109 protein-coding genes and 1 tRNA gene (2 of these 110 only partly in view) are annotated in these 115343 nt (G+C 40.1%); 66 read left to right on the top strand and 44 right to left on the bottom strand.

Annotated features, from left to right (window positions below; all coding sequences use genetic code 11):
- Window positions 1–625: the 5' portion of a glycosyl transferase family protein gene (locus tag FTV50_RS07225; protein WP_078194417.1), read on the bottom strand. It extends 374 nt beyond the left edge of the window; only the first 625 of its 999 coding nucleotides appear in the window; the start codon lies at window positions 623–625; the stop codon falls past the left edge of the window.
- Window positions 626–1033: 408 nt separating this feature from the next.
- On the opposite strand from FTV50_RS07225, the gene FTV50_RS07220 reads away from it, so the two are divergent.
- Window positions 1034–2380 carry a dicarboxylate/amino acid:cation symporter gene (locus FTV50_RS07220; protein ID WP_078194416.1) on the top strand — a complete coding sequence of 449 codons (1347 nt, stop codon included), beginning with the start codon at window positions 1034–1036 and terminating at the stop codon, window positions 2378–2380.
- Between the two features lie 170 nt (window positions 2381–2550).
- On the top strand, window positions 2551–3693 hold the full coding sequence (locus FTV50_RS07215) for an acyl-CoA dehydrogenase family protein (RefSeq protein WP_180020843.1): 1143 nt from the start codon (window positions 2551–2553) through the stop codon (window positions 3691–3693).
- Window positions 3694–3838: 145 nt separating this feature from the next.
- Here the strand turns inward: FTV50_RS07215 and FTV50_RS07210 are convergent, their stop codons facing one another.
- Window positions 3839–4369 (bottom strand): DJ-1/PfpI family protein, encoded by a 531-nt coding sequence (locus FTV50_RS07210; RefSeq protein WP_180023966.1) that lies wholly within the window; start codon window positions 4367–4369, stop codon window positions 3839–3841.
- 570 nt (window positions 4370–4939) lie between these two features.
- Between FTV50_RS07210 and pheA the strand changes: the two genes are divergently transcribed.
- From pheA to FTV50_RS07190, 4 genes are all read left to right on the top strand, one after another.
- Window positions 4940–6049 carry a prephenate dehydratase gene (gene pheA / locus FTV50_RS07205; RefSeq protein ID WP_078194414.1) on the top strand — a complete coding sequence of 370 codons (1110 nt, stop codon included), beginning with the start codon at window positions 4940–4942 and terminating at the stop codon, window positions 6047–6049.
- A 69-nt stretch (window positions 6050–6118) separates the two neighbouring features.
- Complete coding sequence (gene hisC, locus FTV50_RS07200; protein WP_078189092.1) at window positions 6119–7210, top strand: histidinol-phosphate transaminase; 1092 nt, start codon at window positions 6119–6121, stop codon at window positions 7208–7210.
- 3 nt (window positions 7211–7213) lie between these two features.
- A complete protein-coding gene (locus FTV50_RS07195) occupies window positions 7214–9463 on the top strand; it encodes a bifunctional prephenate dehydrogenase/3-phosphoshikimate 1-carboxyvinyltransferase (RefSeq protein ID WP_180023965.1) in 2250 nt (749 codons plus the stop codon).
- 112 nt (window positions 9464–9575) lie between these two features.
- Entirely contained in the window at window positions 9576–9947 is a 372-nt protein-coding gene (locus FTV50_RS07190) for a hypothetical protein (RefSeq protein WP_078189090.1), read from the top strand.
- Between the two features lie 84 nt (window positions 9948–10031).
- Here FTV50_RS07190 and FTV50_RS07185 read toward each other — a convergent pair whose 3' ends face one another.
- Together FTV50_RS07185 and FTV50_RS07180 are read right to left on the bottom strand one after the other, a co-directional pair.
- Window positions 10032–10556, bottom strand: coding sequence for a hypothetical protein (locus FTV50_RS07185; protein WP_180023964.1), 525 nt, complete (start codon window positions 10554–10556; stop codon window positions 10032–10034).
- 280 nt (window positions 10557–10836) lie between these two features.
- The gene (locus tag FTV50_RS07180; RefSeq protein ID WP_078194407.1) at window positions 10837–11463 is read right to left on the bottom strand and encodes an alpha/beta hydrolase; all 627 of its coding nucleotides are present in this window, start codon (window positions 11461–11463) and stop codon (window positions 10837–10839) included.
- Window positions 11464–11588: 125 nt separating this feature from the next.
- Between FTV50_RS07180 and yaaA the strand changes: the two genes are divergently transcribed.
- From yaaA to FTV50_RS07160, 4 genes are all read left to right on the top strand, one after another.
- Complete coding sequence (gene yaaA / locus FTV50_RS07175; protein WP_180023963.1) at window positions 11589–12371, top strand: peroxide stress protein YaaA; 783 nt, start codon at window positions 11589–11591, stop codon at window positions 12369–12371.
- 956 nt (window positions 12372–13327) lie between these two features.
- A complete protein-coding gene (locus FTV50_RS07170) occupies window positions 13328–14650 on the top strand; it encodes an NCS2 family permease (protein ID WP_111885323.1) in 1323 nt (440 codons plus the stop codon).
- Between the two features lie 66 nt (window positions 14651–14716).
- Window positions 14717–15718 (top strand): adenosine deaminase, encoded by a 1002-nt coding sequence (locus tag FTV50_RS07165; protein ID WP_180023962.1) that lies wholly within the window; start codon window positions 14717–14719, stop codon window positions 15716–15718.
- A gap of 56 nt (window positions 15719–15774) precedes the next feature.
- The gene (locus FTV50_RS07160) at window positions 15775–16149 is read left to right on the top strand and encodes a hypothetical protein (protein ID WP_111885321.1); all 375 of its coding nucleotides are present in this window, start codon (window positions 15775–15777) and stop codon (window positions 16147–16149) included.
- Between the two features lie 52 nt (window positions 16150–16201).
- On the opposite strand, the gene FTV50_RS07155 is transcribed toward FTV50_RS07160, so the two are convergent.
- Window positions 16202–16759: a cytochrome b gene (locus FTV50_RS07155; protein WP_078189083.1), complete on the bottom strand. Its 558-nt coding sequence runs from the start codon at window positions 16757–16759 to the stop codon at window positions 16202–16204.
- Window positions 16760–16971: 212 nt separating this feature from the next.
- Between FTV50_RS07155 and FTV50_RS07150 the strand changes: the two genes are divergently transcribed.
- Together FTV50_RS07150 and rnhB are read left to right on the top strand one after the other, a co-directional pair.
- Window positions 16972–17361 (top strand): hypothetical protein, encoded by a 390-nt coding sequence (locus FTV50_RS07150; RefSeq protein WP_078189082.1) that lies wholly within the window; start codon window positions 16972–16974, stop codon window positions 17359–17361.
- Between the two features lie 93 nt (window positions 17362–17454).
- Complete coding sequence (gene rnhB, locus FTV50_RS07145; RefSeq protein WP_180023961.1) at window positions 17455–18021, top strand: ribonuclease HII; 567 nt, start codon at window positions 17455–17457, stop codon at window positions 18019–18021.
- A 95-nt stretch (window positions 18022–18116) separates the two neighbouring features.
- On the opposite strand, the gene csrA is transcribed toward rnhB, so the two are convergent.
- From csrA to alaS, 3 genes are all read right to left on the bottom strand, one after another.
- Window positions 18117–18371: a carbon storage regulator CsrA gene (gene csrA, locus FTV50_RS07140; protein ID WP_078189080.1), complete on the bottom strand. Its 255-nt coding sequence runs from the start codon at window positions 18369–18371 to the stop codon at window positions 18117–18119.
- A 248-nt stretch (window positions 18372–18619) separates the two neighbouring features.
- Window positions 18620–19900 carry an aspartate kinase gene (locus tag FTV50_RS07135; protein WP_078194395.1) on the bottom strand — a complete coding sequence of 427 codons (1281 nt, stop codon included), beginning with the start codon at window positions 19898–19900 and terminating at the stop codon, window positions 18620–18622.
- Between the two features lie 346 nt (window positions 19901–20246).
- Window positions 20247–22940: an alanine--tRNA ligase gene (alaS, locus tag FTV50_RS07130; RefSeq protein WP_180023960.1), complete on the bottom strand. Its 2694-nt coding sequence runs from the start codon at window positions 22938–22940 to the stop codon at window positions 20247–20249.
- A 574-nt stretch (window positions 22941–23514) separates the two neighbouring features.
- Between alaS and FTV50_RS07125 the strand changes: the two genes are divergently transcribed.
- Both FTV50_RS07125 and FTV50_RS07120 read left to right on the top strand, forming a co-directional pair.
- The gene (locus FTV50_RS07125; RefSeq protein ID WP_180023959.1) at window positions 23515–24543 is read left to right on the top strand and encodes a type I glyceraldehyde-3-phosphate dehydrogenase; all 1029 of its coding nucleotides are present in this window, start codon (window positions 23515–23517) and stop codon (window positions 24541–24543) included.
- 199 nt (window positions 24544–24742) lie between these two features.
- Window positions 24743–25045 carry a hypothetical protein gene (locus tag FTV50_RS07120; RefSeq protein ID WP_078194432.1) on the top strand — a complete coding sequence of 101 codons (303 nt, stop codon included), beginning with the start codon at window positions 24743–24745 and terminating at the stop codon, window positions 25043–25045.
- A gap of 163 nt (window positions 25046–25208) precedes the next feature.
- On the opposite strand, the gene FTV50_RS07115 is transcribed toward FTV50_RS07120, so the two are convergent.
- A complete protein-coding gene (locus tag FTV50_RS07115; RefSeq protein WP_180023958.1) occupies window positions 25209–25508 on the bottom strand; it encodes an AzlD family protein in 300 nt (99 codons plus the stop codon).
- Window positions 25505–26251: an AzlC family ABC transporter permease gene (locus FTV50_RS07110; protein ID WP_180012236.1), complete on the bottom strand. Its 747-nt coding sequence runs from the start codon at window positions 26249–26251 to the stop codon at window positions 25505–25507. Before FTV50_RS07110 ends, FTV50_RS07115 begins: the two co-directional genes overlap by 4 nt.
- A 142-nt stretch (window positions 26252–26393) precedes the next feature.
- Between FTV50_RS07110 and FTV50_RS07105 the strand changes: the two genes are divergently transcribed.
- The 6 genes from FTV50_RS07105 to FTV50_RS07080 all read left to right on the top strand — a co-directional run bounded on the left by FTV50_RS07105 (window position 26394) and on the right by FTV50_RS07080 (window position 32384).
- Window positions 26394–26849: an Lrp/AsnC family transcriptional regulator gene (locus FTV50_RS07105; protein ID WP_078194390.1), complete on the top strand. Its 456-nt coding sequence runs from the start codon at window positions 26394–26396 to the stop codon at window positions 26847–26849.
- 322 nt (window positions 26850–27171) lie between these two features.
- Window positions 27172–28338 (top strand): ATP phosphoribosyltransferase regulatory subunit, encoded by a 1167-nt coding sequence (locus FTV50_RS07100; protein ID WP_180023957.1) that lies wholly within the window; start codon window positions 27172–27174, stop codon window positions 28336–28338.
- A gap of 66 nt (window positions 28339–28404) precedes the next feature.
- Entirely contained in the window at window positions 28405–29724 is a 1320-nt protein-coding gene (locus tag FTV50_RS07095) for an adenylosuccinate synthase (RefSeq protein ID WP_078189071.1), read from the top strand.
- Between the two features lie 558 nt (window positions 29725–30282).
- Window positions 30283–31086 carry a M48 family metallopeptidase gene (locus FTV50_RS07090; protein ID WP_078194387.1) on the top strand — a complete coding sequence of 268 codons (804 nt, stop codon included), beginning with the start codon at window positions 30283–30285 and terminating at the stop codon, window positions 31084–31086.
- Window positions 31087–31183: 97 nt separating this feature from the next.
- A complete protein-coding gene (locus tag FTV50_RS07085) occupies window positions 31184–31492 on the top strand; it encodes a hypothetical protein (protein WP_078194385.1) in 309 nt (102 codons plus the stop codon).
- A 112-nt stretch (window positions 31493–31604) separates the two neighbouring features.
- Window positions 31605–32384 carry a M48 family metallopeptidase gene (locus tag FTV50_RS07080; protein WP_078194384.1) on the top strand — a complete coding sequence of 260 codons (780 nt, stop codon included), beginning with the start codon at window positions 31605–31607 and terminating at the stop codon, window positions 32382–32384.
- A gap of 156 nt (window positions 32385–32540) precedes the next feature.
- On the opposite strand, the gene FTV50_RS07075 is transcribed toward FTV50_RS07080, so the two are convergent.
- The 3 genes from FTV50_RS07075 to FTV50_RS07065 form a co-directional block, all read right to left on the bottom strand.
- The gene (locus FTV50_RS07075) at window positions 32541–33023 is read right to left on the bottom strand and encodes a peptidylprolyl isomerase (protein ID WP_078194383.1); all 483 of its coding nucleotides are present in this window, start codon (window positions 33021–33023) and stop codon (window positions 32541–32543) included.
- 136 nt (window positions 33024–33159) lie between these two features.
- Complete coding sequence (locus FTV50_RS07070; RefSeq protein WP_180023956.1) at window positions 33160–34461, bottom strand: NAD(P)/FAD-dependent oxidoreductase; 1302 nt, start codon at window positions 34459–34461, stop codon at window positions 33160–33162.
- A gap of 103 nt (window positions 34462–34564) precedes the next feature.
- Window positions 34565–35878: a D-alanyl-D-alanine carboxypeptidase PBP6B gene (locus FTV50_RS07065; RefSeq protein ID WP_180023955.1), complete on the bottom strand. Its 1314-nt coding sequence runs from the start codon at window positions 35876–35878 to the stop codon at window positions 34565–34567.
- A 180-nt stretch (window positions 35879–36058) separates the two neighbouring features.
- Here FTV50_RS07065 and FTV50_RS07060 point away from each other — a divergent pair, with 180 nt between their 5' ends.
- Together FTV50_RS07060 and FTV50_RS07055 are read left to right on the top strand one after the other, a co-directional pair.
- Entirely contained in the window at window positions 36059–37762 is a 1704-nt protein-coding gene (locus tag FTV50_RS07060) for a M61 family metallopeptidase (RefSeq protein ID WP_180023954.1), read from the top strand.
- 62 nt (window positions 37763–37824) lie between these two features.
- The gene (locus tag FTV50_RS07055) at window positions 37825–38583 is read left to right on the top strand and encodes a hypothetical protein (protein ID WP_180023953.1); all 759 of its coding nucleotides are present in this window, start codon (window positions 37825–37827) and stop codon (window positions 38581–38583) included.
- Between the two features lie 81 nt (window positions 38584–38664).
- Here FTV50_RS07055 and FTV50_RS07050 read toward each other — a convergent pair whose 3' ends face one another.
- Window positions 38665–39453, bottom strand: coding sequence for an rRNA large subunit pseudouridine synthase E (locus FTV50_RS07050; protein WP_078194376.1), 789 nt, complete (start codon window positions 39451–39453; stop codon window positions 38665–38667).
- Window positions 39454–39641: 188 nt separating this feature from the next.
- Between FTV50_RS07050 and icd the strand changes: the two genes are divergently transcribed.
- Both icd and FTV50_RS07040 read left to right on the top strand, forming a co-directional pair.
- Complete coding sequence (gene icd / locus FTV50_RS07045) at window positions 39642–40895, top strand: NADP-dependent isocitrate dehydrogenase (protein WP_180023952.1); 1254 nt, start codon at window positions 39642–39644, stop codon at window positions 40893–40895.
- Between the two features lie 405 nt (window positions 40896–41300).
- Window positions 41301–41462 (top strand): hypothetical protein, encoded by a 162-nt coding sequence (locus tag FTV50_RS07040; protein WP_180023951.1) that lies wholly within the window; start codon window positions 41301–41303, stop codon window positions 41460–41462.
- 301 nt (window positions 41463–41763) lie between these two features.
- Here FTV50_RS07040 and FTV50_RS07035 read toward each other — a convergent pair whose 3' ends face one another.
- Window positions 41764–42939, bottom strand: coding sequence for a YbfB/YjiJ family MFS transporter (locus FTV50_RS07035; RefSeq protein ID WP_180023950.1), 1176 nt, complete (start codon window positions 42937–42939; stop codon window positions 41764–41766).
- A 230-nt stretch (window positions 42940–43169) separates the two neighbouring features.
- Window positions 43170–44600 (bottom strand): pyridoxal phosphate-dependent aminotransferase, encoded by a 1431-nt coding sequence (locus tag FTV50_RS07030; protein ID WP_180023949.1) that lies wholly within the window; start codon window positions 44598–44600, stop codon window positions 43170–43172.
- Between the two features lie 228 nt (window positions 44601–44828).
- On the opposite strand from FTV50_RS07030, the gene msrB reads away from it, so the two are divergent.
- The 3 genes from msrB (at window position 44829) to FTV50_RS07015 (ending at window position 46355) form a co-directional block, all read left to right on the top strand.
- A complete protein-coding gene (gene msrB, locus FTV50_RS07025; protein WP_078194371.1) occupies window positions 44829–45248 on the top strand; it encodes a peptide-methionine (R)-S-oxide reductase MsrB in 420 nt (139 codons plus the stop codon).
- Window positions 45245–45733: a glutathione peroxidase gene (locus FTV50_RS07020; protein ID WP_078194370.1), complete on the top strand. Its 489-nt coding sequence runs from the start codon at window positions 45245–45247 to the stop codon at window positions 45731–45733. Before msrB ends, FTV50_RS07020 begins: the two co-directional genes overlap by 4 nt.
- A gap of 112 nt (window positions 45734–45845) precedes the next feature.
- Window positions 45846–46355, top strand: a complete 510-nt coding sequence (locus FTV50_RS07015) for an energy transducer TonB (RefSeq protein ID WP_180023948.1) — start codon at window positions 45846–45848, stop codon at window positions 46353–46355.
- Between the two features lie 365 nt (window positions 46356–46720).
- Here the strand turns inward: FTV50_RS07015 and dapC are convergent, their stop codons facing one another.
- From dapC to FTV50_RS06985, 6 genes are all read right to left on the bottom strand, one after another.
- Complete coding sequence (gene dapC / locus FTV50_RS07010) at window positions 46721–47890, bottom strand: succinyldiaminopimelate transaminase (RefSeq protein ID WP_180023947.1); 1170 nt, start codon at window positions 47888–47890, stop codon at window positions 46721–46723.
- A 24-nt stretch (window positions 47891–47914) separates the two neighbouring features.
- Entirely contained in the window at window positions 47915–50581 is a 2667-nt protein-coding gene (gene glnD, locus FTV50_RS07005; protein ID WP_180023946.1) for a [protein-PII] uridylyltransferase, read from the bottom strand.
- A gap of 29 nt (window positions 50582–50610) precedes the next feature.
- On the bottom strand, window positions 50611–51825 hold the full coding sequence (gene purT, locus FTV50_RS07000; protein ID WP_180023945.1) for a formate-dependent phosphoribosylglycinamide formyltransferase: 1215 nt from the start codon (window positions 51823–51825) through the stop codon (window positions 50611–50613).
- Window positions 51826–51985: 160 nt separating this feature from the next.
- A complete protein-coding gene (locus tag FTV50_RS06995) occupies window positions 51986–52603 on the bottom strand; it encodes a hypothetical protein (RefSeq protein WP_180023944.1) in 618 nt (205 codons plus the stop codon).
- Window positions 52604–52725: 122 nt separating this feature from the next.
- Window positions 52726–53073 (bottom strand): L-valine transporter subunit YgaH, encoded by a 348-nt coding sequence (ygaH, locus tag FTV50_RS06990; protein WP_078189050.1) that lies wholly within the window; start codon window positions 53071–53073, stop codon window positions 52726–52728.
- A complete protein-coding gene (locus FTV50_RS06985; protein ID WP_078194362.1) occupies window positions 53070–53822 on the bottom strand; it encodes an AzlC family ABC transporter permease in 753 nt (250 codons plus the stop codon). The genes ygaH and FTV50_RS06985 overlap by 4 nt, the downstream gene beginning before the upstream one ends.
- 103 nt (window positions 53823–53925) lie before the next feature.
- On the opposite strand from FTV50_RS06985, the gene FTV50_RS06980 reads away from it, so the two are divergent.
- On the top strand, window positions 53926–54405 hold the full coding sequence (locus FTV50_RS06980) for a hypothetical protein (RefSeq protein WP_078194361.1): 480 nt from the start codon (window positions 53926–53928) through the stop codon (window positions 54403–54405).
- A gap of 435 nt (window positions 54406–54840) precedes the next feature.
- Window positions 54841–54999, top strand: coding sequence for a hypothetical protein (locus FTV50_RS06975; protein WP_180133541.1), 159 nt, complete (start codon window positions 54841–54843; stop codon window positions 54997–54999).
- Between the two features lie 96 nt (window positions 55000–55095).
- Here the strand turns inward: FTV50_RS06975 and FTV50_RS06970 are convergent, their stop codons facing one another.
- The gene (locus tag FTV50_RS06970) at window positions 55096–55803 is read right to left on the bottom strand and encodes a Crp/Fnr family transcriptional regulator (protein WP_180023943.1); all 708 of its coding nucleotides are present in this window, start codon (window positions 55801–55803) and stop codon (window positions 55096–55098) included.
- 100 nt (window positions 55804–55903) lie between these two features.
- Here FTV50_RS06970 and FTV50_RS06965 point away from each other — a divergent pair, with 100 nt between their 5' ends.
- Window positions 55904–56443 (top strand): DUF962 domain-containing protein, encoded by a 540-nt coding sequence (locus tag FTV50_RS06965; protein WP_180023942.1) that lies wholly within the window; start codon window positions 55904–55906, stop codon window positions 56441–56443.
- A gap of 65 nt (window positions 56444–56508) precedes the next feature.
- Here FTV50_RS06965 and FTV50_RS06960 read toward each other — a convergent pair whose 3' ends face one another.
- Together FTV50_RS06960 and ychF are read right to left on the bottom strand one after the other, a co-directional pair.
- Window positions 56509–56901 carry a hypothetical protein gene (locus tag FTV50_RS06960; protein ID WP_180023570.1) on the bottom strand — a complete coding sequence of 131 codons (393 nt, stop codon included), beginning with the start codon at window positions 56899–56901 and terminating at the stop codon, window positions 56509–56511.
- Window positions 56902–57174: 273 nt separating this feature from the next.
- Window positions 57175–58266 carry a redox-regulated ATPase YchF gene (gene ychF / locus FTV50_RS06955; protein WP_078189045.1) on the bottom strand — a complete coding sequence of 364 codons (1092 nt, stop codon included), beginning with the start codon at window positions 58264–58266 and terminating at the stop codon, window positions 57175–57177.
- A 269-nt stretch (window positions 58267–58535) separates the two neighbouring features.
- On the opposite strand from ychF, the gene FTV50_RS06950 reads away from it, so the two are divergent.
- The gene (locus FTV50_RS06950; protein WP_180012150.1) at window positions 58536–59300 is read left to right on the top strand and encodes a glutathione S-transferase family protein; all 765 of its coding nucleotides are present in this window, start codon (window positions 58536–58538) and stop codon (window positions 59298–59300) included.
- Window positions 59301–59381: 81 nt separating this feature from the next.
- Here FTV50_RS06950 and FTV50_RS06945 read toward each other — a convergent pair whose 3' ends face one another.
- Complete coding sequence (locus FTV50_RS06945) at window positions 59382–60710, bottom strand: hypothetical protein (protein ID WP_180023941.1); 1329 nt, start codon at window positions 60708–60710, stop codon at window positions 59382–59384.
- Between the two features lie 483 nt (window positions 60711–61193).
- On the opposite strand from FTV50_RS06945, the gene FTV50_RS06940 reads away from it, so the two are divergent.
- Window positions 61194–61664, top strand: coding sequence for an Lrp/AsnC family transcriptional regulator (locus FTV50_RS06940; protein ID WP_067763303.1), 471 nt, complete (start codon window positions 61194–61196; stop codon window positions 61662–61664).
- 89 nt (window positions 61665–61753) lie between these two features.
- On the opposite strand, the gene FTV50_RS06935 is transcribed toward FTV50_RS06940, so the two are convergent.
- The 3 genes from FTV50_RS06935 to FTV50_RS06925 all read right to left on the bottom strand — a co-directional run bounded on the left by FTV50_RS06935 (window position 61754) and on the right by FTV50_RS06925 (window position 64217).
- Window positions 61754–62506 carry a YebC/PmpR family DNA-binding transcriptional regulator gene (locus FTV50_RS06935; RefSeq protein ID WP_111886000.1) on the bottom strand — a complete coding sequence of 251 codons (753 nt, stop codon included), beginning with the start codon at window positions 62504–62506 and terminating at the stop codon, window positions 61754–61756.
- 300 nt (window positions 62507–62806) lie between these two features.
- Window positions 62807–63376 (bottom strand): 1-acyl-sn-glycerol-3-phosphate acyltransferase, encoded by a 570-nt coding sequence (locus FTV50_RS06930; protein ID WP_111886001.1) that lies wholly within the window; start codon window positions 63374–63376, stop codon window positions 62807–62809.
- A 764-nt stretch (window positions 63377–64140) separates the two neighbouring features.
- Window positions 64141–64217 (bottom strand) — tRNA-Ile (locus tag FTV50_RS06925).
- 368 nt (window positions 64218–64585) lie between these two features.
- Here FTV50_RS06925 and FTV50_RS06920 point away from each other — a divergent pair.
- A complete protein-coding gene (locus FTV50_RS06920) occupies window positions 64586–66790 on the top strand; it encodes an OsmC domain/YcaO domain-containing protein (protein ID WP_180023940.1) in 2205 nt (734 codons plus the stop codon).
- Window positions 66791–67326: 536 nt separating this feature from the next.
- Window positions 67327–67551 carry a hypothetical protein gene (locus FTV50_RS06915; protein WP_078192886.1) on the top strand — a complete coding sequence of 75 codons (225 nt, stop codon included), beginning with the start codon at window positions 67327–67329 and terminating at the stop codon, window positions 67549–67551.
- A 125-nt stretch (window positions 67552–67676) separates the two neighbouring features.
- Here FTV50_RS06915 and bioB read toward each other — a convergent pair whose 3' ends face one another.
- Both bioB and queG read right to left on the bottom strand, forming a co-directional pair.
- Window positions 67677–68669 (bottom strand): biotin synthase BioB, encoded by a 993-nt coding sequence (gene bioB / locus FTV50_RS06910; RefSeq protein WP_168379635.1) that lies wholly within the window; start codon window positions 68667–68669, stop codon window positions 67677–67679.
- Between the two features lie 277 nt (window positions 68670–68946).
- A complete protein-coding gene (queG, locus tag FTV50_RS06905) occupies window positions 68947–70041 on the bottom strand; it encodes a tRNA epoxyqueuosine(34) reductase QueG (RefSeq protein WP_180023939.1) in 1095 nt (364 codons plus the stop codon).
- Window positions 70042–70061: 20 nt separating this feature from the next.
- Between queG and FTV50_RS06900 the strand changes: the two genes are divergently transcribed.
- Both FTV50_RS06900 and FTV50_RS06895 read left to right on the top strand, forming a co-directional pair.
- Window positions 70062–71543, top strand: coding sequence for an NAD(P)H-hydrate dehydratase (locus FTV50_RS06900; RefSeq protein ID WP_180023938.1), 1482 nt, complete (start codon window positions 70062–70064; stop codon window positions 71541–71543).
- A 7-nt stretch (window positions 71544–71550) separates the two neighbouring features.
- Window positions 71551–71826: an acylphosphatase gene (locus FTV50_RS06895; RefSeq protein ID WP_180024002.1), complete on the top strand. Its 276-nt coding sequence runs from the start codon at window positions 71551–71553 to the stop codon at window positions 71824–71826.
- A 70-nt stretch (window positions 71827–71896) separates the two neighbouring features.
- Here FTV50_RS06895 and ruvC read toward each other — a convergent pair whose 3' ends face one another.
- Complete coding sequence (gene ruvC / locus FTV50_RS06890) at window positions 71897–72442, bottom strand: crossover junction endodeoxyribonuclease RuvC (RefSeq protein WP_078189034.1); 546 nt, start codon at window positions 72440–72442, stop codon at window positions 71897–71899.
- A 132-nt stretch (window positions 72443–72574) separates the two neighbouring features.
- Here ruvC and FTV50_RS06885 point away from each other — a divergent pair, with 132 nt between their 5' ends.
- Together FTV50_RS06885 and FTV50_RS06880 are read left to right on the top strand one after the other, a co-directional pair.
- The gene (locus FTV50_RS06885) at window positions 72575–73147 is read left to right on the top strand and encodes an FxsA family protein (protein WP_078192890.1); all 573 of its coding nucleotides are present in this window, start codon (window positions 72575–72577) and stop codon (window positions 73145–73147) included.
- A 146-nt stretch (window positions 73148–73293) separates the two neighbouring features.
- Window positions 73294–73938 (top strand): LysE family transporter, encoded by a 645-nt coding sequence (locus FTV50_RS06880; protein ID WP_180023937.1) that lies wholly within the window; start codon window positions 73294–73296, stop codon window positions 73936–73938.
- Window positions 73939–74009: 71 nt separating this feature from the next.
- Here FTV50_RS06880 and FTV50_RS06875 read toward each other — a convergent pair whose 3' ends face one another.
- From FTV50_RS06875 to ahpF, 3 genes are all read right to left on the bottom strand, one after another.
- Window positions 74010–74204, bottom strand: coding sequence for a hypothetical protein (locus FTV50_RS06875; protein ID WP_111885752.1), 195 nt, complete (start codon window positions 74202–74204; stop codon window positions 74010–74012).
- Window positions 74205–74442: 238 nt separating this feature from the next.
- Window positions 74443–74685 carry a hypothetical protein gene (locus FTV50_RS06870; protein WP_078189030.1) on the bottom strand — a complete coding sequence of 81 codons (243 nt, stop codon included), beginning with the start codon at window positions 74683–74685 and terminating at the stop codon, window positions 74443–74445.
- 266 nt (window positions 74686–74951) lie between these two features.
- A complete protein-coding gene (gene ahpF, locus FTV50_RS06865; RefSeq protein WP_180023936.1) occupies window positions 74952–76517 on the bottom strand; it encodes an alkyl hydroperoxide reductase subunit F in 1566 nt (521 codons plus the stop codon).
- Between the two features lie 283 nt (window positions 76518–76800).
- Here ahpF and FTV50_RS06860 point away from each other — a divergent pair, with 283 nt between their 5' ends.
- Together FTV50_RS06860 and FTV50_RS06855 are read left to right on the top strand one after the other, a co-directional pair.
- Window positions 76801–77019 (top strand): DUF1653 domain-containing protein, encoded by a 219-nt coding sequence (locus tag FTV50_RS06860; protein WP_078189028.1) that lies wholly within the window; start codon window positions 76801–76803, stop codon window positions 77017–77019.
- A gap of 57 nt (window positions 77020–77076) precedes the next feature.
- Entirely contained in the window at window positions 77077–77670 is a 594-nt protein-coding gene (locus FTV50_RS06855) for an O-methyltransferase (protein ID WP_180023935.1), read from the top strand.
- Window positions 77671–77755: 85 nt separating this feature from the next.
- Here FTV50_RS06855 and FTV50_RS06850 read toward each other — a convergent pair whose 3' ends face one another.
- The 3 genes from FTV50_RS06850 to ahpC all read right to left on the bottom strand — a co-directional run bounded on the left by FTV50_RS06850 (window position 77756) and on the right by ahpC (window position 79512).
- Window positions 77756–77962 (bottom strand): KTSC domain-containing protein, encoded by a 207-nt coding sequence (locus tag FTV50_RS06850; RefSeq protein ID WP_078189026.1) that lies wholly within the window; start codon window positions 77960–77962, stop codon window positions 77756–77758.
- 218 nt (window positions 77963–78180) lie between these two features.
- Window positions 78181–78657 carry a hypothetical protein gene (locus FTV50_RS06845; protein WP_180023934.1) on the bottom strand — a complete coding sequence of 159 codons (477 nt, stop codon included), beginning with the start codon at window positions 78655–78657 and terminating at the stop codon, window positions 78181–78183.
- 291 nt (window positions 78658–78948) lie between these two features.
- Window positions 78949–79512: an alkyl hydroperoxide reductase subunit C gene (ahpC, locus tag FTV50_RS06840; protein WP_078193727.1), complete on the bottom strand. Its 564-nt coding sequence runs from the start codon at window positions 79510–79512 to the stop codon at window positions 78949–78951.
- Window positions 79513–79868: 356 nt separating this feature from the next.
- Between ahpC and FTV50_RS06835 the strand changes: the two genes are divergently transcribed.
- From FTV50_RS06835 to FTV50_RS06790, 10 genes are all read left to right on the top strand, one after another.
- Window positions 79869–80312, top strand: a complete 444-nt coding sequence (locus FTV50_RS06835; RefSeq protein WP_078193694.1) for a hypothetical protein — start codon at window positions 79869–79871, stop codon at window positions 80310–80312.
- A 527-nt stretch (window positions 80313–80839) separates the two neighbouring features.
- The gene (gene hrpA, locus FTV50_RS06830; protein WP_218950721.1) at window positions 80840–84727 is read left to right on the top strand and encodes an ATP-dependent RNA helicase HrpA; all 3888 of its coding nucleotides are present in this window, start codon (window positions 80840–80842) and stop codon (window positions 84725–84727) included.
- Window positions 84728–84757: 30 nt separating this feature from the next.
- Complete coding sequence (locus FTV50_RS06825) at window positions 84758–85873, top strand: beta-ketoacyl-ACP synthase III (protein WP_078193691.1); 1116 nt, start codon at window positions 84758–84760, stop codon at window positions 85871–85873.
- Window positions 85874–85884: 11 nt separating this feature from the next.
- Window positions 85885–86652: a 1-acyl-sn-glycerol-3-phosphate acyltransferase gene (locus FTV50_RS06820; RefSeq protein WP_180023932.1), complete on the top strand. Its 768-nt coding sequence runs from the start codon at window positions 85885–85887 to the stop codon at window positions 86650–86652.
- 212 nt (window positions 86653–86864) lie between these two features.
- The gene (locus FTV50_RS06815; RefSeq protein WP_180023931.1) at window positions 86865–88880 is read left to right on the top strand and encodes a hypothetical protein; all 2016 of its coding nucleotides are present in this window, start codon (window positions 86865–86867) and stop codon (window positions 88878–88880) included.
- Window positions 88881–88976: 96 nt separating this feature from the next.
- Window positions 88977–90692, top strand: coding sequence for an AAA family ATPase (locus tag FTV50_RS06810; protein WP_180023930.1), 1716 nt, complete (start codon window positions 88977–88979; stop codon window positions 90690–90692).
- Window positions 90693–90936: 244 nt separating this feature from the next.
- A complete protein-coding gene (locus FTV50_RS06805; protein WP_078189020.1) occupies window positions 90937–91857 on the top strand; it encodes a LysR family transcriptional regulator in 921 nt (306 codons plus the stop codon).
- A 69-nt stretch (window positions 91858–91926) separates the two neighbouring features.
- Window positions 91927–92193, top strand: a complete 267-nt coding sequence (locus FTV50_RS06800; protein WP_227591810.1) for a gamma-glutamylcyclotransferase family protein — start codon at window positions 91927–91929, stop codon at window positions 92191–92193.
- A 253-nt stretch (window positions 92194–92446) separates the two neighbouring features.
- Window positions 92447–93457 carry a sensor domain-containing diguanylate cyclase gene (locus FTV50_RS06795; RefSeq protein WP_180023929.1) on the top strand — a complete coding sequence of 337 codons (1011 nt, stop codon included), beginning with the start codon at window positions 92447–92449 and terminating at the stop codon, window positions 93455–93457.
- A 321-nt stretch (window positions 93458–93778) separates the two neighbouring features.
- Complete coding sequence (locus FTV50_RS06790; protein ID WP_257223866.1) at window positions 93779–94945, top strand: CynX/NimT family MFS transporter; 1167 nt, start codon at window positions 93779–93781, stop codon at window positions 94943–94945.
- 26 nt (window positions 94946–94971) lie between these two features.
- Here the strand turns inward: FTV50_RS06790 and FTV50_RS06785 are convergent, their stop codons facing one another.
- Complete coding sequence (locus tag FTV50_RS06785; RefSeq protein ID WP_111885075.1) at window positions 94972–95427, bottom strand: DUF441 domain-containing protein; 456 nt, start codon at window positions 95425–95427, stop codon at window positions 94972–94974.
- A 151-nt stretch (window positions 95428–95578) separates the two neighbouring features.
- On the opposite strand from FTV50_RS06785, the gene FTV50_RS06780 reads away from it, so the two are divergent.
- Window positions 95579–96298, top strand: coding sequence for a pseudouridine synthase (locus FTV50_RS06780; RefSeq protein WP_180023927.1), 720 nt, complete (start codon window positions 95579–95581; stop codon window positions 96296–96298).
- Between the two features lie 133 nt (window positions 96299–96431).
- Here FTV50_RS06780 and FTV50_RS06775 read toward each other — a convergent pair whose 3' ends face one another.
- The 3 genes from FTV50_RS06775 to FTV50_RS06765 all read right to left on the bottom strand — a co-directional run bounded on the left by FTV50_RS06775 (window position 96432) and on the right by FTV50_RS06765 (window position 98339).
- A complete protein-coding gene (locus FTV50_RS06775; RefSeq protein WP_180023926.1) occupies window positions 96432–96875 on the bottom strand; it encodes a GNAT family N-acetyltransferase in 444 nt (147 codons plus the stop codon).
- Between the two features lie 98 nt (window positions 96876–96973).
- Entirely contained in the window at window positions 96974–97321 is a 348-nt protein-coding gene (locus tag FTV50_RS06770; RefSeq protein ID WP_078193683.1) for a type II toxin-antitoxin system RelB/DinJ family antitoxin, read from the bottom strand.
- A gap of 112 nt (window positions 97322–97433) precedes the next feature.
- The gene (locus FTV50_RS06765) at window positions 97434–98339 is read right to left on the bottom strand and encodes a pseudouridine synthase (RefSeq protein ID WP_180023925.1); all 906 of its coding nucleotides are present in this window, start codon (window positions 98337–98339) and stop codon (window positions 97434–97436) included.
- Between the two features lie 135 nt (window positions 98340–98474).
- On the opposite strand from FTV50_RS06765, the gene tsaE reads away from it, so the two are divergent.
- From tsaE to hfq, 4 genes are all read left to right on the top strand, one after another.
- The gene (gene tsaE, locus FTV50_RS06760) at window positions 98475–98954 is read left to right on the top strand and encodes a tRNA (adenosine(37)-N6)-threonylcarbamoyltransferase complex ATPase subunit type 1 TsaE (protein WP_111885072.1); all 480 of its coding nucleotides are present in this window, start codon (window positions 98475–98477) and stop codon (window positions 98952–98954) included.
- Entirely contained in the window at window positions 98944–100956 is a 2013-nt protein-coding gene (gene mutL, locus FTV50_RS06755; RefSeq protein ID WP_180023924.1) for a DNA mismatch repair endonuclease MutL, read from the top strand. Before tsaE ends, mutL begins: the two co-directional genes overlap by 11 nt.
- Window positions 100957–100962: 6 nt before the next feature.
- A complete protein-coding gene (gene miaA / locus FTV50_RS06750) occupies window positions 100963–101907 on the top strand; it encodes a tRNA (adenosine(37)-N6)-dimethylallyltransferase MiaA (RefSeq protein WP_180023923.1) in 945 nt (314 codons plus the stop codon).
- 92 nt (window positions 101908–101999) lie between these two features.
- Complete coding sequence (hfq, locus tag FTV50_RS06745) at window positions 102000–102509, top strand: RNA chaperone Hfq (RefSeq protein ID WP_180023922.1); 510 nt, start codon at window positions 102000–102002, stop codon at window positions 102507–102509.
- A 154-nt stretch (window positions 102510–102663) separates the two neighbouring features.
- Here hfq and FTV50_RS06740 read toward each other — a convergent pair whose 3' ends face one another.
- Complete coding sequence (locus tag FTV50_RS06740) at window positions 102664–103971, bottom strand: peptidylprolyl isomerase (RefSeq protein WP_180023921.1); 1308 nt, start codon at window positions 103969–103971, stop codon at window positions 102664–102666.
- Window positions 103971–106442 (bottom strand): LPS-assembly protein LptD, encoded by a 2472-nt coding sequence (locus FTV50_RS06735; RefSeq protein ID WP_180023920.1) that lies wholly within the window; start codon window positions 106440–106442, stop codon window positions 103971–103973. Before FTV50_RS06735 ends, FTV50_RS06740 begins: the two co-directional genes overlap by 1 nt.
- Before the next feature lie 120 nt (window positions 106443–106562).
- Between FTV50_RS06735 and FTV50_RS06730 the strand changes: the two genes are divergently transcribed.
- The 11 genes from FTV50_RS06730 to FTV50_RS06680 form a co-directional block, all read left to right on the top strand.
- Entirely contained in the window at window positions 106563–107576 is a 1014-nt protein-coding gene (locus FTV50_RS06730) for an aminoglycoside phosphotransferase family protein (protein ID WP_180023919.1), read from the top strand.
- The gene (gene murU / locus FTV50_RS06725; RefSeq protein WP_180023918.1) at window positions 107576–108265 is read left to right on the top strand and encodes an N-acetylmuramate alpha-1-phosphate uridylyltransferase MurU; all 690 of its coding nucleotides are present in this window, start codon (window positions 107576–107578) and stop codon (window positions 108263–108265) included. The genes FTV50_RS06730 and murU overlap by 1 nt, the downstream gene beginning before the upstream one ends.
- 84 nt (window positions 108266–108349) lie before the next feature.
- A complete protein-coding gene (gene rsmG, locus FTV50_RS06720; protein ID WP_180003083.1) occupies window positions 108350–108982 on the top strand; it encodes a 16S rRNA (guanine(527)-N(7))-methyltransferase RsmG in 633 nt (210 codons plus the stop codon).
- 24 nt (window positions 108983–109006) lie between these two features.
- Window positions 109007–109789, top strand: a complete 783-nt coding sequence (locus FTV50_RS06715) for a ParA family protein (protein ID WP_078188958.1) — start codon at window positions 109007–109009, stop codon at window positions 109787–109789.
- Entirely contained in the window at window positions 109786–110673 is an 888-nt protein-coding gene (locus tag FTV50_RS06710) for a ParB/RepB/Spo0J family partition protein (RefSeq protein WP_180023917.1), read from the top strand. Before FTV50_RS06715 ends, FTV50_RS06710 begins: the two co-directional genes overlap by 4 nt.
- Window positions 110674–110704: 31 nt before the next feature.
- Window positions 110705–111346, top strand: coding sequence for a MotA/TolQ/ExbB proton channel family protein (locus FTV50_RS06705; RefSeq protein ID WP_180023916.1), 642 nt, complete (start codon window positions 110705–110707; stop codon window positions 111344–111346).
- Window positions 111347–111359: 13 nt separating this feature from the next.
- Window positions 111360–111782 carry a biopolymer transporter ExbD gene (locus FTV50_RS06700; RefSeq protein WP_180022523.1) on the top strand — a complete coding sequence of 141 codons (423 nt, stop codon included), beginning with the start codon at window positions 111360–111362 and terminating at the stop codon, window positions 111780–111782.
- Window positions 111782–113509, top strand: a complete 1728-nt coding sequence (gene msbA / locus FTV50_RS06695; protein WP_180007340.1) for a lipid A export permease/ATP-binding protein MsbA — start codon at window positions 111782–111784, stop codon at window positions 113507–113509. The genes FTV50_RS06700 and msbA overlap by 1 nt, the downstream gene beginning before the upstream one ends.
- 3 nt (window positions 113510–113512) lie before the next feature.
- On the top strand, window positions 113513–114526 hold the full coding sequence (gene lpxK / locus FTV50_RS06690; RefSeq protein WP_180023915.1) for a tetraacyldisaccharide 4'-kinase: 1014 nt from the start codon (window positions 113513–113515) through the stop codon (window positions 114524–114526).
- A 3-nt stretch (window positions 114527–114529) separates the two neighbouring features.
- Window positions 114530–115291, top strand: coding sequence for a 3-deoxy-manno-octulosonate cytidylyltransferase (kdsB, locus tag FTV50_RS06685; protein WP_180023914.1), 762 nt, complete (start codon window positions 114530–114532; stop codon window positions 115289–115291).
- 13 nt (window positions 115292–115304) lie between these two features.
- Window positions 115305–115343 carry the start of a DNA polymerase III subunit delta' gene (locus FTV50_RS06680; protein ID WP_078193725.1) on the top strand. The gene runs 945 nt beyond the window's last position, so the window shows 39 of its 984 coding nt (coding positions 1–39); the start codon lies at window positions 115305–115307; the stop codon falls past the right edge of the window.

Genomic DNA, 115343 nt, shown 5'->3' with positions numbered 1-115343 from the left:
TAGCTTGCATGGTGGCTTTGGCATTAAATGGATTTATCAGACGCGCAAGGGTGTGAATTGGGGAACGTAAACCCATCACATTGCGTAGTGAAATTAAATCACTGAGTATTGGTGAAATGACGTCGAGCGGAATATAAGCAAAATGACGTTGTATTAGTTGCTGTTCCACATCTGTATCATTTTGGCAAATAGGAAAACCCAAATACTCTAATACTTGTTCTGTATAAAGGCGGTTAATGGTATGACCTGAAGCGCCATGCATTACGACATTGTAGCCGTGTTTTGCTAGCGTTAATGCGGCCAATAAAAACCAAGGATAATGTTTGCGTTTACCTGCATAAGATGACCAATCTAAATCGACATCAAGTTTTTTAAACTTGAGCTGATCACGTGTGGCTTGGACAAAGCCAGTGAGTTCATCGACTGACTCTTCTTTTACACGCAATAACATCAAGAAAGCGCCCAATTGAACGTCTAAAACCTCATTTTTTAAGATCATGCTGAATGCTTGGTAGGCTTCATCATAAGTGAGCGAACGTGCGCCATTTTTGCCTTTACCCACGATACGGACAAATTGCGCAAAAGGATGTTCAAAATCTTTGTAAATATTTCGTTTATTGTTCATGCAAATACTGGGCTTAAAATTAGGACTTAAGGATAGTTTACTTCTATAGTTGATATTTTTCAGCCTGATAATGAGCGTAAAAAATGCAGTCTTTAGACTATAGTCTAATGATCTCGGTCTATTATTTAACCGAAATTAACATTTGTGGCAGAACAAGCCATTAAAAAACAGGTAAAATTTAACCTACTTTAGTATGTGTTTCATCTCCTGATCAATGTGCTGATTCTATATCAGGTCCTGATGTGATTATTTAATCACCATACATATTTCGTTTTTCTGTATTTGGCTAAGTCAAATACCTTTGGTGCTCTTTTGTCGAAGACAAAGGGGTTTTGGGCTGTTTATTTTTTGAAAATAGACAAAAACTGAATATTTCTTTGAAGTAGAAATATATCGTGAAGTAATGTCATGGCTAAAAAACCAATTTATAAGTCACTATATTTTCAAGTGATCGTTGCCATTATTGCGGGTGTATTGGTGGGTCATTTCTCACCAAGTGGTACGCAAATCATCAATGGTACCGAGCAATACGTAAAAGGCTGGGGTGAATTGTTCTATCCACTAGGACAAGGTTTCATTAAGCTAATTAAAATGATTATTGCACCTGTGATCTTCTGTACCGTAGTGAGTGGTATTGCAGGCATGGAAAGCATGAAATCTGTGGGTAAGACAGGTGGGGTCGCTTTACTATACTTCGAAATCGTTTCGACCATCGCACTCATTATTGGTCTTGCAGTGATTAATATTGCAAAACCAGGTGTGGGCATGAACGTAGATCCAGCATCTTTAGATACTGCAGGTATTTCTAAATATGTTGAATCTGGTGCAGCACAATCTACACAAGAATTTTTTATGAATATCATCCCAAACACCGTTGTTGGTGCGTTTGCTGAGGGTGAAATTCTTCAAGTTCTATTATTTGCCTTATTATTTGGTTTTGCTTTGCATAAACTTGGTGATGCAGGTAAGCCTGTATTGAAGTTTATTGATCAAATTGCACATGTATTCTTTAACATTGTAAACATGATCATGAAGCTTGCACCAATTGGTGCTTTCGGTGCGATGGCTTATACCATTGGTAAATATGGTATTGGTAGTTTGGCGCAATTGGGTCAATTGATCATCTGCTTCTATATCACATGTTTGCTGTTTATTTTCATTATACTTGGCTCAATTGCACGTATTTGCGGTTTCAGTATTTTGAAAATGATTCGCATGATTCGCGAAGAGTTACTGATCGTACTGGGTACGTCATCTTCAGAGTCTGTACTGCCACGTATGTTGAAAAAACTTGAACTTGCTGGTGCAGAAAAATCTGTAGTGGGTCTTGTTATTCCAACAGGTTATTCATTTAACCTAGATGGTACGTCTATTTACCTAACCATGGCAGCAATCTTTATTGCACAAGCGACCAATACACCGCTTGATATTTCGCATCAGATCACATTGTTATTGGTTCTACTCATTTCATCTAAGGGTGCTGCGGGTGTGACGGGTTCAGGCTTTATTGTGATGGCTGCAACATTGTCTGCTGTGGGTCATATTCCTGTTGCAGGTTTGGCATTAATTCTTGGTATTGACCGTTTCATGTCAGAAGCACGTGCATTAACGAACCTTGTAGGTAACTCATTGGCAACGATTGTGGTTGCGAAATGGGTGGGTCAATTAGACAAAGAAAAACTGGATTTTGCTTTAGCAAATCCTGAAGAAATTGACCGTCAGATGCAAGAAGAAGGCAATGCACATCATGCCTAAGGCTGATGCTGTGATGTAAAAGATGTAATTAAAAAGGAAGCTTCGGCTTCCTTTTTTAATGCAAGGGCAAAGCCAAATTTGAACGCTTTAGTTTTTAGGCATGACGGCTGTTCTAAACTGCAATAGGATGGAGCTCAACAAAATAACAAACTCAACCAAGGAAGAAACACATGCTAGCTTATGATGCAGACTTAGAATTATTTCGAGATAACTTTCGCCGCTTTATGGCAGAGCATGTCGCACCACATTATGAGCAATGGGAACGTGAAGGCATTATGCCGCGTTCAGTATGGAATGCTTTGGGTGAAAATGGCTTTTTATGTGTGGATGTGCCTGAAGAATATGGCGGCTATGGCGTCCCAACGCATTATTCACTGATGCTAGTTGAAGAATCTGCGCGAGCAGGTTTTAGTGCATTATCGACAGGTATTTCATGCCATTCTGAAATTGCAGCACCTTATATTTTGCACATTGGTTCAGAAGAACAAAAACAATATTGGTTACCGAAAATGGTCACAGGTGAAGTGGTCGGTGCTATTGGTATGACAGAGCCGGGAGCAGGTTCGGACTTGCAGTCTATGCGTAGTAGTGCAATTTTGCAGGGTGATCATTATCTGCTCAATGGTTCGAAAACTTTTATCTCAAATGGTCAACATGCAGACCTTGTGGTATTGGCCGCGAAAACTGATCCACAAGCACGTGCCAAAGGTGTGTCATTACTTTTAGTCGATACACATTTGGATGGATTTAAGAAAGGTACCAACCTCGACAAAATTGGTCTGCATGCGCAAGACACTTCAGAGTTGTTTTATGACAACGTCAAAGTGCCAAAAGAGCAACTTTTGGGTCAAGCTGGACAAGGCTTTGCTTACTTGATGCAAGAGTTACCGCGTGAACGTACCGCAATTGCCTCGACTGCAATTGGTGCGATTCGCGGTTCCATTGATGTGGCAACGCAGTATGTTAAAGAGCGACAAGCGTTCGGACAGGCGATCGGACAGTTCCAAAATACTCGTTTTGTCTTGGCACAGGCTAAGATTGACGAATTGGCTACAGCGGCATTTTATAATCAAAATGTTGAACTTTATATGCAAGGCAAACTTGATGTTGAAACTGCAGCAGCACTCAAGAGCTTTTCTACCGATATGCAAATGAAAGTGGCCCATAATCTACTTCAATTATTTGGTGGCTATGGTTATATGACCGAATATCCAATTTCACGTTTCTTTGTCGATGCACGTATTCAGCAAATCTACGGTGGCACCAATGAAATTATGAAAGAAATCGTGGCAAGAAGTATTTTAGGTCGATAAACAATTTATCAGGCTGAAATTAAAATAGCGAAGTGAAGACTTCGCTATTTTTTTTAGGATGTATTTCTATAGAGACGATGTATTTCTATAGATTTGCTTATTTGAATTAGATTGTGTGTTTAATTTTGCGTGAATATTTTGAAACCTATGATAATGACGGTTGCCCCAAAACTTGCAAACAGACTTCAATAAATTCAGGGGTATCTAAAGTACTGCGAGACGATATATATAGGTTATTATCATTCACGACCGATTGATCCGACACCACCACACCTGCGTTTAACAAAGCAGATTTCAGCGTTTCAGATTGGGCGAAATGACGACCTTGTATGACTCCAGCTTCTAATAACAACTGTGGACCATGGCAACTGCTCAAGATCGGCTTTTGGCTATCTGCAAAATTACGTACAAAATAGATAAAACGGTCATCTAAAGAGAGTTTCTCTGGGGAATAACCGCCGGGAATAAACAAGGCATCAAAATCATGCACAGAGGCATCGTCGATACTTTGGTCAATGGTGATCTGGGAACGGCGTTTAATACCGTAAACAATTTTTCCAACCTGATCTTCGATATTGATAATGCTGTGCCGAGCGGCTCGAAAGGCCTCCACAGGCTCAAGGTACTCAATATCTTCAAAATCGTAGGTCACTAACACTGCAATTTTCTTGTGCATACTTGTACCTATGGGTCTGTTATTTTTTTTCTGATATTTAGACTACAAAGCCATGATAAAAATTACCTGTGTCTTTTGTAATAAATGCGTCAATGACTGTAAACACTAGATGAAAGTGCCTATTAAGTCACTGAAAAAACGATCAATGACCAAGTGTTTATATAGATCATCTTTAAGTTTCAAATTATTTCTATGCCATGAAAACCAAGTTTTGAAATTTTTATTTTGCTGCGGGTATTGAGAGCAAAATATAAAAATGAAATGACCAATGAAACAAATTGATTGATGGGCTTATAAGAGGATGGATCTGATGCAAATTTGGAGGAAAAGAGAAGGCCTATTTATTGTGCTGCTCAAGATGAATGATCAATAAAGCCGTCAAAAGGTAAGATTTGCCTCAATTATGGTTTTACCTATCAGTTTGGCTGTTTTGGCTCTTAAGTTAAGCTGATGAAGCTTTAATCAACTGTATGTTTTTAAGGCTGAAACCATCAAAGTCGTATTGCGCAACATTTGAAAGCTAACTATTGTTATACTGTTTGCAAAATTTTTTTGAAGGGCGACATAACAATGATCAACGATGATCAAAACACTCCGACTTCTCTGGACTTAGCTCAAATTCGTGAAGATATCGACTCTGTTGATATGCAGATTCAACAACTTATCAATCGTCGTGCGAAACTAGCTGAAGCTGTGGCAAAAGCAAAATTTGCTGCAGAAGAGAATCCATTGTTTTATCGTCCTGAACGTGAAGCGCAAGTTTTACGTAAAGTTATGGATCGTAACGAAGGCCCATTGTCTGATGTGACAATGGCACGTTTATTCCGTGAGATCATGTCGGCTTGTTTAGCTCTTGAAGCACCGCAAAGTATTGCGTTCTTAGGTCCAGTTGGGACATATACACATTCGGCGGTGTTGAAACACTTTGGTCAAGACGCTGTTGTTCGCCCTCTTCCAACGATTGATGAAGTATTCCGCGAAGTAGAAGCAGGCAGTGCGCACTATGGTCTTGTGCCTGTAGAGAACTCATCTGAAGGTGTAGTGAACCACACCCTAGATTGCTTCAAATCTTCACATCTGAATGTTATTGGTGAAGTGGAGCTGCGTATTCATCACCAGTTCCTAGTGTCTGAAAACACACGTAAAGACAGCATTAAACAAATTTATGCTCATCAACAAACTTTGGCGCAATGCCGTGGTTGGTTAGATGCTCATTATCCAGGTGTAGAACGTGTTGCACTCAGTTCAAATGCAGAAGCTGCACGCCGTATTCGCAATGAATGGCACTCAGCAGCAATTGCTTCTGAAGTCGCTGCGAACATTTACAACCTTGAAATTTTGCATAGCAATATTGAAGACAATCCTGAAAATACTACTCGTTTCTTGGTGATTGGTCGTGAGAAAGTGCCACAATCTGGTAATGACAAAACTTCATTGTTGATTTCTGCGCATGACCGTGCGGGGGCCTTACTTGAAATTCTTGCACCGTTTGCCAAGCATAATATTAGCTTAACAAGTATCGAAACACGTCCTGCATTACCCGAAAAATGGGCTTATGTATTCTTTGTGGACTTGGAAGGTCATGTTGAGCAAGAAAACGTGAAAGCGGCAATTGAAGAAATTCGTCCGTTAGTAAAAGAAATTCGTGTATTGGGTTCATATCCGATTGCTGTTCTTTAAGATCACAACTGTGATCAATTCCATCAGGAGTTGATCACCTTCATCATTTGAAAAAACTGGAAGTGTAAAATGACGTTTGTCCCAGCCAATGAAGGCATTGCAAAGCTAAAGCCTTACCAACCAGGTAAACCAATTAGTGAACTTGAGCGTGAGTTAGGTATTACAGATATCGTAAAACTCGCATCAAATGAAAACCCATTGGGTTGTTCTGACAAAGTGAAAGAAGCGGTTGCTGCTGAACTTGCAGAAATTGGTCGATATCCGGATGGTGGCGGTTTTATTTTGAAAGACCAAGTTGAAAAACAATTTGGTATTGCACATGACCGCATTACGTTAGGTAATGGTTCAAACGATCTTCTAGAAATTTTTGCTCGTGCTTTTGTTTCAGAACAAGACTCTGTAGTGTATAGCCAACACGCATTTGCTGTGTATGGTCTGGTGACACAAGCCATTAATGCTGAAGCGATTGAAGTGCCTGCAAAAGGTTTTTCACATGACCTAGATGCAATGGCTGCGGCAATTAAAGACAATACTAAATTGATTTTTATTGCGAACCCAAATAATCCAACAGGTACATGGTTTGAAGAAGCTGAATTTGAAGCGTTCATGCAAAAAGTACCTGCAAATGTGATCGTGGTTTTAGATGAAGCTTATGTGGAATATTTCCCAGAAAACTTCAACAGCTTGAAATTCTTAGATCAATACGCAAACTTAATCGTTAGCCGTACCATGTCAAAATGCTATGGCTTGGCTGCGTTACGTGTTGGTTTTGCCTTGGCTTCAGTTGAAGTGACGGATTTCCTCAATCGTATTCGTCAACCATTCAACGTCAACCATTTAGCAATGGTTGCTGCAGTTGCTGCACTTAAAGACGAAGCGTTTATTGAAAAATCACGTGTAGTGAATAAAGCAGGTATGGCGCAACTTGAGTCAGGATTTGATGCTCTAGGTTTAGCGTATGTGCCTTCACGTGCGAACTTCATTTTAGTGAATGTTAAAGCAGATCCTGCACAAACCTTTAATGCGTTATTAAAAGAAGGTGTGATTGTTCGTCCAGTTGGTATCCCTGAGCATTTACGTGTATCAATTGGGACTGAAGCTGAAAATGCTAAATTCTTAGCTGCCTTGGCTAAAGTTTTGGGCTTAGAGGCTAAAGCTTAAGTCATGTCTGTGCCACTATTTGAAAAAGTTGCTTTTATTGGGCTTGGACTGATTGGCTCAAGCCTAGCTCGCGTCATGATTGCTGAAGGTTTGGCTAAGGAAATTGTGGCGTCTACACGTTCACAAAAAACCTTAGAAGATGCAAAAGCTTTAGGACTTATTCAGCAGGGTTATAGCGATCCTGCCGAAGCGGTCAAAGGTGCAGATCTCGTTGTTTTGGCTTTGCCTGTACGTGCGACACAAAAAGTCCTTGAGGGGATCAAGCCTTATCTATCCGAACAGACGATTATTACCGATGTTGGGAGTACCAAAGGCAATGTCGTTGATGCAGCGAAAGCAGTCTATGGTGAGCAATTACCTGCTGGTTTTGTACCGGGGCATCCGATTGCTGGGGCTGAACTGACAGGTGTGCATGCCGGTAAAGTGGATTTATTTGCTAATCACAAAGTGATTTTGACACCTTTACCTAGCAGTGCAGATTGGGCTGTAGAGAAACTGATTCAATTGTGGCAAGCTGCCAAAGCGGAAGTGATTTGCATGGATGTGGAAAAACACGACGAAGTGTTGGCCCATACCAGTCATCTTCCGCATTTGATGGCATTTAACTTGGTTGAGCAACTTGCGAACCGAGAAGACAATTTAGATATTTTCCGTTATGCCGCTGGCGGTTTTCGTGATTTCTCACGCATTGCTGCAAGCGACCCACATATGTGGCATGACATCTTTTTTGCCAATAAAAAGGCAATTTTAAATGCGGTAGATGGCTTTGAAAAACAATTGGCTATTCTTCGCAAACTGATTGAAGATGAAAACTCACAAGCGTTGATGGGACTGTTGGGGCATGCACAAGCGGCACGTCAACATTTCAATCACATGCTCGCAAAGAAACCACTGATGGAGAAAAATAAAGTGACGACACAGCAATTCAAAATTTTACCGGGTCCCAAGCAATTCCAAGGTAAATTTACTGTGCCAGGTGATAAATCTGTGTCACATCGCTCTATCATGTTTGGTGCTATTGCAGAAGGCACAACGCATGTCACTGGTTTCCTTGAAGGTGAAGATGCCTTGGCAACCCTCCAAGCATTCCGCGATATGGGGGTGAGTATTGAAGGCCCTAAAAACGGCGAAGTCACCATTCATGGTGTAGGCATGCATGGTTTAAAAGCACCTGCAGGCGCTTTGTATATGGGGAACTCAGGGACTTCAATGCGTTTGCTTTCAGGCATGTTGTCGGCACAAAAATTTGATTCGGTGATGACAGGTGATGCGTCATTATCAAAACGTCCAATGGAACGTATTGCCAAACCATTACGTGAAATGGGTGCGCAAATTCAAACTACAGGTGAGCGTGGTACGCCGCCCGTATCTATTTCTGGAAGTCAAAACCTGAAAGGTATTCATTACGACTTACCAATGGCATCTGCACAAGTAAAATCAGGTATTTTATTGGCAGGTCTTTGGGCGGAAGGTGAAACTGTTGTCACTGAACCAGAACCGACACGTGACCATTCTGAACGTATGCTTCGTGCATTTGGTTATGACGTGAAAACAGAAGGTAACCGAATTTCACTTCAAGGTGGCGGCAAGTTAGTCGGTACAGACATTCAAGTACCCTCTGACATTTCATCTGCAGCATTCTTTATGGTGGGTGCAGCGATTACTGAAGGTTCAGATGTCACACTCGAAGCGGTTGGCATTAATCCAACACGTACAGGTGTGATCGAAATTTTAAAACAGATGGGTGCAGACTTGACTGTTGAAAACGAACGTATCGCTGGCGGTGAGCCAATTGCAGATATCCGTATTCGTGGTTCACGTACACTCAAAGGCATTCATATGCCAGAGGATCAAGTGCCATTGGCGATTGATGAATTTCCAGCACTGTTTATTGCAGCGGCATGTGCAGAAGGTCAAACCATTTTGACCGGTGCAGCTGAACTCCGTGTGAAAGAGTCGGATCGTATTCAAGTAATGGCAGATGGCCTAAAAATTATGGGTATCGATTGCACGCCAACCGATGACGGCATCATCATTGAAGGTCAAGGCAAAGCGGGTGAGTGGGGTGCAATCTTCACAGGTGGTCAAATCGAATCACATCATGACCACCGTATTGCAATGAGCTTCTCAATGGCAGGTTTACGTACTTCGGGTGAAATTAATATCGTGGGTACAGAAACTGTTGCGACTAGCTTCCCGACATTTACAGAGCTAGCGACTCAAGCCGGTTTAACGATTGCAGTAAGTGAATAAATAATTCACTAAATTTGTATATTTATTCAACAATAGCCAAGCAAATGCTTGGCTGTTTGGTTTTAATTGCTTATGCTAAAACCATACAACAAGAATGTCTTTGGATAGATACATGAGAAAACTACAATTCACCGCGCATAGCGAGTCAAATCGAGTTGAAAGCAGTGCTGATACGCAAACTCAGGTTGCTGAATTATTGGCAAATAAATTAGAGCGTTATGGCTTTCAAACGTTATCGCAAAGTGGTGATCAGATTGCAGTCAGTGTCGATCAGCATGAATTGCCACTTTCAGTGACATGTCAGGGGCAGGATGAATCAGGTCGTCTAGTCTGTGAAATTACCTCTTATCCAGATGAAGACCAAGATTGGTTAGATCGTATTACTGAGCAAAGTCTATTGAACCAATTGGCTCAAGCGGTTGAAAACAGTTTAAAAGAAGAAGAGTCATATAGTGAGTTTCAATGGAAACAAATGACAAAATGATTTGAAAATTGAATTAAAAATCATCCATAAAAAAAAGCAGCATAGCGCTGCTTTTTTATTTTTAACGGAATGTATCGAACAACGTTATAGACATTCAATATTGATAGGATTCATGGTTCGATTGCTCTTTTTCACATAGTCACACATTTTTTCTGACTCTTGTTCATTGAGTCCCCAAAACACGATCACACCACGTTGATCAGTCAATTTGCTATCGCTTAAATAAATATAATGAGTGTCATGATATTTTTTATCGAGCATATCTTTATATTTTTGATCGGTAAAAGATGAACAAGACGAAATTTCAGCTTCTTTACACACCGAGTCACTTGAACAGCGTTGCTTAAAGGTTGAAATCATATTCATGGTGTCTGTGCTGTTGAGTTGAGCTTCACACACTTGGCTGTTGGGAAAGTCATAGACCATCTTTAAGCTAAAATCACGACCATCGACATTCATCTTGTATGACGCAGTCAAATAAGCTTTGGGACTATCATTAGCAGCAACCGTAGACGCTGGCAAATTTGTCGTTGTGGATGGGGTTGAATTAAAATAATAGACCAAAGCTGCAATGCCTAGACTTAAAATCACAGCAACAATAAATTTCATTTTTCCCTCTAAATTTTATCTTAATTTTTCTGGGTATTATTTCTGTAGTTAATGATTTAAACAAGTAAATAATTGGTTTTTAGATAAAAAATTGAGGCGTAATCAAAATTAAACGAGCATAGGCTTAAGTCATTACATGTTGAACGAATTATGATCACTAATGCAAAAAAATTGGATAAATCGAAAAGCGAGTAGTTCAGTTTATCTGGAATATTGGGGGAATAGAGCGGTCACTAGGCAAAAAAATGAGCCAGTTAAGCTGACTCATTTTTGGTATTGTTTATACTAAAAAGCGTGAAATCGCAATACGAAGCTGTTTTAGATAACCCGTAAAGAAGTGGTTTGCACCTGGCAAAACCGTGATTAAATGGCGCTGTGGTTTGGCCCACTGAATCAAGTCAGATAACAGTGTGACATTATCTTCTTCACCATGAATAAATAAAATATCACCCTTAATATGCGGTGTCACATAGTGACGTACACCTGCAACTGTTGTGGTTGGTAAGCCGCATAAAATAGTCTGTACAGGCTGTAACTCCACTGGCAATAGGGCATAGCATTTAGTCATGACATTTGCACCAAAACTAAAACCGCCTGCATAAAATGGTAAGTTTGGGTGTTGGCTACGAGCAAATTCAATGACTTGCATGGTATCTTTGGTTTCACCATTGCCTTCGTCATGTATTCCTGCACTTTGGCCAGAGCCGCGGAAACTTGGGCGATAGACAACATAGCCACGTTCTAAGAACATTTGCGCTAAAAGCACAGGTACTTTGTGCTGTGGTGTGCCACCTTGCAATGGGTGAGGGTGTGTAACTACCGCGAATCCTTTCACTTCACCCTGTGGATAATCAACAAAAATTTCAAGCTGACCAACAGGCCCTTGAATGAACAGTTGTTCTGACATAATGACTAAAATGTGAAAGCGGGAGAGTCGCATAGTTTACAGATTATGTTTATCAAAAACACAGATTGGATTTGAAAATACTCTACTGTTATAGTTTGTTTAATTAAAAATTAATCAGGATGTTTATGCTCGCTTTAATTTCTCCAGCAAAAACTTTAGATTACGAAACCGCTTTACCGACTGAAAAATTCACTCAACCACGGCTATTAGATCATTCTGAGGAATTAATCTCAGTCGCACGTAAATTGTCGGTAAGTGAAATTTCAAGCTTGATGAGTGTCAGTGAGAAAATTGCGAATTTAAATGTTGAGCGCTTCCGAGATTGGCAGCCTGATTTTGATTTTGCCAATGCACGCCAAGCAATCTTTGCCTTTAAAGGTGATGTATATACCGGTTTAGATGCTTATAAACTTACAAACTCAGACCTTGAATATGCACAAACCCATTTGCGTATGCTCTCGGGTCTCTATGGTTTATTGCGTCCACTGGATTTAATGATGCCATATCGTTTAGAGATGGGGACCAAGCTGCAAAATCCACGTGGACATAACCTATACGAGTTTTGGGACAATACCATCACCAATCTCATCAATGACGATTTGGAAAAAGCGGGCTCTGAACTTTTGGTCAACATCGCTTCAGATGAATATTATAAGTCGGTCAAAGAATCAAAAATTAAAGCCGAAATCATCAAGCCAGTTTTTCTCGATCAAAAGAACGGCAAATATAAAGTCATCAGCTTCTATGCCAAAAAAGCACGTGGCCTAATGGCGCGTTATTTGTTGGAAAATAAAATTGAACGTATTGAAGATATTAAGTCGTTCAATACCGATGGTTATTATTTCGATGCAGAGAGTAGCTTAAAGGGTGAATTGGTCTTTAAGCGAGATGAACAACAAGCCGCTTAATTTCGAAATTGAAAAGCTTAGACTGAAAAGAATATGTATAGCCGCTGCCTTGAAGTCAGCGGTTTTTTATCTTCTTCGTTCGAGATTTAATGGTGGGGCTGTGAAATTGATGGTGCTTTAAATTTCGTATGTGAAATGATCTATGATTTGAAGCTTTTTGCGGAAAAGGATTCGAAAAATCATTCAGCGATTATCTTGTCTATCAGTCTAAAATATATTACAAAGTTAACATTGATCGAACAAATAGCTTATTAAATGACTTAATAAGATATAAAATTGTGAAATACGTCACTTTTTTGTTTAAGTTTTTTGTTATTATAGCCAAATATTTAAACATGAATAAAATTTTGTTATGAAAAAAATACTGATACCAATTTTTATACTCAGCATTGTGTTCTTAGGGTTTAGTGTTTATAAAAATGCAGAGTTAAAGCGACAGCAAGAAATTAATCAGGTGTTCAATGATGATTTGAACGCATCACCTTATATGCGCTAAAAAAAAATCAATCTTGCTACTTTTGAATTGAGCTCAAGCATGATCTTGAAGAGTTCGTCTAAATATTGATATTTTATTTTTACATATAATAATTTGAAACTTTATAAAGAAAACAATGTCTTAAATTTACTAAATTGAAAAGCGATGAAAATGTGGAAACATTAAAAAATCAATGTGTTATAATTTGCCGAAATTAATTTGATCAGTATTTATTGATATTAAATACGAATTAAATGACATAAATAGAGGAGCTGCATAGGTTTATGCAGCTTTTTTGTTTGCAAATTTCAACATTTGTACCGTGTTGTATGCTGTTGAAAATAGGATTTTTTAAAGCCTGCAATCTGCCGAATTGGCATATTCGTTGCTTAGGCATACACAAAATTAATGATGAATACATGACATGATTAATTTTGTGGAATGCTTATATGCATAAAGTTTACTTCATAGGGGCTAGGTCATGACGACTCCTAATCCATCTTCCGAGAACATGCTTGAACGTCTGTTTAAACTGAGCGAAAACAAAACCAGTTTCAAAACAGAAGTCATTGCAGGTGTAACTACTTTCTTGACAATGTGTTACATCATTATTGTCAATCCAATGATTTTGTCCGAAACGGGTATGGATCATGGCGCTGTTTTTGTCGCAACCTGTCTAGCAGCAGCCATTGGCTGTTTGGTGATGGGTCTTGTTGCTAACTATCCAATTGCCTTAGCACCCGGTATGGGCTTAAACGCTTACTTTACCTATTCTGTATGTTTGGGTATGGGCGTGGAATGGCAAACTGCTTTAGCAGCTGTTTTTGTCTCTGGCCTTGTTTTTATCGCTATCAGCATGTTCAAAATCCGTGAAGCGATTGTCAATGCGATTCCAATGTCGCTTAAACTGGCGATCGGTGGCGGTATTGGTTTATTCCTTGCGCTGGTTTCTTTGAAAAATGCCGGCATTATTGTTGATAACCCTGCAACACTGGTCAGTCTGGGTGATTTAAAACAGCCGTCTGTCTTGTTAGCTTTACTTGGCTTCTTGATGGTTGTGGTTATGCATCACTTTAAAGTACGTGGTGCAATCATCATCAGTATTTTGGTGATTACTGCAATTTCAACCCTGCTGGGCTTCAACGAATTTAAAGGTGTTGTAGGTGCTATTCCTTCAATCGCCCCAACATTCATGCAAATGAACTTCGAAGGTCTATTCACCGCAAGTTTGATTGGCGTGATCTTTGTATTCTTCTTGGTCGATTTATTTGATTCTACAGGTACATTGGTCGGTGTATCACACCGCGCAGGTTTATTAAAAGACGGTAAATTACCACGTTTGAAGAAAGCATTATTTGCAGACTCATCTGCAATTGTTGCGGGTGCGGCATTGGGTACGTCTTCAACTACGCCTTATATTGAATCATCAGCAGGTGTTGCTGCCGGTGGTCGTACAGGTTTAACTGCAGTTGTGGTTGCTGTATTGTTTATTTTGGCATTGTTCTTAGCACCACTTGCTCAGTCTGTACCAGGTTTTGCAACTGCGCCAGCATTATTGTTTGTTGGCGTATTGATGATTCAAGGTATCGTTCATATTGAGTGGGATGATATTACTGAAGCAGTCCCTGCATTCTTAACAATTGTATTTATGCCGTTTACGTATTCAATTGCAGACGGTATTGCAATGGGCTTCATCAGCTATGCATTGGTTAAATTGCTTACAGGTAAAGCGAAAACTGTACCGTATATGGTCTGGATTATTGCTGCCCTTTGGGCATTAAAATTTGCTGCATTTGGCGGTTAATACTGTCAAATAGCGAAAGGGTGTAAACTCAGTTTGCACCCTTTTTTATTTTTATGAGGATAAAAGATGGATCAACTTGAGCTGATTCGCGCTTTGCCAAAAGCAGAGCTACATGTGCATATTGAAGGGACATTTGAGCCTGAACTCATGTTTGCAATTGCCCAACGCAACAATATTGCAATCCCTTATCAATCAGTCGAAGAATTAAAAGAAGCGTATAATTTTCATAATTTACAGTCTTTTTTAGATATTTATTATGCAGGTGCAAATGTACTGATTCATGAGCAAGATTTTTATGATTTAGCATGGGCATATTTAGAAAAATGTGCAGAAGATCATGTGGTTCATACTGAAATGTTCTTCGACCCACAAACCCATACAGACCGTGGTGTTGCTTTTGAAACTGTTTTGAATGGCTTACAACGCGCTTGTGATGATGCTAAAACGAAACTGGGCATTAGCTCACATCTGATTATGTGTTTCTTACGTCATTTATCTGAAGATGCAGCATTTTCAACTCTAGATCAAGCTTTGCCATATAAAGATCAAATTATTGGTGTCGGTTTAGATTCGAGTGAAGTGGGTCATCCACCATCAAAATTCGAACGTGTTTTTGCAAAAGCCCGTGAAGCAGGTTTTCTTATCGTTGCGCATGCAGGGGAAGAAGGTCCAGCAGAGTACGTATGGGAAGCCTTGGATTTGCTGAAAGTAAATCGTGTTGACCATGGTGTACGTTCAGAAGAAGATCCAGCCTTAATGCAGCGTTTAATTGCAGAGAAAATGCCATTAACCGTTTGCCCGCTGAGTAATTTAAAACTTTGTGTTGTGAATGATATGGCTGATCATAATATTCGCCGTCTATTGCAACAAGGTGTGCATGTGACCGTCAATTCAGATGATCCATCGTACTTTGGTGGTTATATGAATGATAACTTTGTTGCGATCACCAAAGCGCTTGATTTAAGCAATGTAGAGTTAAAGCAACTGGCAATCAACTCTTTTGAAGCATCATTTATTTCAGATGCTGAAAAACAAGCTTGGATTAAAAAGATTGAAGCGTTGAATTAATAATCAGCGTATAATCTCAGGCAGTGAATATTCACTGCCTTTTTTATGTCTAAATCATGCTTTTCTCTCATTCAAATCGCTCTATATTTGCCTCATCGATTACATTTTTAGCCGCAGTATTGATTTCATCCGCTGCTAGTGCAGATAAATCAAGTTTAAGTCAGCGTATGCTAAAGCCTGTGATTGAATATCAATGCTCGCAAGAGTTAAATAGTTCTAAAATTTGGAAAGGTGCTGCGTTGTTTATGAGTGCTCAACAGAAAAAAGACAATCAAGCTGCGATTTGTCAGTGCGTGAGTGAGCATGCTATGGATGATATCGGTGCGAAAGATCTGATGACTGCTGCAGTGAATGAAACTGAAAAGAATAAACTGATATCTAAAGCGGTTTTGAATAGTATGCGCGGCTGTGCTCAGCAAGTGCTGAATTAAAAGATGATGCTCAAAATAAAAGCCACATGATGTGGCTTTTATTTTGTCTTTATTAGGGTTTTGGTTGTCGTGTCATGCTTTTGAGCACATGGTCTTTATCAATAAAATGATGTTTCAGTGCTGCCAAAATATGACCGACTAAGAGCAAGCCTGCTGCCCAAGAAATCCAAATATGTAGCGGTTTCACGATGGCAAGTAATTCAGGATTATCTTGGACCAAGCGTGGTATTTCAAACAAATACAGGACAGGGGCCGGGTGACCTGCGCTCCAACTAAATAAGCAACCTGTAATAGGTAAAGCCAGTAGTACAAAATAAAGTGCTAAATGACCCAAATGTGCCAAGGTTTTCATGCCGGAGGACATGTTGTCAGGTAAATCTGGAGCGGGGTGGGTATAGCGCCAAAAGATTCGTATCACCACCAGAAAAATAATCGTAGTAGCAATATTTTTATGGAGGGTAATGACTTGCCCTTTAAAGCTGCCATCGACGTCATAACTCAGAAAATTACCACTATAAAAGCCAATTAACCATGCCACGATGAATATGATCGCCATCAGCCAATGTAAGACCTGAGCTGTTCGAGTGTAGTATTGTGTGTTATTGCTCATGTTGATTATTTAAGCGTCCAATCTTATGCAGATTCTAATACAGACCACAAAAATATGCGTCGTTTAAAATCGGGACACTGTGTTGTGAATATGCAACACAGGCTTTGATGATTAACTACACAACTACCGAATTTATTTTAAATAGTCATATCAGATGGTGTGTGATTTGGGGCACAATATGCGCGTTAATTAACAGAACAAAGGAAATATTCGTGAAAAAATTAGTTGCTGTTCTAGCGCCATTAGCGCTTGTACTTTCTGCATGTGCTGCGACTGGTACAACAGGTACAAGTACATCTACAGGTACAACTTCAGCAAACAGCTTGGCAATGATGGCTGTTAAAGTGGGTGTTCAAGCGAAATGCGTGACTGAGCTAAATAACAACAGCTACTGGAAAACAGGTTCAAAACTATTAACAGAAACTCAAAAATCTGAACTACAAACTGAAGTGTGTTCATGTGTAGGCGAGAAAGCGACAACTAGCGTGACTGCAACGGATTTGGTTGTAGCAGCAATGGATAAAACTTCACAAGCTAATCTTGCGGCTAAAATCGTGACAAATACTTTAAATGCTTGCGTGATCGAAACATTTAAAAACTAAGATTTAGAACATTTTATACGACCCAGACATTGGTATTGCTGAGTATTAGCAAATCCAAATTAAGGGTCGTATTTTATTTTGAGTGAGAGATATATGAAAATTGCTGGTGCAGATGAAGCGGGTCGTGGTCCATTGGTGGGTTCGGTTGTTGCGGCAGCTGTCATTTTAGATCCAAATAACCCGATTGAAGGTTTAAACGATTCTAAAAAGCTCACTGAAAAAAAACGTGAAAAGTTATTTATTGAGATTCAAGAAAAAGCCTTGGCTTGGGCGATTGCTGAAAGTTCTGCACAAGAAATTGATGAGATCAATATTTTGCAGGCATCGTTACTTGCAATGCGTCGTGCAGTGGAAAAACTCAATGTACAGCCAGAACACGTGCTAGTCGATGGTAATAAAGTCCCAGCTGGTTTAGCGATGAGCTGTGATGCTGTCGTAGGTGGTGATGCGATTCATCCTGAAATTTCGGCTGCGAGTATTTTGGCAAAAGTGACTCGAGACCACGAAATGGTTGAACTAGATGCAAAATATCCACAGTATGGTTTTGCGAAACACAAGGGCTATCCAACCAAAGCACACTTTGAAGCAATTGCGCAGTATGGGGTGATTGATGAACATCGCCGCAGTTTTGGTCCCGTACGTAAAGTTCTAGAAGGGTAGTAATAAAGCTTAGTTGAACGTCTATAGTAAAAGCATGTTCTAGATAAATTTAAAGCGGCCTAATGAGCCGCTTTATGATTTAAACAACTTAAATCTTAGCGATTATAGTTATTTTGGGAATAATCAGTTTCTTCAAAAGATGGCTGATATTCTTGATCAATGTTTTGGAGATGTTCGTGCATTGCGCGTTCATGTTGAATTCGTTGGTAAATTTCTTCACGATGAACAGATACTTCTTTTGGAGCATTCACGCCAATACGAACCTGATTACCTTTAACACCAAGTACAGTCACGCTAACTTGGTCTCCAATCATTAATGTTTCTCCGACACGACGAGTCAGAATCAGCATGTTTCTCTCCTTGCAAAATGCAAAACCTGCAAATGATCTGTTATGTAAAATTCATAACTTGTAAAAGCAAAAAATTTAGCAGTGCATCTGAAACAATCATTGTGACAGTCGCAAACTGAGTAAATTTTAAAATCCTCAGGTTTAATATAACAGAGCCACTATAAAAAAAACTATAGTGGCTCTGAATTTTTACGATGTTTTTCAAAATCTGTCTAACAATGACAAATTTTGACACACAGCAAGGTTAATTAAGCACGTGCGCTTGATTCACCTGTTTCACGGTCTAGACCGAATGCAGTGTGTAGAGCACGTACAGCAAGCTCTAAGTATTTCTCATCAATAATCACTGAAATTTTGATTTCAGAAGTCGAAATCATCAAAATATTAATGCCTTCTTTTGCAAGAGCAGTAAACATTTTGCTTGCAACACCTGCGTGTGAGCGCATACCAACACCAACAATCGATACTTTTACGATGTCTGCGCGAGTTGCAACTTCACGTGCACCAATTTCTTGTGCAGTCGCTTCAAGAATGGCTTTCGCTTTTGATAATTCACTACGGTTAACTGTAAATGTGAAATCAGTTGTGCCGTCTTCTTCAACGTTTTGGATAATCATATCCACTTCAACATTGGCATCACCAATTGGTGAAAGGATGTTTGAAGCGATACCTGGTTTATCCGGTACACCAAGAATAGTTAATTTAGCTTCATCACGGTTGAACGCGATACCTGAGATGATTGGTTGTTCCATGTTATCTTCCGCTTCAGTGGTGATTAGTGTCCCGACGTTTTGTTTAAAGTTTTCGTCGAATGCGCCATCATCGTCATTATCAAAACTTGATAATACGCGTAAAGGCACTTGGTATTTACCGGCAAATTCTACAGAACGAATTTGAAGGACTTTAGAACCAAGTGATGCCATTTCAAGCATTTCTTCAAAAGAAATACGATCAACTTTTTTCGCTTTTGGAGCGACACGAGGGTCAGTGGTGTAAACACCATCAACGTCTGTGTAAATCTGACACTCATCAGCTTTAAGTGCGGCGGCCAATGCAACACCCGAAGTGTCAGAACCACCACGACCTAGAGTCGTAGTGTTACCTTCGGCATCAAAGCCTTGGAAACCTGCCACTACAATGACACGTCCAGCGTCAAGGTTTGAAGTCAATACATCCGTATCAATCGCTTCAATACGCGCCTTGGTAAATGCGCTGTCGGTTTTAATACCGACTTGACGGCCTGTAAGTGATTTAGCTTCAACACCAATAGAGTTAAGTGCCATTGCTAACATAGAAATCGTTACCTGTTCACCCGTAGACACCATTTGGTCTAATTCGCGTGGATCAGGGGTTTCGGTAATGGCTTTCGCTAAAGCAAGTAGACGATTGGTTTCGCCACTCATTGCAGATACAACAACCACAACTTTGTGACCGTGATCATGCCAACGCTTTACACGACGAGCAACATTTAAAATGCGCTCTGGAGTACCCATTGAGGTACCGCCATATTTTTGAACGATTAATGCCATAACTATCCTTACCAAGTAAATAAGTCTAAAGACTTAAAGCACTTACACATATTTTAAGACCGCACTTCGGCGCGATTTTAATATACCACGTAGCTTATGAACTCCAAGGTAGGAGGAGTTCAAATAGATACTTTGTGTCTGCAGGGGATTCACATGAACCCAGCCTTTTAGACTCCATTTTCATCATTTAGCCAGAGGTTGAATATTGGTTTCAACATGATGATTGAGTTTGCGCTTTCACGCATCAACAGTGTTTAAGCAGGATCCAGCATTAAAAAACACACTGCTTAAACCTGTTGATTTGCTCAAAGGAGGTGAGTCACTTTGAGCTATAGGACTTTTGGTCTTATTTTGCAGCTAACCATGTAACGAGGTCAGTCATTACCGCTTCAAGTTTGTCGCTATAAGGCGCACCACCTTGAGCCATATCAGGTTTACCACCACCTTTACCGCCAAGTTCTTGACCAAGGTGTTTGATGATGTCACCTGCTTTTACAGCAGCAGTGTATTCTTTAGCAACCGAAGCAATGAGGCTCACTTTGTCGGCATCAACCGCTGCGATCACGATCACAGCATTGTCTAACTTAGATTTCACACCGTCGTGCAAGTTGCGAAGTGATTTCGCATCTACACCTTGAACCGTGGTGATTAATGTTTTACGGCCAGCAATCTCTTGAACTTGACTCAATAACTCAGCGGCTTGGAAGCTTGCCAATTTTTGGTTCAATTGTTCAATTTGTTTTTGCAAGCTAGATGCTGTGTGAGACAAAGCTTCAACTTTTTCTAAAGTTTGATCTTTTTGCGCTTTCAGCAAGTCGTTAATTGCATGAATGTCACGATCTGCTTTTTGCGCAGCTTCAACAGCTTTAGTACCCGTAACGGCTTCAATACGACGTACGCCTGCAGCAACACCGCCTTCAGAAGTGATTTTGAATAGACCAATATCACCGGTGCGTTTTACATGAATACCGCCACAAAGTTCGATAGAGAAGTTTTTCTCATCTTTGGTTGTACCCATTGAAAGTACACGTACTTCGTCACCGTATTTCTCACCGAACAACATCATTGCGCCTTTTTCTTTGGCCGCCTCGATGTCTAAAAGTTCAGTTGAAACAGCAGTATTGGCAATCACTTCGGCATTGACAATGCGTTCAACTTCTTGAAGCTGTTCAAATGAAACAGGTTGGTCATTAGCAAAGTCAAAACGTAAAAGTTCGCTTGCAACCAATGAACCTTTTTGCTGTACGTGCGTACCTAAAACTTGGCGAAGTGCTGCATGTAATAGGTGAGTTGCAGAGTGGTTGCGTGAAGTTGCTTCACGGATATCCGCTTTCACAATCGCTTCGACCGCTTGAGCCGCTTTTAAGTTACCCATGGTCACGATGCCTTGGTGTACAAAAGCGCCGCCTGATTTTTTGGTGTCTTGAACTTCAAAAATACCAGTTTCGTTTTTGAAGATACCTGTATCGCCAACTTGACCGCCACTTTCTGCATAGAAAGGTGTTTGGTTGAGAACGATTAGTGCTTCGTCACCTTCAAAAACTTCATCAACTTGTTCGCCGTCTTTGTAGATCGCAACAATTTGACCTTGGCCTTGAGTTGCGTCATAGCCGTCAAATTGAGTCTCGCCTTCAACTTTCACAATTGAGTTGTAGTCGACAGCAAATTTACCAGCATCACGCGCACGTTGACGTTGAGCCGCCATTTCGACTTCGAAACCAGCTTCGTCAATGGTTAAATCACGTTCACGTGCAATGTCTGCTGTTAAGTCAGTCGGGAAGCCGTAAGTATCGTAAAGTTTAAATACAGTTTCGCCTGGAATCACTGAACCTTTAAGGTTTGCCAATTCGCCTTCAAGCAATTTCAAGCCTTGCTCGAGTGTTTTAGCAAATTGCTCTTCTTCTTTCAAAAGCTGTGCTTCGATACGTGCCTGGTTAGCAGCAAGTTCAGGATAAGCAGCACCCATCACTTCGATTAACGGCTGCAACATTTTGTAGAAGAATGAACCAGTCGCACCCAATTTGTTACCATGACGTACTGCACGACGGATAATACGGCGAAGTACATAGCCACGGCCTTCGTTAGACGGGTTAACACCGTCTGCAATCAAGAAGCAGCAAGAACGTGCATGGTCAGCCACAACTTTAAGTGAAGCAGGGTATTCAACTGGTTTGTTTTCTGCTTGCGCTTTTGCTTCAAGTTCAGTGGTATCTAAACCAATGATTTCAGCAGCAGCTTTAAGTAGGTTTTGGAATAGGTCAATTTCGTAGTTTGAGTTTACATGCTGTAAAACTGCAGAAATACGCTCAAGGCCCATACCTGTATCTACAGAAGGTGCAGGAAGGGCATGCAGAACACCATCAGCAGTACGGTTGAACTGCATGAATACGTTGTTCCAAATTTCGATGAAACGATCGCCATCTTCTTCAGGAGTGCCCGGTAAGCCGCCCCAAATGTGGTCACCATGGTCAAAGAAGATTTCAGAACATGGACCGCAAGGACCTGTATCGCCCATTGCCCAGAAGTTATCTGAAGCGTATTTTTCGCCTTTGTTGTCACCAATACGGATAATGCGTGAAGCGTCTAGACCAATTTCTTTGTTCCAGATATCAAATGCTTCGTCATCTGTATGGTAAACAGTGGCATAAAGTTTATCTTTTGGCAGACCTAACCATTTTTCGTTGGTTAAGAAATCCCAAGCAAATGTGATGGCATCACGTTTGAAGTAGTCACCAAATGAGAAGTTACCCAACATTTCAAAGAACGTGTGGTGACGTGCTGTATAACCAACGTTGTCTAAGTCGTTGTGTTTACCGCCGGCACGGACACATTTTTGTGAAGAAGTTGCACGAACGTAGTCACGTTTTTCAAGACCGAGGAAGCAGTCTTTAAACTGGTTCATACCAGCATTTGTGAACAATAGTGTTGGGTCGTTGGCAGGTACCAGAGAACTCGACGCGACACGTGTATGCCCTTGCGATTCAAAGTAGCTTAAAAAAGCTTCGCGAATTTCAGCTGATGTCATAAAACGAGTACTCACAACCAAGTCTCTCCTAATTTCGATTTGGTAATAGCCTATCAAGCAAGTCTTACAAAATTTTAAAGCTGGCTTGAGATGCTGACATAAAATTTAAAAACGCTAAATTATAACGGAAAAAGGTGTAGTGACCAATGATTTTCGGCTATCTCTATGACTTTTTATATGTTTTAAATTTAGCGCCTATATTTTTAGATTTTTAAACCTTTGGAACGCTGAAAGTATTCATTGAATAATCTAATGAGCGCACTGTTGCGGCGTTTTATTTATATGTCTTGAAAAGTTTTAAATGTTCAACTTCAGTATGTTGATAAATGGTCTACATGAAGGTGCTTTGCATTTATATTTTTTAGTTCATTGGGGAATGTGCATGTTTACATCCAATTTAATCATAGTGTTTGGACTGGATCTTGGTGCTGTACATTTTCAGTAAAGCTAATATTTAGATCTATACAGGTGCTAAAGTTTTATAAAAATAAAGCCCAATAAGCATTAAACGAATAAATGATAACGTTTTCATGTTGAAATCCATTAACATATAGATGCTTTATTTTTGTTTCAAAACGAAGGATTGGTCATGCAGCGAGTGGCAATTAATGGATTTGGTCGAATCGGACGCAATGTATTACGCGCTTGGTTTGAAAATCCAAAAGAATTTCATTATGAAATTGTTGCCATAAATGATGTCGCTGATGTGGAAACCATGGTGCATTTGTTTAAATATGACACCACGCATGGTCGTTTTGCAGGCCAAGTCGAAATTCTTGAACAAGATGGCGCTATTTTTCTAGATATCTCTTGTGCTCAAGCGCATCTCAAAGTGCAAGTTTTAAATGAAGCACAGCCGAGTCTTTTGCCTTGGCAGCAACTGAATGTCGATGTGGTACTCGAATGCACAGGTTTATTTAGATCGCGAGAGGCAGCCACACAACATATTGGTGCAGGTGCCAAACGTGTGATTATTGGTGCGGCGCCGTTTGACAGTGTTGATGCTGCAATTGTGTATGGTGTTAATCATCATGAAGTCAAAGCGACGGATCAAATTATTTCGAGTGTGTCGTGTACCACGCAGGCTTTGGTGCCTTTAGTCAAAATTATTGATGATGCTTTTGGTATAGACACAGCACTCATGACAGAAATTCATGCTGTGACTGCGGATCAGTCTGTATTGGATCATGCACATCGTGACTTACGTCGTGCGCGAGCTTCGGGTCAAAATATTATTCCAACGACTTCTTCAGCTCTAGGGGCATTGAAACGGGTCATGCCGAAAATGGAAGATCGAATCGATGGTTATTCGATTCGTGTACCGACGATCAATGTTGCTGCAATCGATTTAAGTTTTGTGTCCCAATCGCTTATCACCAAGCATGAGTTAAATGCAGTGTTAAGCAAAGCTGCACGTTTTGATTATCATGAAATTATGTCAGTAACCGATGAACCTTTGGTCTCAAGTGATTTTAATCATTCACCTTATTCATTGATTGTCGATTTGAATCAAACCATGGTGGTAGGAAAACAAGCAAAAGTCTTCGCATGGTATGACAATGAATGGGGCTATGCGAACCGCTTACTCGATTTATGTGAAAGCTTTCATTCTCTTTAAAAATTCAAACTTATCCGATATAAAAAACATCTACTAGCTTGTAGGTGTTTTTTATTTTCTAAAATTAGATGAAAAATCATGCGTAATGACGTTGATGTATCTCGAAAATATTGAAAAACTTTAAAAAATATTCAAGCACAGCTGATTTATTGTTTAAGATGAAAGTCAAAGAAATATATAAAGAGTATTGAGCATGATGTTGATGTTACTTTGGGGATTTATTTTATTATTGGCGCTGGCGGTTATTTTTTTAATTTGGCTACAGTTTAATCGTGACGTATCGCAATCTACCGCGCATGAAACCTTGCCACTCGAGGAAAAAGTGGTGCATCTAGAAGCGAACTTGAAAAAGACCTTGGAAATTATGCAAGACCTTGCAAAGAAAATGCATATCCAGCAAGAAGTATTAGATCAGACCACTCACAAATTACAGCAAGTTGAATTGCAAAATGCAGAGTTGGTGAACCTTTTGGCAAAAGTGATCAAGACAGACCAAAGCTAATCAAAAAAATACAAAAGACTGCCCACACCTCGATATCTGCATGAAGCATGTGATCTCAAGGTATGGGTATTTTTTATCCAATAAGATGATTCCTAATATTCATCATCATTGGGTTTAAATCGTAGTTCTTTCGTTATTCAAAACATGATCGCGTATTACTTAGTTAAATCAAAATTTGTCTTAATACTGCTGCTGAAAGCATGCTAATCACAACGGTAGGCAATAACGAAAAACGTGATGCTGCAAATAGGGTAATGGCTATCGCAATCAGATCGGCAGGATTATCTTTGACAAAATAAGGCGCGATCACTGATATCAATACACAGCCGGGAACAACTTCCATAATTTGACGTTGTTTGTTGGTGAGGCTACGGTTTTTCAGTAACACATAACCCAAGATACGGGTCAGGTAAGTGGTTAAGGCTATAAATAGGATTGCGATCAATGTGCTAGCGTGAATCATGCATCATCTCCAATTAGGAAAAATGCAGAAGCAATGCCAGTAACTGCGCCAATCGGAACATACCAGCCCGCAGGGAGATACAAGTAAGCCAAAGATGCGGCAATCAAACTGACCAGCCATGGACGCGCCGCTTTAAAGCCTTTCCACATGCCACGCAGTAAAACAAGAAATACAGCAGGGAAGGCCATATCAAAACCAAGTCGACTAATATCGCCAAGTATCGGCCCGATCATTGCCCCTAGCGTGGTAAAGCCAACCCACATCAAATATAGAGCACAGCATAAGCCTGCATAGAACATCAAACTAAAGGCGCGCTGAATTCCCAAAACATTAGATTTTTTTTGCGCATCAGCCAAACCCACAGCCCAACTTTCATCGCACATAAAAAATAAAGCGGTATAAACCTTACGATTCGGTAGATGTCGTAAATACGGGACAAGGCTCGCCCCCATTAATAGGTGCCGACTATTAACTAAAAACGTAATAAACATCAGCATGAGAATATTAGGGGGATTGGTCCAAACTTCCAAAATGGCAAATTCAGAACCACCGGCAAAGTTAAGGCCAGTCAAAAGCGGAACTTCTAAACTAGAAAATCCTTTATGTGTTGCCTGAGCACCCAAAACTAATGCAAAAGGAATAATGCCCAGCAGCATTGGAATAGATGTTTTTAGACCTCGTTTAAACTCAATAGAATGCTGTGAGTGGGTGTGATTGAGTGTACTTTGTCTAAACATCAACATGACGTTTTCCATGAAGCGAGATCGAAAGCAATATTTTATGGATATCTGAGCAGCATTTGGCAGCTATTTTATGGAAGATTGCTTTTATTGTGCAATAAAATTGCTAAAATAAAGATTATTGTGAAATTTAGTGCCTTTATTGATGGATCAGATAGATAAACGCATTTTGCAAGCATTACAGCAAAATGGAAAACTACAAAATAATGAATTGGCCCAACTAGTTGGTTTATCACCTTCGCCGTGTTTGAGACGGGTTAGGCAACTAGAAGATGAAGGCTATATTGAGAAATATGTGGCTTTACTGAATCAGTCAAAATTGAATTTAAGTTTAACGGTATTTGCGCGGATTTGGCTAAAAGGTCAAGATGCAAAAACCGTGAATGATTTTGTCGCAGCAATTCAAACGATGCCTGAGGTGGTTGAATGTCAACTCATGGCAGGGGATTGTGACTTTTTCTTACGTATCGTCGTGGCAGATTTAGAAGCTTATCGTAAATTTCAGATTCATCATTTAACGCAGATCGCCAGTGTGCAAAATGTAAAAACAGAGATACCGTTACAGGCCGTTAAACAAACTACAGCGCTTCCATTGGATTGATGTTCGTGTCTTAAATTAAGTTATTGAGCCTGATCATATTTATAACTTTGTTTAAAACTTCATCTATAGAAAGTAGGATGCTTATTATTTTTTATCAAATGGTTAAAAAAAATAACGTTTACAGGATTTTAAAATCTAAGCATAAACATGGATTTAGTTGTAAAAATTAAAGCTGTTTATGAAGTAATGAATGCTGAAGCATCTTTTATGAAAAAGTCGTGTGCAAGCGTAAAACTATCGTGCTAAACTAGGAGAAATCGGGTGTGCTCCCGATTTTTTTATGCGGATTTGTTCCGCGCTGACAAGAATTTAGGTTTACAACATGCCCATTTCAGAGACATGGTTATTACCTGATGGTGTAGCTGATGTACTGCCAGAACAGGCGCAAGTGATTGAATCTTTGCGTCGTGAAGCATTAGATTTCCTCGCATCTCGAGGTTATCAGTTGGTGTACACGCCATTCATTGAATACATCGAATCTCTATCTTCTCTTTCAGAATCGAATCAAGATTTAGACTTAGCCACTTTTAAAGTGATCGATCAACTTTCAGGTCGTTTGCTTGGTGTGCGTGCCGATATGACACCACAAGTGGCTCGTATTGATGCGCATGTACATCCTGTCGAAGGTGTAGCTCGTTATTGCTACGCTGGTACAGTACTACATACTAAACCACAGGGTTTTAATACCACACGTGCACCTTTACAGTTAGGTGCAGAATTATTTGGTTCAGACAGCATTGATGCTGACGTTGAACTGATTGATGTCATGATCAACTTGCTTGCTAAAGCAGGTCATGCAGATGGTATCCATCTTGATTTAGGGCATGTCGGTTTATTCCGCAGCATGGTGAAACAAGCTGGCTTGAGCAAAGCAGTTGAACGTCAGTTATCTGACTTGTATCAACGTAAAGCTCTACCTGAACTTGCTGAATTCACACAAAAGCTTCCATTCGGTCAAGATTTTTATACCTTAGGTCGTTTTGCAAGTGATTTAGATGCGTTACAAGCAAATTTAAGTGCTGAAGTTTTAAATAACGAAGCATTTAAACTTGCATTTGATGCAGTGAAATCGACACAAGCCGCAATTCAGGTGCGTTGGCCAGAACTACATATTGGTATCGATGTTGTAGAACTTCGTTCATACCATTATCACACTGGTTTAATGTATGCCGTATATGCACCAAACCGTGCTGCGCCATTGGCTCAAGGCGGTCGCTATGACGGTATTGGTGAACACTTCGGTCGCGCGCGTCCAGCGACAGGTTTCTCTTGTGATCTATATGCATTAACTGCAGGTCAAGTTCAGAAAAACCAAGTTTTGGTTGCACCAAAAGGCATCGAAGCAGATTTATTAAAGGCAATTGAAGCAGCACGTACCGAAGGATTCAGTGTTGTTCAATTGTTAGGTAATGATGATTTAAGCTCAGCACCGTATGCAACGCACCAGTTGGTGAATGCAAATGGCGAGTGGACAATCAAACAAATTTAATCTCGGATGTGCCTGCGGGCACACACGTTTTTTCCAATTTTAACAGCATGATGCAATGAGGCTATTATGGGCAAGAATGTTGTGGTACTTGGTACCCAATGGGGCGACGAAGGTAAAGGTAAGATCGTCGACCTGCTCACAGATCAAGCGGCTGCGGTAGTTCGCTATCAAGGCGGACACAACGCAGGTCATACACTTGTGGTTGGTGGTAAGAAAACTGTTTTACACCTCATTCCATCTGGTATTTTACGTGACAACGTATTGTGCTTAATTGGTAATGGTGTTGTTTTATCACCTGAAGCTTTAATCCACGAAATGGAAGTTTTAGAAAAAGAAGGCGTGCCTGTACGTGAACGTCTACGTATTTCTCCAAACTGTCCGTTGATCCTTCCACACCATATCGCCCTTGACCAAGCACGTGAGAAAAAACGTGGCAATGCGAAAATTGGTACAACAGGTCGTGGTATCGGTCCTGCATACGAAGACAAAGTGGCTCGTCGTGCAATCCGTGTTGCTGACTTGGTTCGTGGTGGTGCTCATCTTAAAGCTCAACTAGAAGAGCTTCTTGAATACCATAACTTCCAATTGACTCAATTCTTCGGTGTTGAAGCCGTTAAAGTTGAAGATGTAATCGCTCTATGTGACGAATGGCGTAAAGTCATCGAACCTATGGTGATGGACGTGACTGGCGAACTTCATGCTTACCGTAAAGCAGGTAAGAAAATCATGTTTGAAGGCGCGCAAGGTTCACTTCTTGACGTTGATCACGGTACATACCCGTATGTTACTTCTTCAAACACAACTGCTGGTGGCGTAAGCTCTGGTTCAGGTCTTGGTCCATTACACCTTGACTATGTATTGGGTATCACTAAAGCGTACACAACTCGTGTAGGTGCTGGTCCGTTCCCGACTGAACTTGTTTATGATGCTGCTAATGATGTTGGTGATGCAATCGGTAAACACTTGGGTACTGTCGGTTCTGAGTTTGGTGCGTCTACTGGCCGTCAACGTCGTTGTGGCTGGTTCGATGCTGAAATTCTACGTCGCTCAGTAGAAGTAAACTCACTTTCTGGTATTTGCTTAACTAAACTAGACGTTCTAGATGGTTTAGAAGAAGTGAAAATCTGTGTAGGTTACGAAGCAGCTGATTCTGGTTGTGTAGGTTCTTCTGATGCGCTTGCATTTGAAACTTTAAAACCGATCTACGAAACTATGCCAGGTTGGTCTGAGTCTACTTTCGGTGCGAAATCACTAGATCAATTGCCACAAAATGCAATTAACTATGTGAAACGTTTAGAGCAATTGATTGAATGTCCAATCGACATCATTTCAACTGGTCCAGACCGTGATGAAACAATCGTATTACGTCATCCATTCGACGCATAATGTGCTGTTGAATTAAGATGTCAAAAGCCTCGCGAAAACGGGGCTTTTTTTATAGGGCGAAGAATAAAAATTCAAAAACCGACAGGTATTATTAACTGATAAACGCAGTAACATCCGAAGTGCCATTTGATTCAAATAAAAGAATGATACGCGGTAAGGTCATCCGCAAGTGTTTGAGACAGGACAACTTTTAATTAAAAATGTTATTGCAATACTGTGAATAATTTGACACTAGTGAACGAGTTTTGTCGGTGAGGTGCATTGCACCGCAAGATGGTTTCCTTGCGAAGCACGCTTCTCATTTTGCCTAATGAGAAACATTGTTTCATGTGTGTACCTCCAGCCGAAGGCTAATCCCTGTATTTAAACCCTAGATGTAAGACTCCGTCGAATATACTTAAAAGTTTTAAAAAATGTGAAATTATTTTTACGGGGTAACATTAGTTATTAAATTTAAATGATGGAAAAATAAAGATTTTAAAAAATAAGCATAAAAATATTGAGTCAGTCAATTTTTTGTATATATTTGACACTCTTTATAAATAACTAGAGATCATGATGAATTATAAAAAATCTTTGGCATGCTTTGCCGTAGCAGCTTCTTTATCAGGTTGTACCACGATTGCTGATCTTGCAGGTGCTGATTCTGCATCTTTGAACTTACAGGCAACACAGTCTTATAACGCAATGCTGAAAGACGCACAGACCAAACAAGTGCTCGATACCAAGTCTGCGACTTATCAAAAAGTAAACCGTGTTTTCTGGAAAATGAAACCATTTGCAGATCAGATGAATCAAACGGGTCAGGCTTTTGATTGGAAAGTTGCCGTAATCAAGTCTAAAGAAATCAATGCCTATGTTGCACCCGGCGGGAAAGTTGTTTTCTATACAGGAATCGTCGAAACCCTCAAACTCACGGATGATGAAGTCGCAGCAATCATGGGTCACGAAATGGTTCATGCTTTAGAAGAACATGCAAAAAATAAAATTGGCGCTTCAGCACTGACCAATCTTGCAGTGAGTATAGGTTCACAATACGTAGGTAATGCAGCAGGTGGCTATGGTGCAACCTTGCTTGACTTGGGGAGTCAATTTGGTGTGGGCTTGCCGTATTCACGTAATTTGGAAAGTCGCGCGGATAAAGGTGGCCTAGTGATGATGGCAAAGGCTGGATACAATCCAGAAGCGGCGATTTCATTGTGGAAAAAAATGAATGCGAATGATAACAGTGGCAACGACGCACTGAGCAAATTTATGTCTACACACCCAAGCAATAATGACCGTATTGCTGCTATGCAAAAAATGATGCCGGAAGCGCAGCAATATTATAAAAATGCGACACCATCGAGTGTACGTCGTTAATATCTGCGGTTTTCAAGACTAAAGTTGCATTTTAGTACGCTATACACTTTGTGGTGAGTTGCTAAAATGCAATTTAAATTAGGAAGAGAAGTGCAGGATGCAGAAGAATATTTCGACCACCATTTTTTATTCTTTATTATTTGCGATGGGGGGAGCACCCACTATTGCTATGATGATCATTCGTGCCCAAACTCAAGATCCACAATTAATTTATCAAGCCCTGATTGGGTTGTCGGTGATTATTGCCTGTATTCTTGTGCCCATAGTTTTGATACAAAATGCTGTCCTATTTTTTAAGCGAAAAAATGTGCAGTTAGAAGAAAAAATTAAGCCATTAATGCATGTGTATTTGGGCTTGAATGTGGTTTGTTTAATCTATTGGTTGGTTCTTCAATTTTCAGCTTAAAAAAATTACATAAATACTATTATAAGTCGCTATAACTTCGTTTTAAGCTCCAAACCATAAGAATATAATATCCATAAATTCACTTATATTTTAATGGTCTGGAGTATCCTTAATGAAAAAAATAATTCTAACGAGCCTGTGTATGGCCGGTGTAATGACGATTTCGGGCTGTGCGACAGTGGCAGATATGGCAGGAGCGGATACTGCTACATTGAACGCGCAAGCAACACAAAGTTATAACAAAATGGTGACAGATGCGCGTTCTAAAAATCAGCTCGATACCTCTTCGAGTACATATAAGCGCATTAATACTGTATTCCAAAAACTGCGTCCTTATGCAGACCAAATGAACCAAACGGGTCAAGCGTTCCAATGGCAATTGGCGGTTATGAAATCTGATCAAGTCAATGCCTTTGTCGCTCCAGGCGGTAAAGTTGTATTTTATACAGGTATTGTCAATAAACTGAATTTAACCGATGCAGAAATTGCAGCAGTTATGGGACATGAAATGGTCCATGCTCTTGAAGAGCATGCAAAAAGTAAATTGGGAGCGCAAGCCTTAACTGATCTTGCATTGAATATTGGTTTAAGTGCGGCAGGTAATAATGTCGGTCAATTGGGTACTGCGGCCGCGCAGTTGGGTAGTCAAATTGGTATAGGTCTGCCTTATTCACGTTCTCTGGAAAGCCGTGCTGACCAAGGTGGTTTAATGTTAATGGCACGTGCAGGTTATAACCCACAAGCGGCGATTACACTTTGGGAAAAAATGAACAAGCTTGAAGGTGCGGGAGGTTCATCATTCCTGTCTACGCATCCATCAAACTCACAACGTATTGAAGCGATGCGTAAAAATCTACCTGCAGCGCAGCAGATTTATAACCAACGTCGTTAATTCATAAGAATTAATTATCCGTTTTAAAAAAGCAGGCCGTGGCCTGCTTTTTTGTATTTAATAGTTTGAAAAGTTCTTATATGGCATACCTATATCAGGCGCAATAAAAAAGGCAAAGTAAAAACTTTGCCTTTTTGCACTAGAGATCAGAAGATCTTAGTGGTGGTGACCGCCTGCACCGTGTACGTGACCGTGTTCAAGTTCTTCAGCAGAAGCCTCACGGATTTCAACGATTTCAACTTCGAAAGTTAAATCTTGACCAGCAAGTGGAAAGTTCGCATCAACAACAACGTTGTCGCCTTCAACCGCTTTAACTGTCACGATTTGAACGCCGTCATCAGTTTGAGCTTGGAATTGCATACCTGGTTGGATGTTATCCACGCCTTGGAACATTTGAGCAGGAACTTCTTGAACGAGATCAGGATTGTATTCGCCATAACCTTCAGCAGCAGGTACAGTTACAGTGAATTTTTCACCAACTGTTTTGCCTAAAAGAGCTTTTTCAAGACCTGGAATGATGTTACCAGCGCCGTGCAAATATGCTAGTGGCTCACCTTGAGATTGGTCGAGAGTTTCACCCTCTGCATTAGTCAATGTGTAGTGGAAAGAAACCACAGAGTTATTTGCAATAGCAGTCATGTTATTGATCCATTCAATTTTTTAAGGGTTACATCATAAAGTGAAATTGCACTTTTGTAGACTAAATTTATCAAAAAAATGCAATTTTTAAATGTTTATGATGATTTTTTCATTAATCGGGGCAAATCTGTAAATTTCAATGCAATTTAATTTTAGGCGCAATTTTTCGTGTAACAAAATCTTTAGCCGTTAATAGTCCTGCATGTGCGTAGCCGTAAATTGTGGCTTGATGCATTCGATAAAGTGAAACGTACATTGATTTAGCAACAAAGCCTTGAACATTGACCTGACCTAAAAGTTCACCAACCGCTTTATGCTTGCTTAATGAGACTAGGGAGCCTTTGTCTGAAAATACGAACATTGGGAGTTGCTGACCACGGATACGCGCCTTTAAACAATCCACGAGAAATGACGCTTGTTGGCTAGCAACTTGAGCGCGTGGGCCGAGGACAGGCTCATCTGCACGCGGTTGGCAATGTGCACAATCACCAAACGCGAAAATATCTGGGTGTGCCTTAGTTTGTAGTGTTGCATATACACTCAAACGCCCCATACGGTCTTTTTCAAAGCCTTCAAGCTTCGAAATTACTTCTGGTGTTTTAATGCCTGCTGCCCAAACCTTCAGTTCAGCTTTAATTTTACTGCCATCATTAAAATAAACATGTTCAGCATCGACTTTTTCCACACGTTTAGAGGTTAAGACTTCAATTTTCATGCGTTTTAATTGCTGCTGAGCATGCTCGGCCATTTTTTCAGGCAGTGCAGGCAGAATCCGATCAGCACCTTCAATTAAATTGATCTGTACGCTTTGCGGATGAATTTTATTTAAACCATATTTATAAAAATTATTTTTGGCTTCAACCAATTCTGCTGAAAGTTCAACACCCGTTGCACCTGCGCCAATAATGGCAATTTTCAACTCACGTGCTGTATTACTATTTTGTGCATCCAAATACAACTGTAAGAGATCTTGTTGGAAGATTTCAGCTTGTTGCAGGCTGTCCAAATAGTGACAATGTTCATACACGCCCGGCGTGTTGAAATCGTTGGAAACTGAGCCTAAAGCAAGAACAAGGGTGTCATAACTCAGTTGCAGTTGTTCTTGAGTAGATTCATATTTACCTTGTTGGACTTTGCTAAGCTGAATGGTTTTTTCAGCAGGATTGATATCTTCAAACTTAGCCAAGACAAATTCATAATGATGCTTCGCAGCATGCGCATAATAGTTAATTTCTTCTTCACTAACCGACATTGTACCTGCGGCAATTTCATGTAAAAGGGGTTTCCAGACATGCGTGAGTTTCATATCTACGAGGGTAATGCGTGCTTTCTTTTTTTTCCCGAGTAAATCACCGAGTTGAGTGACCAGTTCTAAACCACCGGCACCACCACCGACAATGACAATATGGTGTAACTTGGAGTCATCAGCGTTATTCATTGAATTACCTATTTTATTATTGTTGAAAAAAAGAAGATGGCACGAGTATGCCATCTTCTTTTTTGCACGAATAACGAATTGTCTTACAAGTTACATAATCACATCATTGACCTAGAGGGTAGGTTTTAACTTCTGCTGAATCCGTATTAAAGATGCTAAAAAGACCTTTGATCCACATCATGAAACGCTCAAAAATATTGGCTTCTTCAATTTGCACGTCATCTTCAATATCAAAGGTATTAATCAATTGGTTATTTTGATAAACCGTAACGGTCGCTAATTTCATCACTTCAGCCAAAGGCGCAGTAAGTTCTTTTTCCTTCACTTCAACACTCAATTTAGTCTGCGTTTCATGAAGTGGTTCAATGGCTTGAATTTGACCATTGCCGGTATTTAAAAGAATACGTTGCTGCGTAGGGTCAAAAGCTTTTAAATCGATGGCATAAGCTTGATCATAAAGCGAAGTTGTAATCAGCTTAGGTTGTTGAGTTTCCACCTTAAACATTTTCAAGGTTGATTTAACTACAGGTAATTCAGCAATTAATTGCTTATCTTTGATTGCAACCTCATTACGGGTATAGGTATAAGCCAAGTTCATGAGGCTGTGCGCCACTTCAGCACGTTTTAAGCCACTTTTCGCCCCTAATACCACAACAATCAAACGACGTTCTGGCGCGTCAGGATTCGCGATCAAACGGTTGGCTGTTAAGGCTAAGTTATAACCTGCAGCTTTGGTAAAACCTGTTTTTAAGCCATCCACAGTGGGATCTTGTTTGAGTAAAATATTGGTTGCACGGTGGAAACGTTGGTTATAACTAAAACTTTGTTGTTTTGAATAATACAAATAGTCAGGTGTTTCAGTCACCAGTGCTTGTCCTAAACGAGCAAGGTCAGCCGCCGATGAATAATGTTCTGGCATGGTAATGCCGGCTGGATTTTGAAAATTGGTGTCATTCATGCCCAAAGCTTTGGCTTCTTTATTCATGCGTTCAATAAATTTTGGAATATCACCAGAAATGCGTTCAGCTAAGGTTACTGCGGCATCATTGGCAGACATGACCACAAGACCTGCCAAAAGCTGATCAACTGAAATTTGTTCACCTGCTTTGAGATACATTTGTGATTCATCCCATTGAACCACTTGCACGACTGGGGTGGCGGTTAGGATTTCATTTTTCTTTAAATGACCTGCTTTAATTTCCTTTAGAGCAATATAAGCCACCATCATTTTGGTAAGTGAAGCAGGGGCACGCTGAACATGGCTATTATGTTCTGCAATCACCTGACCCGACTGAGGGTCTAAAATGGTCCAAGCTTCAGCTTCAACAGTTTCAGGGACAATATTTAAAAGGGCAGCATTTGCTATCGTGGAGCATAGAAAACTAAGCAGCGCGATGAGGTAGATCACGTGTTTCAATGAGGTTCCTTAACCAACCATTCCGTTGGTGGTAAAACGAAAAAATTTTTAGGCATGCTATGCCTTTTTTTTTCTGCTGACTAGTCATAATTGTAGACAATTGCGACAGTTCCGCATTCAGTTGTAAAAAATGTTAATCTAATTGATAAGTTATCTTTTATTTATTTTATATCGCCCATTATGTTGCATTATCAAATCGAATTTGACGATTATCGTCAGCATCTAGTCCATGTCACTGCACGTTTCTTGGCAAATCCAACACAGGTGCTTTCTTTGCCAACTTGGATTCCCGGAAGTTACTTAATCCGAGAATTTTCGAAGCATATCGAAGCTGTTCGAGCTTATGATGAAGATGGGCGTTTGTTACAAATAGAGAAATTTGAAAAAAATAAATGGCGTTTATTTAATACTGATCATGAGTTGATCACCGTTGAATATGATGTTTATGCCTTTGACTTGTCGGTTCGTGGTGCTTATGTTGATCAAAGCCGTTTATATGTCAATCCAGCTTGCGCATGTTTAGGTTTAGTTGACCAAGAAGATACAGCCATTGAGATTGAAGTTTTCTTGCCACCTGAGTTAAAGCATTTCCAACTTGCGACTGGATTGAAGTCAAAAAGTTTAGTAAAAGGTCGTTATACCTTGTATGCTGATAACTATGCTCAGTTGATTGATGCACCGTTTGAATTGGCGGAACAAACTCGTTTCAGTTTTGAAGCCAACGGCATTCCACACGAATTTGTGGTTTCGGGCAAACATGCCATGAACGCGCAGCGTATGCAGCAAGACATCGAAAAAATTTGTTCGACAGAAATTTCCATGTTTGGTTCAGCACCATTTAAAGACTATACCTTTATGACCATGGCAACGGCCAATAGCTATGGTGGTTTAGAGCATCCAAATAGTACAAGTTTAATTAGCCCGCGTGATGATTTGCCAAAAGCCAATGAACCTGTAGAGCCATCGGCAGATTATCAACGTTTCTTAGGGTTATGCAGCCATGAATATTTCCACTCATGGTTGGTAAAATTTATCCGTCCAGAAAACTTTGTGAATTATGATTTGAACAAAGAAGGCTACACTTCTTTGCTTTGGATTTTTGAAGGTTTTACATCGTATTATGATGATTTGATTTTACTGCGTAGCGGTGTGATTAATCAGGATTCTTATATCAAGCTTTTAAAAGCACAAATTGATCGCTATTTGCAAAATCCGGGTCGTGAAATTCAAACCGTTGCTGAATCAAGCTTTGATGCATGGGTGAAATTCTACCGTCAGGATGAAAACTCAAATAATGCAGGTACCAGTTACTATAATAAAGGCTGCCTCGTGGCGCTGTGTTTAGACCTTGGCTTACGCCTACGTGGTTCAAGTCTTGATGCCTTAATGCGTAAGCTATATGAAAACGCACAAAACGGCATTCAAGTGAATGAACGGACTATTTTCAATTTATGCAATGAATTGACGGGTGATGATTGGTTAGAACAAATCAATCATTTGATTAATACTACGGATGAATTGCCGTTAGACCAATTATTCCCTGAGTTTGGCCTAAGCTACACGCTTAAAAATGACAAATCACTGCCATTTGGTCTAAAACTTGCTGATAAGCCTGAAGGTGTGTTGGTTCAGTCTGCTCGCCGTGACGGTGCGGCGGCAAAAACTGGCTTGTCTGCAAATGATGTGATTATTGCAATTGATGGTCTAAAAGCGACAGTTAAATTGGCAGAAAAATATGCCAAGCAAGATGGAACTTATACCGTACTGGCATTCCGCCGTGATGAGTTGATGAGCTTTGAAGTAGAAGCGGCAGGTTCAGAATTGACGGAAGTTGAACTTAAAGTTGAAGATCAGGCTAAAGCGGAGAAGTGGTTGAAGGCTTAATTTGATAAGTATTTAATTTTCATGTAAAACCCATACTTAGGTATGGGTTTTTTTATTAGAAAATGAATAGTAAAAATTTAATAATTGGAATTTCGATAACTATAGTTTGGTTCTTAGTTATAGGACTATTTTGCGTTCAAAACAATTTTGTATTTACCAATAGAGAGCTGAATTCACTAGGGGATTTTCTCGCAGGTATATTTGCTCCAGTTGCTTTTCTTTGGTTAATACTCGGGTATCTCCAGCAAGGTAAACAATTAGATCAAAATACCAAAGCGTTGGAACAGCAAGAAAAAGCATTTAAACTTCAAATAGAAGAGATGAAGGAGAGCGTTAAACAGCAAGGGTATCTTGCTCAGCTACAGTCAGAACAATTGAGAATGAATCATAATTCATGCCAACCTTACTTAGAATTATGCACTCCAAAATTAGAAATTCTTAATATTAGAGATCTATTAACTAATAAGCCTGAAAAGTTATGTTCATTAATTTTTAGTGTTTATTCGAGAATTAATGAATCAAGAATTGTTTTATTAATGACTTTGGATGACACAATTTATCAGCGTGAAATGAAAATATTAGTTGATGAGTCTATTGAATTTAAATTAAGGCTAGATTGTTTGAATGACACTTATACTAATGATTTTTTATCAGGAAAAATCAATGATTTGGATTTTAAATTTAAGATGAGATTTCAGAATATTTATGGATTAGAAACTGAAAATATTTATTCATATAGAATATTAAGACATGAAACAGGTGAGGTTCAAGTATTAAAGCCATCACTGAGAGATTCGTTAGTAGCAAGTAAAGTTGTATAAATTATGCTTCAAAGATACATTTTTATTGAAAAAAAGCTCACTGGTGTAAGCTTTTTTCAAACTGATTTTTAAGAAATAATATCAACGTCCGTTACGACCGCGGCCACGAGGGGCTTTAGTATTCGGACGAGTTGTGCCATTGGTACGGCGTTTGGGTTTTTCGCTCTCATCCATTTGCCAGATACGTTTTGTACCTGACTTTTTCACTGAGCCATCTTTATTCTTACGAACCATTGGCTTACCACCTGTACCGCCTGGTTTTTTCACATAAGAGCGCGAACGGTAAGGTTCTTCTGCAGGTACATTTTGAAAGTCAGGGTACAGTAAAGGCTCAATTTCTTTGGTTTCACCTGGTTCTAAACCCAATTGAACTAAATCGATGGCACCAATACGTGTACGAATTAAACGTAAAGTCGGGAAACCTACTGCTGAAGTCATACGACGAACTTGACGGTTACGGCCTTCGCAAATTTGGATTTCAACCCAAGAGGTTGGAATGTTTGCACGGAAACGTACAGGAGGATCACGATCCCATAACCATTCTGGCTGTTGCACTTTAATGGCTTTGGCTGGCAAAGTCATACCATCTTTTAGCTCAACGCCTTTACGTAATTGTTCAAGCGCTTCTTCTGTGATGTCGCCATCGACTTGCACTAAGTAGGTTTTGAACTTTTTATTTTCAGGATTGGTGATGTACTGATTTAAACCACCATGATCGGTTAAAAATACCAAACCTTCGGAGTCCATATCTAAACGACCTGCAATACGTAGACTAGGATCGTCCACGAAGTCAGATATGGTCATATGCGCTTCGTCTTTACGGAATTGGGAGAGCACGTCATATGGCTTGTTTAAGATGACGATTTTCATAGGAAATAACTTCTATTAAATACAATAATTCAAATTGGTTAAGATTTATTCAATAGGGAAATGCAGTTATTTCCCATCTAAATCTCAAAAAAGGTAGATTTGCTTTAGAGTATTATGCGTGAAGCGCAATTAAAAGTCTTATCAAACAGCAATTATTTTTCACTCGCTTCTCAGGGAGGATCATAAAAATGGGTTATCAGAAGATCGTCGTTCCAGTGGATGGGACAAAAATTACAGTAAATTCAGACTTATCATTCAATATTCCCAATAATCCAATTATTCCATTTATTGAAGGCGATGGTATTGGTGTTGATATCACTCCAGTGATGAAAACCGTGGTGAATGCCGCAGTACAAAAAGCTTATGGTGGAAAACGTGCCATAGAATGGATGGAAGTCTATTGTGGTGAAAAAGCCAATAAAATTTATGGCACCTATATGCCCGAAGAAACCTTTGAGGCTTTACGCGAATTTGTGGTTTCAATTAAAGGGCCGTTAACGACGCCTGTCGGTGGCGGTATTCGTTCGCTGAATGTTGCATTACGTCAAGAATTAGACCTCTACGTCTGTGTGCGTCCTGTACGTTGGTTTAAGGGCGTTCCTTCACCCGTTCAGCATCCTGAACGTACAGACATGGTGATCTTCAGAGAGAATTCAGAAGATATCTACGCAGGGATTGAATGGAAAGCAGATTCGCCTGAAGCCAAGAAAATGATCAAATTTCTTAAAGAGGAAATGGGTGTTACTAAGATTCGTTTTGAGGAAAATTGCGGTATCGGTATTAAGCCTGTATCTAAAGAAGGTTCTCAGCGTTTGGTTCGGAAAGCTATTCAATTCGCCATTGATAACGATAAGCCGAATGTCACCTTGGTGCATAAAGGCAATATCATGAAATATACCGAAGGTGCGTTTAAAGAGTGGGGGTATGAAGTCGCACTTGAGCGCTTTGGTGGTGAATTGCTAGATGGAGGTCCTTGGGTCAAAATAAAAAATCCGAAAACTGGCAAAGAGATCGTGATTAAAGATGCGATCGCAGACGCTTTTTTACAGCAGATTCTGATGCGTCCGACCGATTATTCAGTCATTGCTACCCTAAATTTAAACGGTGACTATATTTCAGATGCTTTGGCGGCCGAAGTTGGCGGTATTGGTATTGCACCGGGTGCCAATATTGGTGGCGCTGTGCAAGTATATGAAGCGACACATGGCACAGCGCCTAAATATGCGGGTCAAGATAAAGTAAACCCAGGTTCTATTATTCTGTCTGCAGAAATGTTGCTGCGAAATATGGGCTGGACAGAAGCTGCAGATCTAATTATTAAAGGTATTGCAGGGGCGATTGAAGCCAAAACAGTGACCTATGATTTTGAACGACTCATGCAAGGTGCAAAACTCTTGCGTTGTTCGGAGTTTGGACAAGCCATCATTGAGCATATGGACTAACTTTATTTGCCAATCTAGGTGTAAAAAATGCTAGGTGAAAAAAGGACTGAATGATTCAGTTCTTTTTTAGGACTAAACATTAAAAACACAGAATCATAGCTTCTCAATACCATTCAAAAAACAGCACTCAAAAGGTGACTTCACGCAATCAATCAGATGGTCTGGCATGCTTGTCATGTTACTAAAAGTTTAAAACCACACTATTCGAGTGAACTTAAGTAATGCAGAAAATAGAGGGGGATTGATTTCAAATTAATTATTCTCCAGAAATTTTACAATGACGTAATTCGAAACATTTATCGGGTTGGTTCCATGAAAATTAGCGGTACATTGGTTGTTGTCCTTTAGTAGATGTACATCTAGTAACAGTACATTGTGACACTTATGATGATATGGAGAAATGAAATGTCTCGTAAACAGCATCAACAAAACCAACAAACTGATCAACAGCAGCAAAATGATCAGCAACAGCAACAGCAACAGCAACAGCAACAGCAACAGCAACAAGACCAAAAGAAACAGAAACAACAGCCGCATCAACGAAATCAGCGTCAACAACATCATTAGTAGGCTAAAGACTTTGTGAATCAAAGTTCATTTGGCCGAATGGTTTTTAATTGATCGAAATTTAAGTTTTATACGTAGACGAGAAGGAGATGAATTTGTCTAAGAAAACCAAATCACTTAAAAAGGAAATTAAAGCGAGGTTGAACAAAATTTCAAAGCATAATTCTGCTTTGAAAAAGTTAAAGAAAAAGCTGAAAAAAGCTTAGTCCATTCACGATTTATCAAAAAGAAAAGACCTATTTAAATAGGTCTTTTCTTTATATACATGATTGGTAATGTAGTTGAATGTCTTGTGATCTACCTAGACGAGATGCTTACTTAATTTTGCAGTGCGAGTGAACCAAAAGAGTTGTAGTGTTCCAATGAAGAGCACGCATGCGGCCAAAATAAATTGCTGTGAATAATCAATACCGATTCGCTGTAAAAAACTAAAGCTTATACCGCCAATCAATTGAATAGATGCAAAGCACAGGGTTGCAATACTCCAGAGCTTTTTATAGGCGCTACCATAGATTTGCAGAATGGTATAAGAGGTAAGAAAAACCACTGCTGGATTGAGCAGGCCTGTAGCAAAAGAAGATAAAAAAGTAAAAAGTGGATGGATATTAATAATTGCTATAAAAATCGCCAAGACATAGCTGCTATATAATATTTTAAGAGCACTAATATTTCCCAGTTTTTGTGCTAGGCAGTAAGCAGCAAATGCCCCTAAAGCACTCCCCAGACCATATAAAATCCAATTGAAATTGATCCCGATCGGGCTCAGGTGTAGGGTGTGAGTTAAATAGTCAATCCAAAATAATGAATGGGGCACGTAAGCAAAAGCACTGGTGCTATACACAATTAAGAGACAATAGAAAATTCCATCGACTTTATGTTCTACTGCAGGAATCGCGGTGAGTGTTGTGAGCTGTAATTTAAAACTCTTCAAAAGCACGCTGAGTAACATACAAATCAGGCTTGAAAAAGCAAACAAAATCAACCAAGCCCACATTGTCGAAATTTGTTGGATGTAAGGCAAAAATAGCGTTGCCATTAACACCCCTAAGCCAATACCACTGAAACCAATAAAGTTGATTTTAAAGCGGTCTTGAAGCTGTGAACATTGGGCCACGACACTTGGGGAGAGGATCATTAGTAAGCCGCCGCTGATCCCTGAAATAACGCGCCAAGTGCTATACCAAAGTTCTGAAAAACCTGAAAATGCACAACTGAGTAAACTGAGTGTCCCTGCAATAGCTGCGAGTTGGATATAATTCACCATGCTTTTATTTTGGGGTAATTTCATGGCCCAAAATGCACCGATCAAGTAGCCGAGCAAATTGGCACTGCCTAAGATGCTGGCAAAACTTGGGCTCCAACCAAATGCTTCACGGGTTGAAGGGAGGAGTGCGGTATAGGAAAAACGTAATATCCCGATGCCTAGGCACATGCTTAGACAGAGAAATAGGCTCAGTTTAATTTTGTTAGAGAACATCCTGTACTCATGTATTTTTATGATTGGTTAAAAAATAACATGAATAGGCTATAGAAAAATCAACAGATCTTAAAGTTTTGACTAAGGTCTAAGCTAAAAATTAATTCTTAAAAACTTAACTATTCAAAAAGATAGCTGTGGTGTGCGTACAGTAAGAAATCAAATTTAAAGATACAGTAATAAAAAACCGTACAGGGCGTACGGTTTTTTATTTTTAAAGCACTTATGAATTAACGCATTTTCGCCAAGAAACGATCTAAACGAGTGAGTGCTTCACGTAGTTCATTTTCAGCAGGCAAGAACACCACACGGAAATGATCAGGTGTCGGCCAGTTAAAACCTGTACCTTGAACCAAAAGCACTTTTTCAGCACGGAGGAAATCTAACATGAATTTCTCATCGTCTTGGATTGGGTAAATTTCAGGATCCAATTTAGGGAAGCAGTACATAGCACCCTCTGGTTTCACACAAGATACACCCGGAATATCATTCAACATTTCCCAAGCAATGTTGCGTTGTTCATATAAACGACCGCCCGGACGGATGAGATCATTAATCGATTGATAACCGCCTAAAGCTGTTTGAATCGCATATTGCGCTTGGTGGTTGGCACAGAGACGCATCGACGCCAGCATGTCTAAACCTTCAATGTAGTCTAGCGCACGTGATTTATCGCCTGTAATTGCCATCCAGCCTGAACGGTAACCGGCAATTCGATATGCTTTAGATAAGCCATTGAAAGAAATACACAGCTGATCACCTGCCAATGACGCAACAGAGACATGTTCAATACCGTCATAAACGATCTTGTCGTAAATTTCATCAGCAAACAAAATTAAGTCGTATTTCTTCGCAAGAGCTACAATTTGCTCAAGCACATGACGTGGGTAAACCGCACCTGTTGGGTTGTTTGGGTTAATCACCACGATACCGCGGGTATTCGGGGTGATTTTACTTTCCATGTCGGCAATATCTGGATACCAGAAATTTTCTTCATCACATTTATAGTGAATAGCTGTACCGCCAGAAAGGTTAACTGCTGCTGTCCAAAGCGGATAATCTGGCATAGGCACTAGCATTTCGTCGCCATCGTCGAGCAAGCCTTGCATTGCCATCACGATCAGTTCAGATACGCCATTACCGACATACACATCATTGACGTGCATGTTTAAGATGCCTTTTTGTTGATAATACTGACAAATCGCTTTACGGGCAGGGAAGATGCCTTTTGAGTCGGTATAACCAATTGCATTTGGCAGGTTGAGTGCCACATCGTTAATAATTTCTTGAGGCGCTTCAAAACCAAAAGGTGCAGGGTTGCCGATATTTAATTTAATAATTTTATGGCCAGCCTCTTCCATCTCATTGGCCGCTCGTAACACAGGTCCGCGAATGTCGTAGCAAACATGCTCGAGCTTAGACGATTTCTTAATTTCGCGGGGGGTGTTAAACGTATTCGGCATTTTTATATTCTCGGAAAGAGTGGAGGTCACTTTTGCATAACGGTATAAATAGCTTTTAAATGTCTCGGTCGTTACTAAATCGAGATGATGTTCGTCTCTGAGTAAAGCAACTATTTTTTCATGCGTAAACCCTGCCTGTTGATATTGTTTGATCACGGGCAGCAGATTTTTAAAAATTACGCTCTTTTTCTGCGACATTTTTTAATCCTGAGCAAGAGTAGCGCTAAGATTATCACTAAAGGTGCTCACAAAAAAGCATTTAATTTTGTATTTTGCTCACCACGATTTTATATTTGCTTACTTTTTGCTTTTTGGGTCATTATATAGATTTTGTAAATTGTTGAATAAAGACTAGAAATTTAAGATTGAATGACGTAAATATAGGATTATCCTATTTTAAATACCACGATATAAAGGGACGTCATCATGGGAAAACTCAATAAAACAGAAAGAGAATGGCAAAGAGAATTGTCGCCAGAAGAGTTTCGCATAACGCGTCAGAAAGGCACGGAGCAAGCTTTCACTGGAAAATATTGGAATACGAAACAAGCTGGCACGTATGTATGTCGATGTTGCGGGGAGCCGCTTTTTTCTTCTGAAACAAAATATGATAGCGGTTGTGGTTGGCCAAGCTTTTATAAGCCGATTGAACCTGCTGCAGTAGAAGAAAATGTAGATACGACACACGGTATGGTCAGAACAGAAATTGTTTGTCATCATTGTGACGCACATTTAGGGCATGTTTTTACTGATGGCCCACAGCCGACTGGATTACGTTATTGTATTAATTCGGCATCCTTAGAATTAGAAACAAAAGAAAAAAATGATGAGGAAACTTATCCATGACCACCATTCACCAGTTTGAAGCAGAATTACTGGACGGAAGTAATAAATCCTTTGCAGATTATGAAGGCAAGGTTTTATTAATTGTAAATACCGCTAGTAAATGTGGGTTTACTCCTCAATTTGCTGGTTTGGAGAAAATTTACGAACAGTATAAAGATCAAGGTTTTGAGGTTTTAGGTTTTCCATGCAACCAATTTGGCGGACAAGATCCGGGTTCAAATGATCAAATTGGCGCATTTTGTCAAAAAAACTATGGCGTATCTTTTCCGATGTTTGCCAAAGTGAATGTAAAAGGCCCAGAAGCGCATGTGATTTTCCGTTATTTAACCAATAACTCGAAAGGCGTATTAGGAAATGGCATTAAGTGGAATTTTACGAAGTTTTTAATTGGAAAAAATGGTCAGGTCTTAAACCGCTATGCACCCACGACCAAGCCTGAAACATTGAATGAAGATATTGAAAAAGCTTTAGCTCAGTCAAAATGAAGTGAATTATTGGCCGAACTGAGGTTGATATAAAGGCGCGGAAGCGTCTTTATTTTTTGGATGTTTTATACTGAAGTGTCTTTATTTGAAGGTCATAACATTGTTTAAGCAGATGGTTAAACGTCGAATTTGTGTTTTAACGTTTTTTTTACTCGTATGTGTGGGGTTAGCTTGGGCAGATAGCACTCCAAGTGCATCTGAACCTACAAAAATGTCTGTTGTTGCAAGCAATCTAGACCGTACTACAGATGCTCGGGTCAACGCATTATTGCAATTGTTAAAAACACCTATAGAAGAATACCAACCTACGCGTGTTGCAGATGTAATTGATCCACATGTAAAACCGAAAATGTATGAAGTTTCTTGGGTAAATGCACCGCAATATGTGCTGTCTGCATCTGAGATGAAAACATATAAACAACCTGTCAAACTACAGCTTACAGTGATTGCTGCAACAGGCTATATTGGTGGCTCAAAACTCATTGCAAGTTCAGGCTCTAAAAACTTTGATCAAAAAGTACAAAAATCCTTATTAGTTGCGCGACTTGAACCTATTCCGATGGTTGATAAAAATCTCAGTTATACCGTTGAACATGAATTTGCTCTTCATCCACCTCAATAAGCTTATAGCAGAAGGCAAATTTTAAGTTCCATAAATGATCTGTTATTACTGGTGCATCTAATTGATAATAAAAGATATTACTTTGCAACTAACTAAAACCTTTCAGTGTCTGTTTATCTATACGCTTTACAACAATTCGTTATGACCATACTTATTTTTCATACAGCGTTTAACACTGAGCGAACCTCGAACATTTAAATTGAGTGCTACATTTGATTTCTAATAGTGTTCAATGATTTCTTAATGATTGTTTATAAATAATTATTGCTAGATGATTAGCTTTGAATACGTGTTAAGAAATGACTCAAATAAAAATGCCCCAAATTTGGGGCATTTTTTGTTTTAAGCAAAACACTTTAAATCAATTAAAGTACTGCTTTTAAGCGACGAATCACTTCTTCACATTGGGCAATATCGGCAACGAGGGCTAAACGGACATGGTTTTCACCCGGATTACCTTGTGCTGTATCACGTGATAAATAACGGCCTGGAAGCACTTTAACGTGTGCTTTTTCCATCAGCATTTTGGCAAAAGTTTCATCATTATCCACTTTTAACCAGTAGTAGAACCCTGCATCAGGTTTTTGTAATGGTAGTAGGTGACCCAGTTCGCGTTGGAATAATTCAAATTTTGCACGGTACTGGACGCGGTTTTCTTCGACGTGTGCTTCGTCATCCCAAGCTGCAATTGAAGCTAACTGGTGTTGAACAGGCATCGCAGCGCCATGATAAGTACGGTATTGTAAATAAGGTTTTAAAAGCGCTGCATCACCTGCAACAAAGCCAGAGCGCATACCCGGTAAGTTAGAGCGCTTAGACAATGAGTGGAATACCACGCAGTTTTTATAGTCATCACGACCCATTTCAGCACAGACTTCAAGCAGACCAATAGGTGCTTCATCAAACCAAAGTTCTGAGTAGCATTCATCAGATGCAATCACAAAATTATATTGGTCAGATAGTGCTATCAGTTTTTTAAACTGTTCTTTAGAGAGTACGGCACCTGTAGGATTACCCGGTGTGCAGACAAACAATAAAGCGGTTTTTTCCCAAACTTCAGCTGGCACAGCGTCAAAGTCGCCAAGGTAGTTATTTTCTTCTGTACAGTTGATGAAGTAAGGTTCTGCACCCGCAAGTAAAGTTGCACCTTCATAGATTTGGTAGAACGGATTTGGCATCACCACATATGGGGCATCTTCACGTTTAATCAAAGCTTGTACAAACGAGAAGATCGCTTCACGCGTACCTGACACAGGCAGTACGTTGGTATCCGCACTGATGCTATTGAGTTTAAAGCGACGGGTTAACCAATTTGCAATACTTGTGCGAAGCTCAGGTAAACCCTTGCTGTTTGGGTAAGTGGATAAATGCTGAAAATTATCAATAATGGCCTGTTTCACAAACTCCGGTGCAGGATGCTTTGGCTCACCAATCGATAGGGGAATCAAAGGCAAATCTGCGGGTTTCACATCCTGAAATAGCTTATTTAGCTTTTCAAATGGATAAGGGTGCAATAATAACAAACTGGAGTTCATGGAATGGATACCGATCAATTTAAGTTAATGATGACTACAAACCTGATTCGAAGCTTCATCGAGTGCTGACTTTAACTGTGCAGCAAACGTTTCTGCTTCTGAATCGCTCATAGGTGAGCCATCTTTTTTAGTGACATAGAAAATATCTTCAGCACGTTCACCGAGCGTTGCAATTTTCGCAGAGTGAATATCTAAGCCTTGCATCATAAATAAACCACCGACTTTAGCAAGTAAGCCCGGATGGTCAAGTGTCGCAATTTCAACCATATTTTGTTGAAGTGCCTCATTAAAGGAAATACTCACGGTATTTTCAATATCAAAATGACGCAGTTGACGGGGAATACGACGTTGCATCAGACCTGGGTACTTGTCGGATTGGCTCAAGGCTTGTTTGAGTGCTTCAATAACAGTTTGCTCACGTTCAGGATCTGTTAATAAAGTGCCAAAACGGTCAAGTACAACATAAGTGTCCAAACTAAATGCAGTGGATGCAGTGATAATTCGAGCATCCTGAACATCTAGATTCATTCTGTCCAAAATAGCCACTGTGGTTGCAAACAAGTTAGGTTGATCTTGAGTGTAAATAAAGATCTGTACTGCATCTTGTGCAAATTTACGATGTGCTCGCATCATCACCAAAGGTTCTGCATTATTGCCATGTTTTAAAATTGCGCGCGTATGCCATGCGATTTCATCGGCAGATTCTTTTAGGAAATATTCATCACCGAGTTCTTGCCAAACAGTTTCTACATCGTAGAGCGAAAAATCGTTGACTAATAGTTCACTGGCCGAAAATTTAGTGTCTTCGATCAGCATTGGATAATCTACAGGACGACCCAATCCAGAACGAATCACATCACGCGCTTGTGTATACAGTTGGCGCATGAGGGATGCACGCCATGTATTCCAAAGCGTAGGATTAGTTGCATTGATATCAGCAACTGTCAAGGTATAGAGATAGTCGAGATGCTCCATATCGCCCATTTTCTCAGCAAATTCTTTCACCACATCTGGATCGGAGATGTCTTTTTTCTGAGAAGTGACGGACATTAGGAGATGGTTTTGAATCAACCATGCGACAAGGTTGCATTCACGTTCAGTAAACCCATGGGTACGGCAGAATTCAATTGCATCTGCTGCACCAAGTTCACTGTGGTCACCGCCGCGACCCTTTGCGATATCATGGAAAATTGCCGCTAAATATACGATGTCACGGCGCGCCAGTCGTTGGAATACAGAGCTAACGACAGGGAAGTCCTTAGCAAATTCAGGCTCTTTAAAACGGTTTAAATTACGCAGTAATAATAGGGTATGGGCATCGACAGTATAAATATGGAACAAGTCGTATTGCATGAGTCCCATGATTTGCCCAAAGGCAGGAATATAGTTGCCGAGCACACCATAACGTTTCATCGCCACCATGGTGTCATATAAACGGTAGGGTGAGCGAATGATCGCCATAAATAAGGCTTGATGTGCAGGATTGTCACGGAAGTTCTGATCAATACGTTTTGCCGCAAGAGACAATAGACGTAAAGTACGGGCACGAATTCCTTCAATTTCTGGACGATTCGCCAAGAGGTAGAAAATTTCTAAAATAGCACTTGGATTTTCAGAGAAAATTTTATGATGCTGCACCGCCAATTTGCCATCAACTAATTTGAAGTTAGCATTGATCTCTTCAATTTTACGTTCATAGTCAGGTAAGCGTGGCGTAATGACAGACTCATTAAAATAAGCCAAGAGCATTTCATTTAACGTCGTCACTTGCTGAGCGCTACGATAGTAACGTTTCATGAACTGTTCGATTGGATAATTCGGTGATTTACCTTCTTCGCGCTGATAGCCAAATTTAGCAGCAATGTCACGTTGATAATCAAACAATAATCGGTTTTCGTCGCGCTTGGTTAAGCGATGTAAATGATGGCGGATTTCCCAAAGAAAGCTTTCTGTTTCTTCAAGAACACCCAGTTCAAACTCTGAAATAAAACCCAAATGTACAAGGTCATAGATGCGATTGACACGGAAATGACGCTTAGCAATCCATCCGATTTGGTTGATATCACGGATCCCGCCGGGCGCATTTTTAATATCGGGTTCTAAGTTGCTTTCGGTATTGTTATGTTGAGCATAGCGTTTGGCTTGCTCTTGCATTTTGGCATCATAGAAGGTTTTATCCGTCCATGTCTGTGACACGATACGGCGTGGCCATTTAGCTAGGTGTTCATTGCCCACAATCAAACGTGCTTCGATCAGCGCTGTTGCCACGGTTAAATCATTGGTGGCTTGAGCAACACAATCGTTAATAGTACGTACACTGATGCCCGGTTTGAAATTACCAACATCCCAAAGAGTTGAAATAAAGCTGGAGATGAGTTTTTCTTGTTCTGGGCTGATTTCATCTTCGGACAAAATCATGATATCGACGTCGGAGTAAGGCAGCATTTCGCGGCGACCATAGCCACCGACAGCAAATAAACCGAGATCGGTTTGGTCGAGTTCAGCATGTGTCCATAAGAACTTTAAGGCTTCATCGATTAGATTCGAACGAGCCAAAATCACATCACGAATCGACTGTCCATTTTCAAAACATTCCTGTAGCTGATTTTCAACATCTGAGCGCCATTGGTTAATCGCCTGAATGTCGTGGTTACTTTTAATGTAATTCAGCAGAGGAAGCGTATTGATCATGAACAGTGGTCCGTTAAGGTGTTACAAACTTAGTTTTGTTGAACACTGACTTGTTGTGCAGCATGTTGAGCAAGTTCACGCGCGTGATCTGTGGTTTCAGCGCGTGCTGTTGCTACGCCCATACGGCGACGTTTAAAGCCTTCTGGTTTACCAAAGAGGCGTAAATCGGTGTCTGGATTAGCCAAAGCAAGATTTAAGCCAGTAAATGATAAATTGGTATCATCCACGCCTGCATAGATGACTGCGCTTGCAGCAGTACTGTGTCGAGCAGTATTCACAGGCAGACCAAGAATGGCACGTGCATGCAGTTCGAATTCGCTTTGGAATTGCGATGCAAGCGTGACAAGGCCTGTATCGTGTGGACGAGGTGATACCTCACTAAACCATACTTTATCGCCTTTGACAAACAGTTCCACGCCAAAAATGCCACATCCACCTAATGCAATGGTTACTTTATTGGCAATACGCTTGGCTTCCTCTAAAGCAAGAGCAGTCATGATTTGTGGCTGCCAACTTTCTACATAGTCGCCAGCGTCTTGGCGGTGGCCAATCGGATCGCAAAATGATGTTTCAATTTCACCTGTTTCTGCATTTTTAGCACGAACAGTCAGCAGGGTGATTTCAAAGTCAAAGTCAATTTGTGATTCTACGATCACTGTACCTTGATTTACACGTCCACCTGTTTGTGCATATTCCCAAGCAGCATCGACTTCATCAAAGCTTTTTACACGTGACTGTCCTTTACCCGAAGACGACATGACAGGCTTAACAAAATTTGGATAGCCAATGTCATCGCATGCAGCACGGAACGCTTCAAGGGTATTGGCAAATCGGTAGGCTGAAGTTGGGAGTCCAAGCTCTTCGGCAGCTAGACGGCGAATCCCTTCACGGTTCATCGTCAGGTTTACAGCTTTTGCTGATGGAATTACTGTTGCGATATTTTGTTCTTCAATCTCGACCAAAACTTGAGTCGCAATGGCTTCAATTTCAGGGACAATCAAATGAGGCTTAACTTGAGAAATTAAGGCTTTAAGTGCCTCAGGATCTGCCATATTTAAAGTATGAGAAAAATGTGCAACTTGCATGGCAGGAGCATGGTCATAACGATCGGCAGCATGAACTTCTACACCCAAACGTTGCAATGAAATCACAACTTCTTTACCGAGTTCACCAGAACCTAACAGTAAGACTTTATACGCTGAAGACTGAAGTGGAGTACCAATAGTGACGCTCATGTAAATCATCCATGCTTGATTTTATGGGAATTTAAGCATAGCAGAACTTGTTCGAGAGATAAGCGAGTGTTCACATAAATAAATGATATTGTCCAACAATTTTTTTTATATCTTTATGGGTAAGCGTTCGTGTAATTATTTATCTGTGAAAACCTTTAAAAAGTGGTATTCAGTTGTTTTTATTTAAATTCACTTTAAATATGCCTGCATTTTTTACAGATGCATGGAATGGCTTAATATCCAAATTCGCACATTGAAGCGCACGGAGCTGCACAGATGTTTGACGGAAGTTGGGCCAGTACAGTAATCCGAGCAGTGGTGCGGCGCATATACATAAAATCAATATTAAGCCAACTAAAATGGCAGTGAAATAGAGTGCGTCTGCAGCTACCGACAGAAGGTGAAATGATGAATTGAGCCATGAACTGAGGCTGAAAATACACAATAGAAAAATCAATAAAAAACCCGACAGCTGCAGAACATTGCTGAACAGACGAGGCATCGATATATGTGGAAACATCAGGCGACGTGGATGTAAGTGCAGAATCTGCTGTGTGCAGTTATATAAGCCCACAATCTTTTGTTGCTGATTTTTCTCTATATAAATGGCGCGTATCTGATCTGCAGGTTGGCAATGTACAGCGCAGAAATTACCACTGAATAGCTGGCTTTGAATGAAGTATTGAAAATTTATACTTTCGATGGGCTTTTGCAGTCGCCAACTCAATTCAGATGGTTGTCTAGAATGAATATAAATTTTGCCTTGAATACAATGGTACTTTGCCATCTATTGTTTTTCTTAAGATTTTTTGTGTTATGTGTTGACTATCTCATAAATATTGCTAATTAAAAGGCACAGGCTGAAGAAGCTTGTGCTTGAGGGAGATTTGGATTGTCGCTGACTTAGCTTTAGAGGTGAAAAGGTATATAGGTATAGACTAAGCCGTAAGTCAGTGCCGCAGTCAGTGTAGCAGGGACAATTTTTTTAAACTTGAAATACAAGCCTGCAAGCACAGCAAAACCAACCAACATGGCAAAGCTTTTATTTGGTGTCTCAAGCAAAGGTGGTAAGGTTGCAACCACCAACATTGAACTAATTGCGGCAATGCCAATCGAGCCCAAAGCGATTTTGAGCCATAAAGAACCACGCTGCTGTGAACCTTGCTGAAATTTCTGAATTACAAAAAATGGCCCAAACCGTGATGCAAAATTCGCAATCCCGACCAAGATCCCAACCAAGATAATTTCTAGATTCATGATGCTTCACCCATATGTTCAGGATCAGGTTTTTTTAAGACATAATGTTTGAATAAACCGGCAAAAATACCAGAAGAAATACCGATAAAAATCGCGGCAGACAAGTCGATAAAGTAGCAGGCAATCGCAGAAACAATAATTGTAACCGTGACCACAAATGTATGTTTTTTCTCAAATGCTGCGAGTAAAAAGCTTAAAAACAATGCAGGAAGTAGGAAGTCGAGTGCGGCTTGTAAAAATTGTGGAAGGTTGCTGACTTGATCGGCAAATAAACCGCCTAAAAATGAGCCTGTTGCCCAAGACAGCCAACTAAATAAGCTGAGTCCTAACATCCAAGATTCTGACCATTCTTGACGACGTTGCGACAGTTTGATCATGCCTGATGCGAAAACTTCGTCGGTTAAACCCCAAGCCCAAACTGCCGTTTTCTTTAAATTGAGTCGGTCTTGAATCAGGTTTTGTAAAGCAGGACCGTAGAGCAAATGGCGTATATCGAGAGCAATCACAGTGAGTGCAGTCATCCAAATGGATGTTCCACTTCCCAGTAAAGCAACGACGAGAAACTGACTGGCACCGGCATACATAGAGCATGATAAAAATAAGGCTTCCCACGCAGTGAAACCAAATTGAGTCGCAGAAACCCCAAATGCAAAAGAAACAGGAAGATAGGTAAAGATAATGGCTTGACTATCTTTAGCACCTTGCCAAAAACCCGCAGGCTGAACTGTAGGAAGTTTGTGCTCAGACACGACACACCTTTGAAAGAGTTGAACAACAGGTCAAATGATGATTGAGTATTGTACGCGAATTCACTAGCATAGTGCCGAATATGTTTGCTGAAATGAGCTGGATATGCAGAGGTTAAAGATGCGTGGGATACTGATTGTTTCATTATTGAGCAGCACGGTGTTGTTGCAGGCCTGTGGTAATGATGGAGCTGAACAAGCTCAAGTCGAAATTAAAGCAGCACCCAAATTAACCAATGATGCAACGGAGTATGCTGCCAAAGCTTGGGCGTTTATCAATGAAGCCGATCCGATTGTTTATGCAAAGCAAGTCGATCAGATGGAAGAGAAAGTCCGTGTTCCAGCACGTAAATTGAGTACCGAATGGCGTATCAATGTCAAAATGACCGATTCTGTGACTGAAGGTAAATATGCACTGTGTCGTAAAGCTTTAACAAGTCTGGAAATTTGGGCACGTGAAAGTATTGATCAGAGTTCGACTGTTGCACAAAAGCAAGCAGATTATGAGCGTGATAAAAATCAATGCAAAGGTGCGATTGAAAACCCTGAACTCGGAAATACCGATCCGAAAAAAGTAGGCATTTAACCCGATCAAAGCAGTGAATTTTCACTGCTTTTTTTTGGAAAATATCAAAAAACAAGAATAAATCTATAATAGAGGATTGGAAAATCCTCCTAAAATCATCGCTATTTCATATAAAAAATTAAATCAGTGCGCTGCCGTAGTATTGAGCTAAATTCCAAATTGCATGGTTGTTTTCTGAAGTTAAATAGATAAAAAGCATTGATTATTAAGTACATAATTATTTTTTATAAAGATTCATTGATAAAAAATACTCCATTTTAGAACGCTAGTCGTCTGTCTTTTTCTTTAATTAATATCTTTAAAATATTAATAATACAAAGCATAGATAATGTGATAAAAAATTAAAATTATCATTATTTGATAAAATGTGTAAAAATAACTGCGTAAAAGATGAAGTATGTAAATTAAATTAAAGACGTTGAAAAGGTGATTAAGATGAAAAAAACATTAATGATGTTATCGGTTTTGGCTGTTTTGACTACAGCAGTCAATGTACAAGCAGCGACTGAAGATAAATCAGAAGCATCAACTCAAGAAGTTGCAGCATGTACAAATGGTTTTGACAGTGTAAATGTTTGCCAATTATTGTCGTGATCAAAACTCGATAAAGCGAAGTGCCACAAATAAAAGCAAAATAACTATAAAGAATCATTCTGGTGCAATTAAATGCACTTATTTAAATCACAAATGTCAGACATCATGCACAGGAAGTGCATGAGCAATCTGATGTAACTGCGCTAGATCTAAAATTTCAATTTGTTTAAACGCAACACGAAGCACCTGCATTTTTTCCAACTGCTGAAGCTCCTGATTGACTGATTGTCTTGAGCAATTCATCAGTTGCGCGAGTTGTTCCTGTGAGATGTATATGGTGTGTTGTTCAATTTCCAAATGATTCCCATATCCATTTAAAATAAACAGCAGACGCTGTGCGAGACGTTGACTTAAACTTTGCGTTTGTAAGGCAATGAGTTCCATAAAGGCATAGCGAAGCTTTTGACTGGTGAGCTGGGCAATATGAAACCAAAACTCAGGGTGTTGTTGTAATAATTGCTGAATTGCTTGAGCCGGCAAGTGTAATAAGGTGGACTTTTTGGTACAGATGGCATCGTGAGAGCGTGGTAATTGGTCAACCAAGGATATTTCGCCAAACCACATAATCGGCTCAGCAATGGCGGCAATCGCTTCTTTGCCATGAATATCAATATAGCCTAAGCGAACTGCGCCTTCTAAGACTGCATACATACCATTAAAACGCTGTCCTGATAAAAAAACACGTGCGTCTTTTTCGAAAGTTAAGGTCAGGGCATGGCGGCAGATAAAGTCTTGGAAGGAAATATTTAAGCCTGAATACCACACATTTTTATTGAGTTGATGCACATATTGAGCGTCCAGCACAGCATATCCTTATTTTATGGTCCAACTTGTCTATTAGATGACAACTTTATTGATGCATTTTTTATATAGTGAAATGAGTGAATGAACAAGGAGTAAGTTAATGAGCAAACTTGAAAGACTGCTGAGCCAATATGCAGCATATCATTTAAATCGAAAAAATGTGCTGACGCATTTTGTGGGTATTCCGCTTATTGTGTTTTCAATTATGTGTCTAACCGCACGAGCAGGGCTAATGATTTCGGGTTTTGAACTGACTCTTGCATTGTTGTTGATTATTGCCAGTGTCATTTATTACCTGAGTTTAGATAAAATTTTCGGTTTGATCATGCTTTTGGTGTTTGCCGTCACATATCCCTTAGCCTTAATGATCGCAAAAATGAGCCTTATGTCATGGTTGATCTGGAGTGTGGGGATCTTTGTTGTGGGTTGGATCATCCAATTTATCGGTCATTATTATGAAAAGAAAAAGCCTGCGTTTATGGATGATGTTATTGGCTTGGCAATAGGGCCTTTATTTGTCCTAGCAGAGTTTGTGTTTCTACTCGGCTTTCGTAAAGAGCTTGAACAACGCATGTTGACAGAAGCAAGAAGACAGCGTGCAGAGATGGATGCAAAAGCATTACATATTGCTCACCCATAAATGATTTGAATAAAAAAGCCGGATAATTCCGGCTTTTTTTTTACGATGTGTTAATTCTCAACTGTTTAGGATTTCACAGCAACTTTATGTTGTTCCGCTGCCACCTTTTGTGCAGCGATTTTTGCTTTTGCGTCAGTATTTGCAGCTTTGGCAGCATGGGCTGAAGTTTTAGCTTCTGATTTTGCTTGTGTTGCAAGATGCTGTGCTTGAGCTGCATCATGTTTTGCTAATTTTTGATTATGTTTCACTTTACTCTGAGCCAATTGGCTGGCTTGTTTTGTATCGTGTCGAGCGACTTTTGCATCATGCTGTGCAACTTGTGCTGCATGTGTAGCAGTACGGTCCTGATGTTTTGCATCTTTAGCAATGGAAACACAAGTACCACCTTTATGGTTTGCACCTGTGCCACCTGTAAGTGTGGTGCCTTGTGGACATGCAAACGCAGTTACACTAAGCATTGTAAAGATACCTGATGTTAGAATTTTGCTGATTTTTTTCATTGCTATTGTTCTATGAAAATAGGCATTAGTGCCTATGAGTAAATTTATAGCAGAACGGTAGAGATTTAAGTCGTTGCACTGTGGTGACTCGGCAACCAAATCATGTATTCGTGTCGATATAATTTTGTTTTTAAGTAGGTTTTAAGTTTTTAAATATGCTTATTTTTTGGCTTGAGCTTTTGCCTGAAATTAAAAAAGCCAGCAAATTGCTGGCTTCTTATGAGTACTGTCTTATACGTTAAAACGGAAGTGTAAAACATCGCCATCTTGAACGATGTATGTTTTACCTTCTAAACGCCATTTACCTGCTTCTTTAGCGCCAGCTTCACCGTTGTATTGAACGAAGTCGTTGTAGGCAACACATTCAGCACGAATAAAGCCTTTTTCGAAGTCAGTGTGAATCACACCAGCAGCTTGAGGTGCAGTTGCACCAATTTTTACTGTCCAAGCACGAACTTCTTGTACACCCGCTGTGAAGTATGTTTGAAGGCCGAGTAAGCCATAACCTGCACGAATAACTACGTTTAGACCAGGTTCTTCCATGCCTAAAGCTTCAAGGAATTCCGCACGGTCTTCGTCTTCAAGTAATGAAATTTCTGCTTCGATTTGGTTGCAAAGTGGAACCACAATCGCATTTTCTTCAGCAGCTAATTTTTGTACTGCTTCTAAGTGAGGGTTATTTTCGAAACCATCTTCTGCAACGTTGGCAATATACATGGTTGGTTTAAGGGTTAAGAAGCCATAACCACGCACCAATTTACGTTCATCTTCATCAAGGTCAGCTGCACGCGCAGGTTTACCTTCATCCAGTAAAGGTAAGATTTTGTCTAAAACAGCTTTGGTCGCAATCGCTTCTTTATCGCCACCTTTTGCAGATTTTGCTAGACGTGTAATTGCTTTAGAAACAGCTTCTAAGTCAGCAAGTGCAAGTTCAGTGTTGATTGTTGCGATATCGTCAAGTGGATCAATTTTGCCATTTACGTGAATGACATTCTCGTCTTCAAAACAACGTACAACATGTGCAATAGCATCCGTTTCACGAATGTTAGCTAAGAATTGGTTACCAAGGCCTTCACCTTTAGATGCACCAGCAACGAGACCTGCGATATCCACAAATTCCATCGTGGTTGGGACAACACGTTGTGGGTTTACAATTTCAGCAAGTTTATCCATACGTGGGTCAGGTACAGGTACAATCCCAGTATTTGGCTCAATTGTACAGAATGGGAAGTTTTCAGCAGCAATCGCAGCTTTGGTTAATGCGTTGAAAAGCGTTGATTTACCAACGTTCGGCAGGCCGACAATACCACAGTTAAAACCCATGAAATAACTCACAAAGTATTATAAAAAAATTGTGGATGATTTTACATGAAAGCCATAATAAAGTCAGGTGATATGGGCAGGAGAATGTATATCTTATTGAATCGCGCAGAGATAGAGATGAATTCACGTCTGAATAATGCTTGAGTTGCACTACAGATGCAGAATAGGTGCAAAAATGACATTGTGTTTCAATAACACAGTGACTAAAGTATCCCTATAAAATTACTGGGTTTTATAAACTACAGTTACAACAAAAACTTGGAGCATTTATGCGAACTCTCTACCAGTTTCCACTCTCACATTTTTGTGAAAAGGCGCGCTGGTTACTCGATCATAAAGAGTTGGATTATGTGGCTCATAATTTAATGCCGGGTGTACATCGTGCATTTGCACAGCTTAAAACAGGGCAAAACAAATTACCGATTTTACGTGATCAAGATCATTGGGTTGCAGATTCAACTCAAATCGCCTTTTACTTGGATGCGACCTACCCCGAACATAGTCTGATCCGTCCAGATGTCAAACTGCGTGAAGACGCTTTAGAAATTAATGAACTCTCCATTGAGTTAGGCCAACATGTGCGCCGTTGGGGGTTGGCACATGTATTAAATGAAAGTGAAGAATCACTTGATATTTTAATTGGTGAAAAGGGCTATTTACGTCAGTTTGAAAAATATTCCAAGCCCATTATAAAGGCACTGGTTTCTAAAGGTTATCAATTAGATACGGATAAGGTTGCGGCTTCACGTGAGCGATTGGACGAAATTGTGGTTGATTTAAATCAACGTCTGATTGAACAAGGTGGGCGTTATTTTGTAGGCGACCGATTAGGTTTGGCTGATATTGCGGTGTGTTCAATGTTGGCGCCGATATTAGAGATTGTCGGAACGCCGTGGGAAAAAGAGCATGGCGAAACCTTGTCAGAAGAGTTTAAAGCTTACAAAGCCTATTTGAGCGATTTGCCTTTAGGTCAATATGTGCAACGTATATACCAAACAGAACGGAATGCACGGGTAGATTGGCGTGGCGTATAAATACTTAGTGTAAAAGCTTTGAGTCATACTATTTTAAAAAAGCGCGCCTAACAGCGCGCTTTTTCATCAGACATTCAATCCTTAAATATAGCTTTGTTGTTGAATATCCAAAATATTCAGCACTGGACTGATACTATCGGCTTGTAAAGTATTCAGCGGCATAACAGGGTAGAAGATATTGCCTAGCGCATCCTTAATACTTGGGATGATGGTGGAGATATCAAAATCACCTTGAGCAGAACCTAAATTTTCCAATAGGTCATTAATATTCGGTAATTGGCCCGTGAGGTTTTCAGTCAATTGGTTGAACTGATCCGAGATTGAACCCAGATCAATTTTTTCAGGAGCAAGATTGCCGAGTAAATCGCCAAGATCTGGAATGGTCAGTTGATCGAGGAACTGAGTCGCTTCACCATTACTGTCCATCAGAGCAATGACTGGTTTCAACGAATTAATCACTTGATTTAAATCAGTTGAAAGCGTCAGTAAGGATGGATTGTTGACCACATCCAAAATGGTGCTCACGCTATTTAATACATCATAAATCGCTTTGACGGTTTGAGCCTGATCCGTATCGATGACATCGCTTTTTGCCAGTAAATCTAAAAGCGGATTAAGTCCTTTGATCACCCCTGAAATGGTCTCAGGGACATTCCCTTGGTTGGCTGATGAAATGGCGGTCACTAGATTGGTCACACTTCCAATCACAGTCGGTAAAGCATGACTCAGTTGTTCCATATCAATAGATGAGTTGTCTTTATTGATTGAAGCTAATAAAGGTAGGAGGGCACTCGTTGCACCTTGTGCAATTTGCCCAAAGTCAATGTTTCCAGAAGACGAGCTCCCAATCATCTGAATAATGGGTTGCGCATATTCTAAAACTTGGTTGAGTGTATTGATAATTTGTGTTGCATCCGTTGACCCTGTTGCGCTTCCAAGCATAGCAAGCAGTGGTTTTATGGCATTTACAGCGCTACTAATATTGTCAGGAAGATTGGCTTGATTATTGGTGCTACTCAGTAAACTTTGCAAGCTGTTGACAATGGTAGGTAAAGATTGAACCAACTGATTCATCTCTGTTGAGCCAGTGTTGCTACCTAAGTTTTGTAGGAGTGGTTGCAGAGTTGTCATCAATGTCTTGAGTGCATCCGAATTTGAACCGTTATTAGATGTTAGACTTTGAATCGTGCTAATCACTTGGGGAAGCGATTTAGTCAGTGCGCTAAAATCAAAAGACTTTGTGCCACCTAAATTACCTAATAATCCTGTCAGCGTATCCGTGATGTTGGTTGTAGGTTTAAGCGGGCTAAGTAGGTTGCTGACCGTGCTGCTAATTGTACTGAGCTGTAGGGATGGACTTAGTACAGAACTTAATTTTGAGCTGAGTGAACTCAGTGATTTAATTGCCATGTTTATTCTTCCGTTTTTTGTTTTTTTGTATATTTATGAACCGCCGCTATTTTTTAATGTAATTACCAAACCAAGTAAATAAGTGAAAAAAAAGAAATGTGACATAGAGCGCACATTGAAAAATAAAGTAAAAATAAAAAATTGAAAAATATAAATAAAATATCTTTCCCTTTTATCTGAAATTGATTTATTCAGATCAATGGAATGCATCGAGAAGCTTTATTGGTAGGTTGTCTAAAGAAGTTATTTAGAATATAAAAACTAAACTTTGATGAAACAACATTCATCTAAACACGATATTTATGCAAATTATTATGTTCATAATGCATATGATCTTTATTATTTTTAATAAATCATGCTATACATGAGAAAACTTGCACATAAATGCTGATTTTAAAATTTAAAATAACATTGAAAATGACAACAGGTGTTTGATGAATCTGGATCATCAGCACTGTTTTCAAAAATGGCTGGAGTAGACTGATGGAACTAGACCGTTTTGATAAACAAATTTTAGAAATTTTGACCCATGAAGATGTCAATTTAAATGAACTGTCAGAGCGGGTGAATTTATCGGTCAGTTCAGTTCATCGTCGGATCAAACAATTGATTGATCACAATATTATCAGTGGTCTAAAACGTGAAATTAATTATCAAAAATTGGGCTTTAGTTTGCATGTACTGCTGCAGGTGTCCTTAAGCAAACATGATACCGATACATTTGCTAAATTTTTAGAAGAACTTGAAAGTATTCCAGAAGTAATCAATGCATTTTTAGTGACAGGGCAGTCGGCAGATTTTATTGTTGAAGTCGTTGCGCGTGATATGGAAAATTATAGTGAAATTTTACTCAAACGTATTGGTAAAATTGAACATGTGGTTGCATTACATTCGAGCTTTGTAATTAAACAATATAATGTTTTTAACTGTAATGGCTTATTAAATAAGGTTTAAATGCAGCCCTCATATATAAACTCAAACAGTTGAAAGCTAGGCAATAAAAAACGCACCGAAGGGTGCGTTTTATACTTCACTCGATTGAACTATAGAGCTTCTAACTCAGCCATCACTTCATCGGTGAATTCAACGTTCGTATACACGTTTTGAACGTCGTCAAGATCTTCAAACATATCAATCATTTTGATGATTTTTTTCGCTTGTTCGATATCTGAAATTAACGCTTTAGTTGAAGGGTTCATGACCACTTCGGCGTTATCAGATTTTAAACCTGCTGCTGCAAGTGCATCCTGAACCTCACCGAAAGTTTCAGGTGTGGTGATAACTAGAATTTCTTCTTCGTCCACTTCGATGTCTTCAGCACCCGCTTCTAAAGCGACGTCCATGATTTGATCTTCTAAAGAAACATCTTCAAAAGTAATCTCACCACGTTTGGTAAACATATAAGCTACTGAACCTGCAGTACCTAAATTACCATCAGTTTTCGAGAAGCAATGACGAACGTCAGGAACAGTACGGTTCAAGTTATCCGTCATTGTTTCAATGATGACCGCAACACCACCAACGCCATATCCTTCGTAGGTTACTTCTTTTAGATCGGTATTTTCTTCACCGCCCACACCACGTTGGATCGCACGGTTAATGGTGTCACGTGTCATGTTTGCAACTAATGCTTTTTCAACAACAGCACGTAAACGTGGGTTAGACGCTACATCACCGCCGCCTAAGCGTGCAGCTGTCACGATTTCACGGATAAATTTTGTGAATACTTTAGCGCGGCTTGCATCTTGTTTTGCTTTACGATGCTTAGTATTAGCCCACTTGGAATGACCCGCCATGCGAAATATGCTCCTTGTAGATTGGCCTTATGCCTATCAAATTGAGCAAATTCTACCATAATGGCTTTTTTGTGTGAAAGTACTGGATTTCATGAATTGAGTAGTTGAAAAAAAAATATCCAAATTTGAGAAAATAATGCGAAATGTCTAAACGCCCGTACTGTAATTTTTCTTATGATGAGAATCGGGCTAAAAGGGTGAGCTCTATCTTGATATAACAGGAAGATATAAATGTACAATGCGTGGAGCACGATACATTTATATCTTTAAATACGTAGTTCGTTAAAACGTGAATGGCGCTTAGTCTTTATTTTTAGGTTCTGGGATCACGATATCTAAACCTACTTTATCTTTATAGAGTTGCTTAATTAAAGCTAAATCGTGATCGAGCTCAGTCGGGTAAATCTTACCGAAAATACCACCTTGTTTGGTTTTTGAGTTGGCATACATTAATACAATCGGCACACCTGCAGCTTTCGCGATATACCAAAAGCCTGTACGAATTGGTTTTCGTGCTTCACCACGTACTGCACGGGTCGCTTCTGGAGCAATGACTAAATTAAATTTTTCGCTAGCTTCAAAATGCTCAACCATTTGAGTCACGATGTCTTTATTGGCTTTACGGTCTACAGGAATACCGCCAATCGCTTCAAGAACAGGTTTAAATGGACCTTTAAAGAGTTCTTTTTTAATCAGCGTGTGAATTTTAATGTCGTAAATTTGGCAAAGGGCCAGTGAAAGAACAGCATCCATCATTGAGGTGTGTTCAAAGCCGACGATCACTTGTTTATTTTCTAAAACATCAGGTTCTACGTGGTATTTCCAGCCTGCCAATTTAAATGCAGATTCGCCAATAAACTTTTTCAACATAGTCGGTGATACGGTGATTTTAAAAAGGTGTAATTTCTGCTTGTTTGGATCATGAGTCAAGAGGATTTAAGTGAGCTTTGATCTGAATTGTGCATATATTACAAATCGGAATAAGAAGGGGGATTGAAGACTGATACTTTTTAACAATAAATCGGCTAAATTTTATATGGTAAAGCTATCATCATAGATAAAAATACTCTTAAAAATTTGCTAAATATGGCTAGGCACCGTCAGAAATTCTTATTAGACTTTTGTCGTAGGTTATAACTTTTAACCTGTTGGTCTTAACTCGTTTTCTAACGGAGAACTCAAGCATGATTTATTTAACTGCTGTGTTATTCGCTGTTGCTATGTTTGCTTTGATTGTTATTTGGTCAATTGTTGAGTTTTATTTGGACTTAAGAAAGCCTGAACAGGTTGAGTCTTAATTTTTGTGCTTTTAAAGTGTGAAATATGTAGTATTTATAAAAGTCATGAATCAAAAAAACATTTGATTATAATGAATAAAGTAATATCTTTTAAGTATAACAAAGCATGATTTTATTTAAGGGAATCTAGAACTTAAGCTTTTAAATTTTTCTTGAATGTATTTCTTTGAAACCCACTTCTCGTATTAACCAATCGTGGCTTACTCAAGTTGGCTTGAAGTTTTGTGCGTATCTATATGTTATCTGCCATATCTTTTAAAGGCTTAGACTGACTTTATTTAGTTTTTAACATTAAAAAACCCCTCACGATTAATGCACGTAAGGGGTTGTTTTATATGGTGGGCCCACACAGACTTGAACTGTGGACCAACGGATTATGAGTCCGCTGCTCTAACCAACTGAGCTATAGGCCCTATATTCTGAATGTGTTATTTATCAACAAGTTCAGACGAAAAGCATACTAGCGAAGATTTTTTTAAAAGACAAGCCTTTTTCTTCACGGCTGCACACTAACACAACAAATTGGCTGTAGTTGCAGCAGTTGAGCTTGGATTCGACCAAAATGCACAAAGTGTCGAATCCTATCGTGATGTAAATCACGACAAAAGTTATCAAACAGTCAAAATAACCTTATAATAATGCCCATTCTTGTCAGTACCGTGCCCAACAGCGCTTAGATTGGTACTGGCCTCACATTTTTAAGTCAATGTCCTACAGTTATTCGGCTTATGTTTTCATTTTTATGTGTTGCACTGACACATAAGAATATTTAGGTGCCCACATGGAAATTAAGGTTAATTATCTCGATAACCTTCGACAAGAAGCCAAATTTGATGACTTCACGGTAATTGCCGACCAACCTATTCGCTATAAAGGCGATGGCTCTGCTCCCGGACCATTCGACTACTTTTTGGCGTCGTCAGCATTATGTGCAGCGTATTTTGTAAAAGTGTATTGTGCGGCGCGAGACATTCCGACAGAGAATATCCGCCTATCACAAAATAATATTGTTGATCCTGAAAACCGCTATAAGCAAATTTTCAAAATTCAAGTTGAACTACCTGCGGATATTTCTGAAAAGGACCGTCAAGGTATTTTGCGTTCAATTGACCGCTGCACGGTTAAAAAAGTGATTCAAACTGGTCCTGAGTTTGTGATTGAAGAAGTAGAAAGCATTGATGCAGATGCACAAGCTTTACTTATGCCAAATTTAGCGTCAGACAGTACCACGTTTATTCCGGGTAAAGATCTGCCATTAGAAGAAACCATTGCCAATATGTCAGGTATTTTGGCTGGTTTAGGCATGAAGATTGAAATTGCATCATGGCGTAACATCGTGCCGAATGTTTGGTCTCTACATATTCGTGATGCACAATCGCCAATGTGTTTTACCAATGGTAAAGGCTCAACCAAAGAAAGCGCATTAGCTTCGGCTTTGGGTGAATTTATTGAACGTCTCAATTGCAACTTCTTCTATAACGATCAGTTCTGGGGTGAAGAGATTGCCAATGCGGACTTTGTGCACTATCCAGATGAAAAATGGTTCCAACCCGGCCCAGAAGGCGAGTTACCTGTCGAAATTTTGGATGACTACACACGTGTAATTTATAACCCAGAAGATGAGTTGTTAGGCACACATCTATATGACACCAATTCAGGAAATACAGCACGCGGTATTTGCTCTCTTCCTTTTGTCCGTCAGTCAGATGGTGAAACAGTGTATTTCCCATCAAACTTGATTGAAAATTTATACTTGTCAAACGGGATGAGTGCAGGGAATACCTTGGCAGAAGCGCAGGTTCAATGCTTATCTGAAATCTTTGAACGTGCAGTAAAACGTGAGATTTTAGAAGGTGAATTGGCATTACCAGATGTTCCTGAAGAGGTTTTAGCCAAATATCCAAGTATTGTTGCGGGTATTCAAGGCTTAGAAGAACAAGGTTTTCCTGTATTGGTAAAAGATGCTTCACTTGGTGGTCAGTACCCTGTGATGTGCGTAACCTTAATGAACCCACGTACTGGTGGGGTTTTTGCATCTTTTGGTGCGCACCCTAAACTCGAAGTAGCTTTAGAGCGTAGCTTAACCGAGCTTCTACAAGGCCGAAGCTTTGAAGGTCTAAACGATCTACCAAAACCAACGTTTAGCTCGAATGCAGTCACTGAGCCAAATAACTTTGTAGAACACTTTATTGACTCAAGTGGTTTGGTATCTTGGAAATTCTTTAGCGCACAATCAGACTATGATTTTGTAGAGTGGGATTTCACATCTGAAGGTGAAAATGCCAATGCGGAAGAAGCTGCAGCGATGTTTGCGATTCTAGAAGACATGGGCAAAGAAGTGTATATGGCGGTCTACCAGCATCTAGGTGCTACGGCATGTCGTATTTTGGTTCCGGGTTATTCTGAAGTGTATTTGGTTGAAGACTTGGTTTGGGATAACACCAACAAAGCTTTGGACTTCCGTGAAGATATTTTAAATATTCATCGCCTAGATGAAGACGAGTTAGTGTCACTGGTTGAGCGCTTAGAAGAGCTTGAAGTGGATGACTACACGGATATTGTGACGCTCATCGGGATTGAGTTTGATGACAATACCGTATGGGGCCAATTAACGGTTCTTGAGCTCAAACTACTGATCTATATTGCCTTACAAGAATTTGAAGAAGCAAAAGAGTTGGTCGAAACCTTCCTTCAGTACAACACTAATACGGTCGAACGTGGTTTGTTCTATCAATGCATGAATGTAGTTTTAGAAGTTGAATTGGACGATGACTTAGATCTCAATGACTATGAACATAATTTCCGTCGTATGTTTGGTGACGAACGTATGGATGCGGTGATTGGTTCAATGGATGGCAGTCTTCGCTTCTACGGTTTAACTGAAACCAATATGCAACTTGAAGGTTTAGATCGTCATTTACGTCTGATTGATAGCTATAAAAAATTGCATGCTGCACGTGCGAAGTTTGCCAGTCAGAACATTTAAATCTGGGCTTGTGAATAACATTACTCATGTGATCATCTATTTGAAAAAACTCTCCTAAGGGGGAGTTTTTTTTGTGCGAAATTTGCTGAAAATTAATCTATATCTGTGATGTTGATATTAATAAAAATCCTTATAACTCAGGTGAATATAAGGAAAGCTTAAAAATAACCGATTATCCGAAATTGTGTCATTTTAAAGTAAAGATATTTGACTCATTGGAAAAATATGCTAATAAATTAGCTATGGCGTGTTTAGGCATGATCATAATATTTCAGGACGAAATATTCAGAAGCACATTAATAAATAAACGGGAGTTTTAACAACATGCTTCAATTATTCAGAAAACTATTTTGCATGCATATTTACGAATACGAGCAAATGGAAGAAATCGGTTCGCACAAGGAATGTCGTAAGTGCGGTGTGACAAAGTAATGCAGAGTCTCAGCCGAAAAAAAGTGAGCGAAAGCTCACTTTTTTAATGCCGGTCAATATTGAAATCATTAAAATAGAAATACATTCACAGTTTTCATGCAGATATGAGTAAAGATTTTCAAGCCGAGCGTTATACCGTCGATGCCAATATGGCAGATACCATTGCATGGTTATTACAACATCAAGATTGCTTTGAATCTTTTCATTATGATGCGATTCAGCAGCAATTGGTGGTTCAACATGCCAATGGTCAAGATATTATTCGTGAAGGGGATTATTTAAATGCAGGCTATGGAATTTTAATAACAGCACATAACTTTGCTAAGTAATCGATATATTTTCCCTACTCATGGTGATTTAGCCATTTCATTGATTCGCACCATCTCTTGCATTGCACATTGAAACCTATCACTGATCATTCAATTGAACTAAGCCCCGAACTTCGGGGCTTATTTTAAGCCATTTGCATGGCATCAGTTGAAAGCTGTGCAGCATTTGGTTTGGGCTGTTCAGCCACTAAACCGAGTTTGCTAAATAAAAGCTGATCTTTGCCTTCGCCTGCATTTGGCGTGGTCAGCAGTTTTTCACCAGAAAAGAGTGAATTTGCACCTGCCATAAATGCCAAAGCTTGTTCTGAATCACTCAGAGATTCACGACCTGCAGAGAGTCGAATATAGCTTTTTGGCATAATGATCCGTGCGACTGCAATGGTGCGAATCCATTCGATCACATCAAGTTTCTCAACCTCTGCAAGTGGGGTACCTTGAATAGGGACAAGGAGATTAATCGGCACGGATTCAGGATGAATCGGCAGCGTTGCCAACTCCATCAAAAAGGCGATACGGTCATCACGGCTTTCACCTAAGCCCACAATTCCGCCGCTACAGATTTTCATTCCAGATTGGCGAACATAGTCCAGCGTCGTTAAACGGTCATCATAGCTACGTGTGCTAATGACATTGGGATAATACTCACGAGAAGTATCGAGGTTATGGTTGTAATAATCTAAGCCTGCCTCGTGTAGGCGCTCTGCTTGAGACTGATTCAGCATGCCAAGGGTCATACAGGTTTCAAGTCCAAGCGCTTTGACTTCACGCACCATTTCTAACACATAGGGCATGTCCCGTTCATGTGGATTGCGCCATGCAGCGCCCATACAAAAACGCGAAGAACCTGAGGCAAGAGCAGCTTTCGCTTCATTGATGACTTTTTCCACAGCCAGACGTTTTTCAGCCTCTAATCCAGAGTCATAATGTGCGGACTGTGAGCAATATTTACAGTCTTCAGGGCACTTACCGGTTTTAATCGAAAGTAAGGTGCTGACTTGAATATGATTGGCTTGGAAATATTCACGGTGAATGGTCTGTGCTTGGAATAATAAATCCATCAATGGTTGTTGATACAACTCTTGTATTTCTGGATGTGTCCAGTCATTTCGGTAGCTCATAAATGATCCATATTTTCTGCCTAATGCAAATCATCATACGTAAAATTTGCAGACTTCCAAGACTATTTTGTAACATTGCAATTTAGCTAAAATGCATTGAAATGACTTTTTCAAAGAACTTTTGATATTTAAGATGCTTGCAAAGTTATGCTAAATGACAGCACAATCGCTGCAATGTTTATTTTGAGCTAAAAAATTAATTTTCTTGGATTACGTCACTAAGTTTTAGCTTAAATGAAAACTTTGTAAGGATCTGGAAAATAGAGAATAAAAGTCCTTAAAGCATTTTTGAGTTTTGTTCTGCAATTGCCCAATCAATATGAACTTGCACAATCGCGTCATGTTTTTCGCGAGAATTTTTTAATGATTGCACAATATTTGAACTGTATGGTGCATTGCCTAAGCCAATGGCGATATTTCGCATAAAACTTTGATAGCCTGTTCGTCGGATAGGACTGCCTTCAGTACAGCTTAAAAAAGTGGCTTCATCCCATTGCCAAAGATCTAATAAACTCACTTGATCGAGGCCATGACGTGGATAAAAGTCCTCAATTTGAGTTTTATGCGCAAAGCTATTCCATGGACAGATAAGTTGACAGTCATCACAGCCAAACACACGGTTGCCAATGCCACGGCGTAATTCTTCAGGAATGATGCCTTTATATTCGATGGTTAAGTAGGCAATGCATTTACGTGCATCTAACATATAGGGCTCAACGATGGCCTGAGTTGGACAGATATCAATACAGGCTGTGCATGAACCACAATGTTTGGTTGCCGGAGAATCAAAAGGCAAATCGAGTGATGTAAACAGCTCACCTAATACAAAAAATGAGCCTGATTTTTTATGGATCAGTAAGGTGTGTTTGCCTGTCCAGCCCATGCCTGCATTTTCAGCTAAGGATTTTTCAAACACTGGTGCAGAGTCGGCAAAGGGTCTAGATTCAAAATCTCCGATTTTTTCACGGATGATATTCGACAAGGTTTTTAAACGACCACGCATGATTTTATGGTAGTCACGACCTCGTGCATAGCGTGCAATGATGGCTGCATTTGGCTCATCAGGAACATAACGTGGTTTTGGGGTTTCGACCAAATAATCCATGCGGACACAAATGATACTGCGGGTGCCGGGGACTAAAAGTGCAGGATTGGCACGTTTTTCAAGGTTTTCCTCTAGGAATTTCATATCGCCATGATAACCACGTTCTAAATATTCTTTAAAACGAGGGAGTTCCTCTTGAGCATCTGGCTTTGCGATGACACAATCAGAAAAACCTAAATTTAAGGCTTGTGCTTTAATCCATGCTTTTAGGGTTTCTGGATCATATTGATCGACAGGAATTTTTTGTGCAGGAGTTGAAGCGGCCATAATCATAACAAGGAAAAACAATGCGTTTGCAAGTTTACCATAGCCCTGTTTATCTTAGCCAAAGTATTCAAGCTTGGGAGCAGCGTTGGTTTGCTCAGCACAATAGCCGTTATGGTCTGATGCAGCAGGTCGCATGGTCGATTGCTCAGCAACTCATTCCAATGTTAACGCAGCAAAATTTAAAAAATATCGCTGTATGTTGTGGACAGGGCAATAACGCAGGCGATGGCTATCTTACAGCGCAATACCTACAGCAAGCAGGCTTTCAAGTCGATATTTATGCTGCTGAAATTGGAGCATCGAAAGATTTACATTCTGCTGTACAAGAAGCGATAGATCACAAGCTCAAGATCTATACACATTTTGATTTTCAGCGAGATTATGACGTCTACATCGACGCATTATTTGGTATAGGGCTCAATCGTGAACTTTCTAGCGAATGGCAAGCCATTATTCAACGATTGAATGCATGCACGGGACTCAAAGTTGCGATTGATATTCCAAGCGGTTTACATGCCAATACAGGGCAGCCTTTACCCATCGCATTTCAAGCCGATTATACCTTTACGGCATTGGGTCTAAAAGCAGGGCTATTTACAGGTCAAGCGAAGGAATATGCAGGTGAAGTTTCGGTGATAGCATGCATACCGACTGATGCTGAGCTTGAACCACTTGCGTATTTGTCGCCACAGAAAATCACTTTACCTGCACGTCAAGCTTTTGGTCATAAAGGCAGTTATGGCCATGTTTTGGTTGTTGGTGGCCATGCAGAAATGGGTGGGGCGGTGATTATGGCTGCTGAGGCTGCATTCCATGCAGGTGCAGGTAAGGTTACGGTTGTTTGTGATGCACGACATCACACCGCTATTTTGGCGCGCGCACCGAATATTATGCTACGCGATATCAATGCATTAACTACAGAAGCGATTCGGCAACTGATCGATCAAGTCGATGCGATTAGCTTTGGCATGGGGCTTGGTCGTGACGATTGGGCACAACAGCAGTTTCAGTCATGGTTTCCATTGATTCAGCAGTCAACCTTGGAAATTGTTTTGGATGCAGATGCCTTATGGTTTCTAGCTGAAGCACCTAAAAATTTGAATGCACGAACCTATGCAACGCCACATCCGGGTGAAGCTGCGAAATTACTGGGTATTACTACTGCTGAAGTTGAAGCAGATCGTATACAAGCAATTCAACATTTAAAAGAAAAATTTCAAGGTCAATGGCTGCTTAAAGGGGCAGGCAGCTTAATACTTGAAGATCAGCTTTGGATTTGCACCGCAGGTAATGCAGGAATGGGGACAGGCGGTATGGGAGATGTGCTTGCAGGGATGATTGCAAGTTTAAAAGCACAATTCCATCAGCAAATTCATCTGCACGAAATCGTAAGCCTGCATGCTTTAGCAGGTGATGTATTAGCGAAGTCGGGGATGCGTGGTTTGCAAGCACAGGATATGGCCCAAGCGGTTTATCATGTGGTCAATCATTCAGGAGTATAAGACTAAAATGCATGCGGTTAAATTGCGAATTCAAGGTAAAGTGCAGGGTGTTGGCTACCGTCGTTGGTTTGAACAGCAAGCGGTTGCGCTTGGTTTAAATGGCTATGTGAAAAATCTAGCGACGGGCGAAGTTGAAGCGCTGATTATTGGAACTGAAGAAGCCATTCATAAAATACTGAAACACAGTCTGGTGGGGCCTTTACGAGCAGACGTGACTAAAATCGATCAGCAAGAAATTCCAATGCATGAATTAGACTATAGCAATTTTAAAATGATTCGCTAAATTTGATCACTAAATTGGGTGGGCTTTTGAAAACAGAATGAATTACTGAGCTATATGATTTGAGGATTATTTACCGACGTCGAGTGCTTACACGGCTTCGGCCACGAGCCATACCACCTAAGGCATTCAGTACAGCCATTTTACTCATACTACCAGACGCATGCGCATGACAAATTGCGGCAGCCAAAGCATCGGCCGCATCCTGCTGGGGTTTGATACTCAGGTTTAGAATGCGCATAACCATCATTTGGACTTGTTCTTTATCTGCAGCACCATAGCCGACCACAGATTGTTTGATTTGACGTGCAGTATATTCAGCGACTTGTAAATCTAAATTGGTTAAAGCAGCAATGGCAGCGCCACGTGCTTGACCTAGTTTTAGGGCTGAGTCAGGGTTTTGAGCCATAAAGACTTGTTCAACCGCAGCTTCAGTAGGCCCGTGAAACTTTACGATGCGATCAATACCAGCAAAAATACGTTTTAAGCGTTCAGGCATTTCTGTCGTTTCGGTACGAATGGTGCCAGCATCGACAAAACGTAGTTTAGAACCATCCTTTTCGATGATGCCGTAACCAGTTAAGCGCGACCCAGGGTCAATACCGATAATTAATGACATGTTTGCCCTATTTGCCCTTTAAAAATAAAAATATGCCCATATTGTTACATAAGCGTGTCAAAAAAGCTTGATAGTGATTGAGCAGTTGAACGCAACACCTTAAATTAATTTACTGAGATTTGTTTAATTTTCATGAAATTATTTCTTCTGATTTTAGCAGGCTTGATCCTGGAAGTGTTTGTCTGGATCGGTGTGGGCGACCTTGTCGGCAGCATGTGGTATGTCTTTTTCTGGTTCGTGGCGGCCTTCTTTATAGGGATGAATATTATCCGTAAATATTCATCAGGTCTGATGCCTCAAATGCAGCAAATGCAAGCAGGTCAAATGAGTAATGATCCAGCTTTAACTGGAAATTTACCAAAAATTTTGGCTGGTTTCTTATTGCTGTTACCGGGTCTAATCTCAGATATTATGGCATTACTTATTTTGATTCCACCTGTACAAAATGCCATGAAAGCAGTCATGATGAAAACAATGATGAAGCGTCAGCAAGCCATGATGGAAAAAATGATGGGTGGCATGATGGGCGATATGGGAGGCATGGGCGGTGCTCAAGGTCAGAACCCATTTGCAGATATGATGCGTCAAATGCAAGATATGCAAAATCAGCAATCAGGTCGTGATTCATCCGTTATTGATGGTGAAGCTCGTGAAGTGACGCCAGATGCGAAACAAATTGAACTGAAAGATGTCAATAAAAAATAATTAACTCAGTATGAAAGGCCGAATGTGTATTCGGCTTTTTTTTTGCGTAAATTTTGATACGGCCTAAAAATAAACCTTGTGTTGCCAACAAAAAAATTGAACAGGCGATATAATCTTCACGTTTTAATTCAAATGAATCAGCTTGCATGTCACTGTTATTCACCATCTGCGCGCTACATTTTGTTGCGCAGTTGAGTCCCGGTCCAGATGTATTATTAATTGCTAAAAGTGCAGCATCAACAACCCGTGCAAATACCTTAAAAATTATTGCGGGGATCGCTGTCGGGATTGTGGTGTGGGTCGTTTTAACCTTATTGGGCTTTACGGTTCTGGTTGAGCAATTTCCATGGATACAACAAGTTTTAATGGCTGTTGGTGGATTTTTCTTGGCGAAAATGGGTTGGGCGATGTTTAGTGGTGGGCTTAAAAGTTTAAATCAAACAGCCAATTTAGAAGATGGGCAGGCCTTAAGTCAGCAGAATACTGAAAATTATTTCTTATTAGGTTTATTTACGAATTTAGCCAATCCGAAAACACTGATCTATTTTAGTAGTGTGTTCTCACTGGCGTTGAGTTCATCAGCCAGTAGTAACCTCAAAGCACAGCTAGCTGTCATTATTCCGATTCAAACCTTTATTGTGTTTAGTTTGTTTATGATGATTATGTCTTTACCTAAAATTAAAGCACTCTACCAACGGTCAGGTAGCTATATTGATCTGGTCTCAGGGGCGTTATTTTTAATTTTTGCAATTTGGCTGTGGTTCGACGCAATTAGAATGTTCAATCTATAAGAGCAGCGAATAAATTGCTGTCAGTAAAGCAAAAGCCAAGTATTAGAACTTGGCTTTTTTATGTGCTAATTTTATTGCTCTGGATTGGTTTGATCTTGGTCTTTGGATGGTGCTGTATTTGATGGATCTTGTGCAACATCGGTAGTTTCAGCATGATCACGATAACGGTTCGGCTTGAGGGTAGTTTCGGTATTTTCAGAGCCTTTGTATGATCGGCTACGATTGGCGCGTTCACGCAAACCGCCTTTTTTGATTAACTGCACCATCGTCTATAGAACCTCATTGCTATTGCCATAGTTTAAAGAATTTTCCTCGTGAAGATAAGTGAGCAGGGCGATGCTAGCGCATAAAAAAGCCTGAAATCATTCAGGCTTTCATCATTTTAACTTATCTCTTTGAATGACTTTAACGCGACCCGATAACGGTGCTTAAATTCAGCTTAGCTAAAATTTAACACATTGCCAGCTTGTTCATAGGGCTGTATTTGGCTGTTGTAAAAAAAGCTTAATTTTTATCATCTTGCTTGAGTACTTCAAAGATGTTGAGTTGGGTTGTCGCTTCAGTATCGTGCTGTTGCAAATACACTTGAACACTCTTAAATAGAATGGCAACAGCCAAACAACTGAGTATGCAAAATATCCAAAAGCCATATGGGCTACGGATATTATGCGAGCCACATTCGGAACATTCTTTATCGCTTGAAGCCAATACTTTATTGCAACAAGCACAGTGATATTGATAGTGCATTGCTATTCTCCATTTAGTCGAATTTGACCAACATTCTTGTTGTTATTGTCAACCATCAATCCGTGATGATTGTTTTATCTTAATGTGCAAATAAGCTGCTGTACAAGTTTTAAACGGTTTGTTTTGCTCATTATTGTGTAAGTGAAAAGCGTCAGAGAGTTAAATATTTGTTTTATTAATAATTTATAAATGAAACAAGAGATGAATTTTCAGTCATAAAAAAAGCCAGTTCGAAAACTGGCTTTTGCTGTTCTGTTTAAACTGAATTATTGACCAGAACGGATGATGTAATCAAAAGCAGACAATGATGCTTTCGCGCCTTCACCTGTCGCAATGATGATTTGTTTGTACGGTACTGTTGTACAGTCACCTGCAGCAAATACACCTTTTACATTGGTTTCGTTACGCTCGTTAATTACGATCTCACCACGGTTTGAAAGTTCTACAGCTGTTTCTTTTAAGAAATCAGTGTTTGGTAACAAACCGATTTGTACGAAGATACCAGCCAATTTAATCGTTTTGATTTCATCTGTTGCACGGTCTTTGTAGTTCAGTGCAGTCACTTGTGAACCATCACCGACTACTTCTGTAGACAATGCATTCATGATCACAGTCGTATTCGGTAAGCTGTTTAACTTGTCTTGAAGGACTTGGTCAGCACGAAGTTTGGTATCAAATTCAACAAGTGTTACATGTTCTACAATACCTGCAAGGTCAATCGCTGCTTCGACACCTGAGTTACCACCACCGATCACCGCAACACGTTTACCTTTAAACAATGGACCGTCACAGTGTGGGCAGTATGCAACACCACGTGTACGGTATTCTTGTTCACCCGGAACGTTCATTTCTCTCCAACGTGCACCTGTTGAAAGAATCACTGTTTTAGATTCAAGTTTTGCACCATTCTCTAAAGTTACTTCAACTAGACCATTGGCTGTTTGATCTGCACCTTTAATGTCAGACACACGTTGCAAGTTCATGATGTCCACACCGTACTCACGTACATGTGCTTCCATTTCAGCAGCAAACTTAGGACCTTGTGTCTTTTGAATCGACGTGAAGTTTTCAATGTCCATGGTATCCATGACCTGACCGCCCATGCGTTCAGCCACGATACCGGTTTTAATGCCTTTACGTGCAGCATAGATTGCAGAGGTATTACCCGCAGGGCCACCACCAATCACAAGGACATCAAATACTTCTTTGGCATTTAGCTTTTCAGCATCTTTTGCGGCAGAGTTCGTATCCAATTTCGCAATGATTTCTTCCAAGGTCATACGACCTTGACCGATGTGATTGCCGTCTTGGAATACCATTGGTACAGCCATGATTTTGCGTTCTTCCACTTCGTCTTGGAAGAATGCACCATCAATCATGGTTGCAGTTGTACCCGGGTTGTAAATTGCGATCAAGTTAAGTGCTTGAACCACATCAGGACAGTTATGGCAGCTTAAAGATACAAACACATCAAAGTCAGTTTTAAGACCTAGACCTTTGATGGTATTCAGTACTTCGTCAGAAACTTTCGGTGCATAACCTGAAGTTTGTAGCAAAGCTAAAATCAAGGACGTGAACTCATGGCCCATCGGTAGACCTGCGAAGAATACGCGTGGAGTTTCACCTGCTTTTGCAATACCAAAGCTTGGCGCACGGCTGTTGTTACCGTCAAAACGTGCAGTCACTAAATCAGATAAAGCGGCAACTTCAGTTACCAATTCTTTAATTTTGTCTGATTTGTCCGTGCCGTTTAAAGTCGCGACGATTTCAATCGGGCCTTCAAGGCGTTCAAGTAAGGTTTTTAATTGAGCAGAAGTATTTTGATCTAACATTGCTAACGTCTCCAGAGGAGTAAATTTATTTGATGAGAGAATGATAGAACAAACCATTAAATAGGTGAAACGGTTTGTTTTTATAAAATTGATCGGTTTTACAAATTAAATGATTAAATTTCTTTCTAAATCATAAGAATATACCGATGTGAATCCAGTCAATATTGGGCCAATATCGAGAAATACAAGTTAAATAGTGGAAAAATAAACGAATTCATCGCGCTTTAAGCAAGACAATGCTAGAGTCAACGCTATTGTATTGAGAACTTTTTAGGGAAATGGCATGCAGGTTAAACAGGGAATTTATCAGCATTATAAAGGTCAGTTGTATCAAGTCTTTCATGTTGCAACACATAGTGAAACGCGTGAAAAAGTTGTGGTCTATCAGTGCTTGTATGACGACTATTCCATGTGGGTCAGACCTTTAGAGATGTTTATGGAAACCGTTGAAATTGATGGTGAAGTAATTCCACGTTTTAAACTGATCCAAGAAACCCACTGAGCAGATATTTAGTACTTTAATCTTTAAATATGAAAGAAATAACAAAAGGACAGAATCATGAGCATGGACGCAAATTTTAAAAACTATATGCAACAACTCTATGCAGACTTTAGTGCTCACGATGCTGCGCAAAATCACCGACTTGCGCGTTACCGAAATATTGAGCCTGAGTCTGCACTGTTTTTAGCTATGCAAATTCGCTTAAAACAAGCCAAACAGATATTGGAAATTGGAACATCTACAGGCTATTCTACGCTGTGGTTAGCAGATGCTACGCAGTCTACACAAGGGCGGGTCGAAACCATTGAAATTGATGCAGCGCGTATCAAGCAAGCCAAACAGCATGCTGAAAATTTAGGCTTAGCCGAATACATTGAATTTCATCATGGCGATGCGCTGCATTTTTTACAGCAGTTAAATCAGCGTTATGATTTCATTTTATTGGATGCAGAACGTGATGCGTATATCGCATATTGGCCATATTTAGCTGAATTGATACAAGCTCAAAGTGGCGTGTTAATCGTGGACAATGTGCTGTCACATGCCGATGAGGTCGCTGAATTTATCCAACGTGTTGAAGCGGATGATCGTTTTATCAGTACGACATTAAATGTGGGCGCAGGGCTCTTTATGGTGACTTGGCGCAACTAAAAATCAGGGCATTCAGCCCTGATTTGATCGAATTTTTTTTTAATTAGTAAAAATACTGTTGCTATAGCGCTGAGCTTGTAGCGGTTTAACCCTGTAAGCTTACGCGTGAAAAATGTAGATCATATTCTAAATATTTGTGGACAAATGCCGTTTTATCACTACATCGAAGTAAATTATCATAAATAAAAGGTGAAACTGGATAAAAGAGATCCCCAGAACCATTCGCATAAAATATTTTTAAGTAACGTGAAGAAGAACTGTATTTCCAAGAAGTTACAACAGTTGTTGTCATAAGCCACCCCCTTATTGCGTTGTTATAGTCATACTGCAGTTAAAGGTTTATCTCATTTGAAATTAAGACAAATTTAGGGCGTGGAGTATTGCAGAATTGTTAAAAAATAATGTTTTATCTCACATTTTTTTCATTTCTTTATCAACTAATTTGATAAAAAAAATGCCAGTTCAGAGAAATGCCATAAGCGTCATTCTCACTTTTTGATGTCGGGGGAGTTAAAAACTACGGCATTGTTCTGATTTATTGCCTTTGACTTGGTTGTTGCTGCCATTAATTGAAAAAGCATTTTCAAGACAAATCAAATTACCTGCGATTTCATTATTATTTAGCACAATATTGCCATTATTTTTCTTTAATTTGAGGTCGCCTGAAATTTGGTTATTGAGGAGTTGGATGTTTTTCCCAGTTGTAAAATCGACATTGCCACTGATATTGTTATGATTGGCAATGATCTTGGTAAAATTTTTATTCGATTCAATATTGCCTTTGATGTAGTTGTCATGCAGTTCAACACTTGCACCATTTTCTAAAATAACATTGCCATGAACAATTAAACCTTCAAGTTGACAATTTTTTTTGACTTTAATATCTTCACGAATACTTTGGTTTTTAATTTCACCTTCGCAGTTCATGGCAGCAAAAGTCGTAAACGAACATAAAATTAAACTGATTGAGACGAAATATTTTTTCATGGGCTTACATCTTCCTGAAATAAGCAATTGACCTAAAATTCATGTTAAAAATACTGAAATACCGACAAAGATGTAAGTCTAGACAATCAGGTTTGAGGCGCATTTTTATTATATTTGTGTAAGCTCTAACTTGATGAATATCTACAGATATGTGGAAAGTGCTAGTACGTTAAAGTTGTATGAATAAAGTGTGAACTGCGTAGGGTGTATAGAGGTATATACTCGCAGATAATAGGCATAAAAAAACCACGCTAAAAGCGTGGTTTTTGAATCAGTTCAATCTAATACAGATTAGATTTTACCAACTAGGTCGATTGAAGGAGCAAGAGTTGCGTCGCCTTCTTTCCATTTAGCTGGGCAAACTTCGCCTGGGTGAGCGTGTACGTATTGAGCTGCTTTAACTTTACGAAGAAGTTCTTGAGCATCACGACCGATACCACCAGCGTTGATTTCAACGATTTGGATTTTACCTTCTGGATCGATAACGAAAGTACCACGATCAGCAAGACCGTCAGCTTCGATTAATACGTCAAAGTTTTTAGCAAGAGTCCAGTTCGCATCACCAACCATTACGTATTGGATTTTTTTGATTTCTTCTGAAGAATCGTGCCAAGCTTTGTGAGTGAAATGAGTGTCAGTAGAAACTGAGTAGATTTCAACACCTAGTTTTTGGAATTCTGCATAGTTGTCAGCAAGGTCACCAAGTTCAGTTGGGCAAACGAAAGTGAAGTCAGCTGGGTAGAAGAATACAACAGACCATTTACCTTTAAGATCAGCTTCAGTTACTTCGATGAATTGACCATTTTGGAATGCTTGTGCTTTAAACGGTTTAACTTCAGTATTAATTAAGCTCATCATTGTCTCCATGATTGAGGTTTGTTTTTGATTTCCAATAGGGTACAGAAATTTTTCTTATTGCTGAAATAGTATTTTTACATAACTAATATCGGAAAATCCGAATTAGTACACTCCAGAACTATTTCAGCAATAACGATTATTTATCATTATTTCATTCGATATAAGCCATATCAATGCCATATAAAGTTGAAAGTAAAATGACAAAATCATCTTTTCAAAGTCTGTAACCAACATGATGCTTGTGGCATAAGATTTCAAGGGTGATCTCTAAAAAAGTTATAAAAAATATTTCAAATTATAGAATTTGTTCATATAAGATGGCATGAACATAAAATGACTCCAGATTTGATCAGGTGCTTAGTCAATTTTTTCGTATCATTGCCATTCTCAGTCTTGCACTTGCATCACTATGTATTCTTAAAGTTGAAGACACAGGTACAAATTTATGTATCTATGAATACTTGCAACCTCAAAAAGCGACCTATTTTAATGAACTATTAGGAACTTCATCAGATGATCCTACGCTATTGAGTACCATGGGAATCGTTGGAATCTTCTTTTTTTTCCCACTGTTGCTATCATTTAGACGTGCTTGGTATGTGGTTATATTATGGCTATATGCGATTTTTCAATTCATCATCATTTTAATGATAGAAACTGCTTCAATTTCAAAAATTATCTATGACAGTATTGTTTATTGTCATAATGGTTGGTTGTTCGCATGGGTGATCGGGCAGAGCATATTTATTGTTTTTAGTTTCGTTTACATTTTCTATGGCACTGAAACTAATGTATAAAGCTTTCAAATGGATTGGCTTGAGTTGCCTATTCTAGTCAGCATGTGGCTTTATTATTCTGTACTGGATGAATCAAGAATGTGCTTTCATTTCAAGGTGCTAGCCCGAATCAAATTAATTATTATGCTGAAATGAATGGTTCTTCATCGGATGAACCTCTTTTATTTATTTTTATTGGGGAGATTTGCATTTTATTTTCAATTTTTTTGTGCTTAGCAAAATCTGTTCATCATTTCTTGATCTTCACTTTATTGATGTTTTTAATTGTGCCGTTGAGTATGTCTTATACAGTGCTATTTTATCAGCTATTACATGACAGTATAGAAGCATTTGGCAATTATTGGTTATTGGCCGCAATTTTAGTTTTTTATCATTTTATTCTGTTCGGCTTTACCTATTGGTTTCAGGCACGCAAAAAATAGATTCATCTTTCACTATTTTTACATACAGCGTAAAATATTCGGTTCTATTTTAATTATTAGGATAATGCATCTGTGCCAAGTCAGTTAAATGTCGATCAATTGGTCATGGTTCGTGATCGCCATCGCTTAAGTCGGCTGAAAAAAGGCAAAGAGGCCAATCCTGAAAAATTTCAAGATTTGTTGGAAAAGTCGAATGCGAAAGTGCGCGAACGGATTGCCCGCATTCCCAATATTAAATTAAATCAAGACTTACCTGTTACGCAGTATGCGGACAAACTGATTGACGCGATTCAAAAGCATCAAGTGATTATTGTGGCAGGTGAAACGGGTTCGGGTAAAACCACACAGTTGCCTCAAATTGCCATGCTTGCCGGTCGTGGTTTAACGGGTTTGATTGGCCATACGCAACCTCGTCGACTGGCTGCACGTAGCGTTTCGCAACGTATTGCCGAAGAAGTGGGCGAAAAGCTAGGGGAGTCGATCTCCTTTAAAGTTCGTTTCAATGAACAAGGTTCACAAGATTCCATCGTTCGTTTGATGACCGACGGTATTTTATTGGCTGAACTGGCCAATGACCGATTCTTAAATAAATATGACACGATTATTATCGATGAAGCGCATGAACGTTCGCTGAATATCGACTTCATTATGGGCTATCTCAAACAACTCTTGCCTCGTCGTAAAGATCTCAAAGTCATTATTACCTCCGCGACATTAGACGTAAACCGCTTCTCGAATTACTTTAATGGGGCCCCCATTTTTGAAGTCGAAGGTCGAAGCTTTCCGGTAGAACTCCGTTATCGTCCGATTTCAGAGCTGAGCATTGTTGGCAGTGATGATGATGAATTTGACGATTTTGAAGAAAATTTACCCCGTGCCGTAGTGTCGGCAGTAGAAGAATGTTTTCAAGATGCGCAGGAAAAAGGTCATCCTGAACATGCCGACATTTTGATTTTTGCCAGCACTGAACAAGAAATTCGTGAGTTACAGGAAACACTGCAAAAGTTTGGGCCACGACATACCGAAGTTTTACCCTTATATGCTCGATTGGCTTTGGCAGAACAGCAAAAGATCTTTAATCCATCAGGCGGTGGGCGACGGATTATTATTGCCACCAACGTGGCGGAAACGGCTTTAACTGTACCGAATATTCGCTATGTAATTGATAGTGGCTTTGCACGGATATCCCGTTATAACTATCGCTCACGTGTACAGCGTTTACCAATTGAGGCTGTATCACAGGCGGCAGCAAATCAGCGCAAAGGTCGTTGTGGTCGTATTGCACCGGGTGTGTGTATTCGACTGTATTCAGAAGAAGACTTTATGAGTCGTCCTGAATTTACCGAACCGGAGATTAAACGAACCAACTTGGCCTCGGTTATTTTGCAAATGCAAAGTTTGGGCTTTGGTGAATTAGAAGACTTTGATTTTATTGAGCCGCCAGATCATCGTTTGGTGAATGATGGTCGTAAGCTGTTAATTGAATTAGGTGCTTTAAAAGAAAAATCGGCGTATGCACCGCAAGTTGCTTCAGATAGCCAAGCAAAACAAGGCACAAAACATGCGAATAATAAAAATGGTGCTTTAACCAAAATTGGTCAGCAAATGGCGAAAATGCCAATCGACCCGCGTCTTGCACGGATGATTTTGGGTGGAGCGCATTTTGGCGTATTAAATGAAGTCTTGATTATTGTCGCTGCTTTAGCGGTACAAGATCCACGTGAACGTCCTGCGGATAAACAAATGCAGGCCGATCAGAAACATGCTTTGTTTCGTGAAGCTGACTCGGATTTCTTGTTCTATATCAAATTATGGGAAGCTTTGGTTGCCAACCGTGACATGAGTGAAAATAAGCGTCGTACATTTGCACGCAACCATTTCCTGAGTTGGTTACGCCTCCGTGAGTGGAAAAAAACCCATGAGCAATTGGTGGATTTGGCTCAGGGCTTAAAACTGTCCTTTAATGAAAAGAAAGCCAATTATGAAAATCTGCACCGTGCGCTATTAACGGGTTTACTTTCATTTATTGCCAACAAAACCGATGAACGTAATGTGTTCATGGCAGTGCGTCAGCAAAAGGCACGTATTTTCCCTGCATCAACCTTGCATAAAACCAATACACCTTGGGTCATGGCTTTTGAGATGGTTGAAACCTCTCAGGTATATCTTCGAACGTTGGCGAAAATTGAACCTGAATGGATTCTATTGGCTGCAGGCGATTTATTGAAGCATCATTATTTTGAACCCCATTGGTCAAAAAAATCTGGTGTGGTGAATGCTTATGATCAAATTTCTTTGTTTGGTTTAATTATTGAGCCACGCCGTCAGATTAATTATGAAAAAGTAGATCATCCTGCGGCGCATGAAATTTTCCTACGCGATGCGTTGACGACGGGGCATTTGGGTATTACGCCACCATTCTTAAAACACAATTTATTAAAACTCGAAGAAGTTGAGCGCGTTGAAGATAAACTGCGTCGTCGTGATTTGGTGGTGGATGAAGAAACCATCTACCAATTTTATGCTGCAAAAGTGCCTGAAGAGGTGGCAAGTCGTCGTAGTTTTGAAGACTGGCGTGCAACTGTAGAACCGAAAAATCCACGGCATTTATTTATCGATGATGATGCGCTTTGGATGAATGACCGTCCAACGACCCAGCAATTTCCAGACTACCTACGAAATGGTGAACTGCGTTTGGCTGCAAGTTATCGTTTTGACCCAAGTCATGATGAAGATGGTGCAACGGTCAAAATTCCAGTTCAAGCTTTGCCGCAAGTGGATGAAAATATTTGGTCATGGGGTATACCTGGTTGGCGACAAGACCTGATTGAAGCTTTACTTAAAGCACTGCCTAAGGATAAACGCCGTCACTTGGTGCCAATACCTGATACAGCGCGTAAATTAATGGATCGTGTCGATGCCGTGCATTTGCGCGAGCATATTTTTAGTTTCTTGGCGTTCCAACTGCGTGGTGAGCAAATCACAGACAAAGACTTTTCTTGGGAACGTGTTGAGCAATATCTGCTGCCTTTAATCAAAGTCATTGATGAAAAAGGCCGTGTGATTGAGCAAGGTCGTGATCTAGACGAACTCAAAGCACGCTGTCGTACGGAAACTCATAGCCCAGTCAAACAGTTAAAAGGTGAGTTTAAAACCTTCCCTGATAATTTTGTGTTCGAAGCATCACAAAAAGTCACGGGTGTGGTGGTGAAACAATACCAAGCGCTTGTTCCAATCAAAGGCTTTGCAGAGTTGGATGCCAAAGACGAATCTGGTGTGGTGATTCAGACCTTCAATGACCAATTTGAAGCAGTCAAACAACACCGCGAAGGGATCATTCGTTTGGTTCATATGCAGTTGGGTGACTTAGTTCGTCAGTTGAAAAAACAGATTTCTAAACCCTTGGCATTGGCTTATTCACCGCTAGGTGACAAAGCCAAACTAGAGCAAATGTTAGTTTATGCCACACTTCAGCTTGCAATAAATGAGCTACCTGTCAATGTGCAGGAGTACCAAAACCTGATTTTAAATGTAAAGAAATCTTTCTTAACCCATGGGCAACAAGCATTAGCCGTTTTAACTGAAACCTATATTCAATGGCAGGATATACGTCGGAAATTGTTGGTTTTAGATGATTCTGTGTTTGGAAAGAACATTGATGACATTGAAGATCAACTCGATTTGATGCAACTTTCAGATTTCGTTTATGGCAAAACTTCCGATGTGTGGCTCGAATTTCCAAGATATTTGAAGGCATTAGTCTTGCGTTTAGACCGCTTGCCAAATAACCTACAAAGGGACAATTCTGCCATTGATCAAGTTGACCCATGGATGGAAAAATTATTTAAGTTTAAAAATGACACTCGCCTTAAAGAATTGTATTTCATGGTTGAGGAGTTACGCATCTCTATTTTCTCTCAACCAATGAAGACCAAGATGCCAATTTCTCCATCCCGCTTGCAAAAAGTATGGGATAAGCTCGGAATCAGTTAAGATATAGGTAATTTCTAAAAGGAGTTTTACATGGGCATCCGCATTACGGGTACAGGTCTTTATCATCCAGAAGACGTAATTACTAACGAAGAGTTAGTGGAAGCTTTAAATGCTTATGTGGAACAGTACAACAGTGATAATGCTGAAAAAATTGAAGCCGGTGAGCTAGAAGCGCGCCGTGGTTCAAGTGCAGAATTTATCGAAAAAGCATCTGGCGTAAAAGCACGTTATGTTGCTGAAAAAAGCGGTATTTTAGATCCAAAACGTTTACGTCCAGTATTGCATGAACGTTCAAATGATGAATTGTCTATTCAAGCGGAATGGGGCGTAGCTGCTGCAAAGCAAGCGATGGAAAATGCAGGCGTGACTGCTGAAGACATCGATGTTGTGATCTTGTCATGCTCTAACATTCAACGTGCATATCCAGCCGTTTCAATTGAAATTCAAACTGCGTTGGGTATTCAGGGTTATGCCTATGACATGAACGTTGCATGTTCAGCTGCAACTTTTGGTATCAAGCAAGCCTATGACGCGATCAAATCAGGCGCTCGTCGCGTGTTATTGGTGAACGTTGAGATCACATCTGGTCATACAGATTTCCGTATGCGTGACTGTCACTTCATCTTTGGTGACGTTGCAACGGCTTCGATCATTGAAGAAACTGAAACCAAAGCTGGTTTTGAAGTGTTGGATATTGACCTGTTTACTCAGTTCTCAAACAACATTCGTAACAACTTCGGTTACTTAAATATGAGTGAAGTCGATGCTGACATCGACAACAACCGTTTCCGTCAAGACGGTCGTAAAGTATTTAAAGAAGTGTGTCCATTAGTGGCGAAAATGATCACTAAGCAATTGGATGACAATAAAATTGCGGCAACAGATGTAAAACGCTTCTGGTTACACCAAGCAAATGCCAGCATGAATGAATTGATTCTGAAACTGGTTGTGGGTAAAGAACATGCTCAGCCAGACCTTGTGCCAATCATTCTTGATGAATTTGCCAATACTTCATCAGCAGGTGTCATTATTGCATTGCACCGTACTGCGAATGAAGTAAGCCATGGCGAGTATGGTGTACTTTGCTCATTTGGTGCAGGCTACTCAGTAGGTTCTGTACTTGTTCAAAAACATGATGCTGCCTAAGGTCGGCGCATTTGCAGGTTGAACATGATGCAAAATGGATAAAGCGTTTAAGCGCTTTATCCCGCATGTATTTCACGCCAACATTTTTAGGCGCTGAATACATCGATGCATCTAAACCTGCAATGTATGTAGGGAATCATACAATTTACGGTGTACTCGATTCACCGTTGATTATTGATTATCTCTACAATGAACATAAAGTGGCTGTGGTCAGTATTGCTGATCATAGCCATTTTTATTTGCCTGGTTGGCGTGGCATGGTCAAAAAGTTCGGTGCAGTCCAAGGTATTCAGGACTATGTCAGAACAGTGATGCAACAAGGTTATTCCATTTTAGTTTTTCCCGGTGGTGGTCGAGAGGTTTTGAAGCGAAAAGGGGAAGCCTATCAACTGATTTGGAAGCAACGTTATGGCTTTTTAAAACTGGCGCAAGAATTTAATTATGATATCGTGCCTTTTGCCGCTTTAGGTGGAGATGAAGTCTTTGAACTGGGTTTTGATGCCAGTGTGATTGTTGAACATCGTTGGTTTAAACAACTATTAAAAATACAAAAACTCGATAAATTATTACGTCATGGTGATGTGATTCCGTCTTTACCCAAACGTATTATCCCCAAGCGCATTCCATTCTATTTTCAATTCTTACCCCGTCAAAGTTTGAGTCATATTCAGAGTGTAGAGGATTTAAAGCTCTATCGAGAGGCACTACAACAAGATATTTACACTGCAATAGAACAGCTTAAGAAAATCCGTTCAGAACAACATTCTACAGATCAATAATAGTGACTACTCTTCAACTTCATCCATTTTTATTCGTCACAGCTCAAAATCATGGTGAATTTTGTCACAACAATAGCTTTTAGACTTTTTTATTGAATGCCTTTGTATTGACCTTTTGTACAGCTATTTGGTTGATTAATGGCAGTAGTCGGAGCATTAAACTTTGACTATAGTGAAGGTTGAAAAATAATCAACGATCGTTAGGGCGGAAGATGGAAAAGAAAAGCTTGACCCCGCAGCTAGAGCATATTGCTCGGCAACTTATTCGAATATCTCCAAGTTTAAAGCAGTTGTATCAAGAGCAAATGGAACTTGCTACAGCACTCAATTCACAAAATATCTTTAAAATTGAACAAGAGCAGCACCGCATTCAACTGTGTAATGGACTGTGTACCTTACAACTACAAAGTCGTGAATCGATTGGATATCAGTTTCCTAGAAGTCCGTTTAGACCCATCAAAATTGCTGAATTGCATTCGACAGTGCCATGTATTGAGGCAATAGAAGATTTCTTATTTCATGAATTGTATTTTTTTACTGGCGACCTAAAGCCGCAACATTCACTCTTGCTCAGAGAAAAAGCACAGCAATTTAGACAATTGATCTTACAGTCGATTTTTCAACATCTAAATGGGCCAGCGCGTGTTCAGCAGTTTTTAGCACAGATGACAGCAGTTGAAGCGCAAATTTTTGATCAGCTGATGCAAGAGCAGCAGATTTATCAGACACCGCTATTACAAACGTATATCGAATGCCAAATCTGTCTACCCCATTGGTTGATGCAAAAGATTGAGCAGATGTTTGCGCTCAATTCACTTACAGAAGCTGAAATATTGCCGATACAGCTCTTGATGGATAGTTTGGACGAGATTTGTTTTGCTACAGCACAATTTTTAGATCCGACAATATACAGGATCATGAGTTTGAGCTATGAAGATCGGTTCAATTTACAAGAATTAAATGAACATATAGAAGATATTATTTTGTTGCTCGACCATGCATATGAGCGTCCCAATTTGCTGGGTTTTATTCGTTTGATGCATCGGGATGTTTGGGCAGAGCAGGACATATTAAGCCATAGCAATTTTGTGCAAGCCACAGCTATTTGGCAAAAAAAATGTGGAAAACTCCCTTTACTCGATAACAATCGTGCAGTGCGATGGATGTTTAAGCAGTCAGCCGAAGTATTGGATTGGCTGAGTCGTAATTTTCAACACAGTAATGTACGAGTGGCTGTAACGGCATTAAGTTTTGTCGATACGCAGTATATTCATCCCGCATTGATTCTTGCGACCTTACAACATTTTCAATTTGTTGCAGCGCGCTTATTTATTCAAAATTGCCATACGATTGCGCATGAACATGATTGGTTTAATCAAGAAAAAAATCTGCAGTTTGTTTTACACCAAAAATATCAGCAGCATGATGATCATCGTGTAGTGATCAGCCCATCGATTTTGTATTTAGATGAATGGTTGATCTTAATGCGACAGGTTTTGGGTGCAGAGGATCAGGCCATAAAAAAAGTCTATCTACCCTTGAGCCGTATTATGCAGGCCTATCTGCAGCATTTAGTACGTTGTACGCAGCATTTACCGCAGGCTTTGATGGATTATATCCGTCCAGAAACCCAAGAAAATCGCCAGTTTTTAAGTATGTTACGACAGCATAAAATTCAACTGCAGGATTTTCGAAATTTATTTTATTTAAAGCATGCTAATTTAAGAGTATCTGTATTTGATGCCTATGTGCGTGATTATGTCAGTGCGACTTATTCTACAGGTCATACAGTCCCAAAAAATATTACGTGGAATGGAGTCTTTCATCAGGCGGTACATTGGCATGCCAAGCAACAAAAGCAGGAAGTGTTAACTCAATTAAAACGTCAATTTACGACAACGGTTTGGCAGCCATTTACAACAGAAGACAAAATATATTTTCAAGAGTGGGTCTTTGAAGAATTAAAAACCATCGATCGAATTATTGATGAATCTATTCAATTTAAACATTGTTTGGCATCAAGTTATAGCGCCAGTATCATTGCAAGAGTATATGTAGCTTTTCATATGTACCATCCCATTTTGCATGTATCGATGACTTTGGGCTGTCATGTGCAAAACCACATTTTGGTTTTTGATCAACTCGAGTATTCAAATAATACCCAAGCAGAAATAGAAAAAGTAAATATCGCCAAAGAATTTTTAAATAGGTTCAATAGCTTAAAGTAAGATTGGCGAAATACGGATTTAGTAAACTGTGTTGTGCGCTTAACTTTTGAGTCAAAAATCGTTAGGCTATAGCCGTTCTTTTACGGTATAGGTCTTATGAAACAAGAAACTGCACTCAAGCTGCTCAAAGCAGGCGAAAATGTGTTTTTAACAGGTTCGGCTGGTGCAGGTAAAACTTATACTTTAAATCAGTACATCAATTATCTAAAAGCGCGCAAAGTGCCGGTGGCAATTACGGCTTCTACAGGGATTGCTGCAACCCATATGAATGGCATGACAATTCATACATGGGCAGGGATTGGGATTAAAGATGCGATTTCCGAAGATGAGTTAAAGCGCTTAAAAGAACGTAAATATTTAAAAGAGCATTTGGAAAATGCCCAAGTTTTAATCATCGATGAAATTTCGATGTTGCATGCCAAGCAATTAAACTTGGTGAATAAAGTTTTAAAATTTTTTAAAGACAGTGAAGATGCTTTTGGGGGGATTCAAGTCATTGTTGCAGGTGACTTCTTCCAGTTACCCCCTGTGGGACGCAAAGGTGAATTAAACCGTGACAAGTTTTGCTTTATGTCTGAGGCATGGGTAGAAGCGAAGTTTCGCGTGTGTTATTTGACCGAACAACATCGTCAGGGTAATGACTATCTCAATGATATTCTAAATGCGATTCGTGCTCAGCAAATTACGGGCGATCATTTGCATGCTTTAAGGCAGACAAGTTCACAAAATATAGGTGAAACCTTTACGCGCTTGTATACCCATAATATGGATGTAGATAGTATTAACTATAAACATCTAAATGAAATTGAGCAAGAATCTCGCCAGTTTGATGCCCAATGTGATGGTAATGATAAACTGATCGAAACCTTAAAATCTTCAGTGCGTGCGCCGGAAACTTTGACCTTAAAGAAAAATGCCAAAGTGATGTTTGTAAAAAACAACTTTGACGTGGGCTATATCAATGGCAGCCTCGGTGAAGTGATAGGTTTTGAAGAAGATGATGAATATGGCATCTTGCCTAAAGTAAAACTTACGGACGGCACGACCTTGGTGGTCGAACCTGAAACATGGTCTGTCGATAATGATGATGGTAAAACCATTGCCAGTTTCCAACAAATTCCACTACGTTTGGCCTGGGCGATTACCATTCATAAATCTCAAGGGATGACCCTTGCAGCGGCTGAAATTAACTTGACCCATACTTTTGAGAAAGGTCAGGGTTATGTGGCATTGTCGCGTTTAAAAACATTAGATGGTTTGCGTTTACTTGGTTTTAATGAACAAGCCTTAGAACTCGACAGTTTGGCCATTAAAGCCGATCGACGCTTTCAGGAACTTTCTGATGAAGCGGAAACCAATTTTGCAGAGGCTGATTTAACAGTACAACATAAAGCCTTTATTCGCCACTGTGGCGGAACACTGAATGAAGTGGAAATCGAGCGCAATGAAAAGAAAAATGCCAAAACTGGTGCGAAACAAAGCTTTGCCACAGCGACTTTAGATCAAACTCGTGAATTGTTTGAAGAAGGTTATGAAATTCAAGATATTGCAGTGGAGCGTGGTTTAACACCAGCTACGATTATTAACCATTTGGCTCGTCTGCAAAAAGAGCAAGGTTTAGATATATCGGTGGCACATCCGGGAGAAGACGTGGTTGAGCAGGTGCGTAAAATCTATAAACGTTTGGCGAAACGACAAGACCCAGCACATTATAATGATGACGGCACGGTTAAGCTGCGCCCAATTGTGGAGTTGACCAGTCCACGCATGGGATATGACCAAGTTCGTTTGGCTTTATTATTTGTGGAATAACACATTCTTTGGATTACATACATTTAAAGCCAGATTGATCAATCTGGCTTTTTTAATAAGGGACATCGTGTTTATTTTCATCCTTTGCATCTGCTTAAAAACGATGAATTGGTGGTTAAAGTTCCAAATAAAACTTTAAATGAATAAAACTTAATAAAATAATGATAAGATGAGTATAATTCATTAATGCTTTGCGAAAACTATTCGATTGCAAAGTTGCTCCCAAGTTTAGTTGAGAACAATCATGTTGGAATTACGCCATCTCAAAACCTTATTGGCACTCAGAGAACACGGTTCTTTGGTCGCTGCATCTAATGATCTGTGTTTAACGCCTTCTGCACTTTCACACCAGTTGAAAGAGCTAGATCATTGGTATGGGGTAGAGGTGGTGAACCGACGCACACGTCCTGTTACTTTTTCGAATGTTGGGCAACGTTTACTACGCCTTGCCGATGACATTTTGCCGCAAGTTCAAATTGCGCAATCGGACATTACACGTATTGTGCATGGTCAAACTGGCCGAATTATTTTTTCTTCAGAATGTCATAGTTGCTTTGACTGGCTGATGCCGTTATTGAATGTCTACCGTCAGCAATACCCCGATGTAGATTTGGACTTTGCTTCTGGCTTTGAAGCCAATCCGCATGAACTATTACAAACTGGCGAGTTTGATCTTCTGATTACGGCAGATCCGATTAATTTAAAAGGTGTGGAATATTTCCCAATCTTTGAATATGAGTCTCGTTTGGTATTGTCGAATACACATCCATTGGTTCGTGCGACAAATGTGACTGTTCAAGAATTAGCAGAAGAAACGCTGATTACCTATCCGGTTGATAAACATCGTTTAGATATCATGGCGAAATTATTTTTACCGGCCAATATTCAGCCTAAACACGTACGTACCACAGATTTGACCCAGATGCTGATTCAGTTGGTTGCAAGCGGTCGTGGCATCGCGGCATTACCTGATTGGGTCGTGAATGAATATGAGCAAAAAGGTTGGGTGACCTCTCGACGTTTAGATTGTGTTTCACCTGAAGGTTTAAGACGGACCTTGTACGCAGGCTATCGTACCGAAGAGGCTGAAAAAAGCTATTTTGAAGGCTTCCTAAAACAGTTGGCGAAATTCTCACAAAAACGCAATCAATATTATTCCAACTAAGGAGGAGCTATGACTCAGAGTCTTTTTGTATACGGGACATGACGTCTAGGTCAGCCCAATGCACACGTGATGGAGCGTATTGGTGGCGAGTGGAAGAAAGGTGTAGTTTGGGGTGAATTAGAACATAAAGGCTGGGGTGCGGCGATGGGCAGTCCGGGTATTCGTTTATCGAAGGCAGGTCAAGCCATTGAAGGCTATGTTTTTATCTCTGAAAACTTAGCAGCTCATTGGGCGGCTTTAGATGAATTTGAAGGTGCTGAATATCAACGTGTGGCTGTTGATGTGCAATTGGAAGGCGGAGAATGGATGCAGAGTGAAATTTACGCTTTGAAATAATATTGAGGGGAGAGTCGTAAAATACGTGGGTCATCCATACATTATGACTTTCCCTAACCTTCGAAATATTTATCGATGATTCTGCTTGCTCTGTTGTTTCCTTGAGTGCATTTTCTTTTAAAGCGTAGTATCTCAATGAGTTGTATCTAAAGTGCTTGAATGCACAGAAATCACTTTAAGATTGCTATACAAGTGGATGAATAATTTTTAGAATTGAGCTGTATCTCACACTGAACCCTGTTTGAGCTCAATCATGCCGAATACTATAGAACCATCACCAACTCAACTCATGTCTGTGATTCAAACTCAGACAGCTATTGCCAAATTGGGTTTAGATCTAAATGCAGTGATGACCGTGGTCGCAGAACAGGCGCAGCAGATTACACATGCTAAAGGTGCAGTTGTAGAGTTGGCTGAAGATGGTGATATGGTCTATCGTGCAGTGTCTGGCGGGGCGAGCCATTTACTGGGTTTAAGACTTCATATTGAAAACAGCTTATCAGGTCTATGTATTGCGCAAAAACAAACACTGTATTGCCAAGATTCGGAAACAGATGCGCGGGTAGATCGCGTGGCATGTCGACGTGTAGGGTTGCGTTCGATGGCTGTGGTGCCATTGATTCATTGTGATGAAGGTGTCGGTGTTTTAAAGATTTACTCTGACCAAGTCGATGCCTTTCAGGAAGCCGATTTACATATATTGAGTTTGATGTCTGAGTTGATCGCTGCGGCGATGTACCATGCGACACGTTTCGGTGCGACAGAGTTATATAAATTGGCGACTCAAGATAGCTTAACAGGCTTAGCCAATCGGGCTTTGTTTGTCGACTTTTTACGCCAAGGGATAGAAAAAGCACGTGCGCAGAAAAAAGTACTGGGTATCTTGATGATTGATATGGATGGTCTGAAACCGATTAATGATCAGTTTGGACATCGCATTGGGGATGCTGCACTGAAAGAAGTTGCACAGCGCATTTTGCGTGAAACACGTCAAGATGACTTGGTTGCACGCTTGGGCGGTGATGAATTTGCTGTGATTTTAACCAATATTGCCAACTTAGAGCGTGCGCAAACGGCGATGAATCGAATCGCAGAAAGTTGCGGACTGCCATTTGCATTCGAGCAAATGAGTTTGAAAATTGGTGCCAGTATTGGCATGGCTTTATTTCCAGAGGATGCCCAATCCATCGATCAATTGGTCGAAATGGCTGATTTAAAAATGTACGCCAATAAGCGTGAACGGAAACAAATCAATCCTGAATAAATCACTGCCTAAATATCTCACTGCTTAAATAATTCACTCATAGTTATGCAGGTGAATTCCTTCACTACCGCCAAATTATTGAAAGTATCAGAAAAAACATTTTTGATGGGAATACGTGTTGTCTCAAACAATTGCAGATGACATGACTAAGTATCGTTTTTTAATTTAAATCAAAGTGCGCTTAGCATGTGACGGTGCAAGATGATTAAATAATTGAAAAATCATCTAAGGTCATTTGTTTTTTGACTCAAAATAATATTTTGAATTGTTAAGCTGTGCACTATTGCATGGCGAAAAGAGCATGACAATTCAATGAAAGGGATGTCAAAAGATTTATTCATTATTGCGGCAGGTTTTATTGCTGCAATGCATATCGGGAAATTACCGCCCGCAATACCTGTATTACAACAGCAACTCGGCATTAGCTTTATTCAGTCTGGTTTATTGCTCTCACTAGTACAGGGTGCAGGAATGTGCTTTGCATTGTTGATTGGTAGTTATATCCAAAAAATTGGATTTAAGCTATGTATATTACTAGGCTTAAGTTTATTAACGATGGCAAGTGCATGGGGGAGTTTTGCACAAAGCTTTGATGCCTTGTTGCTTCTGCGTGTCATAGAAGGCTTTGGCTTCTTATTGGTGACACTCACAGGGCCTGCATTTATCCGTCAGCTTGTACCGCTACAGCACATCAGCGCAAAGATGGGACTGTGGAGTGCTTATATGGGCGGAGGTATGGGCATAGCCTTATTGGTTGCGCCATTTCTAATTGCTCAATATGGCTGGAGTGTGGTTTGGCTCAGTTTCGCTATGATTACTGCAGCATTACTACTCTGTATCGCTATGTTTATTCCTCAGCCTAATGTGGCGCTGAATACAACACCTATTATTGGTCTCATTAGAGATACCTTGAAACATCCTGCAGCATGGCTTTTGGCGCTCATTTTTGGGACATATGCAGGGCAATGGTTTGCATTGGTGGGCTTCTTACCGATGATTTATGCACAAAACCAAATTTCAGCTGAATTGGCAGGCGCTTTAACAGCCAGTGTTGCCGTTGCGAATGCAGTGGGCACATGGGGGTGTGGACTGTTATTACAGCGTGGTTTTCAAGCTAAAACTTTAGTCCAACTGGGTTTTGCCGTCTTGATCATTTGCTCCTTAGGGTTTTATCTCTTTAAAGATGTGTTACCGTTTTTATTGCAATATTTAACGGTGTTTAGTTTTTCGCTTTTTGGTGGCTTAGTTGCTGCGACGGTCTTTGCGCAAGCACTGCATTTTGCACCTTATCCCGCGGCAATCAGTACGACGGTCGGCATGATTTTACAATGTTCTGCCATTTCCCAATTTGTTTTGCCGCCTGTGATTGCCACCGTAGTTTCACAGACTGGAGCGTGGTTCTGGGCAGGTATCTTGATGTCAGCGTTGTCATTCGTTGGAATCATACTTAGTCGACGTTTATTTCAAATGCAGCATGGCTCAAATTAAAATTTTATTTTATGTAAGTAACAGCCTTATTGCTTAATCCCAATCAGTAGCGACAAGATACCTGCTGCAATGAGTGGGCCGACGGGTACACCACGCAGCATCGCAACACCTGCGACTGTCCCAATCAGTAGTCCGGCAACAACATCTGGCTGATTCGACATCAGTTTGACACCACGTCCGCCTAGCCATGCGACAAAGATGCCAATGGCGATTGCGACGAGGGATTTCCAACTTAAAAAGGATTTTAAAATCGAATCACCGGGTATTTTTCCGCTAGCGATCGGCGTGAGTACGCCAATGGTTAAAATAATAATGCCAATGTTTAAGCCATATTGTTGCAGATAGGGGAAAAATTCACTTAAAGGCGTGATGCGGAAAACAATCAAGACACCTGCTGCTATGGTGATCGCTGTATTGTGGCTAAAGATGCCACAAGCCAATAACACCAATAACACGATCAGATTTAAATCCAACTGGGACATAGGATATTCGTGAGAAACTTCAATAAATAATCAATAGTGTAGCGCAGAAACATTAAAAACTGGCGTTCAAGATCATTTCCGCTATTTTTCCTGCAAGTTGGCTCGTTGTTCAGTATAAAATAGCAATATATGGTGTTTATTAGGTTGTTCTATGTTTTTGGAAAAAATGCTGCAATCACAAGGTTTTGGTTCGCGTAAATATTGCCAACAGTTGATTAAAAATGGTGCGGTCGAAATACACGGTGAGATTGTAGATAATCCAAAGCAAAAACTGGACTTAAATGATTTAACTTATAGTGTATATGGTCAGGACTATGTCTATCGTGAGCATATATATATTGCGTTAAATAAACCCAAAGGTTATGAATGTTCGCATCAGGCAACCCATCATTTTAGTGTTTTTGAATTATTTGATGATGTGCTGTTAAATCGTGGTTTGCAATGCGTAGGGCGGCTGGATCAAGACACCACTGGACTGTTGCTGCTCACGGATGATGGTCAATATCTACAAGCGCTGACACACCCTAAAAAGCATGTTGCCAAAGTATATTCAATGCATACAGCAGATCCTGTGACGCCTGAGCAAATACAACAATTAGAACAAGGCGTGGAGCTGCGAAACGAAAAAGGCATCTTTGCTGCAACCGACGTACAGCTATTGGCTTCACATCAATTGCAAATAACTGTTCATCAAGGGGTATATCATCAAGTGAAGCGGATGTTGGCGGCTGTCGGCAATAAAGTTGAAACTTTACATCGTGCTCAAATAGGACAATTAAAGCTTGATGATCTAGCTGAGGGTGAATGGATCTATTTGAATGCAGCGCAGATTGAACAATCGAAATTTCGCGAAAATATCGCTCTACAGTAATGGGTACTGGGCTTTGATAGGTCATCATTTGAAGGATGAATGTGCGGTATTAAAGCCCATAAATATGTATGCTAATTATTTAAAGATGCGTTTCTAATATGCGTTGATGATGTTTTTAATGCCTAGCAGAGCATTAGCGAATAAAGTAATGATAGGTTTGAAATTCATCATCTTTAATGAAGCCCATCGATTCATAGAGTTGATGTGAGTGATAGTTATTTTTTTGAGTTTCGAGGCTGATTCGAAGCGCACCTTCATGTTGAGCAAAGAGAACCGCAGTATCGATCAATTGTTTGGCTGAACCTTGACGACGATATACAGGGCTGACATAGACATCATCTAAAATATAGTAGGTTGAACAAGCTACAGATGAAAAGCCTAAATACAGTAAGATAAACCCAGTAATGACATCATCTTTTAAGCAAATAAAAATTACGCTTTCATTATTTTCAAAACGTTGTCTTAGAAATTTATATGAGATATCAAGATTAGAAGAGGTGCCATAAAATTGGCGATATTCATCAAATAAAACAGCAAGTGGCTGAAGGTCTGCTTCTGTTGCGCGTCGAACGATCATTTTTTTCTATACTCCATGCTATTTTTATCAGTCTTGCATGAAGCATATCGAAATTTCGAAATTGGTTGATTTATAAATTGTTTATAAATGCGACAGTGTTAAGTTTTGTCACCTTCACCCAAAATTGCATTGAGTTCTTCAAACAAGTCGAGATGATCATCATCTAATAATGGATCATTATTTAAAATTTCTAATTCAGCAGGGCTAATTTCAATGGTTGAAATAGCTTGGGCTTCTTGTTGTTTTAATTTGCGTAACTTAATCAATTGTTCAATATTGATATTTTGGTTTTCAATAGAGAAGGGGATCGATTTGGTTAAAACAACTTGTTTAAAGAATAGACGTACAGCCTGTGCAGGTGTAATGCCTAATTGTTTAAACACGGCAAAGGCCTGTTTCTTTTCCTGTGAATCGAGACGGATTTGGTAGACTTCAGTTTTTCTCATATTCTTAGAAAGCTTTTAAATACTTAACTTTTCGCATTTATTCTAATCAAAACTGTTATAAATTCAAGAAAGTTTGGCAGTATTTTATCAATTTAATGTAATGACAATCGATTTACAGTGTCAATTCATAGGCAGAACTGAATTGAAAAGCCTGCTCTGTCACAGGATCGATAAACTCAAGCTGTTTCGCAAGTAGTTGTAAAGGTTGGCTGAAATCGTCATCTGCCTTATGTTGTACTATTGGATAAAAGGGATCATTTTGAATTGGAATGCCCAAAGCATTTAAATGTACACGAAGTTGGTGTTGCTTGCCGGTATAGGGTTTTAATTCATACTTTGCATGGTTTCCATGCTGCTGGATGAGCTTAATGTATGTTTCACTATTTGGCTCACCATCTACCAGTTGCATGGTATAAAATGGCTGACCTTTTTCCATGCAATAGCGAGTTGTGATTGGGAAATTTAAGTCATCTCGATAAGCTGCAATGGCATGATAGGTTTTTTGAACTTGCCGCTTGGCAAACATCTGTTGATATAGCCCACGGCTTTCGACACATTTGGAGAAGAGAACTACGCCGGCAGTTTCACGATCTAAACGATGAATCGGTGTTAGGTGTTCAAGCTGCGTTTGTTTTTTGAGTCGAACCAACAAGGTTTCTTGTACATACTGACCGGTCGGACTCATGGTGAGAAAATGCGGTTTATCGACCACGATGAAATGATCATTTTCAAATAAAATCTGATGCTCAAAGGGAACATGGATTTCATGCGCTAAGAATCGATAATAATAAACATGACGATTTGCTTCAAAAGGACTGTCTATCGTTAAAGCGTCACCATCTGCAGCATAGACTAGACCATCCTTAAATCGTTGTTGCCACTCTGCTGCTTGGATATGAGGAAATTGCTCACACAAATATGCATAGACCGTTGTGGCTTGTGTGTGTTGACCGTCAAGGAAGACTTTACTGGCACTAACACCATTGATCATTGGGGGAGTAAATTCAAAACTGTGCATGAAGAAAGATCTAAAAACTGAGCAAATAAAGCAGAGAACACATCATGAAAAATGCTCAATCTATAGTGTGAACATATTCATTTTAGCCAGTGCGATGCTATCATATTTAATTCTTATGTACATGTTGTGAGTAATATGCAGTATTCATTCAGTCTGGAACTTAATAGTGAAGTCGATACCCAAAACTTAGCTACCGTACTGGCGACGCATTTTACGACGGGTGTAGCGTATTTAATTGGTGACTTGGGTGCAGGAAAGACCACGTTAACACGTTATTTTTTACAACACTTGGGTCATCAAGGTGCGGTAAAAAGTCCAACCTATACATTGGTTGAACCTTACAATATTCAAGGACAAGATATTTTTCATTTTGATTTATATCGTCTGAATGACCCTTATGAGCTTGAGCTTATGGGTATCCGTGATTATTTAGAAACGCCGAACGCCCTATTTTTATTTGAATGGCCATCTAAAGGGGGCGACGAAATCCCTGAAGCTGATTTAATTATTAATATTGAAAAGTCTGCGGATGAAAGCACCCGTACAGCAACTTTAAGCTCTTCTTCAGAAACTTTGCAAAACGCTTTGGAGCAAAAATTTAACCATGCTGAATGAAATCAGTGCCCGCCGCATTCGAACGCTTGATCCTGCCTTAGCCAACCAAATTGCCGCAGGGGAAGTGATTGAACGTCCTGCTTCTGTGGTCAAAGAATTACTGGAAAATGCCATTGATGCAGGGGCGACTGAGCTGATTGTTCGTATTGAACAAGGCGGCAGTACACTGATTGAAATAATAGACAATGGTCGGGGTATTCACCCTGAAGATCTACCTTTGGCGGTCATGCGCCATGCCACAAGTAAAATCCAAACTGCTGAAGATTTGCATGCCATTGTAAGTCTAGGTTTTCGTGGGGAAGCCTTGGCTTCGATTGCTGCGGTGTCTCGTTTGACATTGACCAGTAGCCAAAATGATGACGGTGTAGGCTATCAGGTCGAAGTAAATGGCACCGCATTTGATTCGCAAGAAATTCAGCCTGTGGCAGCGACGCAAGGCACCACCATCCGTGTGCAAGATTTATTTTTTAATGTGCCTGCACGGCGTAAGTTCCTCAAAAAACCGGGGACTGAGTTTGGACATATCGAAGAAATTGTCCGTCGTTTGGCACTGACCCATTTTGATATACGTTTTGTCCTTGAGCATAACAATAGTATTAAGCTGAACTTGCCTATTGCAGACAGTGGCGCGCTCCGTTTTCAGCGGGTACAACAATTATTAGGCCGTCAATTTACTGAAAATGCGTACTGGATAGATGCTGATAGCGTCAATATGCGTCTCAGTGGTTGGTTAGGCCATCCTTCAGATGCACGTGCGCAAGCCGATATGCAATACGTCTATGTGAATGGACGTATCGTAAAAGACAAGACAGTTTCACATGCACTTCGGATGGCTTATGACGGTATTTTGCATGGACATCAACATGCCGCTTATTTGTTGTTTATGGAAGTTGATCCTGAAAATATCGATGTGAATGTGCATCCGACCAAGCATGAAATTCGGTTTCTAAATCAACGTGAAGTACATGAGTTTGTTCGTCATTTTGCCAAATCGACATTAGCGCAATTTCAAACCGCGACCGCCGAATTGTCATCTGCAATGAAACTTGATGGGCAGGCACACGAAAATATTATTCCGCAGCCGCGTCATCAGGAACAATTTTCATTACATCAACCTCAGCCAGTTGCAGAGCAAGGCACAAATTTTGTCAGTCCAGAGATCGCAGGTGGACTTACTGACTTTAGTTCGCCAGCAACGGTGCAATATGCTTCAAATCATGCGCCAACAGGTCAGGAAACTTATACACAGCAATATTCAAATGCGTCGAACAATAGCACTGGATATCAGTCAAATATAGCGGGTTCCAGACAGCTCAATAATGCATTGCAAAGTTATTTAGCGCCTTTACGTCAAACTGAGTCGTTAAATGATCCGGATACCGCTTTAGCTGAACATATTCAGCAGAAAGTTGATGAGCATCCTTTGGGGATTGCCATTGCGCAATTGCATGGTATTTATATTTTGGCCCAAAACACCGAAGGTTTAATCATTGTTGATATGCATGCGGCACATGAACGCATTGTTTTGCAACAGATGAAAACAGCTTGGGATAAACCTGAGTTTTGGACATCACAGCAGTTGCTGATTCCTAAAGTCGTCAGTATCAGTCGGATGCAAGCGATGCGCGTCGATGAGCTCAAAGAACAATTGGCACGCCTAGGTTTAGAAATAGACCAATATGGCGATGAGCAAGTCATTGTCCGAGGTGTTCCTGCCATTTTGCATAAAGCAGACTTTGATGCGCTGATTCCAGATTTATTAAATGATTTAGACCCAAGTGATCAGGTTGCAGGGTTACTACAAAAGCGTGATCAAATATTGGCAGGCATGGCCTGTCACGGCGCTGTACGCGCACACCGTATTTTAAGTCTATCTGAAATGAATGCATTACTGCGTCAGATGGAACAAACTGAATTTGCCAGCCAATGTAACCATGGGCGTCCGACGTGGCGTGCGTTTCCATTGGCACAGCTAGATAAACTTTTTGCTCGGGGAGAGTAGTTTTACATGTCAAATCAATTGCCGGTCATAAACTTAATGGGACCAACTGCAAGCGGTAAAACCGCCTTGGCATGTGAACTATACGAGCAAGGTGGATTTGAATTAATTTCTGTCGATTCTGCTTTGGTTTTTCAGGATATGGATATTGGTACGGCCAAGCCGAGTAAAGCTGAGTTGGAGAAATATCCACATCATTTGATTGATATTATCAGTCCGCTAGAGGTGTATTCGGCAGCGAACTTTGTGGAAGATGCGTGTGTACTGATTGATGATATGCATGTACGAGGTAAAACACCGATTTTAGTCGGTGGTACAATGTTGTATTACAAAGCTTTATTGGAAGGGTTGTCTTCAAACTTACCAAGTGCAGACTATGCTGTACGTGCTGAAATTGAAGCCAAAGCTGAGTCGCAAGGTTGGGATGCTGTATATGCAGAACTGTGCAATGTAGACCCATTGGCAAGTGAAAAATTTAAACCGAGTGATAAGCAACGAATTATCCGTGCGCTCGAAGTTTTTAAATTAACAGGTAAACCCATTACGCAGTTACAAGCTGAGCAACCTAAAAACGTACCATACCGTTACAATTTTCATAATTACGCATTATTGCCAGACCGATTAGAATTACATGAGCGTATAGCTCAACGTCTAAAAACAATGTGGGAAATTGGATTTTTAAATGAAGTGAAAGCTCTCATTGAAAAATACGATTTAGATGAAAATTTACCCTCTATGCGCTCAGTTGGATATCGTCAAGCTTTAGATTTTTTGAAAAATAGTGATCAAAGTAGCGAAAAACAGCGTGAAATGGAGGATAAGGCACTTTTTGCAACACGACAACTTGCAAAACGTCAATATACTTGGTTAAGATCTTTGCAAGAAATGCATAAATTTACTACATATTTAACTGCGCAGCAGGCTCAAGAAGACTTGCGAAAGTGCTACGGATAAAGCAAAATTTACAGACTACCTTTTTGATAATTTTTAATTGAAAAGTAAAGGTAGCTTTTGCGCTGATTTTTATTATTTTTTGGAGTTATAACATGTCTAAAGGTCAAACTTTACAAGATCCGTTCTTAAATTCTCTCCGTAAAGAACGTATTCCTGTGTCGATCTTCCTTGTCAACGGTATTAAATTACAAGGTCATATTGAATCTTTCGACCAATACGTTGTTTTATTAAAAAATACTGTAAGCCAAATGGTTTACAAACACGCTATTTCAACTGTTGTTCCAGCACGTAACCCACGTCCTGCTGGTGCTCCTGCTGGTGCTCAAGGCGCTGCCGGCTTCGGTGGTCAACAAGGCGGCTTCGGCGGTCAACAAGGTGGCTTCGGTGGCCAAGGTGGCTTTGGTGGTCAAGGTGGCTTCGGTGGTCAAGGTGGCTTCGGTGGTCAAGGTGGCTTCGGTGGTCAAGGTGGCTTTGGCGCTCAAGGTGGCTTTGGTGGTCAAGGTGGCTTTGGCGGTCAAAGTGGCTTCGGCGGTCAAAATGCTGGTTTTGATGGCGAAACTAAATTTGAAGATGCTCAAGACGACGAAAACAACAATCGTTAATTGAGTTAAAAAAACCTCCCAAATGGGAGGTTTTTTTTGCCTATAAAAGAGTAGATTGTTTTCATAACGGGTATGTAATAATTACTAAAGTGCTGAATGATGATAAGAATCGACATAAAAAAACCAGCCGAAGCTGGTTTTTTTATTTATTCACTTATTTCTTTTTACGATCTAGAGTAGGATCTTTAATTTCAACATAAGCATTGTTGCGAATTTCACGTAACCAGCTGTCCAGTTCAGTGTCAAATTGACGCTCACCTAAAATCTGACGGGCCATACGTTCTTGTACTTCATGTGTCATATCTTGTTGACGTGTATCGGTCACTTGAAGGATGTGCCAACCAAACTGTGACTGAAAAGGCTTGCTGATTTCACCTTTCGCTGTTGATTTCATCATTGCTTCAAATTCTGGAACCATAACACCTGGGCTAACCCAACCTAAACTACCACCATTGGCAGCAGAACCAGTGTCATTCGAGAACGTTGAAGCCAAGACCGCAAAATCTTCACCCTTTTGCAGGCGATTATACAAGTTGTCGATCATTTGCTTGGCATTTTCAGGACTCACGACCTCAGATGGTTGAATCAGGATATGGCGAGTTTGGTATTGAGGAACAATGGCTTTTTGTTCGCCACTTTTACGGTCGACCAATTTTAAAACATGAACGCCATCACGTACTGAAATTAGTTCAGTGGTTTGACCAACTTGCAAAGGGGCTACACGTGCAGCAAGTTCATCTGGAATATCAGATAAGTTGCGGAAGCCCATATCGGCACCGTCAACTTTAATATCTTTGGTACTGTATTTGCTAGTAATCGCTTTTACATCATTGCTTGCTGCAAGTTCTTTACGAATATCTTCCGCGATTTTAACGGCATTATCACTGCTAGCTACACGTACATGTAAGACATGAACTTGATTACCTAACGCAGCTTGACCTTGTGGTGAGCTTAAGAAGTTTTTCACATCTTGGTCACTGATTTGAATGCGAGAAGTGACCAACTGTTGGCGTAGACGTTGTAAAGCGATGTCTTCAGCGATGCGTGCACGTAAACCTGCATAGGTATTTGGCGCAACAGCATCTAATTTTTGCTGAAACGCTTCTAAGCTTGGAGAGCCTGCGTCTTTTGCAACTTTAAGTACAGCTTCATTGAGTGATTTTTCATCCGCTTTGACATTATATCGTTTAACTTGTTCAAGCTGTGCTTGGCGCGTAATCAGCTGTTCTAAAGCTTGTTGTTGCAAATATTCGGTCGGTGGGATGGTTTGTTTTTTTGCTTGAAGTTGGTGAGTGATCTCGGCAATGCTTTGATCAAGATCACTACGTAGAATCACGCTATTGTCAACGACAGCTACAATTTCATCTTTAGGTTGCGCAGCAGCAAATACAGATACAGAAGTTGATAGGCAAAGTGCCAAGGCTGACGCTTTAAAAATTTGTTTTAACTGTTTTGTCTTCATTAACGTTCTGTCCAAGATTGATTAATATTGTTAAAACCCAACACTCGGTTTTCAAGCAAAGAGGTTAATTTATTGTTGAAGCCACCTAAACCTTTTAGAGTGAACTCCGCCATAATGGCACGTTTTGGTTTAACATCTGAAGATGTTACATCATCTAAATCGTTATAGTACGAACGACCATAAACTGAAACACCCCAGCAGCATGACTCGTAGTTCACACCCAGTAAATATTCACGCGCAATACTGTTGTCGAGGTCATATTGTGCATGACCAATAATACGCCAGTTATTGTGTATAGGTTGAATAAACGATGCTACTGCTTGGTCATAGCTGTCTTGGCGGTTAGGAATGTCTTTACGATAGAAATAACCGACATTGTATAAATTGCCTTTATTTCCTGTGTAATACATTTGAATATCGCGCTGAGCATTATCACCATTCGCCATCCATGCTGAATTGGCATTCACACTGATGCTGTCAGATAGTTGGCTAGAAATGCTCACGACAGGGCCGGTATGGCGTTCGGTATCAAATTTATCAGAGACGTTGTTCAGTGTGACACGACGGTCTTCAAAATAGAAACTTTGACCAACGCTGGCTTTTAAACGCTCAAGACCAACATCATCAAATAAACTATAGCTCAAGCCTAGAGATGCGAAGTTGTTGTCTTCTAAACGGTCATTACCATAGAACCGACGCGGACTAAATAACTGGTCATAATTAATTGACGCTGTAGTTGAGTCAAAGTTCGGATTAGTGTCTTGGTTTTTGTATGGAGAATACGCATAGAAGAAGCGTGGCGTTAAGGTTTGAAGATAACGACCTTCGCGCTCCATCACAAGACCCGCATCTAAAGTGAATTGCGGTACAACGACCGATTTACTTTCATTTGATGAACTAATGTTTTGTGCATTAACGGTGTCTTGATCGTAAATCGTGTTGACGTTGCGAATAGACACTTCTGGTATTACAAAAGACCATGGGTTACGATAGTTATAACGTACACTAAAGTCGTTATAAATACGTGCGCCGCTTGGCTCATACATTGGCGAATCGCCAGTATTGCTTGGAATATTATTACTACGTAAGTTCTTTTTGAAGTAAGCCGTATCGTTGTTAAATTCGTACTGTAAGCCGAGCGGATTACCAGTCTTGTAGTTCAGTAGGAATTGCGGCAAGCGCGCATATGGACGGTCTTCATCACTGACAGTTTTATCCAGTGTTTGGAAGTCTTCCACTTTGAGCTGTGCTTTTAGGCCAGGGATACCATTTTTATAATTGAGTTCCCATGCACGGCGTAAGTTCAGGTCAGTTTTTGAGTTTGGATTATTATTGAGATCTGAGAAATAGTCTTTATCAGATGCATAATTGTATTCTAAATTGGTTGTAAATTGATCGTTAATTTTCCAGTTATGTAGGAAATGTAAATCTTTACGATCTTGATCGCCATACTTTTGGTCGGATGGTAAATAACCACCCCACACCATCCCTGAACCAAAGTTTTTGGTCAAATAACGGAATTCGCCTTCCATCATTGGACCGCGGTCTGCAATATAACGTGGTGTTACCGTAGCATCATAGTTTGGTGCAAGATTCAGATAAATCGGTACTGCAAGCTCAATACCACCGTCATTGGTAAAACCAAAGCTTGGGGTCAAAATACCTGTGGTACGGCGGTCATCAATCGGGAAGTTGAAGTAGGGTACAGCCATGACAGGAACATCTTTTACATAAAGTGTTGTTCCTTTGGTTTCACCACGACCAGTTTCTTGATTCAGCTTAATTTTGTCTGCTTGAATTTTCCACGTTGGTTTTTCATCGGGTGGACAAGTGGTATAAACAGCGTTTTCTAATTCGAGTGTTTCGGTTGAAGTACGTGAAATTTTTTCAGCACGACCATGCGCATGCTGCTGTTCAGCAATAAAGAAGCTGTTATTTAAATCACCCTGTTGGGTTTTTAAATTGTAATCTATTGAATCGCTTTGAGAAATCAGCCCTGACTGTGCCATTTGTACGCGGCCAGAAGCATTGGCATAGGTTTGGGTTTTATCAATTTTGATTTGATCGGCACGAATTTGACGACCTTCTTGGTCAATCAGAACATTACCTTCAAGAATGGAGTCGCCATTCGGGTCAAAATGACCATAGTCTGCGGTAATGGTAGAGGTTGCATCTTCAGGTGCGACTGCTTTCGTTGTTGGAGCAACTGGGGTAATCCAGGTGCCTGTACAAAACGCAGAACTTAATTGATTGGTGTTGCGAATCTGTGCTTCAGGTGCAGATTTATCGACATAATATTGTTCGAAGAACTGCTGCCCCGGATAAGCTTCTGAAATGCTTTGTTTGAGTTGTTCTGTATCGTCATCCGTGGACGGGTTTGAAACAGGTGCTGCATAGCTTGGTAACGAGCTACCACATAGAAGGGTTAAGATCGCAGTCGCTAAAGGATTAAATTTAAACTGATGCTTCATTTGTCTCATTAACCAGGTATGCTTAATCGCAATTAATTATTGTCGCATCATAGAGAAAAAGTTGATAAGTAGCTACACTTAGCACTTTAAAAACTCAGCCTGTATTAGAATTTATCGCAAATGAATACACAACGTGAACAATTGATACAAACATGGATTTCATCTGTACTCGGTTCAGATCAATTTGAAATTAACTTCTTAGCAGGCGATGCAAGCTTCCGTCGTTATGCACGAATCAAATTGAATAATAAAACATTTATGCTCATGGATGCACCACCAGAAAAAGAAGATTGTGGTCCTTTTGTGTCGATTGATGAATTTTTTGATGCACATGGCGTGCGTGTACCACATATCGTGGCCAAAGACCTCGATCAAGGCTTCTTATTGTTAGAAGATTTTGGTGATGTTTTATTGTCGACGTTGTTGAATGATCAAACCGTAGACGCACATTATGCTCAAAGTTTTAAACAGTTGATTCAATTGCAGTCAATTGATGGAACTGCTCATTTTCCTGCATATGCCTATGAAAAGCTGATTTCTGAAATGGAGCTGTTAACCGATTGGTTATTGCCATCTCTACAAGTGCAGCCTACTGAAGAAGAATCGGCACTGATTAAACGTACCTTTGCTATCTTAGCCAATGCTGCATTGGCTCAGCCTCAAGTGATTGTGCATCGTGATTTTCATAGCCGTAATTTGATGGTACTTGATGGTGAGCAAGATCAGGGTGTGATTGACTTCCAAGATGCTGTGATTGGCGCAGATACTTATGATTTGATTTCTATTACTCGTGATGCTTATGTGCAGTGGAATGCAGATCGTGTTTATGCATGGTTTAAGACGTTCTATGATTTGCTACCTGCATCGGCTAAAGAAGGTCGTAACTTTGAGCAATTCAAACAAGACGCTGACCTGATGGCGATTCAACGTCATATCAAAATTTTAGGTATTTTTGTGCGCTTATTTGAGCGTGATGGTAAGTCAGGTTATCTCAAAGATTTGCCTCGTGTGATGTGGTATTTACTTGAAGAAAGTAAACCATATGCAGAATTACAACCTTTTATGCAATTTATTCAGGATAAAGTATTGCCGAAATTTGAAGCCAAATACGGCACTTATGAGGTTGTTGCATAATGAAAGCCATGATTTTAGCTGCGGGTCTCGGAAATCGGATGCGCCCTTTAACATTGTATAAGCCAAAGCCTTTGCTTGAAGTGGGTGGAAAACCACTGATTGTTTGGCATATAGAAAAGCTAAAAAAAATTGGCGTAACTGAAATTATCATCAATTCTGCATGGCTTGCAGATATCCTGATTGGTACTTTGGGTGATGGTTCGCAGTTTGGTGTGAATATTCGCTGGACACGTGAAGCGGAAGGTCTGGAAACAGCTGGTGGCATTATTAATGCTTTACCTTTGCTTGGGACAGAACCGTTTATTTTGGTGAATGGTGACGTTTGGACGACCTACGATTTTTCAGCTTTGCTCAATATTGAGCTAAATGATGACTTGGCACACTTGGTCTATGTGACTAACCCAGCGCAACATCCTAAGGGTGATTTTATCTTGGATGCTGGGCGTAGTTATACCTTTGAGCAAGAACATGCAGGCGAGGCACTCACCTATAGCGGAATCGCAGTTATACATCCAAATATGTTTGATGGATTGGAAGCTGGTAAGCGTCCGCTCGCACCATTATTGAAACAAGCCATGTTGGATGGAAAAATTTCTGCAGAGAAAATGCAAACTGCGTGGGTTGATGTTGGCACACCTGAGCGTTTAAGTGATCTAGATCTACAGATTCGCCAAGGCATGTACGATTAAGTGCATATTCGCTAAGCGTTAGCTACTGTTCCACGGCTTAGAAATCGGTATACTTCAGTTAATTTTTATTGAGATGTCTTCTTTATGCATCCTTTTTTTCAAGACTTAAAGCAAGGTAGTCAAAAGCTTGGCTTAGATTTGAGTGAAGAAGCATTAAATCTATTGCTGAAATACCAAGATGCCCTAGTGCTGTGGAACAAAGCGTATAACTTGACTGCTATTCGTGATCCTAAAGAAATGTTGGTTAAGCATTTATTGGATAGCTTAAGTATCCTAAATGATTTGCCTGCAGGTCGTTTATTGGATATCGGTACGGGTGGTGGCATGCCGGGCATGATCATTGCACTGTGTCAGCCTGAACGTGAATGTGTGCTTTTAGATGCCAACGGTAAAAAAATTCGATTCTTAAAACAATTTATTGCTGACTTAAAACTAAAAAATGTCATTGCGGTACAAACACGTGTCGAAAATGAAGACAGCATTAATGAACTGGGGCAGTTTGATGTGATTACCAGTCGTGCTTTTGCATCGTTAACGGATTTTGTGGATGCGTCTAAACCGTATATGCATGCGCAAAGTATTATCGCGTCGATGAAAGGCTTAATTCCTGAAGAAGAAGTTGAAACACTGAAAAGTGATTTCAAGATTGATATCGTTGCATTAAAAGTTCCACGACTTGATGAGCAGCGTCATTTAATTTTTCTTAAACGTATTTAAAATTTTCAAAGGACTGGGGTTACCATGGCTCAAATTATTGCGATTGCAAACCAAAAGGGTGGCGTAGGTAAAACCACAACTGCTGTGAACTTGGCTGCATCTTTAGCCATATTAAAAAAACGAGTTTTACTTGTGGACATGGATTCACAAGGCAATGCCACGATGGGTTCGGGCATTCAAAAAAATGATTTGTTGTATTCAGTCACGGATGTCTTACTTGGTGAAGTGCCGATTGAAACCGCTATTTATAAAGCGGAAGTGGGCTATAAGGTTTTAGGTGCAAACCGTGACCTAGCTGGTGTTGAGCTTGCAATTGCAGATCAAGACGGTCGTGAGTTTATTTTACGTGAAGCATTGGCAAGCGTCGAAAAAGACTTCGACTATATTATTGTCGATTGTGCACCAAGTTTAAGTTTGATCACTGTCAATGCACTTGCAGCGGTACGTGCTGTGCTGATTCCAATGCAGTGTGAATATTATGCCCTAGAAGGTTTGGCTGACCTAACCCAAACCATTGACCGTATTCAGCAAGCTTTAAACCCAGATCTAGAGATCGTGGGTGTGCTTCGTACCATGTACGATGCGCGTAATGCCTTAACACGTGATGTGTCTGCTGAGCTTGAACAATACTTCGGTCAGAAACTTTATGACACGGTCATTCCGCGTAATATTCGTTTGGCTGAAGCGCCTGCGCACGGTTTACCAGTGATTTATTTTGAAAAAAGCTCGAAGGGTGCAGTTGCTTATTTGAACTTGGCAGCTGAGATGTTAAAAAAAACCAAAGTAAAAAAAGGAACTAAAGCATGACCGTAAAAAAACGCGGACTGGCTAAAGGTCGTGGTCTGGATGCCTTACTCGGCTCAATCCAAAAAGAAAAACTACAGCTCGAAGCAAAAGCTTTAGATCATGGACAGTTAAAACAAATTGATGTGCATTTATTGAAACGCGGTGAGTATCAACCGCGTCGTTTCATTAAAGAACAAGATTTACAAGAACTTGCTGCATCGATTGAAAAGCATGGCGTCATGCAACCAATCGTCATTCGTCCTGTCGAAGATGAAAAGCATCCCTACGAAATTATTGCAGGTGAGCGTCGTTGGCGTGCGGCTCAGCTTGCAGGTTTAACCGAAGTTCCAGCCATTGTTCGTGACTTGAGTGACCAAGTGGCAATTGCCTTGGCATTGATTGAAAACATTCAACGTCAAGATTTGAACCCAATCGATCAAGCCATGGCTTTACAACGCTTCCATGACGAATTTGGTTTAAGTCATCAAGAGATTGCCGATACGGTCGGTAAAGCACGTACCACGATTAGTAACTTGCTACGCCTCTTGTCTTTAGCGAATCAAGTCAAAGACTTTATGCAGCAAGGTTTGCTCGATATGGGGCATGCACGTGCGATCTTGACGTTAAAAGCCAAAGATCAGCTTAAAGTTGCTGAAATGGTGATTGAAAAAAGTATGTCTGTACGTCAAACCGAACAATTTGTTCGTGATTTGAATGCACCAAAACAACAAAAAGCTAAACCAATTGTTTCATCAGACATTCAACAACTGACACAACGTCTCTCTGATCGTTTCAGTGCAGACGTGAAAATTGATCATAATAAACAAGGGAAAGGCAAGCTGGTGATTAGCTACCATACTCTTGAAGAGCTAGATGGCATTTTAAATATTTGTCTAGCTGAATAATTTTTAAATTCGATTTATTGGGGAAAATCAAATGTGGGAATTAGTCAAAGCGGGCGGGTGGTTAATGATCCCGCTCGTCATTTGTTCGATCTTTACGGTAGCCATTACCATTGAGCGCTTTATTCGTTTAAAGAAATCAATGGTGTTACCAAAAGACTTGATGATGAATGTAAACACATCGGTGAAAGATGTGGTGCAGCAGCTAAAGCAAAGTCCAATTTTACAACAAAGTACATTGGGTCGTGTATTGGGCGCAGGTTACGCTAGTAAAGATCAAAACGAGCAATATGCACGTGCGCAAATGGAAGTCACAGCGTCACAAGAAATTGGTTATTTAGAAAAAAATATCAACTTTTTGGGCACTTTAAGCGCTGTTGCACCTTTACTAGGTTTGTTGGGTACGGTGATCGGTATTATTGAAGCATTCTTAATGATTGATATAGGCACCAATAGTGATCCAGTGTTGATGATGCCGGGTATTTCTAAAGCCTTGATTACCACTGCTGCCGGTATGTTAATTGCTGTACCTGCATTATTTGCACATCGCTATTTCCAACGTTTGGTTCAGGAATATGTGGCTGAGTTAGAACAGCAGTCGACGTTATTTCATGCCGCTTTGTTTTATAAAAAAACACCTGAAGTAGAAAGTCAGGACATTCAGAAAGCCAGCTGAGTGGAGACTGCGCATGAAATTTAAACGTCGTCAGGTTGAAGATATTCATATCAACCTCACACCGATGATTGACTGTTTGATGTTCATTTTGGTGTTCTTGTTGCTCTCGACCACCTTTAACCAGATGAGTCGAATGAACCTGACTTTGCCAGATGCACAAGGTGTTCCGCCTAAAAACTATGATCAAAAGATTGAAGTTGTGGTGGATTCTTCAGGACACTATTCTGTCAATGGTCAGTCATTGGCGAGTAAAGAAGTCTCTGATTTGAATACTGCAATTAAACAGACAGCCAATGATCGTCGTGATTTAATGTTTGTGATTGCAGCAGATGCAAAAGCAACACATCAAGATGTGATCCGGGTGATGGATGTTGCAGGTCAACTTGGATTTGTGAATATCAACATCAGTACCAAAGTTCCAACTCGAGGTTATTAGTGAAGCACGATTTTAAGGTCTATTTACGCCTATTAAGTTATTTAAAACCTTTTTGGGGAATCGGCCTGCTGGTTTTGCTTGGTTTCGGTATTAATGCTGCGACAGAAGTTTCTGTCGCAAAATTATTGGAACGCATTATTGAAGCCATTCAAAACAAAGATCAAAGCTTTACAACCTTATTTCCACTCTTGGTGGTTTTATTGATGTTCTTCCGTGGACTCGGTTTGTTCATGGGGGGATATTTTACCGCAGTGATTTCTCGAAACTTAATTTTTAATATTCGTCAGCAAGTGTTCGCAAAACTCATGCGTTTGCCTTCGCAATATTATTTAGATAATTCGAGCGGTCATATCACTGCAAAAATTATGTATAACGTTGAACAGTTGACGGCGGCATCGTCTGAGTCACTGAAAACGATTGTACAACAGGGTCTGATTACCATCGCATTATTGGGTTATTTGCTCTATACCAATTGGCGTTTAACCCTGTGTATTTTGATTTTTGGCCCAATTATTGGTCTGATCATCCGTAAAGCATCGAAGCGCATGCGTAAATTATCCATGCAAGTACAAAGTACCATGGGTGATGTTAACCATGTGGTGCAAGAGACAGTGCAAGGCAACCTAGTGGTGAAGGGCTTTGCAGGGCAAGATTATGAACAAAAACGTTTTTATGAAAGCTCGATGGAGAACTTACGCCGCGGCTTAAAAATGGTTGTGGTGCAGCAACTCAATAGCCCGATTGTTCAGCTGATTATGTCGATCGCGCTCAGTATCGTGATGTATATCGCGCTACGCCCTGAGATTTTACAAGATACAACAGCGGGTGAGTTTGTAGCGTATATCACTGCCGCAGGTATGCTGAGTAAGCCAATTAAAACCTTGACGGATGTCAACGAAAAACTACAACGAGGTATGGCAGCGGCCTATTCGGTATTTGAATTGCTTGATATGCCTGAAGAAGTAAATAACGGCACGCTGAAGCCTGCTTTGAAAGGTGATGTCGAATTTAAAAATGTCAATTTGATCTATGCTGATGGTCACCATGCGATTCATGACTTCAATTTAAAAGTTAATGCAGGGCAAACCGTTGCATTGGTTGGGCGTTCAGGTGCAGGTAAAACTTCATTGGTCAATCTGTTGGTGCGTTACCAAGAGGTGTCTTCTGGACAATTGTTGCTTGATCAGCATGATATTCACGACATAGAACTCAATAGCTTGCGTACTCAGATTTCGATGGTCAATCAGCAAGTGGTTTTGTTTAACCGTACAGTACGTGAAAATATCGCTTATGGTCAGCTCGAGCATGCAACAGATGAGCAAGTCATTGCTGCTGCCAAAGCTGCATTTGCACATGATTTTATTATGGATTTACCGCAAGGTTATGACACACCATTGGGTGCCCAAGGTTTAAATCTATCAGGTGGTCAACGTCAACGGATTGCGATTGCACGTGCCATTTTGAAAAATGCACCGATCTTAATTTTAGATGAAGCGACCAGTGCGCTAGATAACGAATCTGAATTTTTTATTCAGCAAGCATTTGACGCTGCGATGCAAGATCGTACCACGATCGTGATTGCGCATCGTTTATCGACCATTGAAAATGCAGACTGTATTGTGGTGATGGATAAAGGGCGTATTATTGAACAAGGTTCGCATACAGAGTTGATGGCACAGCGTGGTGCATATTACCAACTTCATCAGCGTAATTTTGAGGAAAATTAAGTCATGTCTTTTGCACAATTGATTCAGGATGCTTGGAATGAACAGGCAAAGTGGCTCGTTGTGTTTAGACCTTTGTCATGGCTTTATCATGGTGGCTTTTTACTTAATAAAAAACTCTATCAATCAGGTATTAAGCAAAGCTATAAAGCGCCTATTCCAGTCATGGTCATTGGAAACATCACAGTGGGTGGAAGTGGTAAAACCCCATTGCTCATTCATTTGGTCAGTTATTTGAATAGCTTAAAGCTGCGTGTTGGTGTGATCAGTCGTGGCTATGGTGGTCAAGGACCATTTCCGGCTTATGTCGATTTAGAGTCGACGGCTGAAATCGTGGGTGATGAACCGAGCTTAATTGTTCAGTCTACAGGTGTACCGATGGCAGTCGGTCCAAACCGCCAGCAAAGTATTGAGTTGCTACTATCCAAGCATGAATTGGATTTGATTATCTGCGATGATGGTTTGCAGCATTGGGCGCTTCAACGTCAGTTGGAGTGGATCGTGCTGGATAATAATCGTGGTTTAGGCAATGAAAAATTATTACCCGAAGGTTATTTGCGTGAACCGAAAAAGCGCCTTGATACTGGGACGGTCATTGAACATTCAGCAGATCCAAGTTCTCCACTGAATATGCACCTAGAAGCGGCGCAGCCTTATTTGCTCAATAAAGATCTTGTGACGACATTTGATGCAAACAAAGATTTCTATGCTGTGGTGGGTATCGGATTTCCGCAACGATTTTATAAAACCTTAGAAAATATAGGGATTCATCAATTTCAATGTCATGAATTCCCAGATCATTATGAGTATGAACTGAGTGATTTGCAGTTTGAAGATGCCAATCCCATCATTACCACTGAAAAAGATGCAGTTAAAATTTTAGCGATCCTCAAAAATAATCCAGATTTTAAAAGAGAAATATGGGTTGTTCCCGTAGATGCAGTGTTGTCACCTGCGTGTTATGAAACTTTGCATGCGCAGTTGAAACAACTGGGTCTGAAACTTCCCGAAGGCATTTAATTTATGAAACATATTGTTATTCCTGCACGTTTTTCAAGTTCACGTTTACCAGGTAAGCCATTGCTTGAAATTCACGGCCGTCCGATGATTTTACGTGTAGTCGATCAAGCCAAAAAAGTTGCAGGATTCGATGATCTATGTGTTGCTACAGATGATGAACGTATTGCAGCAGTATGTCGTGCGGAAGGGGTTGATGTGGTATTGACCTCTGCAGAGCATCCATCTGGGACAGACCGTTTAAGTGAAGTTGCACGCATCAAAGGTTGGGCGAGTGATGACATTATTGTCAACGTACAGGGCGATGAACCTTTGCTTCCCGCTCAACTAGTAAAACAAGTTGCACAATTACTTGTAGATCAGCCGACATGTTCAATGTCGACACTCTGTGAGCCGATTCATAGTTTGGACGAGTTTCAGCGTGACAGCATCGTCAAAGTGGTGATGTCAAAGCACAATCAAGCGCTGTATTTCAGCCGTGCGACTATTCCGTATGACCGTGATGGTGCAAAGCAAGTAGAACAAACCTTGCATGATCAAGCTTATCGTCATTTAGGACTTTATGCATACCGCGTAAAACTGCTACAAGAATATGTCACTTGGGATATGGGTGTACTAGAAAAATTAGAAAGCCTTGAACAATTACGCGTTTTGGAAAATGGTCACCGTATTGCCATTGCTGTGGCAGAAGCGAACCTTCCACCGGGTGTAGACACTCAAGCTGACCTTGATCGTTTGAACCAAATGGATGTTTCAAACTTCGAATAAGGTTAAATGATTTATGCAAAATGACATTGTGGCGCAAGTGTACCCTTGGCAG

This window comes from Acinetobacter sp. YH1901134, assembly GCF_013416965.1.
Taxonomy (GTDB): Bacteria; Pseudomonadota; Gammaproteobacteria; order Pseudomonadales; family Moraxellaceae; genus Acinetobacter; species Acinetobacter amyesii.
Note: the sequence above shows the minus strand (reverse complement) of the source record. Positions and strands in the feature narration are given on the sequence as shown.

What these genes read in the sequence shown, in the direction of transcription:
- lpxK (WP_180023915.1), top strand. Translation starts at nt 113,513, where the DNA reads ATGTCTTTTGCACAATTGATTCAGGATGCTTGGAATGAACAGGCAAAG.
- FTV50_RS07160 (WP_111885321.1), top strand. Translation starts at nt 15,775, where the DNA reads ATGCTTTTCTCTCATTCAAATCGCTCTATATTTGCCTCATCGATTACA.
- FTV50_RS06950 (WP_180012150.1), top strand. Translation starts at nt 58,536, where the DNA reads ATGCGAACTCTCTACCAGTTTCCACTCTCACATTTTTGTGAAAAGGCG.
- FTV50_RS07135 (WP_078194395.1), bottom strand. Translation starts at nt 19,900, where the DNA reads ATGGCATTAATCGTTCAAAAATATGGCGGTACCTCAATGGGTACTCCA.
- FTV50_RS06930 (WP_111886001.1), bottom strand. Translation starts at nt 63,376, where the DNA reads ATGTTGAAAAAGTTTATTGGCGAATCTGCATTTAAATTGGCAGGCTGG.
- dapC (WP_180023947.1), bottom strand. Translation starts at nt 47,890, where the DNA reads ATGAACTCCAGTTTGTTATTATTGCACCCTTATCCATTTGAAAAGCTA.
- FTV50_RS06800 (WP_227591810.1), top strand. Translation starts at nt 91,927, where the DNA reads ATGGAGCGTATTGGTGGCGAGTGGAAGAAAGGTGTAGTTTGGGGTGAA.
- FTV50_RS07020 (WP_078194370.1), top strand. Translation starts at nt 45,245, where the DNA reads ATGACCACCATTCACCAGTTTGAAGCAGAATTACTGGACGGAAGTAAT.
- FTV50_RS07090 (WP_078194387.1), top strand. Translation starts at nt 30,283, where the DNA reads ATGAATTATAAAAAATCTTTGGCATGCTTTGCCGTAGCAGCTTCTTTA.
- FTV50_RS06900 (WP_180023938.1), top strand. Translation starts at nt 70,062, where the DNA reads ATGCGTTTGCAAGTTTACCATAGCCCTGTTTATCTTAGCCAAAGTATT.
- FTV50_RS06875 (WP_111885752.1), bottom strand. Translation starts at nt 74,204, where the DNA reads ATGGTGCAGTTAATCAAAAAAGGCGGTTTGCGTGAACGCGCCAATCGT.
- FTV50_RS06850 (WP_078189026.1), bottom strand. Translation starts at nt 77,962, where the DNA reads ATGACAACAACTGTTGTAACTTCTTGGAAATACAGTTCTTCTTCACGT.
- FTV50_RS06980 (WP_078194361.1), top strand. Translation starts at nt 53,926, where the DNA reads ATGCAGAGGTTAAAGATGCGTGGGATACTGATTGTTTCATTATTGAGC.
- FTV50_RS07125 (WP_180023959.1), top strand. Translation starts at nt 23,515, where the DNA reads ATGCAGCGAGTGGCAATTAATGGATTTGGTCGAATCGGACGCAATGTA.
- ruvC (WP_078189034.1), bottom strand. Translation starts at nt 72,442, where the DNA reads ATGTCATTAATTATCGGTATTGACCCTGGGTCGCGCTTAACTGGTTAC.
- FTV50_RS07050 (WP_078194376.1), bottom strand. Translation starts at nt 39,453, where the DNA reads ATGAAAATCGTCATCTTAAACAAGCCATATGACGTGCTCTCCCAATTC.
- bioB (WP_168379635.1), bottom strand. Translation starts at nt 68,669, where the DNA reads ATGAGCTACCGAAATGACTGGACACATCCAGAAATACAAGAGTTGTAT.
- FTV50_RS06920 (WP_180023940.1), top strand. Translation starts at nt 64,586, where the DNA reads ATGGAAATTAAGGTTAATTATCTCGATAACCTTCGACAAGAAGCCAAA.
- FTV50_RS06815 (WP_180023931.1), top strand. Translation starts at nt 86,865, where the DNA reads ATGGAAAAGAAAAGCTTGACCCCGCAGCTAGAGCATATTGCTCGGCAA.
- FTV50_RS06765 (WP_180023925.1), bottom strand. Translation starts at nt 98,339, where the DNA reads ATGCACAGTTTTGAATTTACTCCCCCAATGATCAATGGTGTTAGTGCC.
- FTV50_RS06845 (WP_180023934.1), bottom strand. Translation starts at nt 78,657, where the DNA reads ATGAAAAAATATTTCGTCTCAATCAGTTTAATTTTATGTTCGTTTACG.
- FTV50_RS07170 (WP_111885323.1), top strand. Translation starts at nt 13,328, where the DNA reads ATGACGACTCCTAATCCATCTTCCGAGAACATGCTTGAACGTCTGTTT.
- FTV50_RS06960 (WP_180023570.1), bottom strand. Translation starts at nt 56,901, where the DNA reads ATGCTTAGTGTAACTGCGTTTGCATGTCCACAAGGCACCACACTTACA.
- FTV50_RS06700 (WP_180022523.1), top strand. Translation starts at nt 111,360, where the DNA reads ATGAAATTTAAACGTCGTCAGGTTGAAGATATTCATATCAACCTCACA.
- ygaH (WP_078189050.1), bottom strand. Translation starts at nt 53,073, where the DNA reads ATGAATCTAGAAATTATCTTGGTTGGGATCTTGGTCGGGATTGCGAAT.
- FTV50_RS06715 (WP_078188958.1), top strand. Translation starts at nt 109,007, where the DNA reads ATGGCTCAAATTATTGCGATTGCAAACCAAAAGGGTGGCGTAGGTAAA.
- hrpA (WP_218950721.1), top strand. Translation starts at nt 80,840, where the DNA reads ATGGTTCGTGATCGCCATCGCTTAAGTCGGCTGAAAAAAGGCAAAGAG.
- FTV50_RS07040 (WP_180023951.1), top strand. Translation starts at nt 41,301, where the DNA reads ATGTCTCGTAAACAGCATCAACAAAACCAACAAACTGATCAACAGCAG.
- icd (WP_180023952.1), top strand. Translation starts at nt 39,642, where the DNA reads ATGGGTTATCAGAAGATCGTCGTTCCAGTGGATGGGACAAAAATTACA.
- FTV50_RS06775 (WP_180023926.1), bottom strand. Translation starts at nt 96,875, where the DNA reads ATGATCGTTCGACGCGCAACAGAAGCAGACCTTCAGCCACTTGCTGTT.
- murU (WP_180023918.1), top strand. Translation starts at nt 107,576, where the DNA reads ATGAAAGCCATGATTTTAGCTGCGGGTCTCGGAAATCGGATGCGCCCT.
- FTV50_RS07215 (WP_180020843.1), top strand. Translation starts at nt 2,551, where the DNA reads ATGCTAGCTTATGATGCAGACTTAGAATTATTTCGAGATAACTTTCGC.
- FTV50_RS07055 (WP_180023953.1), top strand. Translation starts at nt 37,825, where the DNA reads ATGAATAGTAAAAATTTAATAATTGGAATTTCGATAACTATAGTTTGG.
- ahpC (WP_078193727.1), bottom strand. Translation starts at nt 79,512, where the DNA reads ATGAGCTTAATTAATACTGAAGTTAAACCGTTTAAAGCACAAGCATTC.
- FTV50_RS06915 (WP_078192886.1), top strand. Translation starts at nt 67,327, where the DNA reads ATGAGTAAAGATTTTCAAGCCGAGCGTTATACCGTCGATGCCAATATG.
- ahpF (WP_180023936.1), bottom strand. Translation starts at nt 76,517, where the DNA reads ATGTTAGATCAAAATACTTCTGCTCAATTAAAAACCTTACTTGAACGC.
- FTV50_RS07180 (WP_078194407.1), bottom strand. Translation starts at nt 11,463, where the DNA reads ATGTCAGAACAACTGTTCATTCAAGGGCCTGTTGGTCAGCTTGAAATT.
- FTV50_RS07220 (WP_078194416.1), top strand. Translation starts at nt 1,034, where the DNA reads ATGGCTAAAAAACCAATTTATAAGTCACTATATTTTCAAGTGATCGTT.
- FTV50_RS06805 (WP_078189020.1), top strand. Translation starts at nt 90,937, where the DNA reads ATGTTGGAATTACGCCATCTCAAAACCTTATTGGCACTCAGAGAACAC.
- FTV50_RS06780 (WP_180023927.1), top strand. Translation starts at nt 95,579, where the DNA reads ATGTTTTTGGAAAAAATGCTGCAATCACAAGGTTTTGGTTCGCGTAAA.
- csrA (WP_078189080.1), bottom strand. Translation starts at nt 18,371, where the DNA reads ATGCTGATTCTGACTCGTCGTGTCGGAGAAACATTAATGATTGGAGAC.
- FTV50_RS06735 (WP_180023920.1), bottom strand. Translation starts at nt 106,442, where the DNA reads ATGAAGCATCAGTTTAAATTTAATCCTTTAGCGACTGCGATCTTAACC.
- FTV50_RS07115 (WP_180023958.1), bottom strand. Translation starts at nt 25,508, where the DNA reads ATGATTCACGCTAGCACATTGATCGCAATCCTATTTATAGCCTTAACC.
- FTV50_RS06995 (WP_180023944.1), bottom strand. Translation starts at nt 52,603, where the DNA reads ATGGCAAAGTACCATTGTATTCAAGGCAAAATTTATATTCATTCTAGA.
- FTV50_RS07085 (WP_078194385.1), top strand. Translation starts at nt 31,184, where the DNA reads ATGCAGAAGAATATTTCGACCACCATTTTTTATTCTTTATTATTTGCG.
- FTV50_RS06895 (WP_180024002.1), top strand. Translation starts at nt 71,551, where the DNA reads ATGCATGCGGTTAAATTGCGAATTCAAGGTAAAGTGCAGGGTGTTGGC.
- rsmG (WP_180003083.1), top strand. Translation starts at nt 108,350, where the DNA reads ATGCATCCTTTTTTTCAAGACTTAAAGCAAGGTAGTCAAAAGCTTGGC.
- FTV50_RS06710 (WP_180023917.1), top strand. Translation starts at nt 109,786, where the DNA reads ATGACCGTAAAAAAACGCGGACTGGCTAAAGGTCGTGGTCTGGATGCC.
- glnD (WP_180023946.1), bottom strand. Translation starts at nt 50,581, where the DNA reads ATGATCAATACGCTTCCTCTGCTGAATTACATTAAAAGTAACCACGAC.
- yaaA (WP_180023963.1), top strand. Translation starts at nt 11,589, where the DNA reads ATGCTCGCTTTAATTTCTCCAGCAAAAACTTTAGATTACGAAACCGCT.
- miaA (WP_180023923.1), top strand. Translation starts at nt 100,963, where the DNA reads ATGTCAAATCAATTGCCGGTCATAAACTTAATGGGACCAACTGCAAGC.
- FTV50_RS07080 (WP_078194384.1), top strand. Translation starts at nt 31,605, where the DNA reads ATGAAAAAAATAATTCTAACGAGCCTGTGTATGGCCGGTGTAATGACG.
- kdsB (WP_180023914.1), top strand. Translation starts at nt 114,530, where the DNA reads ATGAAACATATTGTTATTCCTGCACGTTTTTCAAGTTCACGTTTACCA.
- purT (WP_180023945.1), bottom strand. Translation starts at nt 51,825, where the DNA reads ATGATTTACATGAGCGTCACTATTGGTACTCCACTTCAGTCTTCAGCG.
- FTV50_RS06770 (WP_078193683.1), bottom strand. Translation starts at nt 97,321, where the DNA reads ATGAGAAAAACTGAAGTCTACCAAATCCGTCTCGATTCACAGGAAAAG.
- FTV50_RS06810 (WP_180023930.1), top strand. Translation starts at nt 88,977, where the DNA reads ATGAAACAAGAAACTGCACTCAAGCTGCTCAAAGCAGGCGAAAATGTG.
- mutL (WP_180023924.1), top strand. Translation starts at nt 98,944, where the DNA reads ATGCTGAATGAAATCAGTGCCCGCCGCATTCGAACGCTTGATCCTGCC.
- FTV50_RS06965 (WP_180023942.1), top strand. Translation starts at nt 55,904, where the DNA reads ATGAGCAAACTTGAAAGACTGCTGAGCCAATATGCAGCATATCATTTA.
- FTV50_RS06975 (WP_180133541.1), top strand. Translation starts at nt 54,841, where the DNA reads ATGAAAAAAACATTAATGATGTTATCGGTTTTGGCTGTTTTGACTACA.
- hisC (WP_078189092.1), top strand. Translation starts at nt 6,119, where the DNA reads ATGACGTTTGTCCCAGCCAATGAAGGCATTGCAAAGCTAAAGCCTTAC.
- FTV50_RS07100 (WP_180023957.1), top strand. Translation starts at nt 27,172, where the DNA reads ATGCCCATTTCAGAGACATGGTTATTACCTGATGGTGTAGCTGATGTA.
- FTV50_RS07110 (WP_180012236.1), bottom strand. Translation starts at nt 26,251, where the DNA reads ATGTTGATGTTTAGACAAAGTACACTCAATCACACCCACTCACAGCAT.
- FTV50_RS07190 (WP_078189090.1), top strand. Translation starts at nt 9,576, where the DNA reads ATGAGAAAACTACAATTCACCGCGCATAGCGAGTCAAATCGAGTTGAA.
- FTV50_RS06740 (WP_180023921.1), bottom strand. Translation starts at nt 103,971, where the DNA reads ATGAAGACAAAACAGTTAAAACAAATTTTTAAAGCGTCAGCCTTGGCA.
- tsaE (WP_111885072.1), top strand. Translation starts at nt 98,475, where the DNA reads ATGCAGTATTCATTCAGTCTGGAACTTAATAGTGAAGTCGATACCCAA.
- FTV50_RS06945 (WP_180023941.1), bottom strand. Translation starts at nt 60,710, where the DNA reads ATGGCAATTAAATCACTGAGTTCACTCAGCTCAAAATTAAGTTCTGTA.
- FTV50_RS06855 (WP_180023935.1), top strand. Translation starts at nt 77,077, where the DNA reads ATGAGCATGGACGCAAATTTTAAAAACTATATGCAACAACTCTATGCA.
- hfq (WP_180023922.1), top strand. Translation starts at nt 102,000, where the DNA reads ATGTCTAAAGGTCAAACTTTACAAGATCCGTTCTTAAATTCTCTCCGT.
- FTV50_RS07095 (WP_078189071.1), top strand. Translation starts at nt 28,405, where the DNA reads ATGGGCAAGAATGTTGTGGTACTTGGTACCCAATGGGGCGACGAAGGT.
- queG (WP_180023939.1), bottom strand. Translation starts at nt 70,041, where the DNA reads ATGGCCGCTTCAACTCCTGCACAAAAAATTCCTGTCGATCAATATGAT.
- FTV50_RS06885 (WP_078192890.1), top strand. Translation starts at nt 72,575, where the DNA reads ATGAAATTATTTCTTCTGATTTTAGCAGGCTTGATCCTGGAAGTGTTT.
- FTV50_RS06730 (WP_180023919.1), top strand. Translation starts at nt 106,563, where the DNA reads ATGAATACACAACGTGAACAATTGATACAAACATGGATTTCATCTGTA.
- FTV50_RS07015 (WP_180023948.1), top strand. Translation starts at nt 45,846, where the DNA reads ATGGTTAAACGTCGAATTTGTGTTTTAACGTTTTTTTTACTCGTATGT.
- FTV50_RS07060 (WP_180023954.1), top strand. Translation starts at nt 36,059, where the DNA reads ATGTTGCATTATCAAATCGAATTTGACGATTATCGTCAGCATCTAGTC.
- pheA (WP_078194414.1), top strand. Translation starts at nt 4,940, where the DNA reads ATGATCAACGATGATCAAAACACTCCGACTTCTCTGGACTTAGCTCAA.
- FTV50_RS07075 (WP_078194383.1), bottom strand. Translation starts at nt 33,023, where the DNA reads ATGACTGCTATTGCAAATAACTCTGTGGTTTCTTTCCACTACACATTG.
- FTV50_RS06790 (WP_257223866.1), top strand. Translation starts at nt 93,779, where the DNA reads ATGTCAAAAGATTTATTCATTATTGCGGCAGGTTTTATTGCTGCAATG.
- FTV50_RS06880 (WP_180023937.1), top strand. Translation starts at nt 73,294, where the DNA reads ATGTCACTGTTATTCACCATCTGCGCGCTACATTTTGTTGCGCAGTTG.
- FTV50_RS07155 (WP_078189083.1), bottom strand. Translation starts at nt 16,759, where the DNA reads ATGAGCAATAACACACAATACTACACTCGAACAGCTCAGGTCTTACAT.
- FTV50_RS06870 (WP_078189030.1), bottom strand. Translation starts at nt 74,685, where the DNA reads ATGCACTATCAATATCACTGTGCTTGTTGCAATAAAGTATTGGCTTCA.
- FTV50_RS07030 (WP_180023949.1), bottom strand. Translation starts at nt 44,600, where the DNA reads ATGTCGCAGAAAAAGAGCGTAATTTTTAAAAATCTGCTGCCCGTGATC.
- FTV50_RS06940 (WP_067763303.1), top strand. Translation starts at nt 61,194, where the DNA reads ATGGAACTAGACCGTTTTGATAAACAAATTTTAGAAATTTTGACCCAT.
- msrB (WP_078194371.1), top strand. Translation starts at nt 44,829, where the DNA reads ATGGGAAAACTCAATAAAACAGAAAGAGAATGGCAAAGAGAATTGTCG.
- FTV50_RS07185 (WP_180023964.1), bottom strand. Translation starts at nt 10,556, where the DNA reads ATGAAATTTATTGTTGCTGTGATTTTAAGTCTAGGCATTGCAGCTTTG.
- ychF (WP_078189045.1), bottom strand. Translation starts at nt 58,266, where the DNA reads ATGGGTTTTAACTGTGGTATTGTCGGCCTGCCGAACGTTGGTAAATCA.
- FTV50_RS07070 (WP_180023956.1), bottom strand. Translation starts at nt 34,461, where the DNA reads ATGAATAACGCTGATGACTCCAAGTTACACCATATTGTCATTGTCGGT.
- FTV50_RS07195 (WP_180023965.1), top strand. Translation starts at nt 7,214, where the DNA reads ATGTCTGTGCCACTATTTGAAAAAGTTGCTTTTATTGGGCTTGGACTG.
- FTV50_RS06795 (WP_180023929.1), top strand. Translation starts at nt 92,447, where the DNA reads ATGCCGAATACTATAGAACCATCACCAACTCAACTCATGTCTGTGATT.
- FTV50_RS07105 (WP_078194390.1), top strand. Translation starts at nt 26,394, where the DNA reads ATGGATCAGATAGATAAACGCATTTTGCAAGCATTACAGCAAAATGGA.
- FTV50_RS07165 (WP_180023962.1), top strand. Translation starts at nt 14,717, where the DNA reads ATGGATCAACTTGAGCTGATTCGCGCTTTGCCAAAAGCAGAGCTACAT.
- FTV50_RS06935 (WP_111886000.1), bottom strand. Translation starts at nt 62,506, where the DNA reads ATGGCGGGTCATTCCAAGTGGGCTAATACTAAGCATCGTAAAGCAAAA.
- FTV50_RS06825 (WP_078193691.1), top strand. Translation starts at nt 84,758, where the DNA reads ATGGGCATCCGCATTACGGGTACAGGTCTTTATCATCCAGAAGACGTA.
- FTV50_RS07035 (WP_180023950.1), bottom strand. Translation starts at nt 42,939, where the DNA reads ATGTTCTCTAACAAAATTAAACTGAGCCTATTTCTCTGTCTAAGCATG.
- FTV50_RS06860 (WP_078189028.1), top strand. Translation starts at nt 76,801, where the DNA reads ATGCAGGTTAAACAGGGAATTTATCAGCATTATAAAGGTCAGTTGTAT.
- rnhB (WP_180023961.1), top strand. Translation starts at nt 17,455, where the DNA reads ATGAAAATTGCTGGTGCAGATGAAGCGGGTCGTGGTCCATTGGTGGGT.
- FTV50_RS07210 (WP_180023966.1), bottom strand. Translation starts at nt 4,369, where the DNA reads ATGCACAAGAAAATTGCAGTGTTAGTGACCTACGATTTTGAAGATATT.
- FTV50_RS06705 (WP_180023916.1), top strand. Translation starts at nt 110,705, where the DNA reads ATGTGGGAATTAGTCAAAGCGGGCGGGTGGTTAATGATCCCGCTCGTC.
- FTV50_RS06785 (WP_111885075.1), bottom strand. Translation starts at nt 95,427, where the DNA reads ATGTCCCAGTTGGATTTAAATCTGATCGTGTTATTGGTGTTATTGGCT.